Here is a 95,771-nt window from a genome sequence, read left to right on the forward strand (position 1 = left end):
CCGGCCCCCCACCGGGGTGAGCGGCACCCGCAGCGGAGCGCCAGCGGAGCGAAGGGCGCCGCTCACCCCGCCGCTGGGGGTGTGGGGGGGTCGTCCCCCCACATAGACACGTCCCCCCACACAGACGCGCACGACTTGTTCGGCGAGTGCGCTGAGCAGCGGCGCGGCGTCGGCTTTGAGAGCGTCCAGCGTCCGCGGTCCGTCGGCGATGCTGAACGCGGCGGTGAGGCCGAGGCCGTGCAGCTCGTCGAGCGGGCCGGTGACGCCGCCGGCGAGCGCGACGGCGGGGATGGCGCGGTCCTTGGCCAGGGCGGCGACGGCGGAGACGACCTTTCCGCCGGCGCTCTGGCCGTCCACCCGGCCCTCGCCCGTGATCACGAGGTCGGCGCCGTCCAGCGCGCCGTCCAGGCCGACGGCCTCGGCGACGAGACGCGCGCCGGGGGACGGCTCGGCGCCGAGCACGCCGACGAGGCCGCCGCAGGTGCCGCCGGCCGCGCCCGCGCCCGGCAGGTCGTGGACGCGGACGCCGAACCGGCCGGCGACCACGTCGGCGAACCGGGCGAGCGCCGCGTCCAGCTCGCGGACCTGGGCGGGATCGGCGCCCTTCTGCGGCCCGAACACCGCGGCCGCGCCTTCCGGCCCGACGAGGGGGTTGGTGACGTCGCACGCGACCCGGAACCGGGCGGCGCGCACCGCGTCCGGGACGCCCGAGTCGTCGATCGTCTCGAGGCGCGCCAGCGCGGCGCCGCCGGGCGGCAGGTCGGCGCCCGCCGCGTCCAGGAAGCGGACGCCGAGCGCGCGCAGCAGCCCGGTGCCGCCGTCGGTGCTGGCGCTGCCGCCGATGCAGACCAGCACGTCACGGGCGCCGCGCCGGACCGCGTCGGCGATCAGCTCGCCGGTGCCCGCGGTGTCGGCGCGCAGCGGATCGGGGGCCTGCTCGACCAGCGGGAGGCCGGACGCGGCGGCCAGCTCCACGACCGCGGACCGGCCGTCGCCCGACAGCGCGTAGGCGGCCTTCACCGGACGGCCCACCGGGTCGGTCGCGGCGACCTCGACCAGGTCGCCGCCGCGCGCGGCCACGAAGCAGTCGAGGGTGCCCTCGCCGCCGTCGGCCATCGGCACCTGGGCCACCTCGGCGTCCGGCACGGCGCGCCGCGCCCCGGCCTCCACCGCCGCGCAGACCTCCGCCGCCGACAGGCTGCCCTTGAACGAGTCGGGCGCGATGACGATCTTCACCCTCAGTACTCCGCGGTAGAAGTGGCGAGCACGGAGGTGAACTCGCGCGGCAGGACGAGCGAGTCGCCCTCGTAGCGGGTCTCCAGGTAGGTCAGCTCACCGGCGCGCCACCAGTACAGGTGCGGGCTAAGCGAGCCCGGCCCCTCCTCGTAGGCGCGGTGCGCCTGCGCCTGCAGCTCGTTCGCGGCGGCCACGGCGGCGCGGTAGCGGGCCCGCGGGTGGACCTCCGACATGCTCAGCGCGTGCGCGACGATCAGGCTCCGGTTCGGGGCGATGACCAGCGCGCCGTGCGGGCCGATCGGCAGGTACTCCTCCAGCCACGCCAGGTGGGTGACGGCGTAGAACGTCCAGCCGTGCAGCACCGACACCCGGACGCCGCCGAGGTCCTGCTCGTCGAGCTGGAGCGGTCCGTCGGCGCGGACGTTGGCGCGTCCCAGCATGAACAGCGCGTCGCCGGACACCGGCCAGCCGTTCATCTCGTCGGTGGTGACCGTCCGGACGGTGGTGGGGGTGTCGACCACGACCGCCTCGATCAGCCCGGGCGCGAACGGCCGGGCCGCGAGCACGCCGTTGTCGGCCTCGGCCGGGTAGATCCGGGTGCGCAGCAGGTGCTGCGCGAGGTCGAAGTCGCTGAGGTCGAGGGGCTCCTCGATCGCGGTGACGATCGTGGTGACGTGGTCGGACACCAGCGCCGGCCAGTCGTCGCGCGGCACCATCCGGGCGAGCTGCCGCAGGTCGCGCATGCTGACGTGCAGCCGGTTGGCGCCCTCCAGCAGCATCACCTCTCCCGGCGCCCGATGGCAGGCGTAGCCGAGGCTCTCGGCCACCAGTACCAGCAGCGAGTCGAGTGTTCCGTCGTCCCACGGGTCGGGACGGGCGTGCCGGCCGCTCATCGCACACCTCCCGGCGCTTCCAGGGTCAGTACGCCGCCGTCCGGCCCGGGGTTCAGATCACCGGACGCGTCGAGCACGGCGGGGGCGCCGAGCTCGAGCGTGCCCTGCCGGGCGCCGTGCCCGGCGGGCACCCCGGCGAGGACGGGGACGCCGAGCGGCCCGAGCCGCGCGGCGAACACGGCGTCCAGCTCGGCGGGGTCGCCGGAGCGTTCCCACGAGCCGAGCGCGACGCCCGCCGCGCCGTCGAGCCAGCCGGCCTGGAGCAGCTGGACGAGCATCCGGTCGATCCGGTACGGCGCCTCCGTGACGTCCTCCAGGAAAACGATGCCGCCCTTCGCGGGCGGCGGGGCGTACGGGGTGCCGAGCAGTGCGGTGATCAACGTGAGGGTGCCGCCGGTGAGCGGGCCCTCGGCGCGTCCCGGGCGCAGCGCGTGCGTGCCGGGGAGGGTGACGGGGCCGCCGAACAGCGCGGCGCGCAGGCCGTCGAGGGTGGCGGCGAGGTCGCCGCCGGGGTCGGCTGCGCCGGCGTCGGCGATCAGGCCGGCGGGCATCGGGCCGAACGAGGTGGTGACGCCGAGCCGCGTGCCGAACGCGGCGTGCAGGGCGGTGATGTCGCTGGAGCCGTGCAGGATCTTCGGGCCGCCGGGCGCGTCCGCGGCGGCGGCGAGCGCGTCCCAGTCGAGGTGGTCGAGGACGCGGGTGGCGCCGTAGCCGCCGCGGGCGCAGATCACGGCGCGGACGCGCGGGTCGCACCAGGCGGCCTGGAGGTCGGCGGCGCGGTCGGCGTCGGCGCCGGCGAGCCGGTGCCAGTCGTCGCGGACGGGCCCCGGGGCGCCGAGGTTGACACGGTCGAGGGCGTGCTTGCCGACCACGACGTCAAGGCCGAGGTCGCGCAGCGCGGCGCAGCCCGCCTCGAGCCGCGCCGGCTCGGCGGGGCCGCTGGGCGCGACGACCGCGACCCGGTCCCCCGGGCGCAGACGCCGGTACCCGCGGGTCCTCCCCCGTGCCGGCCGTTCGCCGGGCAGGCCTGCGGCGGGCGCGTCGGACGGCCCCTCGACCCCCTCCGCGCGGGCGCCCCCGCTCATCAACCCGATCCCTCCTCGCACCGCAACGGATAGAGCTTGTCAGGATCCGGCCGCCAGCGGAAGGGGCGCCCGGTCACGACCCGCCAACGGATCACCGCCCGGCGCCGAGGGCGATGCGGGCCAGCCGCGGCAGCGCCTCCCCGATCGGCTCGCGCAGCACCGCGTCCGCCAGCCCATCGTAGGGGGTCGGCTCCGCGTTCATGATCACCAGCCGGGCGCCGTGGTCGACGGCCTCCAGGCACAGCCCGGCGGCCGGCTGGACGGTCAGCGAGGTCCCGACGGCGAGGAACAGGTCGCAGGAGCGCGCCGCGGTGATCGCCGCGTCGAGGACGTCCTGCTCGAGGGCCTGCCCGAACGAGATCGTCGCGGACTTCTGGATGCCGCCGCACTCCGCGCAGGGCGGGTCGTCCTCGCCCGCGTCGACCCTCGCGAGGACGTCCGGCATCGGGGTGCGCAGGCCGCAGGACAGGCAGACCGCGTCGCGCATGGTGCCGTGGATCTCGATCACCGTCTCGGGGCCGGACCCGGCCCGCTGGTGCAGCCCGTCGATGTTCTGGGTGATCAGCGCGCGGAGCCGGCCGGCCCGCTCCAGCTCGACGAGGGCGGCGTGCGCGGCGTTCGGCTCGGCGTGCCAGGCCGGATGGTCGCGGCGGGCCCGCCAGGAGCGGCGCCGCACCTCCGGGTCGGCGATGTAGGCGCCGATCGTGGACATGGCCTCGGCGGACGGGTCCTTGGTCCAGACGCCCTGCGGGCCGCGGAAGTCGGGGATGCCGCTGTCGGTGGAGATCCCGGCGCCGGTGAGGACGGTGATCGACGCCGCCTGCGGCAGCAGCCCGGCGAGCGTGAGGGGTGCGTCCATTCCTCAAGGTTAGGGGCCGAACGATCCGGGCGCGTCCCGGTTTCGGGCGGCCGCTACGGTGCGTCACGGCCCGACCGGCTTCCAAAAGGTGACAAACTTGGCCGGGTATGAGGTCGACGCCGCACATCCTGGTGATCAACGGCACCAAGGTCCACCGCCCGGTCTTCATCCTGGGCGCGCCGCACTCGGGTGCCGGTCTCCTCGCGCGCGCCGTCAAGCGGTCCGCCGGGTTCCACCTCACCACCGGCCGGCCCGGCGTCCTGCGCGTCGTCTACGCCTTCGCCCGCCGTCCCGCCATCGCGTCCGAGCGCGGCACGGGGGCCGCGCGGGTGATCCGGGACGCCTACGCCGAGGCCTGGCAGATCTCCGCGCGGGCCTGCGCGGAGTGCCCGGAGGAGTGCCGCGAGCTGGCCGGGCTGCCGCCGCGCCCGGCGGTGCTGCGCGACCGCCCGGTGCACGACGGCGACGTCGAGGGGCCGTGCGTGCAGCCGCGCGGCATCACCCGCTACGCCGACGCCTCCCCCGACCTGATCTACAGCGCGGACGTGCTGCTGGACGCCTTCCCCGACGCCCAGCTCGTCCAGGTGATCCGGGACGGCCGGGACGCCGTCGCCGACATGCTCGCCGACGACCGGTGCCTGGCGTGGTTCAAGCCGGGCCTCGCGAACCTCGACACGGTGTTCCCGAACCCGTTCTTCGGGGTCGAGGACCACACCGAGCGCAACCGCTGGCCGCAGGCGGCGGCGGCCGTGAAGTGCGCGCTGCGCTGGCGCGGCTCGGTGCGCCTGAGCGCGCGGCTGCGGCGGCAGGTGCCGGAGGAGCAGCTGTTCACCGTCCGCTACGAGGACCTCGTCGCCCGGCCCCGCCGGGTCGCCGGGGACATGTCGCGGTACCTCGACGCGGACCTGTCGAAGACGACGCTGTCCGGGCTGGTCCGGGCCGGGGCGCACGGCGGCCCGGACGGGGGCGGCGCCGAGCACGCCGTCGGCGCCTGGCGGGACCGCCTGACGCCCCGCCAGCTCGCGCAGGTCGAGAAGGTCGCCGGGACGGAGCTGCAGCGCCTCGGCTACCGCCTCAGCACAGACACCTGAACGGCGCCTGGAGCGGAGCGCCAGCGGAGTGGAAGGCGCCGTTCAGGTGCCCTTGCCGGAGGCGTGGGGGTCGCCCCCCACAGAAGCACTGAGCCCGGCGGTCCGCTACTCGGCGCCGAGGGGCTCGGTGGCGCGCTCCTCGTCCTTCTGGTGGGAGAACTGCGTGCGGTACAGCTCGGCGTACAGCCCGCCCTCCAGCAGCAGCTCCTCGTGCCGCCCGCGCTCGGCGACGCGGCCCTCCTCGATCACCAGGATCTGGTCGGCCTCCCGGATCGTGGACAGCCGGTGCGCGATCACCAGCGAGGTCCGGCCGGCCAGCGCCGTCCGCAGCGCCTCCTGCACCGCGGCCTCGGACTCGGAGTCCAGGTGCGCGGTCGCCTCGTCCAGCACCACCACCGACGGCGCCTTCAGCAGCAGCCGGGCGATCGCCAGCCGCTGCTTCTCACCGCCCGACAGCCGGTAGCCGCGGTCGCCGACGACGGTGTCCAGGCCCTCCGGCATCCCGGCGACCAGGCCGCCGATCTGCGCGGCGTCCAGCGCGGCGAGGATCTCCTCGTCGGTGGCGTCCGGGCGGGCGTAGCGCATGTTCTCGCGGATCGTGTCGTGGAACAGGTGCGCGTCCTGGCTGACCACGCCGACCTCGGCGCGCAGCGAGTCGAGGGTGACGTCGCGGACGTCCACGCCGCCGATCTTCACCGCGCCGTCCGAGACGTCGTACAGCCGCGACACCAGGTGCGTGATCGTCGACTTCCCGGCGCCGGACGGCCCGACCAGCGCGACGAGCTGCCCGGGCGCGGCGGTGAAGTCGACGTCGTGCAGCACCTCCTTGCCGGGGGCGTGGTCGGTGCGGGCGATCGACTCCAGCGACGCCAGCGACACCTCGTCGGCGGACGGGTAGGCGAACCGGACGTGCTCGAACCGGATCGCCGGGGCGCCCTGCCGGGCGGCTCCGTTCCCGTTGGCCTTGGCCAGGCCGGCCGTCCCGGCCTCGCGGGCCTCGGGCAGCGTCCGGGCGCCCTCGCGGTCGCGGATCAGCGGCTTGAGGTCGAGGACCTCGAAGACCCGGTCGAAGCTGACGAGCGCCGTCATGACGTCCACGTGGACGTTGGACAGCGCGGTGAGCGGCCCGTACATCCGGGTGAGCAGGGTGGCGAGGGCGACGAGCGTGCCGAGCTGGAAGTTGCCGTCCACGACCAGGTAGCCGCCGACGCCGTAGACCATCGCGGTGGCGAGCGCGGCGACGAGCGTGAGGCCGGTGAAGAACACGCGCCCGTACATGGCGGAGACGACCCCGATGTCGCGGACCCGCGCGGCGCGCCCGGAGAAGTTCTCCTCCTCCTCGGCGGGGCGTCCGTAGAGCTTGGCCAGCATGGCGCCCGCGACGTTGAACCGCTCGGTCATCAGCGAGCTCATCTCGGCGTCCAGCACCATCTGCTCGCGGCTGATCCGCGACAGCCGCTTGCCGACCCACTTGGCCGGCAGGATGAACACCGGGAGCAGCAGCAGCGCGATCACCGTCACCTGCCAGGACAGGATCATCATCGTGATCAGCACCAGGATCAGGCTGATCACGTTGGAGACCACCGACGACAGGGTGGTGGTGAGGGCGCGCTGCGCCCCGATGACGTCGTTGTTGAGCCGGCTGACCAGGGAGCCGGTCTGCGCGCGCATGAAGAACGCGACGGGCTGGCGCTGGACGTGCCCGAACACCTCGCTGCGCAGGTCGTAGATCAGGCCCTCGCCGATGCGGGCGGAGTACCAGCGCTGCGCGAGCCCGAGCACCGCGTCCAGCAGGGCGAGCCCGGCCACCGCGACGGCGAGCCAGATCACCAGGTCCTGGCGGTGGTGCAGGATGCCGCGGTCGATGATCGACTTCAGCAGGAGCGGGTTGGCGACGACGACCAGCGCGGCGAGCGCGTTCAGGCCGAGGAACAGGACCAGGTCGCGGGTGTAGGGGCGGGCGTAGCCCGCGATCCGCTTGATGGTGCCGGGCTTGAGCCGCTGCTGGGTGACCGACTCGTCGCGGCGGAACGAGGCCATCACCTGCCAGCCGTTGCCCGGCATTCCCGGCATGCCCACCAGTACCTCCGAGGGGTCGCCGCGCGCCCGGCGCCGACGGGCGCGCGTGAAACGTAATCAAGTAAGCATCTCAGTATCCGGCCGGGACAACGCGCGCCCGGCCGCCGCGCTTCCCGGCTCCGCTCACGGCGTAACGGCTCTGGACTTCCCGCCCGAACCGGTGGTTAATGTGATCAACAACTTCAGGCTCTCACCCCCCAGGAGCCCCCGTGCCCCAGCGCTCACCACAGCGCCCGCGCATGCGCCCGCCACGAGCGGGCGCGGCCGCCACCGCACTGGCCGCCGCCGCCGCGCTGCTCGCCACCGCACTGCCCGCCGCGTCCGCGTCCGCGAGATCCGCGCCCGCCGCGCCGCACCGCCTGACGATCTCCGGCGGCGAGACCCAGCCGGTGTTCTCCCGCGCCGACGCCGTCACGCAGACCGTGAACATCGAGACCACGGCCGACAGCGACCACGACGGCGTGCGCGACCGCGTGCAGCTGCGGATCATGCGGCCGAAGGAGACCGACACCGCCGGCCTCAAGGTCCCGACGATCATGGAGCCGAGCCCGTACTGGGCCGGCATCAACGACGTCCCGAACCACCCGGTGGACATCGGCGACGCGCAGGCCCGTGCGCTGACCACCACGCAGCGGAACCTCGCCGAGATGTTCCCCGGCTACTACGACAACTACTTCCTGCCGCGCGGGTACGCCGTCGCCGACCTCGACAGCATCGGGACGGGCGGCTCGACCGGCTGCCCGACGTCCGGGGACCGCAGCGAGCAGGCCGGCGCCAAGGCCGCGGTCGACTGGCTGAACGGCCGCGCGCGCGGCTGGGCGCCCGACGGCACGCCGGTCACGGCCACCTGGTCGACGGGGAACGTCGGCATGATCGGCCAGTCCTACGACGGGACGCTGCCGAACATGGCCGCCGCGTCGGGCGTCGAGGGCCTGAAGGCCATCGTCCCGATCGCCGGGATCAGCAGCTGGTACGACTACTACCGCGCGGGCGGCGGCGTCGTGGCGCCCGGCGGCTACCAGGGCGAGGACCTGGACGTCCTGGCGAAGGCCGTGCTGACCCGCCAGAACCCCGAGGTCTGCAAGAAAGTCATCGACGACATCGAGGCGACCCAGGACCGCGAGACCGGCGACTACGGCAAGGTCTGGGCCGAGCGCGACTACGTCGGCCAGGCGCGGAACGTGCACGCCGCCGTCATGGTGGTGCACGGGCTCAACGACTGGAACGTCAAGCTCAAGAACTCCGTCCAGTGGTGGAACGCGCTGAAGAAGGCGGGCGTGCCGCGCAAGCTGTGGCTGCACCAGGGCAACCACTCCACGCCGTTCCGCTGGCGCGTGGAGGAGTGGCTGCGGCAGACGCTGCACTGGTTCGACCGCTACCTGTACGGCATCCAAAACGGCATCGACAAGGAGCCGCGCGTCGACATCGAGCACGCCGACGGGACGTGGGAGACGGCGAAGGACTGGCCGATCCCCGGCACCCGCACAGTTCCGGTCCGGCTGAACGCGGGGCCGTCCGGCCAGCCGGGCACGCTCGGCCTGCGGGCCGGGGCCGGCGCGACGCAGGGCTTCACCGACGAGGGGAAGACCCGCACCGCCGAGGACCTCCTGGCGAACCAGGACCAGGCGGACCCGAACCGGCTCGCCTACCTCACCGGGACGCTGGACCGGCCGGTCCGGATCGACGGCACGCCGTCAGTGTCGCTGCGGGCGTCCCTGGACGGCCGCTCGCCCTACCTGACCGCGCTGCTGGTCGACTACGGCACCGACAGCCGGCCGACGGGCGCCCGCGTCGACACCGGGCAGAAGGTCTGCTACGGGCAGAGCGTCCCGGGCGACGAGGGCTGCACCACCCGGCAGGCCCTCGCCATGCAGACCGCCCCGTACAAGATCATCACGCGGGGCTGGCTGGACGCGCGGAACCGGAAGAGCTTCAGCCGCACCGACCCGATCACGCCCGGACGCACCTACGCGTTCCGCTGGGACCTCCAGCCGACCGACTACACCGTCAAGGCCGGTCACCGGCTCGGCGTGATCCTGCTGTCCACCGACCACGACTACACGCTGCGCTACCCGGCCGGCACCGGCGTCACCGTGCGGACGGGCGTCAGCCGCGTCGACCTCCCGCTCGCCCGCGGCGGCCGCGAGGCCCTCGGCTGACCGGCGCGCGTCGACCCGCGGCGAGCCGTCGTCATGCGCTCGGCCATGACGACGGCTCGCCGCACGTCGACGATCACGCGTGCGGAGAGGGTGCGAGGGTCACTTGCCGAACAGCTCGCGGAGGCGGCCGATCTGCTCGCGGCGCTCGGCGGCGCACTGCTGTTCGAGGGTGTTCTCCGCGGCCTCCCACAGCAGCCGCTTGGTGGCCACGGCGGCGCCGGGGTTCACCGCGAGCAGGGACTCCACCAAGCCGTCGACCGCGGCGTCCAGGCCGTCGCGCGGCACCACGATCTCGGCGAGGCCGAGCCGGGCCGCCTCCTCGGCCTGCACGGTCCGGGCCGTGAGGCACAGCTCCAGGGCGCGCCCGATGCCGACGATCTCCACCAGCGGCTTGGTGCCGGTGAGGTCGGGGACGAGCCCGAGCGCGGGCTCCTTCATGCAGAACTTGACGTCGTCGGCCGCGACCCGGATGTCGCAGGCCAGCGCGAGCTGGAAACCGCCGCCGATGACGTGCCCGTGCACCGCCGCGACGGTGACGATGTCGGGGCGCCGCAGCCAGGTGTACCCCTCCTGCAGCTCGGCGATGAAGCGGTCCGTCGCCGCGGCGTCGGAGCCGTCGGCGAAGCCCTCCCCGCCGCCGGAGAACATCGACAGGTCGATGCCCGCCGAGAACGAGGGACCGGCGCCGCGCAGCACGACCACCCGCACGCCCTCCGGCAGCGACCGTCCGATCGCCGCCAGACCGCGCCAGGTGGCGAACGTCATGGCGTTGCGCCGCTCCGGCCGGTTCAGCGTGACGGTCGCGACCGCCCCGTCGACCTCCAGCCGCAGCCCGGCCCCGGCCAGCTCCTCCTCGGCCGGCCCGGCGGCGGTGGCCGTCTCCGCTCCGGCGTTCGCGTCCGCCATCGAACCTTCCCCCTCCAACGAGCGCGGCGGGCCCGCCCCGCCGTCCACGGGGCGGGACCCGACCTGCCCGCCGCCGCGACCGAACCCTACTCGGTGGGCCGCGGCGACGGATCAGGCGGTGCGCTCATCCGGGGGAAGCCGCCCGTCCGGGACCGGGGGCCGTTGTGGACCCGCGTCCGTTCGGGACGTTCGTCCGGTCAGGACTTCTTGCCCCGGGTCGCGCCGCCGCGACCGCGCAGGTTGACTCCGGACTCGGTGAGGATCCGGTGGATGAAGCCGTACGAGCGGCCGGTGGCGGCTGCCAGGGCGCGGATGCTCTCGCCGGAGTCGTACCTCTTCTTGAGGTCCGCCGCCAGCTTGTCGCGCTCGGCACCGGTCACGCGGGTGCCCTTCTTGAGGGTCTCGGCCACGAGTACCTCCCGTAGTGATGTGGTGACCGCTGCGTTATCCCCCGCCATGATCAGTCATTCCCGCGCGTTCGGCTACCCACTCGGCCAGAAAAGATCTGCGGAAGGCACCCTGCAGGTCACGCAAGTGCCACCAGATCGGCAAACTCGTCACTCCAGATGTCTTCGACACCATCGGGCAGCAAAATCACTCTTTCCGGCCGCAGCGCGTCCACCGCACCCTCATCGTGGGTCACCAGGACGATGGCCCCGGCGAAGGTGCGCAGCGCCCCGAGGATCTCCTCGCGGCTGGCCGGATCGAGGTTGTTGGTGGGCTCGTCGAGCAGCAGGACGTTGGCGCTGGACACCACCAGCATCGCCAGCGCCAGCCGGGTCTTCTCGCCGCCGGACAGCACGCCCGCGGGCTTGTCGACGTCGTCGCCGGAGAACAGGAACGAGCCCAGGATCTTGCGGACCTCGACGGGCGCGAGACCGGGCGCGGCCGACTGCATGTTCTCCAGCACCGAGCGGTCCACGTCGAGCGTCTCGTGCTCCTGGGCGTAGTAGCCGATCCGCAGGCCGTGACCGGCCACGACGGTGCCGGTGTCGGGCTTGTCGACCCCGGCCAGCATGCGCAGGAGGGTGGTCTTGCCCGCTCCGTTCAGGCCCAGCACGACGACCCGGCTGCCCCGGTCGATGGCCAGGTCCACGTCGGTGAAAATCTCCAAAGATCCGTACGATTTCGACAAACCTTCGGCGGTAAGGGGGGTTTTGCCACAAGGTGCCGGGTCCGGGAAGCGAATTTTGGCCACCTTGTCGGCCTGCCGCTCCCCCTCGACGCCGGCGAGCAGCTGCCGGGCCCGCCGGTCCATCTGCTGCGCCGCCTTGGCCTTGGTCGCCTTCGCGCGCATCTTGTCGGCCTGCGACAGCAGCGCCGACGCCTGCCGCTGCGCGTTCGCCGTCTCGCGCTTGCGCCGCCGCTCGTCGGTCTCCCGCTGGTCGAGGTACTTCTTCCAGCCGACGTTGTAGATGTCGATCACGCTGCGGTTCGCGTCCAGGTGGAAGACCCGGTTCACCACGACGCCGAGCAGGTCGACGTCGTGGCTGATCACGACCAGGCCGCCCTGGTGCGACTTCAGGAAGTCGCGCAGCCAGACGATCGAGTCGGCGTCCAGGTGGTTGGTCGGCTCGTCCAGCAGCAGCGTGTCGGCGCCGGAGAACAGGATGCGGGCCAGCTCGACGCGGCGCCGCTGCCCGCCCGACAGGGTGCCGAGCGGCTGCCCCAGCACCCGGTCGGGCAGCCCGAGGCTGGAGGCGATCGAGGCGGCCTCGGCCTCGGCGGAGTAGCCGCCGAGCACGTGCAGGCGCTCCTCGAGGCGCCCGTACCGGCGGACGGCCTTGTCGCGCTCCTCGCCGGTCGCGGTGGCCATCGCCTCCTCGGCGGCGCGCAGCTTGCGGACGACCTCGTCCAGCCCGCGCGCCGACAGGATGCGGTCGCGGGCCAGCTCGTCGAGGTCGACGCCGCGCGGGTCCTGCGGGAGGTAGCCGATGGTGCCCGACGACGTGACGCCGCCCTGCGCGGGGATCGACTCCCCGGCCAGCACCTTCGTGAGGGTGGTCTTGCCGGCGCCGTTGCGGCCGACGAGGCCCACCCGGTCGCCGGGGTTGACCCGGAACGAGGCGGACTCGATCAGCAGCCGGGACCCGGCGCGCAGCTCGATGTCTTTCGCGATGATCACAGTGACAGGGCTCCCCTGACGGACGGCTCGATGGACAGGCGCACGAAACAGCGCGCCGCGCGGTCCATCCGACCGGGGCGCGCTGGGCGGCCTGTCAGCTCGGGAGCGAAACCATCAGCCCAGTGTACGTGAAACGGGGGCCGCTCCCGGCCATGCCGATCCCGTCGCCGCCGATGTGTGAACGCCGCGCCGCGGGCCAGGATGGGAGTACGGCGGGCGGCGCAGGACGCCGGGGCCGCGAGGCCCCTGCACGAAGGAGTGTGAGTCGGATGACCCAGGTCACGAGCAACGTGCCGGAGGGCACGCCGAACTGGCTCGACATCGGCCTTCCGGACCTCGACCGGGCCAGGACGTTCTACGGGACCCTCTTCGGCTGGCGGTTCGAGGACGCCGGGCCGGAGGCGGGCCACTACAACCAGTGCAAGCTGCGCGGCGTGCCCGTGGCCGGGATGATGCAGAACCCCGAGGAGGCGCCCGACGAGTACTGGTGGACCGTCTACATCGCCGCCGACGACTGCGACGGGATCGCCAAGCGCGCCGCCGACGCGGGCGGCGAGATCGTCATGCCGCCGATGGACGTGATGACCATCGGCCGGATGGCGATCGTCAAGGACCCGCAGGGCGGGCAGTTCGGCCTGTGGCAGGGGCGGGACCACCACGGCTCCGGGATCGTGAACGAGCCGGGGTCGTTCGTCTGGAACGAGCTCGTCACGCCCGACTCCAAGGCCGCGGGCGACTTCTACCAGGCGGTGTTCGGCTACGAGCTCGAGCCGATGCCGGGCGACATGGACTACACCGTGCTGAAGCGCGCCGCGGACGGCCGCTACATCGGGGGCATCCTCGGCGGGGCCGACATGGTGCTCGGCAACGGGCGGACCGCCGTCCCGACGTGGACGACCTACTTCGCGGTCGAGGACGCCGACGAGGCGGTCCGGAAGGTCACCGCGGGCGGCGGCACGGTCGACTCGGGGCCCGCCGACAGCCCGTACGGCCGGTCCGCGGCCGTCCGGGACCCGTTCGGGGTGCCCTTCCACGTGATGAAGCCCGCGCCCGAGCAGGGATGACCCGCAGGCCGCGGGCCGTCCCGCGGCGCAGGCCGCGGGCCGTCCCGCGGGCGGCCTCCCGTGGGCGGTGAGGCCGCGGGGGCCCGGGTTCGCCCGGGCCCCCGCGTCAGCCCTGCCGCTCCGCCGACAGCCGCCGGCTGATCGTCTGCTGGAGCCGCTGCAGCCCCGACGTGCCGACCATGCCGATCTGGCCTTCGAGGTCGCGCAGCAGGACGTCCTCGTTCATCACGACCTCCGACGACTGCATCAGCACGGTGCCCTGGCCGGTGAAGTCGAACTGGTGCTCCTCCCCCGACGACCCGCCGATCCCGAAGACCATCCGCGCGGCGCCGAACGCGCCGCGCATGTAGGAGTGGTCGTAGTGGTGGCAGGGGGACGGGCAGTCGGCCCAGCCGAGCAGCGCCTGCGGGTCGACCCGGATCGGCGGCTCGACGAAGTGCACCGGGCCGTTGGAGGCGGCCACGAACCGGCCCGTCCCGATCAGGGTGAGGAAACCCGGGATGATCGACTGCTTGAGCTCCAGGCCGGGCTCGAACGCCAGCAGGTTCCCGGCCCGGACGGTGAGGTTGCCGTCGTCGAGGTCGAAGGAGTTCACGTCGAACCCGCGGTCGGCGAGGACGAGCTTGCCCCGCCCCTGCGCGACGATCCAGTCGTGCGCGTACAGCGGCGAGTTGAAGGTGTGCGCGACGAGGGCGTCCAGCGGCCCCGACGACAGCGCCTCGAACCTGATCTGCCCGTAGTAGGCGATCATCTTGCCCTTCTGCGCGAACCACTCGCCGTCGAGGTCGACGCTGAAGGCGTACGGGTTGACGTTGTCGTTCACCGGGAGGGTGGCCGCGTTCCAGGTCCGCGTGCCGAAGCTGCTCACGGTCAGATCTTCCTCTCGCTGGCCTGCACGTAGACGACGCCGGAACCGCTCAGCTCGAGCTGGAAGCCCTCACCGGAGCCGCGCCCGATGAGGTCGCGCAGGCCCACCGCCGTGGTGAGCCTGTTCTGCACCTGGCCGCGGTGGGCCACGTACGCCTGCGGGTCGACGTGGACGGGGCGCTGCGGGCCGATCGGCAGCTCCATGACGCCGCCGTGGGACAGCAGCGCGCACGAGCCCTGGCCGGTGAGCGTGGTGGTGAACAGGCCCTGCCCGGTGACGGCGCCGCGCACGATGCCGCGCACGCCGCCCTGCTCGCCCATGAACATGGTCCCGACCTGCAGGGAGGCGTCGTGCACGAGGAGCCGGTCGGCCTCCACGAACAGGGTGTCGCCGCCGCTCAGGTCCACGATGGACACGTGCAGCCCGGCGTGCCCGAACATGACGTCGCCCTGCCCGGTGACGTGCATCATCGCGCTGCGCTCGCCCGCGACGGCGCGTCCGATGGCGCCGCCGATGCTCTGCCCCGCCGTGGTGGACGGCGCGAACGACACCGACCCGGTGTAGGCGAGCATCGCGCCGCGCCTGCTGTAGACCTCCCGCCCCGGCCCGACGGGCACCTGGAGCATCTTGGAGGTGATCTTCTGGTAGCCGGGCATCAGATCTCCAGGATTCCGCCGCGCTCGGCCGGCTGGACGTAGACCAGGCCGTGCCCCTGGTACCGGAACTGGACGCTCTCCCCCGAGCCCTGGCCGATCACGGTCCGCCAGTTCACGTCGGTGACGACGTCCTGGCGCAGCTGCCCGTGGTGCCCGACGTAGGCGTGCGGATCGACCGACAGCGGCGTCTCGGGCGTCACCTCCAGCGCGATCGCCGGGCCGTCGGACACGATCGCCACCGTGCCGTGCCCCTCCACCTTGGTGGTGGCGAGGCCCTGGCCCGTGCCCATGCCGCGCAGGCCGACGAACTGCACGCCGGTGCGCAGCCCGCCCTCCAGCGCGAGGAGGCTCTCCGACTCCACGAACAGGGTGTCGCCGGTCAGCTGGACGAGCGTCACCTCCGCCGCCTCGCTCGCCAGGTACACCGTGCCCTCGCCGGTGACCTCCATCAGCGTCATGCCCTCACCGGCGATCTTGCGCTTGAGCGCGCCGCGCAGGCCCTCTCCCCCGGTCATCCCCTCCCGTTTGAACGCCATCCGCCCCTCGTAGGCGACCATGGCGCCGTTCAGCGCCCTGATCGTCTCCCCGGCGAGATCGACGGCCAGCATCTTCGAGCCGTTCAGTCGAAATTGCGCCACGATGCGAAAAGATACCGGCCGGAACCCCGCGCGGTCCGGGCATCGGCGCGGTCCCGCCCGGCCGCCCGCGGACGCCCGCGTCCGGCCTTCGCCGCGGCCTCATCGCGGCGGGACCGGCGCGTTGCCGGTCCCGCGCGTCCGCCGATCGGAGAGGATGTGCTCATGTGGATCGCTCCCGAACGCCGCAGCCTCAGCCGGTGGGCCGTACCCGGGCTCGTCCTCGGCGCCGGGGTGGTGGTCGGTGCCGTGCTCGCCGCCGACGGACGCGACGGCACCGCCCTCATCGCGCTCGCCGCCCTCGCCGGGTACGCCGGGTACCTGGCCTACCGCCGCAACGAGCCCGCGCTGCCGCTCAGCGAGGGCTTCGGCTCCGGCCACCGCGCCCGCACCCACCTGCGCGCCGCCGCGATGACCGGGGACGTGGTGACGGTGGCCGTGATCGGCGGGCTCGTCGTGCAGGCGCTGCGCGGCGGCGACATCACCGCCTACGTCTGGCTGGCGGCCGTCGCCGGGGTCACCTACGCGCTGTCGGCGATGGTCGGCGGCCGCGGGCTGTGACGGCCCGGCCGAGGTCAAGATCCACACCGCGACCTGCGCGAATTGTGCGTTAACTTCTCCTGACAAAGGTGGTTCCGGGCGCTTCGGGGCGCCATGATGCCGCTGTGTCAGCCGTAGATGTCCTGGTCCCGGCGAGGGCGGTGTTCCATCCGGTCGTCGATCTCGGCACCGGGACCGTCGTCGCCGTGGAGGCGCACGCCGGGCCGCCCGCCCCGACCGGGCCGCCGCCGCGCGTCGACCCCGTCTCCGAGGACCTGCGCCGCGCCGCCGAGGCGGCCCGCGCGGCGGCGGACCTGCGCACGCCGCTGCCGCTGCAGATCGGCCTGCGCGCCGAGACGCTCGCGTTCGGCGACCCGGTGCTCGCGGAGCTGCACCAGGGGTTCGCCGGGGCCGGGCGCCGCCCGCAGGAGATCATCATCTGCGTCACCGGGGGCTTCCCTCCGGCCCAGCGCGCCCCCGTCACCGCCGCGCTGTCCGGGCTGCGCCGGGCCGGGTACCTGGTCGGGCTCGGCGGCGTCGGCGCCGCGCACGCCCCGCTCGACCTGCTCGCCGACGGCGCGTCCTACCTGCTCAAGCTCGACCCCGGGCTGGCCCGCCGGGCGCCCGCGGAGCCGCGCCGCTCCGCGCTGGTGGCGAGCCTCGTCGAGCTGGCGCACCGGCTGGAGACGCACGTGCTGGCGCCCGGCCTGGAGACCGGCGACCAGGTGCTGCACCTGCGCCGGCTCGGGGTGCGGCTGGTCCAGGGGCCCGCGCTGGCACCGCCGGAGTGGCGGCCCGGGATGCCGATCACCGTCCCCGTCGCGGCGCGCGGCGCCCCGGATCCCCGCGAACGGCTCGACCTCGGCCCGCGCGTCTCGGAGTTCACGCTCCCCGGCGTGACGATGCCGCACACCGCGACCGCCGGCGAGGTGCTGGACGCGCTGAACGCCGAGACGGGCATCACCAGCATCGTCCTGGTCGACGAGCGGCAGCGGCCGCGCGCCACCGTCGACCGGACGCGCTTCTTACTGCGGCTGTCGGGCGCCTACGGCCACGCGCTGCACGCCCACCGGCCCGCGGTCCGGCTGGCGGACGCGCCCCGCCCGGTCCCGCGCACGGTGCCGGCGGTGGCGGCGCTGCGCGCGGCGGGCCAGGAGGACGACCGCGTCTACGACGACCTGGTCGTGGTCGACGAGCTGGGCCGCTGCCTGGGGATCGTCCGCGTCGCCGACCTGATCCGCGGCCTGTCGCCCTGATCCAGGGGTCCGGCCCGGCGCTCAGCCCGCGCTGAGATCGCCGCTGCCGGATCCGGGCGCGTCCGGCGCCGCGGCGTCCCCGGACGCGGCGGGGAGGCCGGAGGCGGCCAGCTCCTGCGCGAGGATGGCGGCCTGCACCCGGCTGCGCAGCCCGAGCTTCGCGAGGATGCGGCTGACGTGCGTCTTCGTGGTCGTCTCCGCCATCGACAGGCGTTCCGCGATCTCCCCGTTCGACAGCCCCTCGCCGAGGCAGGCCAGCACCTCCCGCTCCCGGGGCGTCAGCTCCGCCACCGCCGGGCCCGGGTCCGGCGGCTCGGGCCGGGCCGCGAACGCGCCGATCAGCCGGCGCGTCACCTGCGGCGCGATGATCCCGTCCCCCGCCGCCACCGTCCGCACGGCCTCCACCAGCCGGTCGGCGTCCACGTCCTTCAGCAGGAACCCGGCGGCGCCCGCCCGCAGCGCCCCGAACACGTACTCGTCCAGGTCGAACGTGGTCAGCACCAGGACGTCCGCGAACCCGGCGATCTGCCGGGTCGCGCTGATCCCGTCCAGGCGCGGCATCCGCACGTCCATCAGGACGACGTCGGGACGCAGCTCGCGGGCCAGCTCGACGGCCCGTTCCCCGTCGGCGGCCTCGCCGACCACCCGCACGTCCGGCGCCGCGCCGAGGATCAGCACCAGGCCGGCGCGCACGGCCGCCTGGTCGTCGGCCACCAGCACGTCGATCACGGCGCTCCCTCCTCGCGCGCGGGCTCTCCGTCCACCGGCAGCTCGGCGTGCACCAGCCAGCGCCCGCCGTCCGGCCCGGCGGAGAACTCCCCGCCGAGGATCGCCGCCCGCTCCCGCATCCCGATCAGCCCGCTGCCCGACCCCGGCAGCCCCGCGCCGTCCCCGAGGGGGCTGTGCACGTCGATCACCACCCGTCCCCGCGCGTACCCGACCGACACCTCGGCGCGGCCCGGCCCGGCGTGCTTGAGCGCGTTGGTCAGCGACTCCTGGACGATCCGGTAGGCGGCCAGCTCGACCGGCGCGGGCAGTTCGGGCAGCTCGCCGTCCGTCCGCAGCCGCGCCGACAGGTCCGGGCGGGCCGTGCGGTCGACGAGCCGGCCGAGGCCGGCCAGCCGCGGCGCCTCCGCCGGGTCGGCGCCGCCGGCGCCGCCCTCGCGCAGCAGCCCGATCATCCGCCGCATCTCCGCCAGCCCCTGCACGCTGTTCTCCCTGATCACCGTCATCGCCCGGTCCAGGCCCTCCCTGTCCAGGTCGCGGACCTTCAGCACGGCCGAGGAGTGCAGCGCGACGGCGCTCAGATGGTTGGCGATCACGTCGTGCAGCTCGCGGGCCATCCGGGCCCGCTCCGCGCCGACGGCGGCGCGCCGGTCCATCTCGGCGAGCCGCGCGACCTGCCGGGCCCGCTGCCGCTCGGCCTCGGCCCGGGACCGGTGCTCCCGGACGAGCATCGCGGTCAGCACCGGCGTCACCCACACCGCCGCCGCGAGCGCGCCCGCGACCACGCCCAGGGCGAGGTCGCGGGCCAGCGCGCCGGCGACCGCGAGGACCGCGACGGTCCCGGTGAGGGTCGCGCCGAGCAGCCATTCCGCCGTCCGCCGCGGCCGCCCGTACAGGCTCGCCGCGTACAGCGCGTCACCGTAGATCATCGCGGTGGCGATGGACGGGCCGAACGCCACGTCGAGGAAGTTGAACGGGGTGGAGATCGCCAGCGCGGTGAGCGGGGCGGTCCGCCGCAGCAGCATCGCCCCGCACAGGCCTGCGAGCGGCACGAGCCGGAGCCCGGCGGGCGGCCAGTGGTCCGTCCACGTGCTGTATCCGTGCGCGGCCAGCAGCACGAGCCCGGCCGCCATCGCCCCGGCGGCGATGAGCGCGTCCTGGGGCGTGGTGAGCCGGCGGAGCCTGGAGAGCACGGATCCATCTCAGCATCCCGCCGCGACCGCCGCGTCCACCTCGCTGAGGGCGGCGCGTACATCCTTCGGAGGACCCCGAGAACCTCATCGGCGACGACGCGCCACCGCTCCCGCGTCCCGGACCATCGAAAGGCAGGCAATCGGGGGCCGGGCAAGCGAGGGAGAAACGAGCCATGCGGACCATCGGGGTCATCGTCGCCGCGGTCGGCTTCATCTCGGCCGCGTACCACTACACGGGCGGGGAGAACATCGAGCTGATGGAGTGGTCAGAGGGCAGCCAGCCGCTCGCCGGGCTCGGCGTCGGCGTCGCCGGTCTGCTCGTCGCCGCCGCGGGCGCGGCCCTCTCCCGGGACCGGTGACGCCATGCTCGTCGGTGTCATCGCCGCGTGCGAGATCGGCTTCTGGGTCGTCCTCGCGGCGGGCCTGGCCGCCCGCTACCCGCTGCGGATGCGCAGGACCGGCGCGGCGCTGCTGCTGGGCGTCCCGCTGGTCGACCTGGTGCTGCTCGTCGCCACGGTCGCCGACCTGCGCGGGGGCGCGACCGCCGGGTTCGCCCACGGCCTCGCGGCGGCCTACCTCGGCTACTCGGTCGCGTTCGGGCACAGCATGGTCCGCTGGGCCGACGAGCGGTTCGCGCACCGCTTCGCCGGAGGCCCGCCGCCGCGCCGCAAGCCGCGGTACGGCCGGGCGCGCGCCCGCTACGAATGGGTGGAGTTCGGCAAGGCCGCCGTCGCGACCGCGATCGGCTGCGCGCTGCTCCTGGCGATGATCGCGCTGGTCGGCGACGCCGATCGCACCGCGGCCCTCACCGGCTGGACGGCCCGCCTCGGCCTCGTGCTCGCCGTCTGGTCGCTGTGGCCGATCACCCACACGCTCTGGCCGTCCAGGCCGAAGGACGGCGAGGCTAGCCGCCGGCCCGCAGAGCGCGCGCGGCCAAGGTGACGATCGGCAGGTCGAACTCGCCCTCCGCGGTCTCCGGCGTCGCCCGCAGGAACCCGACGATCCGATCGGTCACCGCCGCCCGCTCGGCCTCGTCGAGAACGAGCATGTGCGAGTGCGTCCCGATCGTCGCGGCCATCGACTCGGCCGTCCGGCGCTGCGCGTGCGGGAACTCCGCCCGCTCGAACACCGGGAACCAGGCGCTCTCGGGCAGGCCCTTCGGCCGCCAGTTCCGGAACGACACGCTGCTGCGGGAGATCCGCTTCATCTCCGCGACCCACGGCACCCGGTCGTCGTCGGTGTTCCACAGCCCGGCGAGCACGCCGCCGTCCGCCAGCACCCGGTGGATCTCCGGCAGCGCCCGGTCGAGGTCGAACCAGTGCATCGCCTGCCCCACCAGCACCGCGTCGACCGAGCCGGCCGGCAGCGGGATCGCCTCCGCGCTGCCCTCCAGCGCGCGCACGCCCGGCACGGCACGGCGCAGTTCGTCCAGCATCGCCGCGTCGGGCTCCACGGCGACCAGGTCCGCAGCGCCGACGCCGCCGCGCAGCAGCACCTGCGTCAGCTTGCCGGTCCCCGCCGCGAGATCGAGCACCCGCAGCGGCGCCCGCCCGGCCACGGGCTCCAGCGCCCACCGGACGCCCCCGACCGGGTAGTCCGGCCGCTCCCGCGCGTACGCGGCGGCGCTGCCCCCGAACGACGAGGCGCGCCGCGCCACCAGTTCCGCATCACTGTCAGGAAAGGCGTCCTTCACATCGCCCCACCCTAGATCGGTCCCACCGGCGCCGCGGCGGCGGGAGCGGTCAGCGGACGGCGCTGCGGACGATCGCCGCGGCGACCTCGTCGGCGCGGGTCCGCCTGCCCCGCCAGGTGGACCAGTTGGACTTCTGGACGGCCCAGGCCGTCACCGTCCGCCCGTCGGTCGTGGTGATCCGCAGCCCGGAGTAGCCGGGTTCGACGGCGGCGATCTCGCCGAGCCGGACCCGCTGCGTCCACAGCGGATTGCGCACGACGACGCACTCGTCCGCGATCGTGATCCGGCTGCGCGCCGCGCCGGCCGCGACGGCCGTCGTCCCGGCCATGATGATCAGGCTCGCGACGAGGCCGCGGTCGAACCCGTCCCGGGCCAGCAGGACGACGCTCCCGGCCGTCGCCGCGGCCCCGATCAGCGCGCACAGGACCGCCCCGGCGCGGCCCGCGAGGGTCGGCCGGAACACCACCGGGTCGTTTTCGCCCGCCATGGTCACCCTCCTGTGGCGCGCGGGGCGGACAGCAGGTCCGCGCCGGTCGCGGTCAGAGTGTGCAGGACGTGCCGGCCGTCCCGGCGGCTGGCGACGAGGCCCGCCTCGCGCAGCGCCGCGACATGCTCGCTGGCCGACGGCGCCGTGATGCCGAGACGGTCGGCCAGGCCGCCGGTCGTGCTGCCCGCGTCGGCGGTCATGGCGAGCACCGCCGCGCGGGTGCGCCCGACCAGCCGGGCGAGCGCCGCCCCGCCGCCGGGCGCCGTCCGGCCGAGGTCATGGCCGATCGGGTACACGAAGACCACCGGATCCTCCTCGCGGGGCGCCCGCAGGGTGATCGGCGTCCGCCAGCAGAAGAAGGACGGGACCAGCCGCAGGCCGCTCCCGTTCAGATACAGGTCCCGCTCCTGCGGATAGGTGACGCTCAGCACCGGCGGCTCCCAGCGCACGGGCGGCGGCAGGCTGCGCAGCAGGCCATCCGTGCCGCCCTCCAGCAGCGCGCGCGCCCGCACCATGCGGTCGGCCTCCACGCACGACCGGATCTGCCGCCAGTACGGGGCGAGCGCGATCTGCTCGTAGGCGCCGACGGCATCGCCCAGGACGCGCAGCATCGTGACGTCGCCCTCGGCCAGCGGACGCGCCCACCCGGGCAGGCGGACCTCCTCCGCCAGCCGGAGCATGTCGCCGCGCAGCCGCGCCTTGGGCGTGGACAGCATCCGGTCGATGCCGTCGGCCGCCGTCGCGCAGCCGGGCGCGGGCGTCAGGAAGTCCGGGGAGTACCCCCAGGGCGGCGCCAGCCGCAGGAACAGCCGCATCGACGGATGCAGCCGGGCCCGCGTGCGCCGCTTCCAGTCGCCGAACACCACCGCGCCGTCGCGCTTGCCGAGCAGGTGCGCGCTGAGCAGCGTCTCCCAGAGCGGGTCCGGCGCCGCCGCGACCCGCGTGTTCAGCAGGTCGTCGCGCGTGAAGTGGATACGCAGCATCTTCGCCCCCGAATGCGCGTGCGGCGCCAGCGTAGGCACCCGGACGGCCGCCGTGACGGCGGGTGACCTGATCCGGTCAAAGACCGGCCCGGCGCTGCCGCCGAACTGCGGGGATCGACCGTAGAAACCGGCCATGACCTGGTCTTTTAGGCCTCGGTCCGAACCGTGTCGCCCTCGCCCGCCGGCCGGGCCCAGGCTCCCCTCATCCGACGCCACAAGGAGGCGATCATGAGAGTGGTCCGGTTCCTGGCGGCGCCCGCGATGGGCGCGGCCCTGCTCACCGCGGCACCCGCCGCGCACGCCGCCGGCTGGGGCGAGGCCTGGTACCCCGGCCAGAACCCGTCGTGCGCTTCGAACCACCGGATCGGCGAGGACGGCACGCCCGGCGCGCCGACCTCGATCTACGACTACCACGGCGACTACTGGGGCTGGGCGGAGTGGCGCCAGGGCACCGCCGGCTCGTGCAACGGCTACCAGTGGGCGCGGCTGCACATCACCGAGGGCATCCCGCTGGTCCAGAGCTACCTGACCGTCCACCTCCACAAGAACGCGGGAGGCGGTCTGCCCGACACGCGGGCGAACCTGGGCGCCAACGGAACGATCAACGCCGGCACCTACGACAGCACGGTGCTGTCCGCGCCGAGCGACGAATACGTCCCCATCGCCGGGACGATCGACGGCACCCAGGCCAGTGTCTACGTGGACGACTCCCCCCGCTGGACCCCGAGCACCCTGTTCTTCGGGCAGGGCGGCCGGCCGGAGCCCTGGGTCGACTGACGCGGGACGCGGCCGGACACGCGTCGAGGCCGCGCCCCGGTGCGGGGCGCGGCCTCGTACGGCGTGCGGTCAGACGTGCGGCGTGCGGCCAGGCGCACGGCGTGCGTCAGACGTGCGGCGTGCGTCAGACGTGCGGCGTGCGGTCAGACGTTGAAGCCGAGGGCGCGGAGCTGGTCGCGGCCCTCGTCGGTGATCTTGTCCGGGCCCCACGGCGGCAGCCAGACCCAGTTGATCTTGACGTCCTTGACCAGGCCCTCCAGCGCGCTGTGCGCCTGGTCCTCGATCACGTCCGTGAGCGGGCAGGCGGCGCTGGTGAGCGTCATGTCCAGGGTGGCGACCTCGTCGGTCAGGTCGATCCCGTACACCAGGCCGAGGTCGACCACGTTGATGCCGAGCTCGGGGTCGACGACGTCCTTCAGCGCCTCGAGGATCTCCTCGTCGGGGACGGTGCCGGCCGCCGCGGTCGCGGGGGTCTCCTCCGGTGCGGTGTCGCTCATGATGCCTCTCCGAGTGCGCGGGCGGTCGCGTCCTTCCACGCCATCCAGGCGAGCAGGGCGCATTTGATCCTGGCGGGGTACTTCGACACCCCGGCGAAGGCGACGGCGTCCTCGAGGACGTCCTCATCCGGTTCGACGTCCTGGCCGCGCGACTGCATCAGCGCCAGGAACTCCTCGCCGACCGCCATCGCCTCCTTCACGGACTTGCCGATGATCAGGTCGGACATCACCGACGCGCTGGCCTGGCTGATCGAGCAGCCCATGGCGTCGTAGGAGACGTCCGCCACCGTGGCGTCCTGGCCGTCGCCGTCCAGATGGACGCGGAGCGTCACCTCGTCCCCGCAGGTCGGGTTGACGTGGTGCGCCTCGCCCTCGTACGGCTCCCGCAGCCCCTTGTGCAGGGGGTTGCGGTAGTGGTCCAGGATGACCTCCTGGTACATCGCCTCCAGCTGCATGGCGTCCTTTCCAAGCCTTTCTCGCTACAACCGGCCGCCGGCGCGGGCTGTTCCTGCGGCCGTCAGGAGACGGTGCCGAAGAACCTCTGCGCCTGCCGCACCCCGTCGGCGAGCGCGTCGATGTCCGACAGGGTGTTGTAGAGGTAGAACGTCGCGCGGGTGGTGGCCGGGATGCCGAAGCGGCGGCAGATCGGCCACGCGCAGTGGTGCCCGACGCGCACCTCGACGCCGAGGTCGTCCAGCACCTGGCCGACGTCGTGCGGGTGGATGTCCTCGACGGTGAACGACACGGCCCCGCCGCGCGCCTCGGTGGTGCCCGGGCCGATGATCCGGACGCCGGGGATCTCGCCGAGCCGCTCCAGCGAGTAGGCGACCAGCGCCTCCTCGTGGGCGTGCACCCGGTCCATGCCGATCTCGGCGAGGTAGTCGCAGGCCGCGCCGAGCCCGATCGCCTGCGCGGTCATCGGGACGCCGGCCTCGAACCGCTGCGGCGGCGGCATGAACGTGGTCGCCTCCATGTGCACGACCTCGATCATGGATCCGCCGGTGATGAACGGCGGCATCGCCTCCAGCAGCTCCGAGCGGCCCCACAGCACGCCGATGCCGGTCGGGCCGAGCATCTTGTGCCCGGAGAACGCCAGGAAGTCGGCGCCGAGGTCGGCGACGTCCACCGGCTGGTGCGGGACCGACTGCGCGCCGTCCAGCAGGACGAGCGCGCCGACGGCGTGCGCCCGCTCGGCGATCAGCCTGATCGGCGGGACCGTTCCGAGGACGTTCGACTGGTGCGTCAGCGCGACGATCTTGGTGCGCTCGTTGACCAGCTCGTCCAGGTCCGCCAGGTCGAGGCGGCCGTCGTCGGTGATGCCGAACCAGCGCAGCGTCGCGCCCGTCCGCTGGCAGAGCTGCTGCCACGGGACGAGGTTGGCGTGGTGCTCCATCTCCGACACGACGACCTCGTCGCCGGGGCCGACGCGGAACCGCTCGGCCTCGGGGCCCGCGGTGGCGGCGTTGCTCATCGCGTACGCCACGAGGTTGATGCCCTCGGTGGCGTTCTTGGTGAACACGATCTCGCCGGGCGTCGCGCCGATGAACCGGGCGATCGACGCGCGGGCGTTCTCGTACGCCTCGGTCGCCTCCTCTGCGAGCAGGTGCGCGCCGCGGTGCGGCGCCGCGTTGTGCCGCTCGTAGAACACGCGCTCGGCGTCCAGCACCCGCGTGGGCTTCTGCGACGTCGCGCCCGAGTCGAGGTACACCAGCGGACGCCCGCCGCGGACGGTGCGCTGCAGCAGCGGGAAGTCCTTCTTGAGCTCCTCGGGGAGCAGCGTCCCCTCGGACAGAAGCGTCATGCCGTCGCCTCCGCCTTCACGTACTTCTCGTAGCCCTCGTTCTCGAGCTGGTCGGCCAGCTCGGGGCCGCCCTCGGCGACGACGCGGCCGGCGGCGAACACGTGCACGAAGTCGGGCTTCACGTACCGCAGGATGCGCGTGTAGTGCGTGATCAGCAGGACGCCGGTCTCGCCGCCCGCGGAGAACCTGTTGACGCCCTCGGACACGACCTTCAGCGCGTCGACGTCCAGGCCGGAGTCGGTCTCGTCCAGCACGGCGACCTTCGGCTTGAGCATCTCCAGCTGGAGGATCTCGTGCCGCTTCTTCTCGCCGCCGGAGAAGCCCTCGTTCAGGCTGCGCTGCGCGAACGCCGGGTCGATGGACAGCTCGTCCATCGCCTGCTTCATCTCCTTGGAGAACTCGCGCAGCTTCGGCGCCTCGCCGCGCACCGCGGTGACCGCCGAGCGCAGGAAGTTCGACACCGACACCCCGGGGACCTCGACCGGGTACTGCATCGCCAGGAACAGCCCGGCGCGGGCGCGCTCGTCGACGGACATGCCGAGCACGTCCTCGCCGTCCAGCGTCACCGTGCCGGAGGTCACCTCGTACTTCGGGTGGCCGGCGACGGCGTAGGCGAGGGTGGACTTGCCGGAGCCGTTCGGCCCCATGAGCGCGTGGGTCTCGCCGGCCTTGACGGTCAGGTCGACCCCGCGCAGGATCTCCTTCGTCCCGTCGGACCCGTCGGCGACGGAGACGTGGAGGTCGCGGATCTCAAGCGTGGCCATGGTGGTTGTCGTTCCTCAATCGTCGGAGCCGAGCGAGACGTAGACGTCGCCGTCCTCGACCTTGACCTTGTAGGTGGCGACCGGCTGCGTGGCCGGCGGGTTGGTGGGCTTGCCGGTGCGCAGGTCGAAGCAGGACCCGTGCAGCCAGCACTCGATGGTGCCGTTGTAGATCTCGCCCTCGGACAGCGACACCTCGGCGTGCGAGCAGATGTCGTTGACGGCGTAGACCTCGCCGCCGGTGCGGGCCAGCGCGACCGGCGTGTCGCCGATCTCGACGCCGAGGGCCCCGTCCTCGGGGATCTCCTCCAGCGCGCACACCTTCACGAAGCTCATCGGCCCTCCGCGCGCACGTCCAGTTCGGCCTCGATCGCCTCGGCGACCTTCTCGCGCACCTCGGCGACCTCGATCCGCTCGACCAGCTGGCCGAGGAACCCGCGGACCACCATGCGGCGCGCCTCGTCGAAGGTGATGCCGCGCGCCTGCAGGTAGAACAGGTGCTCGTCGTCGAGCCGGCCGGACGCCGAGGCGTGCCCGGCGCCGGCGACCTCGCCGGTGAGGATCTCCAGGTTCGGCACCGAGTCGACCCGCGTCCCGTCGGTCAGGACGAGGTTGCGGTTCAGCTCGTAGGTGTCGGTGCCCTCCGCCTCCGCGCGGATGATCACGTCGCCGATCCAGACGGCGTGCGCGTCCTGGTCCTGCAGCGCGCCGCGGTAGTCGACGCGGCTGCGGCAGTTCGGCACGGCGTGGTCGACCAGCAGGCGGTGCTCCAGGTGCTGGCCGCCGTCGACGAAGTACACCCCGTACAGCTCGGCGTCGCCGCCGGGCCCGTCGTAGGCGACGGACGGGGAGATCCGCACGAGGTCGCCGCCGAGCGAGACGTTGTGCGAGACGAACCGGGCGTCGCGGCCCAGCCGCGCGTGCTGGTGCGAGACGTGCACGCTGTCGTCCGCCCAGTCCTGCAGGCTGATCACCGAGAGGCGGGCCCCGTCGCCGACGACGAACTCGACGTTGTCGGCGTAGGTCGCCGAGCCGCGGTGCGCGAGCACCACGGTGGCCTCGGCGAACGGCTCCAGGATCACGGTGGTGTGCCCGTAGGCGGCGGCCGAGGCGTCCTCGCCGCGCAGCCGGACGACGGTCGGCGCCGAGGCGACGACCTCCTTCGGCACGGTGACGACGGTCGCGTGCGTGAACGACGCCCACGCCTGCGCGCTGACCCGGTCGGCGGGCACATAGGCCTTGCCGAGCCGGGCGTCGTCGCGGCCGACGGTCTCGACGGTCACCTCGGGCGCCGCCTCGACCTCGGCGATGACCTTGCCGTTCGGCTCGGCGGTGCCGTTGTGCAGGCCGCGGAGGCGGCGCAGCGGGGTGAACCGCCACTCCTCCTCGCGGCCGGTGGGGACGTCGAAGTCGCCCACCTCGTACGAAGCCTTCTCGTGCAGGGTCGAGAGCGGCTTGCCGGTCTCCAGCCCCATCAGCCGACGGCCCCTTCCATCTGCAGCTCGATGAGCCGGTTCAGCTCGAGCGCGTACTCCATGGGCAGCTCGCGCGCGATGGGCTCGACGAACCCGCGCACGATCATCGCCATGGCCTCGTCCTCGGTCATGCCGCGGCTCATGAGGTAGAACAGCTGGTCCTCCGACACCTTGGAGACGGTGGCCTCGTGGCCCATCTCCACGTCGTCCTCGCGGACGTCGACGTACGGGTAGGTGTCGGACCGGCTGATCTGGTCGACCAGCAGCGCGTCGCACTTGACGGTGGACTTGCTGTGCTCGGCGCCCTCCTGGATCTGCACCAGGCCCCGGTAGGAGGTGCGGCCGCCGCCGCGCGCCACCGACTTGGAGACGATGCTGCTGGAGGTGTTCGGCGCGGCGTGCACCATCTTGGCGCCGGCGTCCTGGTGCTGGTCCTCGCCGGCGAACGCGATCGACAGGGTCTCGCCCTTGGCGTGCTCGCCGAGCAGGTAGATCGCCGGGTACTTCATGGTGACCTTGGAGCCGATGTTGCCGTCGACCCACTCCATGGTGGCGCCCTCGTAGGCGACGGCGCGCTTGGTCACCAGGTTGTAGACGTTGTTCGACCAGTTCTGGATGGTCGTGTAGCGGACGCGGGCGTCCTTCTTCACGACGATCTCGACGACGGCGGAGTGCAGCGAGTCCGACTTGTAGATCGGCGCGGTGCAGCCCTCGACGTAGTGGACGTAGGAGCCCTCGTCGGCGATGATCAGCGTCCGCTCGAACTGGCCCATGTTCTCGGTGTTGATCCGGAAGTAGGCCTGCAGCGGGATCTCGACGTGGACGCCCGGCGGGACGTAGATGAACGAGCCGCCCGACCACACGGCGGTGTTGAGCGCGGCGAACTTGTTGTCGCCGACCGGGATCACGGAGCCGAAGTACTCCTGGAAGATCTCCGGGTGCTCGCGCAGGCCGGTGTCGGTGTCGACGAAGATGACGCCCTTCTCCTCAAGGTCCTCGCGGATCTTGTGGTAGACGACCTCCGACTCGTACTGGGCGGCGACGCCGGCGATGAGGCGCTGCTTCTCCGCCTCGGGGATGCCGAGCTTGTCGTAGGTGTTCTTGATGTCCTCGGGGAGCTCCTCCCAGGACGCCGCCTGCTTCTCCGTCGAGCGGACGAAGTACTTGATGTTCTCGAAGTCGATCGCCGACAGGTCCGAACCCCAGGTGGGCATCGGCTTCTTGTCGAAGAGCCGGAGTCCCTTGAGGCGCAGGTCGAGCATCCAGTCCGGCTCGCCCTTCTTGGCCGAGATGTCGCGGACGACGTCCTCGTTCAGGCCGCGCCGCGCGGAGGCGCCGGCCTCGTCGGAGTCGGCCCAGCCGAACTTGTACCTGTCGAGCCCCTCCAGCTCGGGGTGGGCTGTAGTCATAGGGACGTCCTCCCGGACTCCTCGTCACTGGTGTGTGTTCTTTCGGGGGACCGCTCCCCCGCGTCCCCGCCAGGGGTGACGCTCGCTCCGGGATCCTCCGCCTGCCCCGTCCCGCACAGGGAGCGGGAGCTGACGTGGGTGGTGCAGATCCCGTCGCCGTGGGCGATCGTGGCCAGCCGCTGGACGGGGGTGCCCAGCAGGCGGCTGAACGCCTCGGTCTCGGCCTCGCACAGCTGCGGGAACTCGGCCGCGACGTGCGCGACCGGGCAGTGGTGCTGGCACAGCTGCTCGCCGCCGCCCGGCTGGGGCGCCTTGCCCGCGGCGGCGGCGTAGCCGTCGCCGGAGAGCGCCTCGGCGAGCGTGCGGACCCGCTGCTGCGGCGGCGCGTCCTGCACGACGGGCCGGTAGCGCCGTTCGAGGTCGGCGATCTGCCGGCGGGCGAACTCGGCGACCGCGTGGTCGCCGGCCGTCTCGGCCAGGAACCGCAGCGCGCTGCTCGCCAGGTCGTCGTAGGCGTGCACGAACGCGCTGCGCCCGGACTCGGTGATCGCGAACCACTTGGCGGGACGGCCGCGGCCGCGGCGGGTCTGCGGCGTCCGTGCCTTGCGGATCTCGATCATGCCCTCGGCCAGCAGCGCGTCCAGGTGCCGCCGGATCGCGGCGGGCGTGAGGCCCATCCGCTCGCCGAGCGTGGACGCCGTGACCGGGCCGTGCTCGAGGATCAGCCGCGCCACCCGGGCGCGGGTGTCGCGCTCGGTGTGGGAGGCGGCCGACGGCACGCCGGAAGGGCGCACGGGTGCGCTCTCCGGGGTCGCCTGATCCTCGCTCACGTTTTTCACAACATCAGTGTGCCGTAATTGCTTCCCGCGAAACACCGGAACGGGAATGTCCTCGCTCACGCAGGTTAGCCTTACCTAACCTTGACCTTCTCGCTAGGCGAAAGCGCCCGCGGCCCCGCGCGGGAGGACGAGCACCGGGCACGGCGCGGCCCGGACGATCTTGCCGGAGCCCTCGCCGAGGAAGACCTTGCGCAGCGGCCCGTCATGGCTGGACGGGCAGGCCAGCAGCTCACCCGGAAGCATATCGACGGCGGCGAGCGCCTTGGTGATGCCCGTCCCGGCGACCGCCTCCGTCCGGACCGCGATCCCGTCGCCCGCGGCGTCGCCGAGCCGCGCGGCGGCGTCGGCGAGGTCCCGCTCGGCCTGGGCCACCTGCCGCGCCATGACGTCGTCGGCGTTGCGGAACCGGGCCGCCAGCCCCGGCGGCCGGAGCACGAGGGTCACCAGCCGCATCGGCAGCGCCAGCGTCCGGGCGGTGCGCACCGCCGCCTCCACCGGGCCGTCCGCGTCCGGCCGCCGCCAGTACGCCACCGTGAGCCGCTCGAACTGGTCGGGGGCGCAGGCGGCGTAGCCGCGCGGCGCCAGCAGCACCGGCACCGGCGAGCCGTGCAGCAGCTGGTCCGCGGTACTGCCGATGACGACGCGCCCGCGGCGGCCGCGCGGCGCCGAGCCGATCACGATCAGGTCCGCGCCGGTCGCCGCGGCCACCTCGGCCAGCCCGCGCCCGCTGCCCCGGTGCGCGTGCACCCGCAGGTCCGTGCGCGACCGCGGGACGTTCAGCTCCGCGAGCCGCCCGGCCGCCCGCTCCAGCGCGTCGTGCGCCCTGTCCTTCAGGTAGCCGACCCATTCGGCGTCGACCGAGCCCGGCCCGCGCGCCGGCCAGGCCGGCGGGTGCACGTTCGCCACCGTCAGCCGCACGTCCGCGACCGCGCGCGGCGCCGTCACGCCGCGCAGGACCAGCGCTGCGAGCGCCAGCGCGTCGCCGCCCCGCTCGTCCGGCGAGTAGCCGGCGAGGATCCGCAGTGCGGGCGCGTCCGGCCCGTTCGCCCCGCTCATCGCGGCTCCTTCCCGGGAACGCCGGACGTCTCGGCCGCCAGCCGCGAGTGGCGGCGCCCGTAGAGGAAGTAGGCGACCAGCCCGGCCAGCGTCCACAGGGCGAACACGATCCAGGTCACGCTGCCGAGGCCGACCATCAGGTACACGCAGAGCGCGACGCCGATCAGCGGCGTCAGCGGATACAGCGGCGTGCGGAAACTGCGCGGCAGGTCCGGCCGCGTCCGGCGCAGCACGATCACGCCCACGCTGACCAGCGCGAACGCGAACAGGGTGCCGATGCTGGTGGCGTCCACCAGGCGGCCCAGCGGCACCGCGGCGGCGAGGATCCCGATGAACGCCGCGACGATCACGGTGTTGGCCACCGGCACCGCACGGCCCGGGCTGACCCGCTGGAACACGTGCGGGACCAGGCCGTCCCGCGACATCGCGAACAGGATGCGGGTCTGCCCGTACATGACGGTGAGGACGACGCTGGCGATGGCGACCACCGCGCCGAGGGACAGGATCATCGACGGCCAGGCCCGGCCGGTCGCCCGGTCCAGGACCAGGGCCAGCGACGCCTCCGAGCCGCTCAGCGAGAACCGGGTCCAGTGCATGGCGCCGACCGCGGCCAGCCCGACCAGCACGTACACCGCCGTCACGATCGCCAGCGACAGGACGATCGCGAGGGGCAGGTCCCGGCGCGGGTTCCGGGCCTCCTCGCCGGCGGTCGACGCGGCGTCGAAGCCGATGTAGGAGAAGAACACCTTGGAACCGGCGGCGCTGATGCCCGCCCACCCCATCGGCGCGAACGGGGTCAGGTTGCCGGAATGGAACGCGGTGAAGGCGACCGCGCAGAAGAACAGCAGCACCGCGATCTTCAGGAACACCATGACCGTGTTGGCCCGGGCGCTCTCGGACGTGCCGCGGAGCAGCAGCAGCGCCGCGATCACCACGACGACCACGGCCGGGAGGTTCACCAGCCCGCCGTCCCCCGGCGGGTTGCTGATCGCGGCGGGCATCGTGCCGACGCCCGCCTTGTCGAAGAACTCGTTGAGGTAGGAGCCCCAGCCGACCGCGACGGCCGACACCGAGACCGCGTACTCCAGCAGCAGGCACCACCCGCACACCCACGCCACCAGCTCCCCGAGCGTCGCGTAGGCGTAGGAGTAGGACGAGCCGGACACCGGGATCGTCCCGGCCAGCTCGGCGTAGGACAGCGCGGAGAACAGCGCCGTCACCGCGGCGAGCACGAACGCCAGCACCACCGCCGGGCCCGCCTTCGGCACCGCCTCGCCCAGCACGACGAAGATCCCCGTACCGAGGGTCGCGCCGACGCTGAACAGGGTCAGCTGCAGCAGGCTCATCGAGCGCCGCAGCTCGCCGCCCTCGCCGTGCCCGCCCTCGGCGACGATCCGGTCGACCGGCTTGGTCCGCATCAGCGACCGCGCGAACGACTCCCGGCCCGTCCCGGCGGTCACCGGACGCTCCGGGGCCCGCCCGGCGGACAGGACGGCGCGGTCACAGGGTGCTCTCCAGCGGCCAGGTCGCGTTCGGCGTCACGATCGTGCCCGCCTTGCCCGCGAGGATGTCGACGCAGTCGTCCAGCAGCCCGATCGCGGCCATGTCGCCGGTGCGCTCCACGAACCCGGTGACCGCGGCGACCTTCGGCCCCATCGACCCGTCCGGGAACCTCTCGCCGCGCAGCTCGAACGGCGTGGTGTGGGCGATCGCCTCCTGCCGGTCCGTGCCGTAGTGCCGCATGACGTTCGGGACGTCGGTGAGGATCAGCAGCGCGTCCGCGTCCAGCGTCTCGGCCAGCACCGACGCGGTGAGGTCCTTGTCGATCACCGCCTCGACGCCCTCCAGCCGGCCGACGTCGTTGCGGAACACCGGGATCCCGCCGCCGCCCGCGCACACCACGACCGTCCCGGCCCGCACCAGCTCCCGGATCAGCCGGATCTCGATGACCCGCTGCGGCTTCGGCGACGGCACCACGCGGCGCCAGCGCTCCCCGTCCCGGCGGATCGTCCAGGCGTACCGCTCGGCCAGCCGCTCCGCCTCCTCGCGGTCGTACACCTGGCCGACGAACTTGGTGGGGTTCTGGAACGCCGGGTCCACCGCGGACACCAGCGTCTGGTTGACCATCGCCATCACCTGGCGGCCGGGCAGCGCGTTCTGCAGCGCCTGCAGCAGCCAGTACCCGATCATCCCCTGGGTCTCGGCGCCGATGGTGTCCAACGGGTAGGGCCGGGTCAGCCGGCCATCGTTCTGGCTCTCCAGCGCCAGCACCCCGACCTGGGGGCCGTTGCCGTGCGTGATGATCAGCTCGTGCTGCTCGGCGAGCGGCGCGAGCGCCCGGACGGCCCGGTCCACGTTGCCCCGCTGGAGCCCGGCGTCCGGCGTCTCCCCGCGCTTGACCAGCGCGTTCCCGCCGAGCGCGACGACGACGCGCATGTCCCCCCTCCCCCGCGGCCCGGGCCCGGCCCACGCGCTCAGCCGAGCGTCGCGACCAGCACGGCCTTGATCGTGTGCATCCGGTTCTCGGCCTCGTCGAACACGATCGAGGCGTCCGACTCGAACACCTCGCCGGTGACCTCCAGCGCGTCCAGGCCCGTCCGCCGGTAGACCTCCTCGCCGACCGCGGTCTCACGGTCGTGGAAGGCGGGCAGGCAGTGCATGAACTTCGCGCCCGGGTTGCCGGTCGCGCGCATCACCTCGGCGTTCACCTGGTACGGCTGGAGCAGCGCGATGCGCTCGTCCCAGACGTCCGCGGGCTCGCCCATCGACACCCACACGTCGGTGAGGACGAAGTCGGCGCCGCGCACGCCCTGCGCCACGTCCTCGGTGATGGTGATCTCGGCGCCGGTGCCGGCCGCTACCGCGTTGGCGGGCTTGACGACCGTCTCCTCGTCCGGCCACAGCGCCCTCGGCGCGACGATCCGGACGTCCATGCCGAGCAGCGCCCCCGCCGCCACGTACGAACGGCCCATGTTGTTGTGGGCGTCACCCAGGTAGGCGTATGTGACGTCGTGCAGCGGCTTGTCGCTGTGCTCGCGCATGGTGAGCATGTCGGCGAGCATCTGCGTCGGATGCCATTCGTCGGTCAGGCCGTTCCACACCGGGACGCCCGCGTGCTCGGCCAGCTCCTCCACGTGCCGCTGCAGCGAGCCCCGGTACTCGATGCCGTCGAACATCCGCCCCAGCACGCGGGCGGTGTCCTTCATCGACTCCTTGTGGCCGATCTGGGAGCCGGCCGTGTCCAGGTAGGTCGTGTGCGCGCCCTGGTCGTGCGCGGCGACCTCGAACGCGCAGCGCGTCCGGGTGGAGGTCTTCTCGAAGATCAGCGCGATGTTGCGGCCCTCCAGGCGGCGCCGCTCCGTCCCGCTGTACTTGGCGGCCTTCAGCTCGGCGGCCAGGCCGATCAGGAACGCGAACTCCTTCGGGGCGAGGTCCAGCTCGCGGACGAGGCTGCGTCCGCGCAGGTTGTAGGCCATCGGTCCCCGGTCTCCCCGTTCGGCATGCCGTCAGGCCACCGGCCCGCCCCCGGTGACAGGCCGAGAGCTTCCCCCGCCCCGGCGGGCGAAACCAGGCCCACCGCGCGGCGCCGCGCCTTGCTCGGCCCCTTTACCCGGCCTTCACCCGGCGCACCGGCGGCACCCCGCGCGGAGCCCCCGGGCGGCGGACCTAAACTCATTGCCATGACAACCCCCGGAGACGGCGCCGTCGAGCTGGACGGGCTCGTCAAGCGCTATGGCACGGCGACGGCCGTGGACGGCCTGTCGTTCAGCGCCGCCCGGGGCGCCGTCACCGCGCTGCTCGGCCCGAACGGCGCGGGCAAGACCACCACGATCGAGATCTGCGAGGGGTTCCGCCGCGCCGACGCGGGCACCGTCCGGGTCCTCGGCCTGGACCCGGTCGCCGACGCGCGGGCGCTCAAGCCCCGCGTGGGGGTGATGCCGCAGTCGGGCGGCGTGCCGGGCACCGCGAAGGCCGCCGAGTTCCTGCGGCTCGTCGCCTCGTTCCACGCCACGCCCCTCGACCCGGCGGCGCTGCTGGCGCGGCTCGGCCTGACCGAGCACGCCCGCACCCCGTTCCGCCGGATGTCGGGCGGGCAGCAGCAGCGGCTGTCGCTGGCGGTCGCCGTGGTCGGACGGCCCGAGCTCGTGTTCCTCGACGAGCCGTCCACCGGCCTCGACCCGCAGGCGCGGCACGCCACCTGGGAGCTGATCGAGGAGCTGCGCGCGGCCGGCGTCTCCGTGGTGCTCACCACGCACAACATGGAGGAGGCCGAGCGGCTCGCCGACCAGGTCGTGATCGTCGACCACGGCAAGGTCGTGGCCGAGGGCAGCCCGCAGGAGCTGACCGGCGCCGAGCGGCAGCTGCGCTTCCGCGCCCGGCCCGGCCTCGGCCTGGAGGAGCTGCTGTCGGCGCTGCCCGCCGGGAGCGCCGCGAAGGAGTCGCCCGCCGGGCACTACCTGATCGAGGCCGACGTCAGCCCGGAACTGCTCGCCACCGTCACCGCCTGGTGCGCCTCGCACGGCGTGATGACCGAGGACCTGCGGATCGAGCGCCGCACGCTGGAGGACGTCTTCCTCGAACTGACCGGACGGGAGCTGCGCTCATGACCACGATACCGGCGGCGACGCCCGCGGCGGCGCGGCCCGCGCTGGACCTGTCGCCCGCGCCGGGCGCCGTCCCGCTGCCGCGGATGATCCTCTCCCAGGCCGGCTACGAGTTCCGGGCCGTGGTGCGCAACGGCGAGCAGCTGCTGCTCACCCTGATCATCCCGGTGGTGCTGCTGACGCTGTTCAGCGCCACCTCGCTGCTGGACCTCGGCTCCGGCCGCCGCGTCGACTTCCTCGCGCCCGGCATCCTCGCGCTCGCCGTGATGTCCACCGCGTTCACCGGGCAGGCGATCGGCACCGGGTTCGAGCGCCGCTACGGCGTGCTCAAGCGGCTCGGCGCCACGCCGCTGCCGCGCGGCGGCCTCATCGCCGCCAAGACGCTGTCGGTGGTCGCCGTCGAGATCCTGCAGGCGGTCGTGGTGTGCGCGGTCGCGCTGGCGCTCGGCTGGCACCCGCACGGCGACCCCGTCTCCGTGATCGTCCTGCTGCTGCTCGGGACGGCCGCGTTCAGCGGGTTCGGGCTTCTGATGGCCGGGACGCTGCGCGCCGAGGCCACCCTCGCCGCCGCGAACCTCGTCTACATCCTGCTGCTGGCCGTCGGCGGCGTGGTGTTCCCCCTCGACAAGTTCCCCGGCGCCGTCCGGGACGTGCTGGAGCTGCTGCCGATCTCGGCGCTCGCCGACGGGCTGCGGCAGGTGCTGCAGCACGGCGCGGCGTTCCCGGGCAAGCCGCTGCTGGTCCTCGCGGTGTGGGCGGCCGCCGGCCTCGCCCTCGCCGCCCGCTTCTTCCGCTGGGAGTGATCGTTGGCACTCGCTGAGGCCCCCGGGTCCTACGGAGCGGCGGGCCGGGCGGCCCGCCGCGCCCGCACGCTGTCGCTCGGCTCGGTGCCGCCGCCCGCCATGATCCTGCTCGGCATCGTGTCCGTGCAGGTCGGCGCCGGCCTGGCCAAGCACCTGTTCGAGCGGCTGCCGCCGACGTCGGTGGTGTCGATCCGGCTGCTGGCGTCGGCGCTCGTGCTGGGCTTCCTCGCCCGCAAGGGGCTGCGGACGATCCTGCGCGACCACTCCTGGAGCAGCCTGGCCGTCGTCGCGGGCTACGGGGTCGCGCTCGCGGGGATGAACTTCGCGTTCTACCAGGCCCTGTCGCGGATCCCGCTCGGCGTGGCGGTGACCATCGAGTTCCTCGGGCCGCTGTCGGTCGCGATCGTCGGCTCGCGCCGCCCCCGGGACCTGCTGTGGGTCGCGCTGGCGGGCGCCGGCGTGGTCATGCTCGCCCGGGGCGGCGGCGACGTGAACCTCGCCGGGATCGTGTTCGCGCTGGTCGCCGCGATCGGCTGGGCCTGCTACATCCTGCTGACGGCCGCCACCGGACGGCGGATCCCCGGCACCACCGGCCTCGCCCTCGCCAGCATCATCGGCACGCTCGTCATGCTGCCGGGCGGCCTCGCGGCCGGCGGCGGCGCCGTGTTCGACCCCGCGCTGCTGCTGATCGGGCTCGGGGTCGGGCTGCTGTCGTCGGTGATCCCGTACTCGCTGGAGCTGGAGGCGCTGCGGCGGGTGCCCGCCCGGGTGTTCGGCATCCTCATGAGCCTGGAGCCCGCCGTCGCCGCGCTGGTCGGGGTGGTCGTCCTCGGCGAGATCCTCACCGGACGGCAGTGGGTCGCGATCGGCTGCGTCATCGTCGCGTGCGCGGGCGCCACGCGGAGCCAGAAGGAGCCGCCGGAGGCCCCCGAGGCCTGACCCTCCCGCCGCTCGGGACCGTCCGGGGGAATCGGCTCCGCGGCGACGGGGCATGGGGTGGGGCGAGCATGGCAGGATCGATGGAAGGATCACTGCAGGAGCACCCGAGCAGCACCACCCCAGCAGAGAGGAGCCGCCGTGACCGGCCGGACCGATGACCAGGGACTGCCGCCGGAGTTCTTCGAGGCGGGACCGGCGTCGTTCGTCGACTTCCTGCGCCTGCACTCCCCCGACCTCCTGCCCGTCAACCGGGTCCCGGACGCCGGGACCGTCCCGGAGCTGCCGCACGGCACCACCGTGCTGGCGCTGACGATCCCGGGCGGGGTCATGATGGCCGGGGACCGCCGCGCCACCCAGGGCAACCGGATCGCCTACCGGGAGCTGGACAAGGTCCAGCGGGCCGACGAGTACTCCGCGGTGGCGTTCGCCGGGACGGTCGGGCTCGCGCTGGAGATGGTCCGGCTGTTCCAGGTGGAGCTGGAGCACTACGAGAAGATGGAGACGGTCCCGCTGTCGCTGCCGGGCAAGGCCCGCCGGCTCGGCGCCGTCATCCAGGCCAACCTCGCCCAGGCCATGCAGGGGCTCGCGGTCGTCCCGCTGTTCGCCGGGTACGACCCCGACACCGACGACGCCCGCATCTACACCTACGACATCACCGGCGCCCCGCAGCTCGCCCGCGACTACCACGCCGACGGCTCCGGCTCCCCCTACGCGCTCGGCGCGCTGAAGAAGCTGTACCGGCCCGACCTGTCGGTCGAGGACGCCGCGACGGTGTGCGTCCAGGCCCTGTACGACGCGGCCGACGACGACACGGCCACCGGCGGGCCCGACCTCTCCCGGCGCATCTACCCGACGATCGCGGCCGTCACCGCGGACGGCTACCGGCAGCTGCCCGAGGAGCAGGTCTCCGCGATCGCCGCCGAGGTGCTGGAGGGCCGGATGCGCGACCCGAACGGCCCGGTCGCGCCGCTACGCTGACCCGCTCTCGCGCGGCGGCCGCCACGCAGGGTCACCGGGCCGGCTCCGCTCGGTGACCCCGCCGGCTCCGGGAACGTCGTACCCGGCTCCTAGACTCGGCCGTATGGCACGCGCGAACGACGAGGCCGCAGCCCTCATCCAGGAACTGGCCGACCTCCTCTCCATCACCGGCGGCGACGCCTTCAAGATCCGGGCGTACGAGAAGGCCGCGCGGGCGATCGCGGGCCATCCCGACGACATCTCCGGGCTCGACCTGGCCGGGCTCCGCAAGATCCCGACGGTCGGCGAGGCGATCGCCAAGAAGGTCCTCGACTACACCACCACCGGCACCATCCGGCAGGTCGAGGAGCTGCGCACGCAGATCCCCGCGGGCGTCCGCGCGCTCACCGCGATCCCGACGCTCGGCCCGAAGAAGGCCCTGGCCGTCTACGAGGAGCTCGGCATCTCGTCGGTGGACGAGCTGGCCGAGGCGATCAAGGAGGGCCGGCTGCGCGGCCTGAAGGGCTTCGGCGCCAAGACCGAGGACAACATCCTGCGCGGCATCGAGCTGATGCGCAGCTCCGGCGAGCGCGTCCTCCTGGACGCCGCCGCGGGCGTCGCCGACGAGATCGTCGCGGCGCTGTCGGCGCTCCCGCAGGTCGAGCGGTGCATGCACGCGGGGTCGCTGCGCCGGATGCGCGAGACGATCGGCGACGTCGACGTGCTCGCCGCGTCCACCGACCCGCACCCGATCATGGAGGCGTTCGCCGCGCTGCCGCTCGTCGCCGAGGTGATCGTCGGCGGCGACAAGAAGACGTCGATCCGCACCGACCGGGGGCTCCAGGTCGACCTGCGCGTCGTCCCGCCGGAGTCGTGGGGCGCGGCGCTGCAGTACTTCACCGGCTCGCAGGCGCACAACATCCGCACCCGCGAGATCGCGGTGAAGGCGGGGCTGAAGCTGTCGGAGTACGGGCTGTTCGACGCCGACTCCGGCGACCTGATCGTGTCCAGCACCGAGGAGGAGGTCTACGAGCGGCTCGGCCTGCCGTGGATCCATCCCGCCCTGCGCGAGGACACCGGGGAGATCGAGGCGGCGCTGAAGGACGAGCTGCCCCGCCTGGTCACCGTCGAGGACCTGCGCGGCGACCTGCACAGCCACACCGACCTCACCGACGGCATCGCCTCCCTGGAGGACATGGTCGCCGCCGCCGCGGACCGCGGCCTGGAGTACTACGCGATCACCGACCACGCGCCGAACCTGTTCATGCAGCGGATGACGGACGAGAAGATGCTCGCCCAGCGCGAGCAGGTCCGGAAGCTGCAGAAGAAGTACCCGGGCCTGGTCCTGCTGCACGGCACCGAGCTGAACATCGACCCCGACGGCGAGGTCGACTGGGACGCCGGTTTCCTGGAGGGGTTCGACGTGTGCGTGGCGTCCGTCCACTCGCACTTCACGCAGGACGAGGCGGCCATGACGCGGCGGCTCGTCCGCGCGTGCGAGAACCCGAACGTCCACGTGATCGGGCACCCGACGGCGCGGAGCATCGGCCGCCGCCCGCCGGTGGACGCCGACTGGGACGAGGTGTTCCGCGCCGCCGCCCGTACCGGCACGGCGATGGAGATCGACTCGTTCCCCGACCGGCTCGACCTGCCCGCCGACCTGATCCGCCGCGCCAAGCGGTTCGGGGTGCGGTTCTCCGTCGACACCGACGCGCACTCGCTCGGGCACCACCGCAACATCCGCTACGGGATCGGCACCGCGCAGCGGGGCTGGCTCACGCCCGACGACGTCATCAACACCTGGCCGCTGGAGCGCCTGCGCGCCTTCCTCCGCAAGGACGGCGCGCGGTGAGCGGCACGCGGTGAACGGCGGGGGTGAGCGGCGGGTGGTGAGCGGCGGGCGGGCTCAGGCGGGCTGAGCGGCCTCGGCGGGACGCGCGGCCACCGTGCGCGGCCGCGCGTCCGGCATCGGGCCGCGGTCGCGAAGCGCGAAGAACAGCCGGAAAGCCGCGATCCACATCAGCACCGCGCCGAGCATGTGCAGCAGCACCAGCCCGGCCGGGACGCCGAGGAAGTACTGCGCGTAGCCGACGGCGCCCTGCGCGACGATCAGCGCGATCAGCTCCAGCGCCCGGCGCTTGGCCGCGGCGGGGCCGCCGGTGCGGTACAGCGCGATGGTGACCGCGATCGTGAAGGCGATGGTGACCCAGGCCAGCTCGCCGTGGATGCGCGCCACGTCCTCGATGTTGAAGCCGTAGCGGCGCGACGAGGCGTCGCCGGCGTGCGGGCCGGTGCCCGTGACGACGGTGCCCGCGACGAGCACGGCCGCCGCGGCGACCAGCAGCAGCCCGCCGAGGCGGCGCGTCCAGGGGCCGGCGAGCGGCCGGGCGGGGGCGTCGCCCTCGCCCGCGCGCACCCACAGCGCCACGCAGAACACCAGGAGCGCGGGAGAGACGAGGAAGTGCGCCGACACCGCGGCCGGGTTCAGGTCGGTGAGCACGACGATGCCGCCGATGACGGCCTGCGCGACGACGCTCATCGGCTGGGCGAGCGACCACCAGACCAGGTCGCGGCGGCGCGGGACGAGGCGCAGCGCGGCGACGAACACCAGCACGCCGATCGCCAGCACCACGAAGGTGATCAGCCGGTTGCCGAACTCGACCGCCATGTTGAACGCGTGGTGGTCGGCGTTGTGGGTGGGGACGAGGCTGTCGCCCGAGCAGCGCGGCCATTCGGGGCAGCCGAGCCCCGACTCGGTCAGCCGGACGAGGCCGCCGCTGACGACGATCACCACGTTGCCGATGACGCCGAGCAGCGCGAGCAGCCGCACCGACCCCGGGGTGGGGTGCCACACGGCGTCCCAGGCACGGATCAGCGGGTTCGTCGACGACTTTCGCTCAGCCACGCGTCAATCGTATGGCCGCCCTCCCGTGCCCCCGACGCACCCCCCGGTTACCGCGCGTACGGGCCGGGCGGGGGCGGCGGCAGGAAGCCGGACGGCCCCTGCGGCGCCCAGGGCGGCGCCCCGGACGCGGGCCCGCCGGGACGCGGCGGGGTGCGCAGGAACGCCTGCCGGGCCAGCGACATCAGCTCCAGCAGCGAGTCGCGGCGGGCGGTGAACCAGTGCGGCTCGGCGTTGCCGCGGTCGGCGCGCTTGTGCAGCAGCGCGAGCTCGGTGGCGGCGAGCTGGTAGTCGACCATCGCGCGGGCGGCGGGCGGGCCGCCGACGGACCTGGCCCACCGGCGCGCGGCCCGCCGCGACGGGATGGACCGCAGCATCCGCACGTCCTGCGGGGTGACGAGGCCGGTTCCGGCGTACATCGGCAGGTACGCCTCGATGCGCCGGACGGTGTGCCGCCGCTCGACAGAGACGATGACGATCAGCGTGACCAGGACGCCGAAGTCGAGGAGGTACACGATGCCGAGGCCGCCGAGCCCGAAGGTCGTGGCGCCGTTCCAGAGGCCGTGCAGGAGCATCGCGCCGAGCAGCCCGAGGACGGGCGCGACGAGCTGGCCGCGCCGGTGGGTGGCGGCGTAGGCGACGCCGAGGCCGGTCATCGAGGTGAACAGCGGATGGCTGAGCGGCGCGATCAGGCCGCGCAGGATGAACACGGTCTGCAGCTGCTGGGCGCCGCCGTCCTCGAACGCCCGCATGTAGTAGGTGATGTTCTCCATCATCGCGAAGCCGAGGCCGACCATGGCGGCGTAGATGATCCCGTCGGCGAAGCCGTCGATCTCGTTGCGGCGGAACCACAGCATGCCGAACAGCACGGCGCCCTTCAGCGACTCCTCGATGACGGGGGCGCCGAAGGTGGCGCTGACGAAGTGACCCTTGGTCTCGCCGAAGATCGGGACGGTGACGTACAGCAGGCCGAGGGTGTTGAGCACCAGCGCGCCGAGGACGGCGACGCCCGCGCCCCACATGAACGCGAAGATCAGGGCGCGCGGCGGCTCGGGCTCCAGCCGGTCCAGGGTGAGGGCGAGCGCCACCAGCGCCGGGATCGGCAGGATCGCCAGGACGACGCCGACCCAGAAGCCGGCGCCGCCGGACAGCACGTCGGCGGCGAGCGCGAGCACCACGCACAGCGACGAGACGGTCAGCCCGACGATCAGGCCGACCGGGGGCCGGCCGGGGATCCGGCCTTCGAGCACGGCCTTGGGGTCCACACGCGCCATGACGTGAGCGTAACGGGTCGGCGCAGGTCCCCGAGGGGGCCCGGCGCGCCGCCGGGCCGCCGCGCGGGGCTCAGTGCAGCAGCGGGTCGACGGCGACGGCGGTGAACAGCAGCGCCAGGTACACGTTCGACAGGTGGAAGAACCGCATCGGCCGCAGGTGGACGCCGGTCACGCCGGCGCGGACGGCCTTGAGCAGCCGGTGCCCCTCGCCGAGGAAGACCAGGCCGAGGACCACCGCGACGGCCCCGTACACCGGGCCCATCCCGGCCACGGGCCACAGCGCGAGCGAGCACGCGACGGTGGCGTAGCTGTAGATCAGGCTCTCGGTGATGACGCGGCGCTCGGTCGCGACGACCGGCAGCATCGGCACCTTGGCGACCGCGTAGTCCTCGCGGTAGCGCATGGCGAGCGTCCAGGTGTGCGGAGGCGTCCACAGGAACACGACGCCGAACAGCACGAACGGGGTCCAGGCCAGGCCGTTGGTGATCGCCGTCCAGCCGATCAGCACCGGCATGCAGCCGGCGATGCCGCCCCACACGACGTTCTGCGACGTCCGGCGCTTGAGCAGCAGCGAGTAGACGAAGACGTAGAACAGGATCGCGAACAGCGACCCGGCCGCCGACAGCGGGTTGACGGTGAAGAAGAACCCGGCCGTGGACACCAGCGCGAGCGTGATCCCGAACACCAGGGCGCGGGCCGGGGTGACCTGCGCGCGGGCCAGCGGGCGGCGCCGGGTGCGGCGCATCTTGACGTCGATGTCGCGGTCGATGTAGCAGTTGATCGCGTTCGCGGCGCCGGCCGACATGGCCCCGAAGGAGAAGGTCAGCAGCACCGTCGACAGCGGCGGCACGCCGCGCTGGGCGAGGAACATCACCGGGATCGTGGTGATCAAGAGCAGCTCGATCACGCGCGGCTTGGTGAGCGCCACGTAGGCGCGCACGCTGGCGCCGATCGACCGGCGGGCGGTCTCGGCCACCGGCTCCGGCGCGGCGGGCGCCCCCGGCGCACGCCCGTCGAGCGGTCCCGGCTCCTCGAGCTCGACCCCGCGCTTGTTACTGAGCACCGTCACAATCGGGTCCACGTCCAACTAGGCATGAAGAAATCGCGTACCACCTCGGCGGCGCCCCCGCGATCCGGGCCGGCCTCGGTCGAGTGCAACTTCGGCTTGGTGATCCTGCTGTCTCGGCCGCCGTCGTCGGCCGCGCCATCACTGTAGTCCGACCCCTGCCGGGGGCGTGCACCGGGGCACCGGACGCGCCGGTCCCCCGCCGGAGGAGCCCATTCTCCGGGCCGTCCCCCGGGCGGCGGGGCGGAAACCCGTTCCCCCCTCGGTATCACCCGTGCGGGGGGGTTAGCCCGCGAACCGATCGGGCAAGGGTGCAGGGAAGCGGCGCGGACCTCGTGCGGGCGGCGGCGCCGTTTCGGCGTGTTCTCGCTCTCGCCTGCGGCGGCCCGCCCGCGCGATAGGCTCGCCGGGGGCGCGGCATGATCTTCGCGAGGCCACGGATCCGGTGGCCGCAAGGGGGCCCGAGGGAAGACGGACGGCGCCGCCGGACGTTGCGGCAACAGGGGGCCGCGGCACGTGCGCCGGTCATGCCGCGCGGCGGCACATCGCTAATGAACTCTGTACGACAGCGGTTCGAGAGGAGCCTGGCGTTCCGTGAGCAGGGACAGCAGCACGTTTGAATGGTCCGACCTGGACAAGCGGGCGGTGGACGTCATCCGCGCCCTCGCCATGGACGCGGTCGAGGAGGCGGGCTCGGGCCACCCCGGGACGGCCATGAGCCTTGCGCCCGCCGCCTACCTTCTGTTCCAGCGGTTCCTTCGGCACGACCCGACGGACCCGGACTGGGCCGGCCGGGACAGGTTCGTCCTGTCCTGCGGGCACTCCAGCCTGACCCTTTACATCCAGCTCTACCTTTCGGGCTACCCGCTGACGCTGGCCGACCTGAAGTCGCTGCGCAAGTGGGGCAGCCTCACCCCCGGCCACCCCGAGCACGGGCACACCGCGGGCGTCGAGACGACCACGGGCCCGCTGGGGCAGGGCATCGCGAACGCGGTCGGGATGGCGATGGCGGCCCGCCGCGAGCGCGGCCTGTTCGACCCCGACGTCCCGGTCGGCGAGTCCCCCTTCGACCACACCATCTGGGCGTTCGCGTCCGACGGCGACATCGAGGAGGGCATCAGCCACGAGGCGAGCGCCCTGGCGGCCCACCAGCGGCTCGGCAACCTGGTCCTGCTGTACGACGACAACCACATCTCGATCGAGGACGACACCGCGATCGCGCTGTCGGAGGACGTGCGGGCCCGCTACGAGGCGTACGGCTGGGACGTCCACCACGTCGACTGGACGGTGAACGGCGACTACGAGGAGAACGTGGCCGCGCTCGCGGCGGCGTTCGAGGCGGCCAAGGCGGAGACGGCCCGGCCGTCGTTCATCGCGCTGCGCACGATCATCGGCTGGCCGGCGCCGAACAAGAAGAACACCGGCAAGATCCACGGCTCGGCGATGGGCGCCGAGGAGATCGCCGCGACCAAGCGGATCCTCGGCCTGGACCCGGCCGAGACGTTCATCGTCCCGGACGACGTGCTGGCGCACTCCCGCGAGGTCTCGGACCGGGGCCGCGCGCTGCACGCCGAGTGGGAGAAGGCGTTCCAGGCGTGGCGGTCGGCGAACCCCGAGCGCGCCGCCGAGTACGACCGGATCAGCGCCCGGCACCTGCCCGCGGGCTGGGAGGAGAAGCTGCCGGAGTTCCCGGCGGGCAAGGACGTCGCGACGCGCGCCGCGTCCGGCGAGGTGCTGACCGCGCTGGCGCCGGTGCTGCCGGAGCTGTGGGGCGGGTCGGCCGACCTCGCCGAGAGCAACAACACCACGATGAAGGGCGAGCCGTCCTTCATCCCCGAGGAGTTCCAGACCAAGGAGTTCCCCGGCGGCCCGTACGGCCGGACGCTGCACTTCGGCGTCCGCGAGCACGCGATGGGCGCGATCATGAACGGGATCGCGCTGCACGGCGGCACCCGCCCGTACGGCGGCACGTTCCTGATCTTCAGCGACTACATGCGGCCGGCGGTCCGGCTCGCGGCGCTGATGAGGCTGCCGGTCACCTACGTGTGGACGCACGACTCCATCGGCCTCGGCGAGGACGGCCCGACGCACCAGCCGGTGGAGCACCTGTGGGCGCTGCGGGCGATCCCGGGGCTGGACGTCGTCCGCCCGGCGGACGCCAACGAGACCGCGGTCGTGTGGCGGACGGTCCTGGAGCACACCGACCGGCCGGCGGGGCTCGCGCTGACCCGGCAGAAGCTGCCGACGCTGGAGCGCGACGGCGAGTTCGCGTCCGCGGAGGGTGCCGCCAAGGGCGGCTACGTGCTGGCCGACGCCGAGGGCGGGCAGCCCGAGGTGATCCTGATCGCCACGGGCAGCGAGGTGCAGCTGGCGCTGGAGGCCCGCGAGACGCTGCAGTCCCAGGGCACCCCGACCCGTGTGGTGTCGATGCCGTGCGTCGAGTGGTTCGAGGAGCAGCCCGACGCCTACAAGCAGCAGGTTCTGCCGCCCGGGGTGCGGGCGCGCGTGTCGGTGGAGGCCGGCGTGGCGCTCGGCTGGCGCACCTACGTCGGCGACGCCGGCGCGTCGGTGTCGCTGGAGCACTTCGGCGCGTCCGCCGACTACAAGACGCTGTTCGAGCAGTTCGGCATCACCGCCGAGCGGGTCGTCGCGGCGGCGAAGGCGAGCCTCATCAAGGCCGGGGTCAAGGACGCCGGCCGCGGCAGCACCACCGGGAACTAGGGCCGCCGGGGCCCCCGGCGTCCGCCCCCGGCGGGCCGGGGGCCCGGCGCGGCCGTCCCCCCGCGGAAACTCGACGACGAGGAGAAAGCGATGAGTGACATCCTGAAGGCGCTCTCGGACGAGGGCGTGTCGATCTGGCTGGACGACATCAGCCGGGAGCGGCTGCGCACCGGGAACCTGGAGCAGCTGGTCAAGGACAAGCACGTCGTCGGCGTCACCTCCAACCCGACGATCTTCGCCAAGGCGCTGAGCAAGGGCAGCGCCTACGACGACCAGGTGCGCGACCTCGCGGTGCGGGGCGTGGACGTCGAGGAGGCGTCCCGCGCGATCACCACCTATGACATCCGCTGGGGCTGCGACGTGCTGCGCCCCGTCTACGACCGGACCGACGGCCTGGACGGCCGGGTGTCGCTCGAGGTGGACCCGCGGCTGGCCAAGGAAACCGAGAAGACGGTCGCCGAGGCCAAGGCGCTGTGGTGGATGGTGGACCGGCCGAACCTGTTCATCAAGATCCCGGCGACCGAGGAGGGCCTGCCGGCGATCACCGCGACGCTGGCGGAGGGCATCAGCGTGAACGTGACGCTGATCTTCTCGCTGGAGCGCTACGGCAAGGTCATCGACGCGTTCTTCGCGGGCCTGGAGCAGGCCCGGGCGAACGGCCACGACCTGTCGAAGATCGCCTCGGTGGCGTCGTTCTTCGTCAGCCGGGTCGACACCGAGATCGACAAGCGGCTCGACAAGATCGGCTCGGACGAGGCGAAGAACCTGCGGTCCAAGGCGGGCCTGGCGAACGCGCGGCTGGCGTACGCGCTGTACGAGGAGAAGTTCGCCACCGACCGGTGGAAGGCGCTGAAGGACGCGGGCGCCCGCCCGCAGCGTCCGCTGTGGGCCTCGACCGGCGTGAAGGACCCGAACCTCGCCGACACCCTGTACGTGGACGAGCTGGTGGCGCCGGGCACGGTCAACACGATGCCGGAGGCGACGCTCGTGGCGGAGGCCGACCACGGGCAGCTGCGCGGCGACACCGTCCGCGGCGCCTATGACGACGCCCGGGCGCACATGGCGGCGCTGAAGGACGTCGGCGTCGACTACGACGACGTCGTCCGGGTCCTGGAGGAGGAGGGCGTCGAGAAGTTCGAGGCGTCCTGGAAGGAGCTGCTCGGCTCCATCGAGGGCGAGCTGAAGGACAAGAGCGCGTGACGTCGGTGGTGACCGCCGGGGGGATCTCGGTCACCATCCGCGGCGCCGTCGTCGACGAGAGCGAGACGGTCCTGGACCGTCTCGCCTCCGACGGGGTTCCGAGCTCGCTGGCGTCCCGCAACGCCAAGCTGTGGGGTCCGGACGCGGCCCCGCTGGCCGCCCGCCGGCTGGGCTGGCTCGGCCTGCCGGAGACGTCCCGGTCCCTGCCGGCCCGGCTCGCCGGGCCGGCGGAGGAGCTCCGCGACGCGGGACTGGACCGGATCGTGGTGGCCGGGACGGGCGGTACGGCGATCGCCGCGGAGGCGATCCACCGGACCGCGGCCCGCACCGGGCCGGGCGCCGAGCTGATCGTGCTGGACACCACCGACCCGCACGAGGTGTCGGCGGTGCTCGCGGGCGACCTCGGCAGGACGCTGGTGGTGGTCGCGGGCGACGACGTCGGGACGCGGTCGCTGCGCCGCGTCTTCGGCCGGGCGTTCTCGGAGGCGGGGCTGAGCCGCGCGGAGCTGGCCCGCCGGTTCGTGGCGGTGGCCGAGCCCGGGTCGGAGCTGGAGCGCGCCGCCCGCGAGGTCGGCCACCACGTGGTGGAGGCCGAGACCGACGTCGACGCCCGGTTCGGCGCGCTCGCCGTCCCCGCCCTGGTGCCGGCCGCGCTCGCGGGCGTCGACCTGCTGGCCCTGCTGGACGAGGCGGACCGGCTCGCGGGCGTGCTGCGCCAGCCGTACGACAACCCGGCGCTGGCGTTCGGCGCGGCGCTCGGCTCGTCGGCGCTCGGCGGCCGGGACAAGCTCGTGATCGCCGACCACGGCTCGGGCCTGCACGGCTTCGCGGGCTGGGCGGAGCAGCTGGTGGCGGGGGCGCTCGGCAAGGACGGCCGGGGGCTGCTGCCGGTCGTGGTGGAGGGCGTGGAGTCCCCCGGGTTCGAGCTGACCGGCGACCTGCGCCGGGTGATCCTCGGCCGCCGCCCGGACGAGCCCGGCCCGGGCCGCGAGGCGGGGGTGAGCGTGGCGGGCCCGCTCGGCGCGCAGTTCCTGCTGTGGGAGTACGCGGTGGCGGTGGCCGCGCGGGTGATGGGCGTCGATCCGTTCGCCGAACCGGACACCGGCGAGTCGCGGGACAGCACCGCGGCGCTGCTGCGCTCGGAGGAGGGCGCTGCCCCGACGGTGGTGCGCCGCCCGCCCGCGCTGGTGTCGGACGCGGTGGAGGTCCACGCGCCGGAGGAGGCGCTGCGCGGCGCGAAGACGCTGACGGAGGCCCTGGAGACATTCCTGGAGGACGTCCCGGACCGCGGCTACCTCGCCATCCTGGCGTACCTGGACCGGTCCGGGGACGCGGCGGCGGCCGGGCTGCGGCCGCTGCTCGCGGCCCGCGGCGCCGGGCTGCGCCGGAATCCGGCGCCGGTCACGTTCGGCTGGGGCCCGCGGTACCTGCACGCGACGGGCCAGTACCACAAGGGCGGGCCGCGCAACGGCACGTTCCTGCAGATCACGGGCGCGGTGACGGCCGACGTCCCGGTGCCCGGACGGCCGTTCACGCTCGGCGAGCTGCAGCTGGCGCAGGCGTTCGGGGACCAGCGGGTGCTGCGCTCGCTCGGCCGCCCGGCGTTCCGGCTGCACCTGCGGGACCGCGCCGAGGGCGTCGCCCAGCTGATCGAGGCGCTCGGCTGACCGGGCCGCTCACCTGAGCTTCCGCGTCCGGTTCGGTAACCGGAGGCAGAAGATCGAGGGAGATGGTCGCGGATGCCCTTTCTCTCCTGAAACGATAGGGGGCAGGAGGGAAGCGTGTCCGGATTCGACGTACTGACGCGCGGCGACGTGCTCGACTCGGCGCTGCAGGCGAGGGACTACCTCGTCGGCTGCGGCGTCCCGGGCGCGCTGGCCGCGAAGGACCCGCGGCTGTGGGGACGGCGCGCGGTCGACCACAGCCGGCTGGGCTGGCTGGACCTGCCGTTCGCCTCGCGCGGGCTGCTGAAGCAGGTGGACGGGCTCGTCGCCGAGGCGCGCTACTCCGGCCTGGACCACATCGTGCTGATCGGGGTGGGCGCGGAGAGCCTCGCCGCCCAGGCGATCATCGAGGCGCACGCGCCCGCCCTCGCCGGCGGCGGAGGAGCGCCGGCCGGCCCGGGCGGCGGGCTGACGGTGCTGGACGGAAGCGACACCGCCGCGCTGGCCTTCGCGCTCGAGCGGCTGGACCGGACGCTGGTCGTGCTCGCCAGCAAGGCGGGCGTGTCGCTGGAGGGCGACGCCTACCGGCGGATCTTCGCGGGCGCGTTCCGCGAGCGGGGCCTGTCGGAACGCGAGATCGCGGGCCGCTTCCTGGTGATCACCGACCATGGCAGCCCGCTGCACGACTTCGCCCGCCAGTGCGGGTACCGGATCGGGCTCACCGACCCGTACCTGCCGGGGCATTTCGGCGCGCTGTCGGCGTACGGGCTGGTCCCGGCGGTGCTGGCGGGCGCCGACGCGGAGCGGCTGCTGGAGGAGGCGGCGTCGCTGGTGCCGTCGCTCGCCAAGGACGAGGACAACCCGGGGCTGCTGCTCGGCGCCGTCCTCGGCGGCTGCGCCCAGCAGGGGCCGGCGGGCGTCACCCGCGACAAGGTGGTGCTGCGCGAGCCCGGCGGGTCCGGCGCGCTCAGCGCCTGGATCTCGCAGCTGCTCGCGGTCGGCACCGGCAAGCGGGGCCGCGGGGTGCTCGCGCTGGAGCCGCCCGGCGGCAAGGGCGGCTTCCCCGACCTGCACGGGATCTCGATCAACCCGCGGTCGGCGGCGCAGGAGGAGGCCGACACCTCGGTGTGGGCGCCGCTCGGCGCGCAGTTCGTGCTGTGGGAGTACGCGACGGCCGTCGCGGGCTGGCTGCTCGGGGTGAACCCGTTCGAGGCGGGCAGCCCGGCCGTCCAGGAGGCGGAGGACGACGCGGCGACGCTGCTGCGCTCGGCGGGCGGCGGGCCGCTGCCCACCGGCCGGCCGGTGTACGTCGAGGACGACATCGAGGTGCACGCCGACTTCGCGTGGCCGTCGGGCGCCGACCTCGGGACGGTGCTGGGCGGGCTGATCGCGTCGGTGCCCGCCGACGGCTACCTGTCGGTGCTGACGTACCTGTCGGGCGACTTCTCGGGCCGTTACCTGGCGCCGTCGCTGTCGCGCGCCGCGGGGCGGCCCGTCGTGTACGGGCCGGGCCCGGCGTACCCGCACGCCACCGGCCCGATCCACAAGGACGGGCCGGGCAACGGCGCGTTCCTCGTGATCACGGGCGATCCGGCGCCGGGCGACGCGCTGGCGGCGCATCCGGTGCCGGGGCGGCCGTACGGGCTGGCGAAGCTGCAGCTGGCGCGGGCGCTCGGCGAGGTCCGGGCGCTGCGGCAGCGGCGGCTGCCGGTGGTGCGGCTGCACCTGCGCAACCCGGTCGAGGGCGCGGGCCGGCTGATCGAGGCCGTTCGGGCGGTGGCGGGGGCGGGTCCGCGGCCGTGAGCTTCACCGCCGTCGTCTCGGGGGAGACGGCCATCACCGCCCGGGGGCCGGTCAGGGAGGCCGCCGAGCGGGTGCTGGGGCGCCTGTGGATCGACCAGGTGCCGGTGCGGCTCGCCTCGGAGGATCCGGCGCTGTGGCCGTCGGCGGCGACGGCGGCGGTGGAGGGGCGGCCGCTGTGCTGGCCCGGCCAGCCGGGGCCCGGGCGGGCCGCTTTGGACCGTGCCGAGGAGCTAGTGGCGGACGCCCGCGCGGCCGGGCTGACCGAGGTGGCGCTGCTGGGGCGGGGCACGCCGGCGCGGGCGGCTGAGCTGCTCGCCCGCGCGTGCGGGCCCGGTCCCGCCGGGCGTCCCGCGGACGGCGGCGTGCCGCCGCTGACCGTGCTGGACGGTCCGGAGCCGGGCCCGGTGCTGCGCATCGGCGACGACGCCGAACGGCTGGGCCGCACGGCGGTGGTGGTCACCGGCGACGATCCGGGCACCGAGGCGCTGCGGCGCGTGTTCCTGGGGATGCTCGCCGACCTCGGCCTGTCCCCCGCCGAGATCGCGCGGCGGGTCGTGACGGTGGCCGCGCCGGGGACCGTCCCGGCGAAGCTCGCGGCGGAGGCCGGCCATCCGGTGGTCGAGGCGCCCGCGCCGACCGCGTTCGGCGCGCTGTCCCCCTACGCGCTGGTGCCGGCCGCCCTGGCCGGTGCCGACATGTCGACACTGCTGGACGACGCGACCCGGGTGCTGCCGGCGCTGACCCGTCCGGAGAACAACCCCGGCCTGGTGCTGGGCGCGATCCTCGGCGGCGCGGCGCGGGCCGGGCGCCGCACGGTCGTGCTGGGCGGCTACTCCGCGGCGCTGCCGGGTCTGGCGGACTGGGCGGCGCTGCTGCTGGACGAGGCGTCCGGCGGCCGGATCCTGCCGGTGGTGCAGGGCGGCGGGCTGCCGGTGGCGCCCGGCGACGACCTGTTCCTGCTGACGCTGGACGGCCGGCCGCACCAGGACGACGCGACCGTCTCCGGCCCGGCGGCCGGGCAGCTCGTGGTGTGGGAGTACGCCGCCGCCGTCGCCGCCTACCTGCTGGACGGCGACCCGATGGCGCCGCCCGGCCGGGCCGCCCCGGTGACGCTGGACGACGGGTCGGGCGACCCGGTCCTCGCCGAGGGCGATCCGGGCCGCTCCGTCGAGGTGCACACCGCCGACCCGGCGCTCGCCGGCGCCCCGGACCTCGGCGCGCTGCTGGCGGCGCTCGCCGCGGCGGTCGGCCCGGACGAGCATCTGGCGCTGGTCGCCTACCTCGATCCGGACGAGACCGCCGGGCAGGGCGCGCAGGTCCGGCGGCTGGCGGCGCTGCTGGCCGCCCGCTGCCGCCGCCCGGTCACCGTCGGCTGGGGCGCCCGGCGCCCGGCGGGCGGGAATGATCGACCGGACGCGGGCGTATACCTGCAAGTGACGGGGAACGCCGACCGCGACGTCCCGGTCCCCGGCCGGCACCACCGGCTCGGCGTGCTCCAGTTCGCGCGGGCGCTCGGCGACGCGCGCGCCGCGCGCTCGGACGGCCGCCCGGTCGTCCGGCTGCACCTGCAGAACCGCTGGGCGGGCCTCGCCCGGCTGCTCGACTCCGCCCGGGGCGGGTAGGACGCCTGCGCCGCCGCGGCGCTCCGGCGACCCGGAAACGGCGACGGCGCGTCCGGGAGGGGCGAGACTGTCAGTACACGGGGTCGACACACAGGATGCGTGGTCTGATCGGATGCGAGTAGAAGTGAGGGTAGGCAACGTGCGAGAAGAGGGGGCCGCAACGTGACCGACGCAGCCAATCCGCTCCGGGACCCGCGCGACAAGCGCCTGCCGCGGGTGGCCGGGCCGTGCGTGCTCGTGCTGTTCGGGGTCACCGGGGACCTGTCGCGCAAGAAGCTGCTCCCGGCGATCTACGACCTGGCGAACCGGGGGCTGCTGCCGCCGGGCTTCTCGCTGGTCGGTTTCGCCCGCCGCGACTGGGAGAACGAGGACTTCCGGCAGATCGCCTATGAATCGGTCAAGGCGCACGCGCGGACCCCGTTCCGCGAGGACGTGTGGACGCATCTGTCGGAGGGCATGCACTTCGTCCCCGGCGAGTTCAGCGATCCGGGCGCCTTCGACGCGCTGTCGATGGCGGTGAAGGAGCTGGACGAGAGCCGCGGGACCGGCGGCAACTATGCGTTCTACCTGTCGATCCCGCCGAAGTTCTTCCCGCAGGTGGTCGAGCAGCTGCAGCGCAGCGGGCTCGCCGACCGCAAGGAGGGCGCCTGGCGCCGGGTGGTGATCGAGAAGCCGTTCGGCCGGGACCTGAAGACGGCGCTGGAGCTGAACGACACGGTGCACCGCGTCTTCCCCGAGGAGTCGATCTTCCGGATCGACCACTACCTCGGCAAGGAGACGGTGCAGAACATCCTGGCGCTGCGGTTCGCCAACGCGATGTTCGAGCCGATCTGGAACCGCTCCTACATCGACCACGTGCAGATCACGATGGCCGAGGACATCGGCATCGGCGGCCGGGCGGGCTACTACGACGGGATCGGCGCGGCCCGCGACGTCATCCAGAACCACCTGCTGCAGTTGCTGGCGCTGACGGCGATGGAGGAGCCGACGTCGTTCAGCGCCCAGTCCGTCCGCACCGAGAAGGCGAAGATCCTTTCGTCGGTGCGGGTGCCGGGCGACCTGGAGACCTCCACCGCGCGCGGCCAGTACGCGGCGGGCTGGCAGGGCGGCGTGAGCGTCAAGGGGTACCTGGAGGAGGACGGCATCCCGGCCGACTCCCGTACCGAGACGTACGCGGCGGTCAAGCTGGAGATCGACAACCGCCGCTGGGCGGGCGTCCCGTTCTACCTGCGCACCGGCAAGCGGCTCAGCCGCCGGGTGACGGAGGTGGCGATGGTGTTCCAGCAGGCGCCGCACCTGCCGTTCTCGCACACCGACACCGAGGAGCTCGGGCAGAACGCGCTGGTGATGCGGGTGCAGCCGGACGAGGGCATCACGGTCCGGTTCGGCTCGAAGGTGCCCGGCACCTCGATGGAGATCCGCGACGTGAACATGGACTTCGCCTACGGCGAGTCGTTCACCGAGGCGTCCCCGGAGGCCTACGAGCGGCTGCTGCTGGACGTGCTGATCGGCGACCCGCCGCTGTTCCCGCGGCAGGAGGAGGTCGAGCTGTCCTGGCGGATCCTCGATCCGATCGAGGAGTACTGGGCGAGCCGCGGCGGCCTCGACCAGTACACGTCCGGCGGCTACGGGCCGGACAGCGCCGACGAGCTGATGGCGCGCGACGGCCGCGCCTGGAGGAGGCTCTGATGAACATCGACCTCACCGGCACCACGACGCGCAAGATCCAGGACGCGCTGACGCAGTCGCGGCACCTGATGGGTGGCCCGGCGGTCGGCATGGTGCTGACGCTGATCATCGTGACGGACGAGTCGGCGCAGTACGACGCGGTGCGCGCGGCGACGGAGGCGGCCCGCGAGCACCCCTGCCGGGTGCTGACGGTGATCTCCCGGGACCCGCGCGGCAACTCCTCGCGGCTGGACGCCGAGATCCGGATGGGCGAGACCGGCCCGGGCGAGACGGTGCTGCTGCGGATGTACGGGCCGCTCGCCGAGCACGCCGACTCGGTGGTGGTGCCGCTGCTGATGCCCGACACGCCGGTGGTGATCTGGTGGCCGGGCGGCAAGGTGCCGAAGTCGCCGTCCAAGAGCGGGCTCGGCAAGCTCGCGACGCGGCGGATCACCGACGCGTACGCGGCCCGCGACCGGCTCGGCACCCTCGCGCAGCTGGCCGGGAACTACAGCCCGGGCGACACCGACTTCACCTGGACGCGGCTGACGTCGTGGCGGTCGCTGCTGGCCGCGTCGCTCGACCAGGACCACGACGAGATCATCTCGGGCGAGGTGATGGCCGAGCCGGACAGCCCGAGCGCGGAGCTGCTGGCGGCGTGGCTGTCGATCCGGCTCGGCGTCGCGGTGGAGCGGACGGTGTCGGAGGGCCCGGGCATCACCGGGGTCCGGCTGACGACGACCGGCGGCGACATCGTGATCGACCGGCCGGACGGCCGGGTCGCGACGCTGTGCCGTCCCGGGCAGCCGGACCGGCAGGTCGCGCTGATGCGCCGCCCGATGTCGGAGCTGCTGGCCGAGGAGCTGCGGCGGCTGGACCCCGACGAGGTCTACCGGGAGGCGGCGGCCCGCTTCGCCAAGGACCTCGCGGGCGGGACGTCGGACGAGGGCGTCGCCAGCGAGCCGCTGTCGGGCACGCAGGAGGCGGCCACGACGAAGAAGGCGGAGAAGGAGGCCGCGAAGGAGGGGCTGCCCGCGGCGCCCGCCTCCGCGGCGAAGGGCGGGAAGAGGGCGTCCCGGGGCAAGCCGTCGGGGGACGCGTGACGCCCCCGGCGGTCCTGGTCCACCGCGACCAGGACCTGCTGGCCAAGGCCGCCGCGGCGCGGCTGGTGACGCGGATCGTGGACGTGCAGGCCGCGCGCGGCTCGGCGTCGGTGGTGCTGACCGGCGGCGGCGTCGGCACGGCGGTGCTGGCGGCGCTGGCCGCGACGGGCGCCCGCGACGCGATCGACTGGCGCCGGCTGGACGTGTGGTGGGGCGACGAGCGGTTCCTCCCGACCGGCGACCCCGAGCGCAACGAGACCGGCGCGCGCGCTGCGCTGCTCGACCATGTGGACCTCGATCCGGCGCGGGTGCATCCGATGCCGGCGTCGGACGGCCCCGACGGCGACGACGTGGAGGCGGCCGCCGAGCGGTACGCCGCCGAGCTGGCCGCGGCCGCCCGTCCTGAGGACCACGGTCCCGTCCCCTCGTTCGACGTGCTGATGCTGGGCGTCGGCCCGGACGCGCACGTCGCGTCGCTGTTCCCGGAGATGCCGGCGGTGCGCGACGAGCGGCCGGTGGTGGCGGTGCACGGCGCGCCGAAGCCGCCGCCGACCCGGATCTCGCTGACGTTCCCGTCGCTGTGCGCCGCGCACGAGGTGTGGGTGCTGGCGTCCGGGGAGTCGAAGGCGAAGGCGGTGCGGCTGGGGCTGTCGGGCGCCGGGCCGGTGCAGGTGCCCTGCGCGGGCGCGCGCGGCCGGCAGAGCACGCTGTTCCTGCTCGACCGCGCCGCCGCGGCGGAGCTCCCGCCGGGGATCGAGCGGATCGCCTCCCCCTGAGGCGTTGATCACGTTCGGGCCGGTGCCGCGCGGTGGAACGCCGCACGGCACCGGCCTTCGCGCTTTGGTGAGGCCATTGCCCACCTGTGAGAAAGCTGGGACGTTCCCTCGCATCGGCATGGCTCGCCGCTAGCTGCGCATAACCTGGCCATGAGGTACCGCGTGTCGAACGTGAGGAGTTCGGTGATGCGCAAGGGTCGGGCCGGGACGGCGGGTGCGGCGATCATCGGGGCTTTGGCCATCTCCGTCGCGGGGTGCTCCTCCGGCGGAGGCGACAAGGGCGGCGGTTCCGGCGGCGGCGGCAAGGCCGAGGACGCGGCGAAGCTGGCCATCACCCCGGCGACCGGCACCAAGCAGGTGGCGCCCGACCAGCCCGTCCTGGTGAAGGCCGACAAGGGCAAGCTGACCAGCGTCACCCTCACCTACGGCAAGAACCAGAAGGCCGAGGGCAAGCTCGCGCCGGACGGCAAGTCGTGGCGGTCGTCGTGGGGGCTGCGGCCGTCGACGACGTACACGGTCACCGCGCAGGGCTCCGGCGACGGCGGCAAGCAGGTCACCGCGACGTCGACGTTCACCACCCTCACGCCCGCCAAGAAGCTGGAGACCGGCATGTCGCCGCTGGACGGCGAGACGGTCGGCGTGGGGATGCCGGTGCAGCTGCTGCTGTCCAGGCCGGTGAGCACCAAGGCCGGCAAGCAGGCGGTGGAGAAGGCCCTCGAGGTCCGGATGTCCACGCCCGTGCAGGGCGCCTGGTACTGGATCAGCGACAAGGAGGTCGACTTCCGGCCCCGCGACTACTGGCCGTCCGGCGAGAAGGTGAAGGTCGTCGCGCACCTCGCCGGGCTGAAGGCCGGCGAGGGCATGTACGGCATGAAGGACCGGACGCTGAGCTTCACCGTCGGCCCGAAGCACATCACCACGGTCAGCGACGGCACGCACCGCGCGACGGTCACCGAGAACGGCAAGGTCGTGCGGACGATGAAGGTCAGCCTCGGCAAGCCCGGCCACGACAGCTACAGCGGCACGATGATCGCGCAGGAGAAGTCGGCGCACATCATCATGGACTCGGCGACGACCGGCGACCCCGGCGAGTACCGGATCCCGACGAGCTGGAACGTGCGGCTGACCTACAGCGGGACGTTCGTGCACTCGGCGCCGTGGTCGACGGGCGAGCAGGGCGTGTCCGACGTCAGCCACGGCTGCGTGAACGCCTCCCCCACCGACGCGAAGTGGTTCTTCAACTTCACGAACCGGGGCGACATCGTCAAGGTGACGGGGACGTCGCGGAAGCTGCAGTTCGGCAACGGCCCGACGCCGTGGGTGAAGTCGTGGAACGAGTGGCTGCAGGGCAGCGCGCTCGGCGCGCCCGTCACGGGCGCCCCGCTGAACTGACCCGGCCCCGCTGAACCGACCGGCCCCGCTGAACTGACCCGGCCCCGCTGGGCCGAGCGGCCCCGCTGGCAGACTGGGTCCATGCAGAAGCTCTCGCTGGACGCGCAGGTACGGGACCATCTCAAGCGGGCCGCCGCGGCGGCCACGGGACGCAGCGCCGAGACCGTCTACGGCGGCCACGAGCACGTCCTGCGGCAGACGCTGATCGCGCTGACCGCCGGGACGGCGCTGACCGAGCACGAGAGCCCCGGCGAGGCGACGCTGCTCGTCCTGCACGGGCGGGTGCGGCTGACGAGCGGCGACGACGCGTGGGACGGCATGTCCGGCGACATGCTGATCATCCCGCCGGCGCGGCACGCGCTGGAGGCGCTGGAGGACGCCGCCGTGCTGCTGACCGTCGCGAAGCACTGAGCGGCCTCGCTCGGCCGGGTCAGCCGGCGGCGAGGACGGCGATGCCGAGCGCGACCAGCAGGGCGACCTTCACGCCCTCCAGCGCCACGTAGTACAGGTGGCCCCGGGAGCGGGGCTGGTCGTCCTCGCCCGCGAGCACCCGGTCGGACCGCTTGTTGAGGCGCGGCCGGACGACGCCGAGTTGCACGGCGAGCAGCACCACCAGCACGGCGGTGAGCACGGTGACGGCGACCGGTGGACCGCCGGCCGCGACCGCGGCGACCACCGCGACGGCCAGCACGATCTCGACGAGGTTGAGGGCGCGGAAGACCAGGCGCCCGATGCCCAGCCCGATCGGGATGGTCACGCCCGGCGCGCGGAACTTCAGCGGCGCCTCGAGGAACGAGATCCCGAGCACCATCCCGAGCCAGAGGAAGGTCAGGGCGCCTGCCGTGGCGGCGGCGGTCGCGTTCATGGTCGTCGAAAGCCTTTCGGAGAGGGTTCGGAGGGGCGGGGGTGCCGGCGGGCGGTCAGGTGCGCCGGAGGCGGGCGAGGCAGGCGCCGGGCTCGGCGAACGGTTCGAGCCCTTCCGCCTCGACCGGCGCGTCCAGCTCGGCCAGTGCGCCCCGCATGATGCCGAGGTGGACGTCGCAGACCAGCGGCCCGTACTCCTCGGCCAGTTCCAGGAACGGGCAGTGCCGCAGCCGGACGGCGTCGCCGGAAAGTTCGGGCGCGAAGTCGAGGTCGGCGAGCAGCGCGGTGAGCCGCTCGGTCGCGTCGCCGGCGCTCGTCCGGGTGAACGGCGGCGGCCGGTCGACCAGGAAGCGGCCCCATTCACGGCCCGCGCGCTCGGCCTCCGCGCGCCCGCCGGGCCCGGCGGCGAGCCGGCTGAGCAGGATCTGCGCGAGCAGCCGATAGCCGCGCGAGCCGCCGCGGTCCATGCCGGGCCGGGCCGCGTAGACGGTGCGGGGCCGGCCGGGGCCGGACGGCCGTTCGAGGGTCCGCTCGGCGGCGCCGTCCGCCACGAGGGCGTCCAGGTGGAAGCGCGCGGTGTTGGGGTGGACGCCGAGCCGTTCGGCGACGTCGGCGACGCCGAGCGGGGCGCCGGCGGTGCGCAGGGCGTCCAGGGTCTCGCTGCGCCGGTGCCGTTCGGGAGGCATGGCCCTCATCCTTCGACGTCCACGCGCGGCTCGGCGATCACGTAGGTCACGGTGCTGCCCCCTCCAGGGTTTTTACAAATAGTACATGTATAATCGTGGCAAAAGAGAGGGGCGTCCATGTCCGACGTGTTCATCCAGGCCACCGAGACCGACCCGGCCGTCCGCGCGGCCACCGAGGTGCGGGGCGTCCACCGGCGCCTGCTCGACCGGCTCGCCGCGCTCGCCGCCCACGAGCCCGGCCAGGACCACGCGGTGCTGGCCGGGTTCCTGGACGGCGAGCTGCGCCGCCATCTCGCCGCCGCCGACGAGGCCCTCTACGCGCCCGCGTCCGGCGCGCCCGAGACGCGGCTGCTCGTCCGGGCGCTGCGCGCGACGGTCGCCGAGATCGAGGCACTGGCCGGTGCGGTCGTCTCCGCCGCCGACCCGGTGCGCGCCGCCCGCGACCTCGCGGCCGTCCTCGCCGTGCACTTCACCGTGGAGGAGACCGTGCTGCTGCCGGCGCTGGCCGCGCTGCCCGGCGCCGATCTCGGCCTGCTGGCCGGCGACCTGCGCACGCTGCTGGACGGCGGGCGGCTGGAGCGCCCGGACGAGATCGACGTCCGGGAGATCCCGCGCGGGCAGCGGCACCCCCGGATCTTCGCCCGGTTCGCGCGGCTGGCGCCCGGCGAGTCGTTCACGCTGGTCAACAACCATGACCCGAAGCACCTGCGGCGCGAGTTCGAGCTGGCGCACCCGGCCGCGTTCACCTGGGACTACGACGCGTCCGGGCCGGACCTCTGGCGGGTGCGCATCGGCCGTCCCGCCGCCTGACGCCCCGTCTCACCCCTCCGGGGCGCAGGTGAGGTCGTGCGCGGGCAGTTGCCCGGTCAGCAGGTACTCGTTCACCTGGCCGGTCACGCAGTCGTTCCGGTATCCGCGCTGGTAGGGGGCGTGGACGTCGGCGCCCTTGAGCGTGATCATGCGGCTGCCGGGCAGCAGCCGGTGCAGGGCGAGGCTGCCGGGGTAGATCGTCCGGGTGTCGCCGGTCGCCGCGACCATCAGGGCGGGCAGCGGCCCGCCGACCCTGGTGAGCGGCTCCTCCGGTCGCGCGGGCCAGAAGGCGCACGGGTTGACGCCGTGGGCGAGCGGCCCGAAGACCGGGGACTCCTTCCGGTGGCTCTGCACGGCCCGCCAGTACGCCTCGGGATCGCGCGGGGCCGCCGCGTCGCCGCAGATGATCGCGCTCTGGCCGCTGCCGTAGCGGGAGTCGGCGCCGGTGAGCAGGAACGCCAGTTCCTCGTCCAGGTCCTTGGTCGGTTCGGCGGGCAGGGCCGTGGCCTGCTTGAACACGCGGAAGGCGTCCGCGAGGACGGCCCGCTGGGAGTCCTCGTCGGTGCCGAGGTAGTCGAACGGCACGAACGCCAAGGCGGTGTCGTCCACGCGGTAGCGGCCCACCTGCAGGGGCTTGCGGGCGGACGCGCGCAGGACGTCCCGGACGGTCGCCAGGACGCCGGCGCGCGTGGCGCCGAGACCGTAGGTCGCGTTCCGTTTCGCCGTCCAGGCGGCCCAGCCGGCGAGCGCGCGGTCGTTGGCGCCCTCGGTGCCGGCGAGGAGGCCGGGACCCCAGCGGCGCGGGTCCACGGAGCTGTCGAGGACCGTCCGGTCGAGTCGGCCGGGGAACATCGTCGCGTACACCGAGCCGAGGTAGGTGCCGTAGGAGGCGCCGTTGTAGGAGATCTTCCGTTCGCCGAGCGCGCCGCGGACGATGTCCATGTCGCGGGCGATGTTGCGGGTGCTGATGTACGGCAGCTCGGCGCCGCTGGTCTTCGCGCAGCGGGCCGCCAGGTCGCGGGCGAACGCGACGGAACGCTGGAACGAGCGCCGGGTCTCCCCCGCCGACCTGACCCAGGTGGCGCTCGGCCAGCCGCAGTCGACTCCGGCGCTGCGCCCGAGCGCGCGCGGGTCCATGCCGACCAGGTCGTAGCGCGGCCCGGCCTTGCCCATGAGGTCGCGCATGTAGGGCGGCATGTCGATGGACGGGCCGGGGCCGCCGCCGTTGATCAGCATGGTGCCGATGCGGTGGCCCCTGTCCGAGGCGGCGAGCCGGGAGATCGCGATCTTGATCGTGCGGCCGTCCGGCCGGGCGTAGTCGAGCGGGACGGTCACGTCCGCGCAGCGGGCGCCCGCCTCGTCCAGGCTCCGCCCCACCTCGTCGTCCGGGCCGAGCGTGCACGCCTTCCAGGTGACGTGCTGTGAGTAGTAGCGGTCGAGGCCGCCGTCCGAGGACGCGCCCGGCGCGGCGCTCGCCGGCGCCGCCACCGCGGCGGCCGCCGCGAGTCCCGCGGCGGCCGTGGCCAGGGTCCTGCTCGGGGTCATGAGGTCTCCGTTCCGCGGTCGCACAGGCCGGTCTGGACGAGCGCCAGCTCGTCGTCGAAGGCCTGCTGCGTGGAGGGGTTCTCGTTGAAGGCGATCGAGACGCGGCGCCCGCCGGGCGCGACGCCGGCGAGGGTGGTGAACCCGTCGATGTCTCCGGCGTGGCCCCACCAGGCGCCGCCGCAGCGCAGCGAGGTCCGGATGAGCCCCAGCCCGTAGGCGGCGCCCGGCCAGGTGCGGTCGGGGTCGGCGGGGACGGTCCGCTCCATCTCGGCGAGCATCCGCGCGGGCAGCAGCCGCCCGCCGAGCAGCGCACCGTAGAACGCGTTCACGTCGCGTGGGGTTGAGATCAGCGCGCCGCCGGCCCAGGCGACCGTGGTGTTCATGTCGGTGCTGTCGGCCCGGCGGACCGTCCCGCCCTGGTCGACGCGGACGTAGCCGCGCGGGTGAGGGCCCCGGATCCAGGTCTCGTCACCGGGCCAGTACGTGCCGCGCAGGCCGAGCGGCCGGATGATCCGCCGTTCGACCTCGTCCTCCAGGCGGTGCCCGGTGACCTTCTCCACGACCAGCCCGGCGACGACGTAGTTGGTCGTGGAGTAGTGCCAGCCCTCGCCGGGATCGGGGAGCCGCAGCGCGCGCCGCACGAGCTCCTCGGGCTCGAAGTGCCGGAAGCGGAACTCGTCGGTGCTCTGGAAGGAGTCCATGTGGTCGGGCAGGCCGCTGGTGTGCCGCAGCAGGCTCCGGACGGTGATCTTCCGGCCGTCGTGGCCGTTCGCGTCGATCAGCCCGGGCAGGTAGCGCGCGACGGGCGCGTCCAGCGAGACGCGGCCCTGCGCCGCCAGCTGCAGCACGGTGACGGCGGTGAACGTCTTGGTGATGCTGCCGACGCGCACGCGCGGGTCCGCCGGCATGGGCCGTCCCGTCCGGCGGTCGGCCGTCCCGCTCGCGGCCGTCCAGGCGCCGCAGCGCGGGTCGTCGATCCGGACGGCGGCTCCGGTCAGCCCGTCGACGCCGGTGACGCGGTGAAGGGCGCGGGTCGTGGCGGCGTGGTCGCCGCATCCGGACGGTGCGAGGGCGTGCGCGGGCGCCGGGTAGGCCGCCGCCGCGGCGGCGATCGCGGCGCCGGCCGCGGCCGCCGCCGCCCGGCGGACGGCCCGCCGGCGCCTCGGTTCTCGTGTCGTCATGTCCTTCGACGCTAGGCGCGGGCGGCCCCGGCCACAGTGGCGCGATCACCCCGGTTCGCCGTGGGGCAGGCGGGACGGCCATGGTGGGGACAGCCCCCACATCCGCGTCCGGCCAGGGGTTGACACGTTTTGATTGGCGTATCAATAATGAGGCCATGACGGAGAGCCGGACGGCGCGCAGGCCCACCGCCGAGGAGCGCCGCGAGCAGGTGCTCGAGGCGGGGATCAGCGTGTTCGCCGAGTTCGGCTACCACGCCGCGAAGACCTCGGACATCGCCAAGCGGGCCGGCATCTCCCAGCCCTACATCTACGCGCTGTTCGAGGACAAGAAGGCGCTGTTCCTCGCCTGCCTCGAACGCGTCCGACGGCAGATGCGCGACGCGTTCGGCCGGGCGTGGCGGCCCCGCGCCACCCCCGAGGAGTCGCTGGCCGAGATGGGCCGCAACTACGGCGCCTTCCTCGCCAACCCCGACTCCCCCCGCTGCCAGCTCCAGGGGTACGCGGCCTCCGCCGACCCCGAGATCCGCGAGTTCATGCGCAAGGGCTTCATCGAGTCCGCCGAGATGATCACCGAGCTGTCCGGCGCCGACCACGAGGCCGTGGTCCGCTTCATGGCCGTCGGCCACCTGCTGATCGTCGGCACCGTCCTGGACCTTCCCGACCACTACGTGCGGCCCACCGCGTCCCACTGATCCGGCACTTCGCCGCACGTCCGCGTTTCCGTCTCGCCATCCCGAGGCGGGCCGCTCGTCCCTCGTATTTATAGGTGTATCAATCAAAAGCCTGAGGAGCCTCACATGTCATCCCCCCAGACCGCCGCCGCGCGCGGCACCGCAACGCCCGCAACGCCGGCAAGGCCCGCACCGGACGCCCCCGCCCCGTACCCGCGACGCTGGTACACGCTCGGGGTCCTCTGCCTGTCCCTGCTGGTCATCGTGGTCGACACCACGATCGTCAACGTCGCGATCCCCACGCTCGCCGCCTCGCTGGACGCCGGCTCCGGCGCGCTGGCGTGGATCGTCGACTCCTACACCCTCGTCTTCGCGGCCCTGCTGCTGCCCGCCGGGAGCCTCGGCGACCGGTACGGGCGGCGCCGCGCCCTGTCCGCCGGGATGCTCGTGTTCGGCGCCGGGTCGCTGGGCGCGGCGCTGTCCGGCACCGCCGCGCAGCTCATCGCGGCCCGCGCGGTGATGGGCGCCGGCGCCGCGCTGATCATGCCGGCCACGCTCGCGCTGCTCACCGCCGTCTTCACCGACCCGGCCGAGCGGGCCAAAGCCGTCGGGCTGTGGTCGGCCGTCAGCGGGCTCGGCGTCGCGATCGGCCCGACCGCCGGCGGCTGGCTGCTCCAGCACTTCTCGTGGGGCGCGATCTTCCTGGTGAACGTGCCGGTCGTCGCGGCGGCGCTGGCCGGGGCCGCGTTCCTGGTGCCCGCCTCGTCCGCCCCGCACCGGCCGCCGCTGGACGCCGCCGGGACGGTCCTGGCCGTCGCCGGCCTCGGCGCCCTCACCTACGCCGTCATCCAGGCCGGCGAGGACGGCTGGGCCACCGCCGGCACGCTGGCGCGGTTCGCCGTCGCGGCCGTCCTGCTCGCGGCGTTCGGGTACTCACAGGTGCGCGCCGCCGCCCCGATGCTCGACCTGAGCCTGTTCCGGGACGGCCGCTTCACCGCCGCCGTCGCCTCGGTCACGGTGATGTTCTTCGGGCTGGCGGGCGTCACGTTCGTCCTCACCCAGATCTACCAGTTCGTCCTCGGCTACTCGCCGCTGGAGGCCGGGGTGCGCGCGCTCCCCGGCGCGCTCGCCCTCGCCGCCGCCTCCCCGCTCGGCACCCGCGTCGCGGCCCGGTTCGGGATCCGCGCGGCGATCACGGCGGGGATGGTCACCGCGGCGGCCGGGCTCGCCTGGTTCGCGACCGCCGACGGCGGCAGCGGCTACGGGCACTACGTGGTCGCCTCGGTGCTGCTGTCGGCCGGGATCGGGCTGACCATGTCGCCCGCCACCCAGTCGTCGCTGTCGGCGCTGCCGCCCGCCAAGACGGGGATCGGCTCGGCCGTCAGCAACACCAGCCGCAACCTCGGCACCGTCCTCGGCGTCGCGCTCGTCGGCAGCATCGCCGCCACCGTCTACAGCGGGCGGATGCCGGAGGGCCCGGCGGGCGAGTCCGTCGGCGCCGCCGCCGGGATCGCCCGGCACCTGCCCGCCCCGTCCGCCGCCGCGCTGCGCGACACCGCCGCCGCCGCGTTCGTGCACGGCGCCGACCTCGGCGTCCTCGTCACCGCCGCCGCCGTCCTCGGCACCGCCGCGCTGGTCGCGCGGCACCTCCCCGGCCGCCGCTGACCCGCGGGGACCGTCGACCAAAGTCGATGCCCGCGCCGACCCTGGACCGCTCCGGGGCCGGCGCGGGCTCGCTAGCGTTGGCGGCATGGATCCCGCCGGCCCCTCCCCCGCGACCGGCCCGTCCCGCCCCGCCGCCCGCATCGCCGCCCTGCTCGACCTGCGGCGCCCGTGGCGGGACTGGCTCGGCGACCTCGGCGTCACCGCCGGGGCGGCGGCGCTGGGCCTGCTGCTGCTCCAGGGGACGCTGGACGACCCGACGCCCGGCCAGCGGATCGTGGTGCCGCTGGACCTGTCGGCCGGCGCGGTCTCGCTGGTGTTCCTCCTGCTGTTCCGGCGGCGCTTCCCGGTGGCCGTCGCGGTGACGATGATGTTCGCGCAGTGGACGGCCACGTCGACCCTCGGCACGGCCGCCGCCGCCATGTACTCGCTGGCGATGCTGCGCCCGTGGCGGACGCTCCTGCCGGTCGCCGGCGGCAACCTGGCGCTGATCACCCTGCTCTTCTGGATCACCTCGCCCTGGGACCAGTTCCGCCAGGGCATCGTCATCTTCGGCCTGATCTACGCGGTGCTGATCACGACGGGGATGCTGGTGCGGTCCCGGCGGCAGCTCATCGCCTCGATGGAGGAGCGGGCGCGCGCCGCCGAGGAGGGGCAGCGGCTGCGGGTGGAGGAGGCGCGGCTGCTGGAGCGCGAGCGGATCGCGCGGGAGATGCACGACGTCCTCGCGCACCGCATCTCGCTGCTGGCCGTCCACGCGGGGGCGCTGGAGTTCCGTCCGGACGCGCCCGCCGACCAGCGCGCCGCCGCCGGGGTCATCCGGCAGAGCGCCTACGAGGCGATGGAGGACCTGCGCGAGGTCATCGGGGTGCTGCGCGGCGACTCCGGCGGCGCGGAGGCCGACCGCCCCCAGCCCGCGCTCACCGACGTGCCGGACCTCGTGCGGGAAGCGTCCGGCGCCGGCGGCGAGGTGGTCCTGGACGACCGGGTGCCCGACCCGGCGGGGGTCCCGGTCCGGGTCGGGCGGCACGCCTACCGGATCGTCCAGGAGGGGCTGACCAACGCCCGCAAGCACGCGCCGGGCGCGCGGGTCCGGGTGACGCTCGACGCGCCCGGCGGGACGGCGCTGACCATCGAGATCGTGAACCCGGTCCCGCCCGGGCTGCCGCCCGCCGCGCTGCCCGGCGCCGGCGCCGGGCTGGTGGGGCTCGGCGAGCGGGTCGCGCTGCTCGGCGGGACGCTGGAGCACGGCCGGACCGGGGACGGCCGGTTCCGGCTGCACGCCCGACTCCCACTGCCCGGCTGACCCGCCGAGCACGCCCGCGCAGCCCGGGCCGCGGGCAGGCAGGCCGCGCTGCGGAGCACGCCCGCGCTGGCCGGGCCGCCGTCCACGAAGGCCGCGCCGCGGGGCATGCAGGCCGGGGCGCCGGGCGCGTCGGCGCAGGCCGGAGGCATGGCGCCGGAAGTTGCGGGCATGGCCGTGGACATGGCTTCTGACTCCGCGCAGCCCGTCCTGGAGGAACTCGACCGGGAGGAGTGCCTGCGGCTCATCGCGCCCGGTGGCATCGGCCGGATCGCCTTCGAGGACGGCGAGGGGCCGACGGTGGTCCCGGTGAACTACGCCGTCGACGGCGAGTCGGTGGTGTTCCGCACCTCGCTGGAGGGCCGGCTGAACCGGAGCCTCCTGACCGCCGTGCCGGGCGGGCAGGTCCGGGCGGCGTTCGAGGTGGACGCGTTCGAGGTCGGCACGCACGAGGGGTGGAGCGTGCTGGTGCGCGGCGGCGCGCATCCCCTGGAGGGCGAGGAGAAGGAGCGCGCCGTCCGGGTCGACCCGTGGCCGGGGGGCGAGCGGGAGGCGTGGTTCAGCCTGTCCGCGGCGGAGGTCAGCGGTCGGCGGCTGCGGCGGCCGTGAGCGCGGGCCCCGGCGGCCCTAGGGTTGGGGGATGGACTCACCTCCCATCCGTGTGCTGATCGTGGACGACGACGCGCTCGTCCGGTCGGGGCTGTCGATGATGCTCGCGGGCGCCGGCGACCTGGAGGTGGTCGGGGACGTCGCGGACGGCGCGGAGGCGGTGCCCGCGGTGAACGAGCACCGCCCGGACGTGGTGCTGATGGACATCCGGATGCCGCGGCTGGACGGGCTGGCCGCCACCGAGCTGCTGCGCGCGCGCCGCGACCCGCCGGAGATCATCCTGCTGACGACGTTCGACACCGACGACCACATCCTGCGGGCGATGCGCGCGGGCGCGAGCGGCTTCCTGCTGAAGCACACCCCGCCGCCGGAGATCATCCAGGCGATCCGGCAGGTCGCGGCCGGGGAGCCGATGCTGTCCCCGGCCGTGCTGCGGCGGATGATGGCGTTCGTCGCGGACGCGGGCGCGGATCCGCGCAAGGCCCGCGCCCGCGAGCTGCTGGAGCGGCTCAGCGAGGGCGAGCGGGCGGTCGCGCTGCGGGTCGGCCAGGGCAGGACCAACAGCGAGATCGGCCGGGAGCTGTCGCTGAGCGTCGCGACGGTGAAGGCGTACGTGTCGCGGCTGCTGACGAAGCTGGAGCTGAACAACCGGGTGCAGGTCGCGCTGCTGGTGAACGACGCCGATCTCGAGGCGAGGTAGTCACTCGCGGGGGCCGAGCGGGACGTTCTCGAGCAGCACCGCCGCCGCCAGCCCGACCGCGAGCAGCGGCAGCCCGGCGAGGAACAGGTCGGAGAACGCCTGCGCGAACGCCTCGGCGACGCCGTGCCGGACCGGGCCGGGGAGGGTGTCGAGCACCTCGGGCCGGACGGCGTCGCCGAAGGCGGGCACCTTCCCGGCCGGGACGCGGCGTCCGACCTCCTCGGCGAACCGACTGGAGACGATGCCGCCGAACACCGCCATCCCGGCGGCGGTGCCGAGCATCCGGGACGCGAACACGCCGGAGCTGGCCGCGCCGAGGTCCCGCTTCGGCGCGGCGTTCTGCGCGATCAGCATGACGACCTGCTGCGACAGCCCCGCCCCGAAGCCGAGGACGGTCATGTAGAGCCCGGCGGTGACGAGGCCCGTGTGCACGTCCATCGTGGCGAGCAGGGCGACGCCGGCCGCGCTGATCGCCATGCTGGCGGCGGGGAGCCGGTGGTAGCGGCCGGTCCGCGCGATGTAGCGGCCGGCGCCCATCGACGCCGCCAGCAGGCCGATCATCATCGGCAGGAGCAGCAGTCCCGACTCGGTGGCGCCCACTCCCCCGACGACCTGGAAGAACATCGGCAGGTACGTGGCGAGCCCGAAGCCGGTCGCGCCGCCGACCGCGGCGACGGCGCACGCCACCGCGAACGACCGGTCGCGGAACAGCCGCGGCGGGATGATCGCCTCGGCGGCGCGGCGCTCCACGAGCACCCAGGCGGCGAGCAGCACCGCCGAGCCGGCGGCGAGGGCGAGGACCTCCGCCGAGTCCCACGCGTACCGGGTCCCGGCCCAGCTGGTGAGGAGTGTGAAGCAGGTGACGGCCGCGCCGAGCAGGGCGATGCCCGCGTAGTCGATGCGGGGCCGCCGGTCCGGCTTCGGCAGCCGCAGGAACCCCAGGGTGGTCGCGGTGGCGGCCAGGCCCAGCGGCAGGTTGACGTAGAACACCCACCGCCAGGACGCGTGGTCGGTGAGGAAGCCGCCCACCAGCGGGCCGGCGATGCTGGACACGGCGAAGATCAGCGCCGAGTAGCCCTGGTAGCGGGCCCGCTCGCGGGGTTCGAACAGCTCTCCCGTCAGCGCGAACATCGAGCTCATCAGGCAGCCGGCGCCGGCCCCCTGGACGACCCGGAACGCGATGAGCGCGTCCATCGACGGAGCGGCCCCGCACGCCGCCGAGCCCGCCAGGAACCCGATGAGCCCGGCGAGGAAGACCGGCCTGCGGCCGAACAGGTCCCCGAGCCGTCCGGACAGCGGGACGGTGACGCTGGTGGCCAGCACGTAGGCGGTGGAGACCCAGGCGAGCCGGTCCAGCCCGCCGAGGTCGCCGACGATCGTCGGCAGCGCGGTGCCGAGGACCGTCGCGTCCAGGGACGACATCAGCCCGGCGAGCATGAGCCCGCCGAACACCAGGACCCGGTGCCGGTGGCTCATGCCCGCCGGCGCGTCGTGGGCGATCGTCATGTGCGCTCCTCATTTCTATGCTGAAAGCATATGAATGCTAAGCACACAGATATGAGAGACGCAACCGGACTAGACTGGCGGCATGACCGACGAGGCACTGCACGCCGTCGAGCGGAACATGGTCAAGCTGCGCCGCGGCATGTCCCGCCAGCGGCTCGGCAGGGCGGCGATCCGGGACCACAACCTGCCCGTCGACGTGCAGGTCCTGCACGTCGTGGACGTCGTCGACGAGGGCCCCGACGAGCCCGGCCAGGAGATGAGCGTCGGCCTGGTCGCCACCCGCCTCGGCGTCGACGCCTCGCGCGGCAGCCGCATCGTCGCCGAGGCCGTCAAGTCCGGGTACGTCCGCCGCGTCGCGTCCCAGGAGGACGGCCGCCGCATCCACCTGGAGCTGACCCCGGCGGGCCGGTCCGTCGTCGAGGCGACCCGCCGCACCCGCCAGGAGCACTTCGCCAAGGCCATGCGGGACTGGACCGACGCCGAGCGCGCCGAGTTCGCCCGCCTCCTCGGCCGGTTCGTCGGCGCCTACGAAGGCTGACCGCGGCGGCGATTTGGCCCGTCCATGACCTTCTGGGAAACGGTTCGCTACCGTGCGTGACTAATGTCGGGAGTATGAGCTCCGACGCCGACCTGGACCGGATCGTCGACGCCGCCACCCGGCTGTTCGCCGAGCTCGGCTTCGACGGGACGTCCCCGCGCCTGATCGCCGACGCGGCGGGCGTCGACCCCGCGTCCGTCGACCGGCTGACCGGCGGCAAGACCGAGCTGTACCGGGAGGTGATGCGCCGGGCCACCGACGCCGAGAAGGCGGCGGTCGGCGGCGCGGCCGGCGGCTTCACGCCCACCCGGCAGGGCGTCGAGCGGCTGCTGGACCAGTACCTCGACTTCTACGCCGCGCACCCCGAGTACCTCGGGCTGTGGCTGCACCGCCGGACCGGCGACGCCGCCGACACCGCCGACCTGGAGGAGCAGTACGTCCGGCCGCGGCTCGGCGGGATCGTCGAGGCGCTGCGCGCCGAGGTCCCCGGCGACGTCGACCTCGACCTGACGGTCTGGACGATCCCCTGGGTGATCTCCGGCTTCCTCAGCCAGCGCGCGCTCGGGACGCGCGTGGACGAGGAGGAGCCCGAGACCGACGGGCCCTACCGGAAGGTCTCGCCGGCCGAGCTGGAGCGCTTCCGCGCCCACCTGCACATGCTCCTCGAACGCATGCTCATGCTGCCCGACGCCCCGGACGGGTGACCTCAGGGCAGGGCGACGGGTTCGAGCCGGGGCCGTTTCGCGGTGCGGCCGTCGCCCGACGAGCGGCCGCGCAGCCGCCGGACGACCCACGGCCCCATGAACCGGCCCGCCCAGGCCGCCTCCGTGCCCGCCCGGCGCCACGCCGGGACGGGCGGCAGCGGCGGGAGCGGATCGGACCAGGACGTTCCGTCGCCCGGCAGCCCGAGGGCGTGCGCGGCCGCCGCGGCGATGCGCGCGTGCCCGAGCGGGCTCGCGTGGATGCGGTCGAGGCTCCACAGCCGCGGATCCGTCGTCACGGCATGCGGGAAGGTGTCCACCACCAGGGCGCCGTGCCGGCCGGCCGCCGCGCGGATGCGCGCGTTGAGGTCGATCACCCGCGGCCGCAGGTGCCGCACCAGCGGCGCGATCTTCGCGACGTCGGGGAAGGTGAACGTGAGCACCCGCGCCCCGGCCCCGGTGAACGCGGCCAGCATCGCGTCCAGTTCCGCGGCCACCGCGGGCGCGTCGAACCCCGGCCGGACCAGGTCGTTCATCCCCGCCATGACGGTGACCAGGTCCGGTTCGAGGGCGAGCGCCGCGTCGGTCTGCTCCGCCCGCACCCCCGCCGCGAGCCGTCCCCGCACCGCGAGGTTGGCGTAGCGGAAGCCGTCCTCCTGCGCCGCGAGCAGCTCGGCCAGCCGGTCCGCCCAGCCCCGGTACCCGGTCCGCTCGTCGCCGTCGTTGAGTCCCTCGGTCTGGCTGTCGCCCACCGCGACGTACCTGAGGTAGCCCATCAGCCGACCCGCTGCCTCAGCACGGCCAGGGCCCATTCGCCCCACCGCTCGTTCTCGCGCTCGAACGCCAGGCCGCGCATGAGCGTCAGGTAGGGCCCGACGCGTTCGGCGTGCGCGAGGAAATCCTCCTCGGTGCGGCCGTCCAGCAGCCGCGCCCGCAGCCGCTCGAACCGGGCGATCTTCGCTCGCGCCCACTCCACCCGCTCCTCGACGGCGGACCGCACGCCCTCGGCGTCGCCGGCGTCGACGGCCTGCACCATGACCATCATCTCGTCGCGGATCGCGCCCGGGCGCGGCGGCCCGGCGGTGAACTCCCGCAGCTCCCGCCGTCCCGCCTCGGTCAGCGAGAACAACCGCTTGTTCGGCCGCCGCTCCTGCTCGACGACCCGCGCCTGGACGAGGCCGTCCTCGCGCATCCGGTCGAGCTCCCGGTACAGCTGCTGCGGGGTGGCCATCCAGAAGTTGGCCACCGACGCGTCGAACCCCTTGGCCAGGTCGTACCCGGACGCCTCGCCCTCCAGCAGCGCGGCCATCACCGCATGACGCAACGACATGCCCCGACGATAACCCGGGTTAATTACTCAAATTATTGAGTACCACAACATGTGATCATCCCCACGCTCCCCTACCCGCCGTCGTCCTGCCCGGCGGAGTCGGCGAAGGCCGGCAGGCCCAGTCGCGCGGCGATGGTCGATGCGAACCATGCGAAGTAGGGAGCGCCCGAATCCACCGCGGCTCGCGCCGCCGCGGACCATTCCGCGCGACGGAGCACGTCCAGATACCGCGCGAGGAGGCCGTCCCGCTGCCCGGGCGCGAGCCCGAAGCGGCCCGGGTCGCTTCCGGCCAGGTGATCGGCGATGTGCGCGGCCTGCGAGTAGCGCCCCCAGGACGGCCTCTGACCGGCGAGGTTTCCGGCATGAGCGGCCAGGACATGGCGGACCGGCGGGTAGCCGTCCCAGGTCATGCCCATGCCCCCGCAGCCGGCCATGATCGCCAGGAGGCGGCCGGTGTGGTCGATCAGTTCGTCGTCGGGGGCGTCACCGGTGATCGCCTCGTGGAGATGGGCGGCGGTGGCGACCCGGCCCGCGAAGTACCCGTTCAGGAAGTCGCCGTCGCACGCTCGTCTCAGCAGCCACGAGCGCGCTTCACCGCCGCCCCGGCGGCAGAGCGCCTCGACGACGTACACGCGCCCCCAACCGCCGACGCGTTCGGCGAGCCAGAGAAGCGCGGCGGTGCCGTCCCGTCGCCGTTCGAGCGCGTCGGCGGCCAGGGCTCCGAAGGTGTCGGAGAGCAGGCCGATGGTGCGGACGAGCGGGATGTCCTCCTCCGCCGGTTCCGTCGCCAGCAGCGCCAGACCGATCAGCACTGAGCAGCGGTCAGGGCTGTGCCGGATCAGCCATCGCCCGGTCCGCCGGACGAGCACCGGATCGGTGCGCAGCGCTGCCGCGCTGATGTGCTCGTTGCGGTGGATCGGGACGTCCACCTCGTGGAAGGCCCACACCAGATCGGCAGGTCGCGCGGACGGCCGCGCGAAATGCGCGTCGAGGATCGCGGCCGCCGCCTTACCGCGGCCGCGTTGATCGTTCGCAGGATTCCGGGGGCGCCCTCGCCTATGCCGGTCCTCGTCCGGATATGGCATGCCGTCGCGGGACAGCGGGGCGTCCGGACCCAGCCGGTGCAAGCGGAGGGCGTGGTCGTACAGGCTGCTCTGGTCTCCGGGCGCGCCCGGCTCGCCGTGCCCGCTCACCTGCGTGCGCGCGACTCGATTCTCTCGATCATGCGCACCAGCATGGCATGCCGCCGCAAACCGTTTATTCGGGCGCGCGCCGGGTGGCGGTGACGGTGACGGTGGCGTAGGGCATGGTGAAGGCGCCGCCGAGCGCGTCTATGGCGGCGCCGACGCCGTCCAGCACCTCCGCGACCTGGTCGGCGGGCAGGCGGGTGAGGGTTCCTTGGGTCGGCATCTGGTCCAGCCACTCGTCGCGGGTGTAGGTGCGCTCCCACTCGAACCGCCACTGTTCGGGGGCGGCGAATCCGCCGGCCTTCTCGATACCCGCGGCGGCCTTGTCGAGGATCGGCTGGTAGGCGTCCAGCCCCTGCTTCGCAGCCTGACCGGCGGCGCGCACGTTGAACGGCGAGTCCGGCGCGACGCGCTGGTAGGTCTCGACGAAGGCGTCCGTGACCTCGTCCGGCAGCTGGAACACGTGCCAGAAGACGGCCAGGCGGCCCGCGGGACGCAGGACCCGGGCGGCCTTGGCGGCGCCGGCGACCGGGTCGACCCAGTGCCAGGCCGTGCCGGCGACGGCGGCGTCGAACGTCCGTCCGGCCGGGTTCCAGTCCTCGATGGTCGCCACCTCGACGTCGACGCCCGTGCCGCGCGCGAACGCGGCCATCCGCCCGTCCGGCTCCACGCCGAGGACCCGGCATCCGGCCGCCTGGAACTGCCGCGCCTCGATGCCGGTGCCGCAGCCGATGTCGAGGACGTCGCGTCCCGGGCTGCCCGCGATGATCCGTTCGATCAGCGCGTCGGGGTATGGCGGGCGCGTCCGGTCGTAGCGTTCGGCGTCGGCGCCGAAGGACTCGGCCACGTCCCGGTGCCGGTGGGTGTCGGGGGTGGAGATCCGCTCCGGCGGTAGAGTGGTCATGTGCCCACTATAAATGGGCGGTCGCCCACTCTGTCAACGGGCGCACGGAGGGAGAGGTGCACTGTGCCGACCGGAGTGGCCCTGCGGGACGCGCGCCAGCAGCTGTTCGACGCGGCCGAGCGCGTCCTGCTCCGCGACGGGCCGAACGCGCTGACCAGCCGGGCCGTCACCACCGAGGCCGGCTGCGCCAAGGGCGTCCTGCACCGGCACTTCGACGACTTCGACACGTTCCTCGCCGAGCTCGTCGAGGACCGCATCGCCCGCGTCGAGGCGCAGGAGGCGGCGCTGTGCGGGTCGGCCGGGACCGGGACCGTCACCGGCAACCTCGCCGAGGCCCTGACCACCGTGTTCGAGTCGGTCGCGGTGGCCATCGTCGCCCTCATCACCTCGCGGGACGAGCTGCGCGCGAAACTCCGCGCGACCCGGCCGACCGGGGTCCCGCTGGCGTCCGAGGCGACCGCGATGATCGCCTCCTACCTCGCCGCCGAACGCGACCTCGGCCGCATCGCCGCCGACGCCGACATCGACACCCTCGCCCCGATGCTGGTCGGCGCCGGACACCTGGTCTTCGCCGACCGCACCGGCCCCCGCCCGGACGCCGAAGCGGTCCGCAAGGTCGTCACCACGACCATCGCCGGCGTCGCCCGCGACCGTTGAGCTATGGCGTGTTGCCCTTTTGCGGGACCGCATGAGGGCGACACGCCACAACCGGACGAGCCGAGGGGCGGGTCAGGCCGCTCGCGCGCAGCAGCGCCGGTGTGAGGACGAACAGGGCGGCGGCCAGAGCCGCGATCGCGAGCATGGCTCCGCGCAGCCCGACGGCATCGGCCCACACCCCGACGTAGACCGGGCCGAGGAGGAACCCGAGGTAGGACACGGTCGTGACGACGGAGGTCGCGCGGCCCAGGCGGGTCTCCTCGACGTTGCGGGAGACGATGCCGAGCAGCGTCGGGAACAGCACCGCCGTCCCGGCGGCGGCCACCGCCAGGCCCGCCCCGGCGACGAGCAGCGTCGGCGCCACCGCGATGAGGGCCGCACCGGCCGCCGCGGCCGTCGCGCCACCGAGCAGAACCGCGCGCGCATGGGCCGCCCCGAGTCCGCCGGCGGCGAAGCGGGTGACCGCGACCACGCCGGCGAACACGGCCGGCGCGACGGCGCTGAGCCCGCCGCCCGAATGGAGTTCGTCGTGGGCGAAGACCGCGCTCCAGCTCTGGTGGGCGTTCTCTCCGGCGAATCCGAGCGCGCCCAGCGTCCCGATGAGCACGAACGGGGCGATCCGGCCTCGCCCGGCCGGAGCCGGTTCCGGGACGTGCTCGCGCGTTCGACCGGCGTCGTCGTCCAGCGCCTTGAACAGGGCGGCGCCGGCGATCAAAGAGACGACGGCCACGGCCGTGAACGGGACCGCGACCGGCAGCGACGCGGCCGCCCCGGTGGCGAGGCTCGCGAGGACCACGAGACCCGAGAAGACGCCGTGGGCGCGGGTGATGACGGGGCGCCCGGCGATCCGCTCGGCACGGCCCGCGACCGCGTTCATCGCCACGTCCGCCGCCCCGCTGGTCGCGCCGACGACGGCCAGCCCCGCGGACAGAGCCGCCAGGTTCACCGCGGTCAGGACCATCGCGGCGCCGGCGCAGCCGAGGGCGGCGATGGCCGCGCCCGCGACCCGCGCTCCCCAGCGATCGAGCGCCCGGCCCATCAGCAGCATCGCCGGGAGCGCGCCCGCGCCGACGAACAGCAGCGCGAAGCCGAGCCGTCCGTCGTCGAGGCCGGCCTGCTCCCGCACCCGCGGCACGGAGGCGCCCCACACGCCCCAGAACGCGCCGAACGCCGCGAAGGCCACGACCGCCGAGGCGATCAGCCGGCGTGGCGAACGAACGGAGGTTTCCGACATATGTTTAACGATACACACGCTCGCTAGGGTGGTCGCCATGGAATCGTCCGCGGGTTCGAAGCGGGTGACGCTCGCGCAGGTCGCCGAGCTGGCCGGCGTGTCGGTCATGACCGCCTCGTACGCCTACAACCGGCCGGAGCGCGTGTCGGACCGGGCCCGGTCGAAGGTGCTCGACGCCGCCGAGCGGCTGGGGTACGCCGGTCCCGATCCGAGCGCCCGGTCGCTGCGCCGCGGCAGCACCCGCACGCTCGGCGTCGTCATGGGCGAGCATCTCAGCTACGCCTTCGAGGACCCGGAGGCGGCGTCCTTCCTGGCGGGCATCGCCGACGTCTGCGCCGACCGCGGGTACGGCATGACGATCCTGCCGATCACGGGCGCCGCCGACGACGGCCGGCGCGTGACCGAGGCCGCCGTCGACGGGTTCGTCGTCTGGACCACGTCCGACGACGACCCGGTCCTGTCGGCCGTCCAGGCCGTGAAGCGTCCCGCCGTGGTCCATGGAGGTCCCGAGGTCGCCGGGCTCGGGCTGGTCGGCATCGACAACCGTGCGGCGGCCCGCGCGGTGGGCGCTCTCGCGTTCGCGGGCGCGGAGCGTCCGGCGGTGGTGAGCTTCCCGCTCTCCCGGGACCGGATCAGCACGATCACGTCGGGCATCGATCCGGCGGACGTCCTGTTCCCGGTGACGCGCGAGCGGCTGGAGGGCTACCGGCTGGCGGCCGAGGACGCCGGCATCGCCTGGCGCGACGTGACGGTCGCCGTATGCGCGCGCAATGACACGGCCGAGGCCGAACGGCTCACGGCGGCCCTTCTGGCCGCCCCCGAGCCGCCGGACGCGATCGCCGCGATGAGCGACCAGCAGGCGGCCGGGGTCGTCCACGCCGTCCGCGCCGCCGGCCGCACAGTCCCCGGCGACGTGGCGGTGACCGGGTGGGACGACGCGGCGGTGGCGGAACGGCTGGGCCTGACGACCGTCGCGCAGTCGCTCCGCGACCAGGGCGCCGCCTGCGCCCGTGCCGCACTGGGCGAGGATCCCGACGCTCAGGCCGCCGAGTGGTCCCTCGTCCGCCGCACCAGCACCCGCCCCTGACCAACGCCCGGCCGGGGACGCAGCGGCACCCGCCAGCCAGACCGGCCCCGCTTCGCAGGCGCCTCACGTCCGCCTATGCGTCGTAAAGCCCACGCTTGACGTCACCGAGAAACGCCGCCCACGCCGTCAAGCTGAAAGCCAGCACCGGCCCCGACGGATCCTTCGAGTCCCGCGCCACAACGCCCCGCCCCATGCTCGCGACCTCGACGCACGCGGTGCCCGAACCCCCGCTGTGACTGCTGGTACGCCACTGCACTGTGGACGTCTCCTGCCCGCTCATAGGTCGTGAACGCCGCGCTTGACGTCAGCCAGGAACGTCCACCACTCCCCCGGGCTGAACGCCAGCACAGGCCCTGACGGATCTTTAGAGTCCCGCGCCACAATGCGCTGCGTCACGCTCCCGACCTGCACGCACTCGGTGCCCTGCCCGCAACTATGACTGCTGGTCCGCCACCGCACTGCGGACGTTCCCTGGCCACTCATGAGTCATGGACCCCCCGCTTCACCTCAGCCAGGAACGCCCGCCACTCCTCTGCGCCGAACGTCAACACCGGCCCGGACGGATCCTTCGAGTCCCGCGCCGCGACGCTCTGAGGCAAGCAGGCGACCTCGACACACTGGGTTCCCTGACCCGAACTGTGACTACTGGTCCGCCAACCAGCACCGGCAAAGCTCCGCTCACTCACGCGTCATATACCCCGCGCTTGACGTCGGCGAGGAACGTCTGCCACTCCCCCGGCGTGAACGCCAGCACGGGCCCGGACGGGTCTTTCGAATCCCGCGTCGCGATGGTGCGCCTCGGCTCCACAAGACCCACCTGCACACATTCGGTGCCAGAACCACCGCTGTAGCTGCTGGTCCGCCATTGGACGGTGTAAGGAGTCTGCTCAGTCATAGTTCGGAGACTATCTGTTCGATCAGCTCACGGGAATCACTTTCAGGAAGTGCGATTTCGCGGAGAAGGTCGAACGTTCTCCTGTAGTGATCGACGTCTGACGGCTCGTCCACATACCACGTCCGAGTCATGCTGTGAAGGGTCACCACCTCGAGCAGTCCTTCCGGGCCTACTCCCATGATGGTGAATGCACCGTCCAGGCCGGGATGACTCTCAACGGCGAAGGGAAGGACCTGGAGTTCGATATGGGCACGCCCGCCCATCTCCAATAGCTTGATCATCTGGTCGCGCATGACGCGCCGACCGCCCATGCGCTGCCGGAGCGCCGCCTCTCCGAGGACGATGACGATCTTGGGAGGCTGCGGGAGATCGTGAATCTTCTGGCGGTGGAGACGAAACCTGATGTCGGTCTCGATCTCTTGGGGAGTACGCCGAAGCGCGGTCCCCGAGCCGCCGATCACCACGCTGGCGTAGTCGTCGCACTGCATCAGCCCGTGCACCACTTGTGGCGCGAAGCTGCAGATGTACAACGCGTCGGCTTCCAGGGAGGCGAAGTCGACGACGCCGGGGGCGAGGCGCTCGTCGAAGTCGTGCCACCAGCCGTCCTGGCGGCCCTGGGCGGCGAGGGAGAGGAGCCGGCTGCGGACGAGGGTGTCCGTGACGCCGTAAACGTCCAGAATATGTTTGAGGTCGCGGGGACGAATGGCGCGATGGCCGTTCTCGTAAGCGCTGAGCGAGGCCTGCGAGCGGTCGAGGAGTCGGCATGCGGCGCTCTGGGTCAGGCCGAGGCTTTCCCGGAACATGCGCAGCGAGTCGCCGATCTTCCGGCGGCGGTAGGTCTGCCGGTCGTATCCCATGACCCGCACGTTGTCACACTGCGTACATGATCGCCTCCCTCCGGCGAGAAGTTAGAAATATTCGTTCTTCGCATGTTCACCTTCTCTATGGGCGGCCCTACGAATACCTCTCATCTGCCGGAAGCATGTTGTTGAGTGGGCGGGCCGGCCTTGACTCTTGCGGGTGTCGAAGAGAGGGAGGACGCGATGGCATCCGGCAAGGCTCGATATGTATGGACGGGCACGGGGAACGGTATGGAGCTTCTGGGGACGCTCACGCTTCCCGGAGTTGACCGTTCCGTCCCTTATGCTCGGCTTTTTCTGCGGGACACGCTGGTTCCGGGGCACATCTCCCCGGGGTCGGAATTGCTCGCGGACATGGCGCTGGTGGTGGACGAGCTGGCAGCGAACGGGATCCGGCACACCGCGTCCGGGAAGGGCGGAAAGATCACGATCGCGCTGTGGGCGGGACGCGGGGTGCTGCGCGCCGAGGTGACCGATGACGGCGCGGGCGGCGCGCGGCCGGTCGTGCGGACGGATCCGGGCGGTGAGAGCGGGCGCGGGCTGCACATCGTCGCCGCGCTCGCGAAGGCGTGGGGCCACCGCCCCGACGGCCCCGGCACGACCGTGTGGGCCGACTTCCCGTCATTGGGCTGTGCGGGCCGGCCATGAATGCGCGGATTATGGCCGGTCGATTCTCGTTTTAAGCCATTCCAGGGCGGCGACGCCTTGGGCGGTCTGGAAGGCGCGGAGGGTGGGCAGGCCCGGCGGGGACGGTTGGCGGCCCTGCCGGACGAGGAAGCCGGCCCAGGCGATGAGGGCGGTCGTCACCGCGTCGGGATCGGCGTCCCGGGCGAGGGGGTGGGCGGCGAAGAGTTCCTCGCAGGGCGGGCCGCCCTGCATGCGGACGCTGGGCAGGAGCAGGAGCAGGTCGAACCAGGGCGCGGCGGTGCAGGCCCAGGGCCAGTCGACGACGACCACGCGATCCGGTGTGAGGAGGAGGTTGTCGGCTCGCAGGTCGGCGTGGGCGAGGGTGGTGCCGTTCACGGCGGCGGGCCAGGCGGGCTCGCGGGACGCCAGCCGCGGCAGGTGGCGGGCGGCCCACGGGTCGAGGCCGGTGAGGTCGTCCTCGCCCCGGCGGTGCGCATCGGCGAGGAGACGCCATCCGCGGAACTCGTCGGCGAACCGCGTCTCGGCCGATGGGGCGCGGACGGGGGCGGGAGTCAGGCTGCGGGCCAGGTCGGAAACGGCGGCCAGGACGCGGTCCAGTTCCGCGCGGTTCCACGGCTGGGCCGGGGGCGCGCCGTCGACGTCCTCGAACAGCAGGACAACCCAGCCGTCGCGGTCGAACGACCCGAGGAACGCGGGCGTGGGCGCGTGGGCGGGCAGCGCGGCGGCGATCGACGCCTCGGACCGGTGGATGCCGGGACTGTCCGGGTTCGGCGTCGGCCCGACCGCCTTGACGAAGGCGCGGCGGCCGTCGGCGAGGCGCAGCCGCGCGGCGACGCCCGGGGAGAACCCGCCGCGCTGGGTGGCGGCCTCGGCGACGCGGCCGCCGAGGGCGTCCTCGACGGCGGCGCGTAGGTCGGCGGGGACGGCCGTCCAGGGCAGGCGTTCACCGGCGGCGGGCGGCGGGACGGCGGGCGTGGCGTCGACGGACGGGGCCATTCCCGCATGCTGCCGACGCTGCGGGTTCGAGCGCAACGGATTTCCGTTCTGTCAGCCGGCTGACAAAGGCGCGCCGTGAAGTTGGTCACAGGCTTCATTACGTGCCGCGCAGGCGTGGGCGACAGTTTCCGGCAACCACCCCGAGGCCGGAGGTCTTCCCATGAGCACGCTCAGTCGCCGTTCATTCCTGCAGGTGTCCGCCGGGAGCGGGCTGGCCGTCGCGCTGGGCGGAGCGCTGGGGCGCCCGGCGTCCGCCGCCGAAAGGACGGACTACAAGGCGATCGTGGTCGGCTCCGGGTTCGGCGGGTCGATCAGCGCCTACCGGCTCGGGCAGGCCGGCGTGGACACGCTCGTCCTGGAGCGCGGCCAGGAATGGGCGACGGACCCGCAGAAGGCGGTGTTCGGGTCGCAGCTGAACTACAGCGAGAAGATGTTCTGGTTCCGCAATTACGCGGACTGGCCGATGGTGCTGCCGTTCCCGATGACGCCGTACGCGGGCGTCATGGAGGTGTCGAACGAGAAGAACCTCAACATCGCGTGCGGGGCGGGGCTCGGCGGCGGGTCGCTGGTGTACACGTGCGCGACGGTGGCGCCGCCGCAGAAGTACTTCGAGAAGCTGTTCCCGGCGGACATCACCTATCAGGAGATGACGTCGAAGTGGTACCCGAAGGTGCAGTCGGTGCTGAAGCCGAGCGTGATGCCGGACGACGTCTACGGGTCGGCGCCGTTCACGCATTCGCGGGTGTGGGACCAGCACGTCGCGAAGGCGGGCTACACGTCCGAGAAGCTCATGTCGATGTTCAACTGGGACGTCGTCCGCAAGGAGCTCGCCGGGACGGTGCGGCCGTCCGCCATCGCGGGCGAGACGGATTTCGGGTGCAGTGACGGCGCCAAGAACAGCCTGACGGTGAACTACATCCCGGCGGCGAAGGCCACCGGGAAGGTGCGGTTCCAGACGATGAGCGAGGTGCAATCGGTCGGGATCGGGACGGACGGCAGGTACCGGCTGGCCGTCCGGCATCTCGACGCCGCGGGCAAGACGCTCGACACCGTCGAGTACACCTGCGACCTGCTCTTCCTGTGCGCCGGGACGCTCAACACCAACCGGCTGCTGGTCGCGGCGCGGGAGACGGGCGCGCTGCCCGACCTCGACGCGTCGGTGGGGACGGGGTTCGGCGACAACGGCGACCAGTACGTGGGGTACAGCTACGCGGGACAGGCGGGGCCGAGCCAGGGGGCGCCGAGCGCGTCCACGTTCTTCGTGGACGGGGAGTTCGAGCTGCCGATGCGGGTGGAGAGCTGGCAGCTCATCGAGGCGCAGGGGCTGCCGATCGTCCAGACCCTCGTGATGACCGCCGATCTGGAGAACCGGGCGACGTTCGGTTACGACAAGGCGAGCAGGACGGTGAAGCTGTCCGACTTCGCGGGCAAGGCGGACGCGGCGGCGAAGTCGGCGTCGGACTGGGTGAACAAGGTGATGCACGCCAATTCCGACGCCATCCCGATCTCGGTGCGGTGGCCGGCGACGCTGACCGCGCATCCGCTGGGCGGCTGCGTGCTCGGCCGGTCGTCCGACCTGTACGGGCGAGTGAAGGGCTACAAGGGCCTGTACGCGCTGGACGGGTCGATGATCCCGGGCAGCGTCGGCGGCGCGAATCCGTCGTTCACGATCGCCGCGCTCGCGGAGCGCGGCATCGCCGACATCATCGCCAAGGCCGGCTGACGCCGCCCGGGGTCCCGGTCAGGCGTTCGGCGGCAGGGCCGTCCCGGCGCCGCGGCGGCGGACGGACACCGTCTCGGCGCGGCGGTGCTCGGGCATGCTGGGCGTCTCGGCGCCCTCCACCTCGAAGCCGAGGTCCTCGATCATCTCCAGGTCCGCCTTGCCGGCCTGGCCCTCGCTGGTCAGGTAGTCACCGAGGAAGATCGAGTTGACGACATGCAGGGCGAGCGGCTGCAGGCTGCGCAGGTGGATCTCGCGGCCGCCGGCGAGCCGGACCTCCGCGTCCGGGTGGACGAACCGGACCATCGCGAGGATGCGCAGGCAGCGCTGCGGGGTGAGCGCCCACCGCTCGGCGAGCGGGGTGCCGTCGAACGGGATGAGGAAGTTGACGGGGACCGAGTCCACGTCGAGGTCGCGGAGCGCGAACGCGACGTCGACGAGGTCCTCGTCGGTCTCCCCCATCCCGGCGATCAGGCCGGAGCACGGGGACAGGCCCGCGTCCTTGGACTTCTGGACGGTGTCCTGCCGGTCGCTGAAGTCGTGGGTGGTGCAGATGTCGCCGTACACGCCCTCGGAGGTGTTGAGGTTGTGGTTGTAGGCGTGGGCGCCGGCCTCCGCGAGCCGCTCGCCCTGGCCGTCGCGGAGCAGGCCGAGGCAGGCGCAGATCTCCACGTCACCGCGCTCCTTGATCGCGGCGATGGTGTCGGCGACGCGCTCGACGTCGCGGTCGGACGGGCCGCGGCCGCTCGCGACCAGGCAGACGCGCTTGGCGCCCGCCGCCATCCCCGCGGCGGCGGCGTCGGCGGCCTCCTCGGGCTTCAGCCAGGTGTACTTGAGGACGTCGGCCTTCGAGCCGAGCCGCTGCGAGCAGTACGAGCAGTCCTCGGGGCACAGCCCGGACTTGAGGTTGACCAGGTAGTTCAGCTTGACCCGGCGGCCGAACCAGTGCCGGCGGACGCGGCCGGCGGCGGCCACCACGTCGAGGATGTCGTCGTCGGACGTCGCCAGCACCGCCAGCGCCTCGTCCCGCGTCGGCGGCTCGCGCCGCAGTCCCTTGCCGGCCAGGGTCTCGAGAAGGCTCATGACAGACGATCCTTGCAGAAGGCCCCCGCCGTGTTGATGAGCAGGTCCGACAAACCGGACCGATCAGGCTTTGTATCGCAGGACCGAGCAGAGCGCGTCGAGCGCGGCGGGGTAGCCGGACTGGAGCGGGGTGCTGTAGCCGACGACGAGGCCGGGCGGGCGCCCGTCCGGCCGCTGCCAGAACTCGCCGAGCGGCTGCAGCGCGAGGCCGCGCGCCGCCGCCCGCGCCATGACCTCGTCCTCGCCGGGGCCGTCGTCCGGGAGCAGGACGAGGGCGTGCAGCCCGGCCGCGACGCCCAGCACCCGGACGTGCGGCGCCCGCCGCCGCAGCGCCTCGACCAGCGCGTCCCGGCGGCGCCGGTATCGCAGCCGGGCGGCGCGCACGTGCCGGTCGTAGGCGTGCCCGGTGATCAGGTCGGCGAGGACGAGCTGCCCGAGCGAGGGGGTGTGCGCGTCGGCGAGGCGCTTGGCCTCCGCGACGGGCTCGACCAGGGCGGCGGGCAGCACCAGCCAGGCCAGCCGCAGCGCCGGGGCGAGGGTCTTGGACGCGGTGCCCGCGTAGACGACGTGGCCGGGCGCGGTGCCCTGCAGCGAGCCGACGGGCTGGCGGTCGTAGCGGAACTCGCCGTCGTAGTCGTCCTCGACGACGAGCCCGCCGGTGTCGCGCGCCCAGGCGGCAGCGGCGCGGCGGCGGCCGGGGGCGAGCGTGGCGCCGGACGGGTACTGGTGCGCCGGGGTGAGCACCAACGCGCCGGCGTCCATGGGCAGGTCGGCGCGGGCGCCGAGGCCGTCCACCGGCAGCGGGACGATCCGGAGCCCGGCCCGGGCGACGATCATGCGGTGGTACGGGTGGCCGGGCTCCTCCATCGCGACGGCGGACGTCCCGGCGTCGCCGAGGACCCGGGCGAGCAGGCCGAGCCCCTGCGCGTACCCGGAGGTGATCACGATCCGGCCGGGGTCGGCGTCGACGCCCCGGACGCGCCGCAGGTAACCGGCGAGCGCGGCGCGCAGCTCGGGCCGCCCGCGCGGGTCGCTGAGCGCGTGCACCTCCGGGCCCGCCGTGGTCAGCACGCGGCGCGTCGAGCGCAGCCAGGCCGACGCGGGGAACGTGCCGAGGTCGGGACGGCCGGGCCGCAGGTCGTGCGCGACCGTCCCGGCGGTCGCCCACGAACCGGCCCACACGGGCCCGCCGGACGGAGCGGGCGCGGACGGCTCGGGCGCGAGCTTCCCAGGCACGGCGTTCCCGGGCGCGGGCGCCTCGGGCTCGGCGGAACGAACCTCGGCGGAATGAACCTCGGCGGGGCGGACCTCGGCGACCCGGGTCGCGGCGCCCTGGCGGGCCGTCAGGTAGCCCTCGGCGATCAGCTGGTCGTAGGCGGCCGTCACGGTGCCCCGCGAGACGCCGAGCTGGGCGGCGAGGGCGCGCGTCGACGGGACGACCGCGCCCGGCACGAGGCGCCCCGTCCGGACCGCGTCGCGGAGGGCGCGTTCGAGGGCGTCCCGCCGCCCGCCGGACGGGTCGAGCTCCAGATGCAGGTCGACTCCCGAACTGGTCCAGTCTTCCGCCATGGAACTGGATCTTAAGGTTGGTCCGGTCGCGCCCTAGATTCGCGGCATGATCACTTTCGCGCAGCTCAGCGACACCCACCTCGACGGCGGGCAGCGCGCCGGCGAACGCGCCCGCCGCGTCATGCGCCACCTGGACGGACTGCCGCTCGACGCCGTCCTCGTCACCGGGGACATCGCCGACCACGGCGCGCCCGCCGAGTACGAGGAGGCCCGCGAGGTCCTCCGGTCGCCGCACCCCGTGCTGACCTGCCCGGGCAACCACGACAGGCGGGAGCCGTTCCGGAAGGCGCTGCTCGGCGAGGAGCGGTCCGGCGCTCCGGTCGACCGGGTGCACGAGGTCGGGGGCGCGGTCTTCGCCATGTGCGACTCGTCCGTCCCTGGGGAGGACCACGGCTTCCTCGCCGACGACACCCTCGAATGGCTGGACGGCGTGCTCGGCGAACGTCGCGAGGCACCGGCCTTCGTCTGCTTCCACCACCCGCCGGTGACGCTCGGCGTCCCGTACGTCGACGGGATCCGGCTGTTCGGGGCGGAACGGCTCGCCGCCGTGCTCGACCGGCACCCGCAGGTGGTGGCGGTGCTGTGCGGGCACGCGCACACGGCGGCGGCCACCACATTCGCCGGACGGCCGCTGCTGGTGGCGCCGGGGGTCGTCTCCACGATCCGGCTCCCCGGGCAGGACGGCCCCATCGCCGACTACGAGGCGCCGCCCGGCGTCGCGTTCCACACGCTGGACGACGAGCGGCGCCTCACGACCCACTACCGGGCGGTCACCGGTGGGTCGTCCACGTCCGCGTGATCTCCTCGGCGGCGTCGCGGACGAGCGCCCGGTACCGGTCGACGGCCTCCGGGGTGAAGCGGTGCCGGGGGCCGCAGACGCTGATCGAGCCGTGCACCTCGCCGTCCGGGCCGAACAGCGGCGCGGCGACCGACCCGGCGTCGGCCTGCCGCTCCCCCAGCGAGACGCCGACGCCGTCGCGGGCCGTCTCGGCGAGCTGCGCGCGCAGCGCCGCCACGTCGGTGACGGTGCCGGGGGTCAGCGCGGCCAGCGGGCGGGCCAGCAGCGCCTCGCGGCGCTCCTCGGGCAGGAAGGCGAGGATCACCTTGCCCGAGGAGCCCGCGTGCAGCGGGAACCGGCGGCCGACCTCGACGGTCATCTTGACCTCGTGCGGGCTCTCGAACTGGTCGAGGTAGACCCGCTCGTCGGCGACGAGCCCGGACAGCGTCGTCGTCTCGCCGGTCTCGTCGCGCAGCCGGCGCAGCACCGGCGCGGCGGCGTTGCGGACGTTGAACCGGCGCAGCGCGCTGACGCCGAGCGCGACGGCGGCGGGCCCGAGCCGGTACCCGCCGGGGTCGGCCTCCAGCATCTCCCGCGACACCAGCGACTGCAGGATGCGGTGCACGACGGCCTTGGAGATGCCGAGCTCCCGGCTGATCGCGCTGACGCCGAGGTACTGCGGCCCCCCGGCGAACAGCAGCAGCACGTCGGCGACGCGGCCGGCCACCTCCGTGCCGGACGACTGCCGTTCCGCGGTCTGGTTGGTCACCCGATGATCCTAGGGAGCCGTCAGCGGCCGCGCCGCAGGTACTTGCCGACCGGGTCGCCGAGCACCTCGCCGCCGGAGTACACGTGGTTGCCGCGCACGAACGTGTCGGTGACCTTCGCGGTCATCGGGAAGCCCTCGAACGGGGTGTACTCCTGCGTGGACTCCGAGTCGGCGGCGCGGACCGTCCAGGACACGTCCGGGTCGACCAGCGCGATGTCGGCGTCGTAGCCCTCGGCGATGGTGCCCTTGGTGAGCAGGCCGTAGCGGCGGGCCGGGTTCCACGAGGTCAGCTGCGCGACGCGCTGCAGCGGCAGCCCGCGCTTAACGCCCTCGCCGACCAGGCCGGGCAGCAGGTACTCGGCGCCGCCGAACCCGGACTTGGCGAGGAAGATGTCGTCGCGGTCGGCGCCGAACTTCATCTCGTCGCGGCAGCAGGCGTGGTCGCTGACGACCCAGTCGACCTCGCCGGCGAGGACGTGCCGCCAGAGCGCCTCGACGTCCTCGCGGTCGCGCAGCGGCGGGTTGACCTTGCCGCCCAGGCCGTGCGCGGTGTCGACGTCGGCGAGCAGGTGCCCGATGGTGACCTCGCGGCGGAAGTCGATGTGCGGGAACGCCGACGCCATGGTCAGCGCCGCCGACAGCGCCTTCTCCGACGACAGGTGCAGCAGGTTGATGTTCGGCAGGCCCGTCTCGTGCGCGAGGTAGGAGGCGATGGTGACGGCGAGGCCCTCGGAGTGCGGCGGGCGCGAGGCGCTGTAGGCGCGCAGGCCGGTGAGCTTGCCCTCCTTCTCGACCATCTTGGTGTACGCCGTCATGATCTCGGCGGTCTCGCAGTGCAGCGACAGCGAGATGTGGTCGGCGTAGTCCGACAGCTGCTCACGGGCCTTCTGGATGCCGCGCATGACGAACTCGAAGTGCGCGATGTCGTACCGCTCGTCCGGCGGCGTCATCAGGAACTCGCTCTGGCTGGTGGAGCGGCCGTGCAGCCCGTGGCTGCCGTAGAACATGAAGATCTTGAACGAGGTGACGCCGTGCTCCTCGACGAGGTAGGGGATCTCGTCGATGTGCTCGGCCATCATCGGCGCCAGGTGGAACGCGTAGTCGACGTAGGCGTTGCCGTTCGCGGCGCTCAGCACCTCGGGGAAGAACTCGCGGTACGGGCCGCCCTTGTTCAGGTAGTACTGCCCGGTGCGCATGTAGGTCAGCGACGTGGTGACGCCGCCCTGCGCGCTGGCGCGGCTCTCCGAACGGGTGTCGGTCGCAAGCTCGTTGTAGATGCCCCAGTGCTGGTGGGCGTCCACCACGCCGGGGAACGCCAGCTTGCCGCCGCCGTCCACCACCGTCGCGGCATCGTCATCGGGCAGGTCGGGCGCAAGGCGGACGATGGTGCCGTCGTTGACGGCGATGTCGAGGCGCTCGGGCTCGGCGCCCTCGGGGGCGTCGGGGCGGACCACCCGCACGTTCTTCAGCAGCAGCTCGGTCGTGGCCAATTCATCTCTCCTCAGTGTCGTGGGGTGGTCGGCGTTCGAAAGGGTCAGGGGGTGGGGCGGCGGCGCGCGACGTCGCCGGCCGCGAGGTAGGCGAGCCCGAAGGCGGGCAGCAGGCCGTTGCCGGGCAGGTAGCCGTCGGCGCCGTGGCCGGAGATCCCGGCCGCCGCGCCGCCCGCCGCGTACAGGCCGGGGATGGGGCGGTCGTCGTGGTCGACGACGGCGGCGTCCTCGTTGACGATCAGCCCGCCCTGCGTGTGGAACAGCGCCGGGACGACCCGGACGGCCGCGTACGGCGCCGCGAGCGGGCGCTCCCAGTTCGTGCGGCCGTGCTCGTCGGCGCGCTCGCCGCGCGCGACGGCGGCGGCGGTCTCCATCTCGGCGGCGAGGGCGTCGGCGGGCAGGCCGGTGGCCTTGGCGAGGGCGCCGGCGTCGTCGGCCCAGACCAGCACGCCCGACTCGACGGTGTCGCGGAAGTCCTTGAACGGCTCGCACTGGTGGAAGATCGTCTCGTCCAGGACGATCCAGCCGGTCGCGCCGGGACGGGCGGCCAGCTCCGCGGCGTACTCGGAGTAGCCGCGGGTCTCGTTGCCGAACCGGCGGCCTTCGAGATCCACCATGATCGCGCCGTGGATGATCGTCGCCCAGCCGACGAGGGTGCCCGCGCCGGCGGCGACGGCGCCGTGCCCCTGGTAGGCGTCCAGGTAGCCGGTGGCCGCGCCGAGGCCGCCGCCGATCCGCAGCGCGTCGCCGAGCGACTGGTCGCTGCCCTGGTAGAGGGCGTCCGCGATCTCCGGGAGGTGGCGGCGGACGAGGTCGCTGTCCGCGCCGAACCCGTTGGTGGCGAGCAGCACCGCCCGGGTCGGGATCTCCTCCTCCGTCCCGTCCGGGTACCGGACGACGGCCGCGCGGACGGCCCCGTCCCCGCCCGTCGTCACGTTGGTGAGCTTCGCGGGGACGAGCAGGTCGATGTTCGGGTGCGCGCGGGCGCGGCGGGCCAGATGGTCGATCACGCTGGAGCCGTGCCGTCCGGGGACGGAGTGGCAGCGGGTGACGGAGTGGCCCGGGTAGTTGAAGTCGGTGACCAGGTCGAGCGGCAGCTCCACCGAGTCGGCGAGCCACTCGACCAGCGGCCCGCTGACCTGCGCGAGCGTGCGGGCGAGCCGGGCGTCGGCCTTGCCCTTGGTCTTGGCCATGATGTCGTCGACGAACCGGGCGGGCGAGTCGTCCACGCCCTGCTCGGCCTGCCAGCGCGAGCCCGCGCCGGGGAACATCGCCGTGGACATCGAGGTGTTGTTGCCGCGCCGGAAATGCTCGCTGGACTCCACGACGACCACGCTCAGGCCCAGCTCGGCGGCGCGCAGCGCCCCGGCGAGGCCGCCGCCGGCGCCCGCCACGACGAGATCGATGTCGGTCATGCGCACCTCCTGCGGGGGGACGACCCCCCGCACCCCCCGGCAAGAACGGCGATCATGCCCTCGCTTCGCTCGGTCATGACGCCCTCCCGGCGACGAGGACCCGCAGCGCGAGGGCGGTCGGGTCGACGACCTCCGCCCGGAACCGGCCTTCCTCGACGTCCACGGCGGAGCAGCCGTTGATCACGGCGGCGGCGCCCTGCGCGGCGAGCGCGTCGACCGCCGCGCCGAGCGCGGCGTTCCACGTCTCGCCCTCGGCGACGGCGTCGAACGGCAGTTCCAGCACGGCGATCCCGGCGACGTAGGCGTCCAGCCCGTAGGCCTTGAGGCGGCGGCCCAGCTCCGCGCCGATCGCCTCGTTCCGCACCACGGCCCCGAAACGGACATTCTTCGCAGCAAGCGCCATGCTACTCAGCTTCAGCAGCCCGTTGACCGGAACGCGCTGGTCAGACGGCCCGTCCGGGACGGCCGGGTCCAGCACGCAGTCGGGGAAGACGACGTCCCAGGCCGCGTCCGGCTCGGCCACGGCGGCGGCCAGGGCGGCGGCGACCTCGCGCTCGGAGACCCGGACCGACTCCTCGTCGTCCAGCGATCCGGGGGCGCCGGGCCCGACGTCGCGCAGCTCGATCGTCAGTCCGGGCGGGGCGAGCCGGTCGTAGCGGGCCTGCCGCCGCGTGATCTCCTCCGGCGGCAGGTGGATCGGCGTCACGGACAGTGCGCGCATCAACTCGGCTCCTTCTCGGCGGTGTCGTCGGCCAGCCCGCGCAGCGCGCCGCCGACGCGGGCCAGTTCGGGCAGGTCGCGGGCGACCGCGGCGGCGCGGTCGACCAGGGCGGCGCGGCCCGGCAGCCACGCCTTCAGCATCCGGATCACGTCCGGCTCGGAGAGCGGCTCGTGGTCGGCGTCGCCGACCGGGTTCGGCTGCTCGCGGGTGAGGGACGTGCCGTCGTCCAGCTCGATCGTCACGCGGGCGGCGCGCTCGGCGGGCAGCCGCGCGGTCAGGTCGTCGGCCGCGACGAGGCGGACGCGGCGGGCGAGGTCCCGCAGCGCCGGGTCACCGAGGCGGGCGGCGTCGGAGGCGCGTGGCCCGACCTCGCCTTCCAGCAGCGCGGTGGCGACGACGAACGGGGTGGAGAACATCGCCGACAGCCGGTTGTCCCATTCGGGCGACCCGAGCCCGGCGCCGAGCGCGTGCGTCTCGACGAGGATCCGGCTGATCCGGGACGGGTCGAGGCCCGCGCGCAGCGGCAGCACCGCGTCGGCGGCCGGGTGGGTGAACGAGCAGGACGCGTGCCGCTTGAAGTAGCCGCGGGTGATGTCCCACCGGTCGCCGAGCCCGTCCGTCAGCTCGGCGGCGTCGAACCCGCCGAGCAGGTCGCCGAGCGAGCCGCCCGCCGTGCCGGTGTTGCGGGCGAGCCCGGCGGCCGCCATCCGCGCCGCGACCAGGCCGGACATGTTGGACGCGCCCATCCACGCGTCCCGGACCGGGTTCCCGTCCGTCGCGGACGAGAAGTGGCCGGCGATCGGCAGCCCGGCGCCGGTGTCGATCGCCGCGGCGGTCGCCTCGGGGCCGAGGCCCAGCAGCCGCGCGCATCCGGCGGCAGCGCCGGCCACGCCCCAGCTCCCGTGCGGGTGCGCGCCCGGCCGCAGCGAGGTCGCGCGCCCGAACCGGGACGCGACCTCGTAGGCGGCCAGCAGCGCGGCGGCCGTGTCCGGGCCCGTCGCGTCGATCTCGGCCGCCAGCGCCAGCACGGCGGGGAACCCGTGCGCCGCCGGATGCCCCTTGGCGTACTTGTTGCCCTCATCCAGCTCCAGCGAGACCAGCGCCATCGCGTTCAGCCAGGCCGCGGCGTCGACGGTGACGGCCCGGCCAGCACCGATCAGCGGGGCGGGGCCGTCCGGAGCGTTCCACGCCGTCCGCAGGGCGGCCTGCTCGTCCAGCGCCGCGCCGAGCGCGGTGACGCCGAAGACGTCCAGCAGGACGAGCGAGAGCCGGTCGAGCACGGGGCGCGGAACGTCGGCCGCGGCGAGCCCGGCGGCCCACTCCCCCAGCCGCGCCGTCGCCTCCTTCGCTTCTTCGTTCACAGTCCCAGGTAGGCCTTCCTGACCTCGGCGGATCCGGCCAGCTCGGCGCCCGTCCCGTGCAGCACCGTCGAGCCGCTCTCCAGCACGTAGGCGCGGTCGGCGATGCCGAGCGCCTGCTTGGCGTTCTGCTCGACGAGCAGCACCGACACCCCGGTGTCGCGGATCGCCTTGACCGCGTCGAGCACGGCCCAGGTGAGCTTGGGCGACAGGCCGGTGGACGGCTCGTCCAGCATCAGCAGCTTCGGGCGGGCCATCAGCGCGCGGCCGATCGCGAGCATCTGCTGCTGCCCGCCGGAGAACGTCTGCGCGACCGTGGAGCGGCGCTCGGCGAGCACGGGGAACAGCGCGAACACCTCGCGCATGTCCTTGTCGACCTCGGCGGCGGGCCGCGTCCAGGCGCCCATCCGCAGGTTCTCCTCGACGGTGAGCGTGCCGAACAGCGCCCGGTCCTCGGGGACGTGCACCAGGCCGTCGCGGACGAGCTGGTCGGGGCGGCGGCCCGCGGTGGACGCGCCGCCGAACGTGATCGTCCCGGACGTCGCGCGGAGCTGCCCGCAGACGGCCCGCAGGGTGGTCGTCTTGCCCGCGCCGTTCGCGCCGACCAGCGCGACGATCTCGCCCGCGCCGACCTCCAGGTCGATCTCGTGCAGGATCTGCATCCGGCCGTAGCCGGCGCAGAGCTTGTCAATCCTCAGCATCGCCGGGCTCCTCTCCGAGGTAGGCCTCGATCACGCGCGGGTCGGAGGTGACCTGCTCGGCGGAGCCGGTGGCCAGCACCTGCCCCTGGTCGAGGACGAGCACCCGGTCCGACAGCCGCATGACGGCGGCCATGATGTGCTCGATGAACAGCAGCGTCGTGCCGTCCTCCTCGCGCAACGCGGCGAGCAGGTCGAGGACGGGTTCGCGCTCGGCGGGGACGAGGCCGGCGAGTACCTCGTCCAGGAGCAGCACCTTCGGCCGCATCGCGAGGGCGCGGGCCAGTTCGAGGCGCTTGAGCCCGGCGGTCGGCAGCTCGGTCGCGGGACGGTGCGCCCACGGCCCTAGGCCGACGCGCTCCACCACGTCCATCGCCTCGCCGCGCAGCTTGCGCAGCGGCTGCCGGCGGTGCTGCGCGGCCAGGCCGACGTTCTCCAGGACGCTCATGCTCCCGAACGGACGCATGAGCTGGAACGTGCGGACCATGCCGGCGCGGGCGATCCGGTGCGGCGCCGCGCCGGTGACGTCCTTGCGGCCGAACACGACCCGGCCGGTGTCGGGCGCGATCGCGCCGCTGATCACGTTGAACAGGGTGGTCTTCCCGGCGCCGTTCGGGCCGATGATGCCGAGGATCTCCCCCGGCTCCACCTCGAACCCGACCTCCGACAGGGCGCGCAGCCCCCGGAAGTCCTTGCCGACGCCGTCGACGTCCAGCAGCTTCACCGCCGCCACCTCGCTTGGATCGTGCCGACGATGCCCTTCGGCAGCACCCGGACGATGAGGATCAGCAGGACCGCGTAGAGCGCGACGTCCAGGCCGCTGCGGCCCTGCAGGAAGTTCAGGAAGTCCGGCGGCGTGCGCAGCAGCGTCGCCGTCAGGTCCGACAGCGACCCGAGGATGATCGCGCCGACGACCGGGCCCCAGATCGTGCCGATCCCGCCGATCACCACGGTCGCGATCGCCTGGATCGACACCGACGAGCCGAACGCCAGGTCCGGGTTCACGAACAGGTAGTACTGCGTGTAGAAGGCGCCGGCGACCGCGGTGATCGCCGCCGACAGCGCGACCGTCGCCAGCTTGTAGCGCATCACGGGGGTGCCGAGCGCGGCGGCCGCGACCTCGTCGTCGCGGATCGCGGTGACGTAGCGTCCCGTCCGCGAGTGCAGGAACAGGATGCTGACCAGCGCGGCGATCCCGGCGAGCGCGAGCGCGACCCAGAAGTAGGCGGGCGAGTCCGCGGCGAACTGGATCTTCCAGAGCGAGGAGCCCTGGATCAGCGGGACGCTGAACCCGACGGCCTTGTTGGTGAAGTCGGTCGTCGTCGCGATCAGCCGGAGCATCTCGGCGAACGCGAACGTCGCGAGGGCGAAGTAGGCGCCGCGCAGCCTGTAGCGGAACGCGAAGTACCCGATGACCACGGCGACGACGGCGGCGACCGCCATCCCCGCCAGCATCCCGATCCAGGGCGACACGTCGTGCTTCACCAGCAGGTACGCGCTGGTGTAGGCGCCGAGCCCGAAGAACGCGGCGTGCCCGAAGCTGAACATCCCGCCGAACCCGCTCATCACGTTCCAGCCGATGGCCATCAGCAGGAAGATCAGGATGCGGACCGCGACCGCGCCCATCGCGGGCGGCAGCACCAGCGGCAGCGGGATCGCGACGACCAGCAGCACCGCGAGGACGATCAGCTGCCGGTTCTGCGGGCGCAGCGGCGGCGCCTTGACCGGGCGGACCGCGCCGCCCGTCTCCCGGCCGCCCGCGATGGTGATGCCGCTCATGACTTCCTCCCGAAGAGGCCCTCGGGCCGCAGGAACAGCACGACCAGGAACACGACGAACACCCCGAGCAGCGAGCTCTGCCCGCCCATGTAGATGGTGGTGAGCTGCTCGACCAGCCCGATCAGCAGGCCGCCGACCAGCGCGCCCGCGACGTTGCCCATCCCGCCGAGCACCACCACCACGAACGCGGTGATGTTGAACTGGTCGCCGAGCGTCGGCGTCACGGTGACCAGCGGCGCGGCCAGCACGGCGGCGGCGCCGGCGCAGGCCGTCCCGATGGCGAACGTGAGGGTGTGGACGCGGCGGACGTTCACGCCGACCAGCTCCGCGCCCTGCCCGTTCGCCGCGACCGCGCGGATCGCGGTGCCGAACCGGGTGCGGCGCAGCAGGTAGAACAGCACTGCGCCGATCAGGATCGCGCCGATGAACGCGTACAGCCGGCCGCCGGTCACCACCGCGCCGAACAGCGAGAACTGGAAGTCGCCGGGCAGCGCGACGGTCTTGGGCTCGGCGCCGAAGAACATCAGCAGCCCGTTCTCCAGCAGCAGCGACAGCCCGAGGGTGATCAGCAGCTGGTTCTCCAGCGTCGCGCCGCCCGAGCCGCTGAGCAGGCCGCGGTGCACGACCGCGCCGATCAGGAACAGCGCCGGCACCGCGATGACGAGGGTGAGGTAGGGGTGCAGGCCCGTGCCCTGCACCACCCCGAAGGCGATGAACATCGCGACGGCGAGCAGGGCGCCGTGCGCGAAGTTGACGATGTCCAGCACGCCGAAGATCAGCGTGAGGCCCATCGCGACGAGCCCGTACAGGCCGCCGGTCAGCAGGCCGGTCACCACCGACTGCCAGACGACCAGGCCGCTGCCGGACCGGATCAGCGCGACCACGATGGCGATCGCGACCAGGCCGCCGGTCAGGGCGGCGCGCTTGAGGAGGGGGCCGCTCAGCGCGGCCGCGCGGAAGTTCGCAGTTGTGTCGCTCATGGCCGCCACGTCACCGAGTAGTTGGGCTGGGATTCGGCCTTGTCCTGGGGATAGACCTGCTTGATCTGCCCGTTCTGCACCTGCATGAGGACGGGCAGCGCGTTCTTGTTGTCGCCGTTCGGCGCGAAGGCGATCGGCCCGGTGCCGACGGTCAGCGGTTGCACCTGCGACGCCGCGATCGCGGCGCGGACCTTCTCCGGGTCGGTGCTCGCCGCCCGCTCCACGCCCTGTGCGATCACCTGGACGGCGTCGTAGGCGAGGACGGCGCCGGTCCGCATCGGCGCGCCGTACCGCTTCTGGTACTCGGCGCGCAGCCGCACCGTCGCGGGGTTCTTCGCGTCGTAGTGGTAGTTGGTGCTGAAGTAGCGCTCGCCGAGCGCGCCGACGTCGCTGACGAACTTCGGCTGGTCGAACGCGCCGTCCGACACGCCCCACACCGCGTTCAGGTTCGGCTTGACCGCGTTGATCGCCTTGGCGGCGAGGAGCCCGTCGCGGTAGTAGCCGGCGACGGCGAGCACGTCCGCGCCGGACGCCTTGACCTGGGTGATCTGCGCGGTGAGGTCGGACGCGGTCACCGCGTCGTAGCTGATGTTCGGGCCCATCTGGATGCCGAGCCTCTTCGCCGCCTTCGCGAACGCCTCGGCAGCGCCGGTGCCGAAGTCGGTCTGCTCGTGCAGGAACGCCACCTTCTTGACGGGCTTGCCCGCCTTCTCGGAGACCTCCTTGAGGTAGCGGGCCGCCGCGCCCGCGATCGCCGCGCTGCCCGGCTGCACCCGGAACGAGTACTTGTAGCCGTGCGAGAAGATCGCGTCCGACGCGGTCACGTCCATGACGAACGGGACGCGGTTGCGCTCGGCGACGACGGACACGTTCGTGCTGACCGCGCTCTGGTAGGTGCCGACGAGGCCGACCGCGCCCTCGGAGATGAGGCGCTGGGCCTCGCTCTGGCCGACCTCCGCCTTGCCCTGGGTGTCGCCGGTTTCCAGCTTCACCTTGCGGCCGCCGAGGGACTTGATGCCGCCGGCGGCGTTGATGGCCTCGACGGCCATCTGCGCGCCGCGCCGCATCTGCTGGCCGTCGACCGCGTTCGCGCCGCTGACCGGGTGCAGGGCGCCGATCCTCACCGGGCCGCTGTCGCGGCCCGCCGCGGCCCCGGGGGGGCCGGCCGGGGCCGGGCGGTCGGGGGTGGCCCCG

The 95,771-nt window shown here is 73.7% G+C and carries 95 protein-coding genes; 36 read left to right on the top strand and 59 right to left on the bottom strand.

What is annotated here, in order from left to right:
* From AB0C78_RS27235 to AB0C78_RS27250, 4 genes are all read right to left on the bottom strand, one after another.
* Positions 1 to 1,236, bottom strand: a 1,236-nt coding sequence (locus AB0C78_RS27235) for a glycerate kinase (RefSeq protein ID WP_360752974.1), incomplete at its 3' end; no start/stop codon positions are given.
* Positions 1,237 to 1,238: 2 nt separating this feature from the next.
* Positions 1,239 to 2,129 (bottom strand): hypothetical protein, encoded by an 891-nt coding sequence (locus AB0C78_RS27240; RefSeq protein ID WP_360752977.1) that lies wholly within the window; start codon positions 2,127 to 2,129, stop codon positions 1,239 to 1,241.
* Positions 2,126 to 3,214, bottom strand: coding sequence for an LD-carboxypeptidase (locus AB0C78_RS27245; protein WP_360752980.1), 1,089 nt, complete (start codon positions 3,212 to 3,214; stop codon positions 2,126 to 2,128). Before AB0C78_RS27245 ends, AB0C78_RS27240 begins: the two co-directional genes overlap by 4 nt.
* 91 nt (positions 3,215 to 3,305) lie before the next feature.
* Positions 3,306 to 4,073 carry a Sir2 family NAD-dependent protein deacetylase gene (locus AB0C78_RS27250; RefSeq protein ID WP_360752982.1) on the bottom strand — a complete coding sequence of 256 codons (768 nt, stop codon included), beginning with the start codon at positions 4,071 to 4,073 and terminating at the stop codon, positions 3,306 to 3,308.
* A gap of 107 nt (positions 4,074 to 4,180) precedes the next feature.
* Between AB0C78_RS27250 and AB0C78_RS27255 the strand changes: the two genes are divergently transcribed.
* Positions 4,181 to 5,164, top strand: a complete 984-nt coding sequence (locus AB0C78_RS27255) for a sulfotransferase (protein WP_360752984.1) — start codon at positions 4,181 to 4,183, stop codon at positions 5,162 to 5,164.
* 105 nt (positions 5,165 to 5,269) lie between these two features.
* On the opposite strand, the gene AB0C78_RS27260 is transcribed toward AB0C78_RS27255, so the two are convergent.
* Entirely contained in the window at positions 5,270 to 7,237 is a 1,968-nt protein-coding gene (locus AB0C78_RS27260) for an ABC transporter ATP-binding protein (RefSeq protein ID WP_360753174.1), read from the bottom strand.
* A 245-nt stretch (positions 7,238 to 7,482) separates the two neighbouring features.
* Between AB0C78_RS27260 and AB0C78_RS27265 the strand changes: the two genes are divergently transcribed.
* Positions 7,483 to 9,402 carry a Xaa-Pro dipeptidyl-peptidase gene (locus tag AB0C78_RS27265; RefSeq protein WP_360752987.1) on the top strand — a complete coding sequence of 640 codons (1,920 nt, stop codon included), beginning with the start codon at positions 7,483 to 7,485 and terminating at the stop codon, positions 9,400 to 9,402.
* Positions 9,403 to 9,501: 99 nt separating this feature from the next.
* Here AB0C78_RS27265 and AB0C78_RS27270 read toward each other — a convergent pair whose 3' ends face one another.
* The 3 genes from AB0C78_RS27270 to AB0C78_RS27280 all read right to left on the bottom strand — a co-directional run bounded on the left by AB0C78_RS27270 (position 9,502) and on the right by AB0C78_RS27280 (position 12,433).
* Positions 9,502 to 10,308, bottom strand: coding sequence for an enoyl-CoA hydratase/isomerase family protein (locus AB0C78_RS27270; protein WP_360752990.1), 807 nt, complete (start codon positions 10,306 to 10,308; stop codon positions 9,502 to 9,504).
* Between the two features lie 197 nt (positions 10,309 to 10,505).
* Complete coding sequence (locus AB0C78_RS27275) at positions 10,506 to 10,718, bottom strand: helix-turn-helix domain-containing protein (RefSeq protein WP_021596738.1); 213 nt, start codon at positions 10,716 to 10,718, stop codon at positions 10,506 to 10,508.
* A gap of 116 nt (positions 10,719 to 10,834) precedes the next feature.
* The gene (locus AB0C78_RS27280; RefSeq protein ID WP_151539791.1) at positions 10,835 to 12,433 is read right to left on the bottom strand and encodes an ABC-F family ATP-binding cassette domain-containing protein; all 1,599 of its coding nucleotides are present in this window, start codon (positions 12,431 to 12,433) and stop codon (positions 10,835 to 10,837) included.
* 269 nt (positions 12,434 to 12,702) lie between these two features.
* Between AB0C78_RS27280 and AB0C78_RS27285 the strand changes: the two genes are divergently transcribed.
* Complete coding sequence (locus AB0C78_RS27285; RefSeq protein ID WP_360752993.1) at positions 12,703 to 13,497, top strand: VOC family protein; 795 nt, start codon at positions 12,703 to 12,705, stop codon at positions 13,495 to 13,497.
* A 106-nt stretch (positions 13,498 to 13,603) separates the two neighbouring features.
* Here the strand turns inward: AB0C78_RS27285 and AB0C78_RS27290 are convergent, their stop codons facing one another.
* From AB0C78_RS27290 to AB0C78_RS27300, 3 genes are read right to left on the bottom strand one after another with little or no spacing between them, the layout of a single operon-like run.
* Positions 13,604 to 14,365, bottom strand: a complete 762-nt coding sequence (locus AB0C78_RS27290; protein ID WP_151539789.1) for an AIM24 family protein — start codon at positions 14,363 to 14,365, stop codon at positions 13,604 to 13,606.
* Positions 14,366 to 14,367: 2 nt separating this feature from the next.
* Positions 14,368 to 15,021 (bottom strand): AIM24 family protein, encoded by a 654-nt coding sequence (locus tag AB0C78_RS27295; RefSeq protein WP_360752997.1) that lies wholly within the window; start codon positions 15,019 to 15,021, stop codon positions 14,368 to 14,370.
* Positions 15,021 to 15,659 (bottom strand): AIM24 family protein, encoded by a 639-nt coding sequence (locus tag AB0C78_RS27300; protein ID WP_225991523.1) that lies wholly within the window; start codon positions 15,657 to 15,659, stop codon positions 15,021 to 15,023. Before AB0C78_RS27300 ends, AB0C78_RS27295 begins: the two co-directional genes overlap by 1 nt.
* A 162-nt stretch (positions 15,660 to 15,821) precedes the next feature.
* Here AB0C78_RS27300 and AB0C78_RS27305 point away from each other — a divergent pair, with 162 nt between their 5' ends.
* Together AB0C78_RS27305 and AB0C78_RS27310 are read left to right on the top strand one after the other, a co-directional pair.
* Complete coding sequence (locus AB0C78_RS27305) at positions 15,822 to 16,217, top strand: ABC transporter permease (RefSeq protein ID WP_151539787.1); 396 nt, start codon at positions 15,822 to 15,824, stop codon at positions 16,215 to 16,217.
* A 104-nt stretch (positions 16,218 to 16,321) separates the two neighbouring features.
* Entirely contained in the window at positions 16,322 to 17,452 is a 1,131-nt protein-coding gene (locus AB0C78_RS27310; RefSeq protein WP_360752999.1) for an EAL domain-containing protein, read from the top strand.
* A gap of 21 nt (positions 17,453 to 17,473) precedes the next feature.
* Here AB0C78_RS27310 and AB0C78_RS27315 read toward each other — a convergent pair whose 3' ends face one another.
* Entirely contained in the window at positions 17,474 to 18,181 is a 708-nt protein-coding gene (locus AB0C78_RS27315) for a response regulator transcription factor (protein WP_360753001.1), read from the bottom strand.
* Complete coding sequence (locus tag AB0C78_RS27320) at positions 18,178 to 19,371, bottom strand: histidine kinase (protein WP_360753004.1); 1,194 nt, start codon at positions 19,369 to 19,371, stop codon at positions 18,178 to 18,180. Before AB0C78_RS27320 ends, AB0C78_RS27315 begins: the two co-directional genes overlap by 4 nt.
* A 173-nt stretch (positions 19,372 to 19,544) precedes the next feature.
* On the opposite strand from AB0C78_RS27320, the gene AB0C78_RS27325 reads away from it, so the two are divergent.
* Positions 19,545 to 19,730 carry a hypothetical protein gene (locus AB0C78_RS27325; protein WP_360753006.1) on the top strand — a complete coding sequence of 62 codons (186 nt, stop codon included), beginning with the start codon at positions 19,545 to 19,547 and terminating at the stop codon, positions 19,728 to 19,730.
* Between the two features lie 4 nt (positions 19,731 to 19,734).
* Positions 19,735 to 20,313, top strand: coding sequence for a hypothetical protein (locus AB0C78_RS27330; protein WP_360753009.1), 579 nt, complete (start codon positions 19,735 to 19,737; stop codon positions 20,311 to 20,313).
* Here the strand turns inward: AB0C78_RS27330 and AB0C78_RS27335 are convergent.
* Genes AB0C78_RS27335 through AB0C78_RS27345 form a run of 3 tightly spaced genes read right to left on the bottom strand, consistent with a single transcriptional unit; the run spans position 20,276 to position 22,669 of the window.
* On the bottom strand, positions 20,276 to 21,064 hold the full coding sequence (locus AB0C78_RS27335; RefSeq protein ID WP_360753011.1) for a class I SAM-dependent methyltransferase: 789 nt from the start codon (positions 21,062 to 21,064) through the stop codon (positions 20,276 to 20,278). The two genes, AB0C78_RS27330 and AB0C78_RS27335, sit on opposite strands and share 38 nt — an antisense overlap.
* Before the next feature lie 49 nt (positions 21,065 to 21,113).
* Positions 21,114 to 21,551 carry a PH domain-containing protein gene (locus tag AB0C78_RS27340; protein WP_360753014.1) on the bottom strand — a complete coding sequence of 146 codons (438 nt, stop codon included), beginning with the start codon at positions 21,549 to 21,551 and terminating at the stop codon, positions 21,114 to 21,116.
* 2 nt (positions 21,552 to 21,553) lie between these two features.
* Positions 21,554 to 22,669 carry a winged helix-turn-helix domain-containing protein gene (locus AB0C78_RS27345; protein ID WP_360753016.1) on the bottom strand — a complete coding sequence of 372 codons (1,116 nt, stop codon included), beginning with the start codon at positions 22,667 to 22,669 and terminating at the stop codon, positions 21,554 to 21,556.
* A 93-nt stretch (positions 22,670 to 22,762) separates the two neighbouring features.
* On the opposite strand from AB0C78_RS27345, the gene AB0C78_RS27350 reads away from it, so the two are divergent.
* The gene (locus AB0C78_RS27350; protein ID WP_360753018.1) at positions 22,763 to 23,311 is read left to right on the top strand and encodes a hypothetical protein; all 549 of its coding nucleotides are present in this window, start codon (positions 22,763 to 22,765) and stop codon (positions 23,309 to 23,311) included.
* A 143-nt stretch (positions 23,312 to 23,454) separates the two neighbouring features.
* On the opposite strand, the gene AB0C78_RS27355 is transcribed toward AB0C78_RS27350, so the two are convergent.
* The 12 genes from AB0C78_RS27355 to argF form a co-directional block, all read right to left on the bottom strand.
* Positions 23,455 to 23,808, bottom strand: a complete 354-nt coding sequence (locus AB0C78_RS27355) for a metal-sulfur cluster assembly factor (protein WP_151539781.1) — start codon at positions 23,806 to 23,808, stop codon at positions 23,455 to 23,457.
* On the bottom strand, positions 23,805 to 24,263 hold the full coding sequence (gene sufU, locus AB0C78_RS27360) for a Fe-S cluster assembly sulfur transfer protein SufU (protein WP_151539780.1): 459 nt from the start codon (positions 24,261 to 24,263) through the stop codon (positions 23,805 to 23,807). The genes AB0C78_RS27355 and sufU overlap by 4 nt, the downstream gene beginning before the upstream one ends.
* A gap of 62 nt (positions 24,264 to 24,325) precedes the next feature.
* The gene (locus AB0C78_RS27365) at positions 24,326 to 25,609 is read right to left on the bottom strand and encodes a cysteine desulfurase (RefSeq protein ID WP_360753021.1); all 1,284 of its coding nucleotides are present in this window, start codon (positions 25,607 to 25,609) and stop codon (positions 24,326 to 24,328) included.
* On the bottom strand, positions 25,606 to 26,373 hold the full coding sequence (gene sufC / locus AB0C78_RS27370) for a Fe-S cluster assembly ATPase SufC (protein WP_360753023.1): 768 nt from the start codon (positions 26,371 to 26,373) through the stop codon (positions 25,606 to 25,608). Before sufC ends, AB0C78_RS27365 begins: the two co-directional genes overlap by 4 nt.
* Before the next feature lie 15 nt (positions 26,374 to 26,388).
* Positions 26,389 to 26,706 (bottom strand): bifunctional 3-phenylpropionate/cinnamic acid dioxygenase ferredoxin subunit, encoded by a 318-nt coding sequence (locus AB0C78_RS27375; protein WP_151592905.1) that lies wholly within the window; start codon positions 26,704 to 26,706, stop codon positions 26,389 to 26,391.
* Entirely contained in the window at positions 26,703 to 27,845 is a 1,143-nt protein-coding gene (gene sufD / locus AB0C78_RS27380) for a Fe-S cluster assembly protein SufD (protein WP_360753025.1), read from the bottom strand. Before sufD ends, AB0C78_RS27375 begins: the two co-directional genes overlap by 4 nt.
* Positions 27,845 to 29,254, bottom strand: coding sequence for a Fe-S cluster assembly protein SufB (gene sufB, locus AB0C78_RS27385; RefSeq protein ID WP_151539775.1), 1,410 nt, complete (start codon positions 29,252 to 29,254; stop codon positions 27,845 to 27,847). The genes sufD and sufB overlap by 1 nt, the downstream gene beginning before the upstream one ends.
* Entirely contained in the window at positions 29,251 to 30,048 is a 798-nt protein-coding gene (locus AB0C78_RS27390; protein WP_151539822.1) for a metalloregulator ArsR/SmtB family transcription factor, read from the bottom strand. Before AB0C78_RS27390 ends, sufB begins: the two co-directional genes overlap by 4 nt.
* Positions 30,049 to 30,186: 138 nt before the next feature.
* Positions 30,187 to 31,149: a universal stress protein gene (locus AB0C78_RS27395; RefSeq protein WP_360753028.1), complete on the bottom strand. Its 963-nt coding sequence runs from the start codon at positions 31,147 to 31,149 to the stop codon at positions 30,187 to 30,189.
* The gene (locus AB0C78_RS27400; protein ID WP_360753177.1) at positions 31,146 to 32,567 is read right to left on the bottom strand and encodes an amino acid permease; all 1,422 of its coding nucleotides are present in this window, start codon (positions 32,565 to 32,567) and stop codon (positions 31,146 to 31,148) included. The genes AB0C78_RS27395 and AB0C78_RS27400 overlap by 4 nt, the downstream gene beginning before the upstream one ends.
* 82 nt (positions 32,568 to 32,649) lie before the next feature.
* A complete protein-coding gene (gene arcC, locus AB0C78_RS27405; RefSeq protein ID WP_360753031.1) occupies positions 32,650 to 33,585 on the bottom strand; it encodes a carbamate kinase in 936 nt (311 codons plus the stop codon).
* A gap of 38 nt (positions 33,586 to 33,623) precedes the next feature.
* On the bottom strand, positions 33,624 to 34,625 hold the full coding sequence (gene argF, locus AB0C78_RS27410) for an ornithine carbamoyltransferase (protein ID WP_360753034.1): 1,002 nt from the start codon (positions 34,623 to 34,625) through the stop codon (positions 33,624 to 33,626).
* A 204-nt stretch (positions 34,626 to 34,829) separates the two neighbouring features.
* On the opposite strand from argF, the gene AB0C78_RS27415 reads away from it, so the two are divergent.
* The 5 genes from AB0C78_RS27415 to polX all read left to right on the top strand — a co-directional run bounded on the left by AB0C78_RS27415 (position 34,830) and on the right by polX (position 40,304).
* Positions 34,830 to 35,756 (top strand): ABC transporter ATP-binding protein, encoded by a 927-nt coding sequence (locus AB0C78_RS27415; RefSeq protein WP_360753036.1) that lies wholly within the window; start codon positions 34,830 to 34,832, stop codon positions 35,754 to 35,756.
* A complete protein-coding gene (locus tag AB0C78_RS27420; protein ID WP_360753039.1) occupies positions 35,753 to 36,556 on the top strand; it encodes an ABC transporter permease in 804 nt (267 codons plus the stop codon). The genes AB0C78_RS27415 and AB0C78_RS27420 overlap by 4 nt, the downstream gene beginning before the upstream one ends.
* A gap of 3 nt (positions 36,557 to 36,559) precedes the next feature.
* Positions 36,560 to 37,495 carry an EamA family transporter gene (locus AB0C78_RS27425; RefSeq protein WP_360753042.1) on the top strand — a complete coding sequence of 312 codons (936 nt, stop codon included), beginning with the start codon at positions 36,560 to 36,562 and terminating at the stop codon, positions 37,493 to 37,495.
* Positions 37,496 to 37,633: 138 nt separating this feature from the next.
* The gene (gene prcB, locus AB0C78_RS27430; RefSeq protein WP_360753045.1) at positions 37,634 to 38,473 is read left to right on the top strand and encodes a proteasome subunit beta; all 840 of its coding nucleotides are present in this window, start codon (positions 37,634 to 37,636) and stop codon (positions 38,471 to 38,473) included.
* Between the two features lie 103 nt (positions 38,474 to 38,576).
* Positions 38,577 to 40,304 carry a DNA polymerase/3'-5' exonuclease PolX gene (gene polX, locus AB0C78_RS27435; protein WP_360753048.1) on the top strand — a complete coding sequence of 576 codons (1,728 nt, stop codon included), beginning with the start codon at positions 38,577 to 38,579 and terminating at the stop codon, positions 40,302 to 40,304.
* 54 nt (positions 40,305 to 40,358) lie between these two features.
* Here polX and AB0C78_RS27440 read toward each other — a convergent pair whose 3' ends face one another.
* The 3 genes from AB0C78_RS27440 to AB0C78_RS27450 form a co-directional block, all read right to left on the bottom strand.
* The gene (locus AB0C78_RS27440; protein WP_360753050.1) at positions 40,359 to 41,357 is read right to left on the bottom strand and encodes a COX15/CtaA family protein; all 999 of its coding nucleotides are present in this window, start codon (positions 41,355 to 41,357) and stop codon (positions 40,359 to 40,361) included.
* Positions 41,358 to 41,404: 47 nt separating this feature from the next.
* A complete protein-coding gene (locus AB0C78_RS27445; protein ID WP_360753053.1) occupies positions 41,405 to 42,628 on the bottom strand; it encodes a PrsW family intramembrane metalloprotease in 1,224 nt (407 codons plus the stop codon).
* Positions 42,629 to 42,698: 70 nt separating this feature from the next.
* Entirely contained in the window at positions 42,699 to 43,604 is a 906-nt protein-coding gene (locus tag AB0C78_RS27450) for a heme o synthase (RefSeq protein WP_360753179.1), read from the bottom strand.
* Between the two features lie 684 nt (positions 43,605 to 44,288).
* On the opposite strand from AB0C78_RS27450, the gene tkt reads away from it, so the two are divergent.
* The 10 genes from tkt (at position 44,289) to AB0C78_RS27500 (ending at position 58,054) form a co-directional block, all read left to right on the top strand.
* Positions 44,289 to 46,415: a transketolase gene (tkt, locus tag AB0C78_RS27455; protein WP_360753056.1), complete on the top strand. Its 2,127-nt coding sequence runs from the start codon at positions 44,289 to 44,291 to the stop codon at positions 46,413 to 46,415.
* A gap of 90 nt (positions 46,416 to 46,505) precedes the next feature.
* Positions 46,506 to 47,615 carry a transaldolase gene (gene tal, locus AB0C78_RS27460; protein WP_360753059.1) on the top strand — a complete coding sequence of 370 codons (1,110 nt, stop codon included), beginning with the start codon at positions 46,506 to 46,508 and terminating at the stop codon, positions 47,613 to 47,615.
* Positions 47,612 to 49,282: a glucose-6-phosphate isomerase gene (locus AB0C78_RS27465; RefSeq protein ID WP_360753062.1), complete on the top strand. Its 1,671-nt coding sequence runs from the start codon at positions 47,612 to 47,614 to the stop codon at positions 49,280 to 49,282. The genes tal and AB0C78_RS27465 overlap by 4 nt, the downstream gene beginning before the upstream one ends.
* Positions 49,283 to 49,396: 114 nt before the next feature.
* Positions 49,397 to 51,082, top strand: a complete 1,686-nt coding sequence (locus AB0C78_RS27470; protein WP_360753065.1) for a phosphoheptose isomerase — start codon at positions 49,397 to 49,399, stop codon at positions 51,080 to 51,082.
* A complete protein-coding gene (locus AB0C78_RS27475; RefSeq protein ID WP_360753067.1) occupies positions 51,079 to 52,704 on the top strand; it encodes a glucose-6-phosphate isomerase in 1,626 nt (541 codons plus the stop codon). Before AB0C78_RS27470 ends, AB0C78_RS27475 begins: the two co-directional genes overlap by 4 nt.
* A 162-nt stretch (positions 52,705 to 52,866) precedes the next feature.
* Positions 52,867 to 54,393 (top strand): glucose-6-phosphate dehydrogenase, encoded by a 1,527-nt coding sequence (gene zwf / locus AB0C78_RS27480; RefSeq protein ID WP_151546146.1) that lies wholly within the window; start codon positions 52,867 to 52,869, stop codon positions 54,391 to 54,393.
* On the top strand, positions 54,393 to 55,475 hold the full coding sequence (locus AB0C78_RS27485; protein ID WP_360753070.1) for a glucose-6-phosphate dehydrogenase assembly protein OpcA: 1,083 nt from the start codon (positions 54,393 to 54,395) through the stop codon (positions 55,473 to 55,475). Before zwf ends, AB0C78_RS27485 begins: the two co-directional genes overlap by 1 nt.
* A complete protein-coding gene (gene pgl / locus AB0C78_RS27490; RefSeq protein ID WP_151546148.1) occupies positions 55,472 to 56,251 on the top strand; it encodes a 6-phosphogluconolactonase in 780 nt (259 codons plus the stop codon). Before AB0C78_RS27485 ends, pgl begins: the two co-directional genes overlap by 4 nt.
* A gap of 186 nt (positions 56,252 to 56,437) precedes the next feature.
* Entirely contained in the window at positions 56,438 to 57,643 is a 1,206-nt protein-coding gene (locus AB0C78_RS27495; RefSeq protein WP_360753073.1) for an Ig-like domain-containing protein, read from the top strand.
* Between the two features lie 81 nt (positions 57,644 to 57,724).
* Complete coding sequence (locus AB0C78_RS27500) at positions 57,725 to 58,054, top strand: cupin domain-containing protein (protein WP_151546150.1); 330 nt, start codon at positions 57,725 to 57,727, stop codon at positions 58,052 to 58,054.
* 19 nt (positions 58,055 to 58,073) lie between these two features.
* Here the strand turns inward: AB0C78_RS27500 and AB0C78_RS27505 are convergent, their stop codons facing one another.
* Complete coding sequence (locus AB0C78_RS27505) at positions 58,074 to 58,508, bottom strand: hypothetical protein (RefSeq protein ID WP_360753076.1); 435 nt, start codon at positions 58,506 to 58,508, stop codon at positions 58,074 to 58,076.
* Positions 58,509 to 58,563: 55 nt separating this feature from the next.
* On the bottom strand, positions 58,564 to 59,193 hold the full coding sequence (locus AB0C78_RS27510) for a helix-turn-helix domain-containing protein (RefSeq protein ID WP_360753079.1): 630 nt from the start codon (positions 59,191 to 59,193) through the stop codon (positions 58,564 to 58,566).
* A gap of 117 nt (positions 59,194 to 59,310) precedes the next feature.
* Between AB0C78_RS27510 and AB0C78_RS27515 the strand changes: the two genes are divergently transcribed.
* The gene (locus tag AB0C78_RS27515) at positions 59,311 to 60,003 is read left to right on the top strand and encodes a DUF2249 domain-containing protein (protein WP_360753082.1); all 693 of its coding nucleotides are present in this window, start codon (positions 59,311 to 59,313) and stop codon (positions 60,001 to 60,003) included.
* 9 nt (positions 60,004 to 60,012) lie between these two features.
* Here AB0C78_RS27515 and AB0C78_RS27520 read toward each other — a convergent pair whose 3' ends face one another.
* Together AB0C78_RS27520 and AB0C78_RS27525 are read right to left on the bottom strand one after the other, a co-directional pair.
* Complete coding sequence (locus AB0C78_RS27520; RefSeq protein ID WP_360753084.1) at positions 60,013 to 61,548, bottom strand: alpha/beta hydrolase; 1,536 nt, start codon at positions 61,546 to 61,548, stop codon at positions 60,013 to 60,015.
* Positions 61,545 to 62,729, bottom strand: coding sequence for a serine hydrolase domain-containing protein (locus AB0C78_RS27525; protein ID WP_360753087.1), 1,185 nt, complete (start codon positions 62,727 to 62,729; stop codon positions 61,545 to 61,547). Before AB0C78_RS27525 ends, AB0C78_RS27520 begins: the two co-directional genes overlap by 4 nt.
* A 155-nt stretch (positions 62,730 to 62,884) precedes the next feature.
* Between AB0C78_RS27525 and AB0C78_RS27530 the strand changes: the two genes are divergently transcribed.
* The 5 genes from AB0C78_RS27530 to AB0C78_RS27550 all read left to right on the top strand — a co-directional run bounded on the left by AB0C78_RS27530 (position 62,885) and on the right by AB0C78_RS27550 (position 67,674).
* On the top strand, positions 62,885 to 63,421 hold the full coding sequence (locus tag AB0C78_RS27530) for a TetR/AcrR family transcriptional regulator (RefSeq protein ID WP_360753090.1): 537 nt from the start codon (positions 62,885 to 62,887) through the stop codon (positions 63,419 to 63,421).
* A 105-nt stretch (positions 63,422 to 63,526) separates the two neighbouring features.
* Positions 63,527 to 65,065: an MFS transporter gene (locus AB0C78_RS27535; RefSeq protein WP_360753092.1), complete on the top strand. Its 1,539-nt coding sequence runs from the start codon at positions 63,527 to 63,529 to the stop codon at positions 65,063 to 65,065.
* Between the two features lie 85 nt (positions 65,066 to 65,150).
* Positions 65,151 to 66,368, top strand: coding sequence for a histidine kinase (locus tag AB0C78_RS27540; protein ID WP_360753095.1), 1,218 nt, complete (start codon positions 65,151 to 65,153; stop codon positions 66,366 to 66,368).
* 180 nt (positions 66,369 to 66,548) lie between these two features.
* The gene (locus AB0C78_RS27545) at positions 66,549 to 66,974 is read left to right on the top strand and encodes a pyridoxamine 5'-phosphate oxidase family protein (RefSeq protein ID WP_360753097.1); all 426 of its coding nucleotides are present in this window, start codon (positions 66,549 to 66,551) and stop codon (positions 66,972 to 66,974) included.
* A 31-nt stretch (positions 66,975 to 67,005) separates the two neighbouring features.
* Entirely contained in the window at positions 67,006 to 67,674 is a 669-nt protein-coding gene (locus AB0C78_RS27550) for a response regulator transcription factor (protein ID WP_360753099.1), read from the top strand.
* On the opposite strand, the gene AB0C78_RS27555 is transcribed toward AB0C78_RS27550, so the two are convergent.
* A complete protein-coding gene (locus AB0C78_RS27555) occupies positions 67,675 to 69,180 on the bottom strand; it encodes an MDR family MFS transporter (RefSeq protein WP_360753102.1) in 1,506 nt (501 codons plus the stop codon).
* 82 nt (positions 69,181 to 69,262) lie between these two features.
* Here AB0C78_RS27555 and AB0C78_RS27560 point away from each other — a divergent pair, with 82 nt between their 5' ends.
* Together AB0C78_RS27560 and AB0C78_RS27565 are read left to right on the top strand one after the other, a co-directional pair.
* Positions 69,263 to 69,718, top strand: a complete 456-nt coding sequence (locus AB0C78_RS27560; protein ID WP_360753105.1) for a MarR family transcriptional regulator — start codon at positions 69,263 to 69,265, stop codon at positions 69,716 to 69,718.
* Positions 69,719 to 69,792: 74 nt separating this feature from the next.
* Positions 69,793 to 70,422 (top strand): TetR/AcrR family transcriptional regulator, encoded by a 630-nt coding sequence (locus AB0C78_RS27565; protein WP_360753108.1) that lies wholly within the window; start codon positions 69,793 to 69,795, stop codon positions 70,420 to 70,422.
* A gap of 2 nt (positions 70,423 to 70,424) precedes the next feature.
* Here AB0C78_RS27565 and AB0C78_RS27570 read toward each other — a convergent pair whose 3' ends face one another.
* From AB0C78_RS27570 to AB0C78_RS27585, 4 genes are all read right to left on the bottom strand, one after another.
* Positions 70,425 to 71,195, bottom strand: coding sequence for an SGNH/GDSL hydrolase family protein (locus AB0C78_RS27570; RefSeq protein WP_151544011.1), 771 nt, complete (start codon positions 71,193 to 71,195; stop codon positions 70,425 to 70,427).
* Entirely contained in the window at positions 71,195 to 71,749 is a 555-nt protein-coding gene (locus AB0C78_RS27575) for a PadR family transcriptional regulator (protein WP_360753111.1), read from the bottom strand. The genes AB0C78_RS27570 and AB0C78_RS27575 overlap by 1 nt, the downstream gene beginning before the upstream one ends.
* Before the next feature lie 71 nt (positions 71,750 to 71,820).
* Positions 71,821 to 72,942, bottom strand: a complete 1,122-nt coding sequence (locus AB0C78_RS27580; protein WP_360753113.1) for a hypothetical protein — start codon at positions 72,940 to 72,942, stop codon at positions 71,821 to 71,823.
* A 64-nt stretch (positions 72,943 to 73,006) separates the two neighbouring features.
* On the bottom strand, positions 73,007 to 73,840 hold the full coding sequence (locus tag AB0C78_RS27585) for a class I SAM-dependent methyltransferase (RefSeq protein ID WP_360753115.1): 834 nt from the start codon (positions 73,838 to 73,840) through the stop codon (positions 73,007 to 73,009).
* Between the two features lie 63 nt (positions 73,841 to 73,903).
* On the opposite strand from AB0C78_RS27585, the gene AB0C78_RS27590 reads away from it, so the two are divergent.
* Entirely contained in the window at positions 73,904 to 74,497 is a 594-nt protein-coding gene (locus AB0C78_RS27590; RefSeq protein ID WP_360753117.1) for a TetR family transcriptional regulator, read from the top strand.
* 1 nt (position 74,498) lies between these two features.
* Here the strand turns inward: AB0C78_RS27590 and AB0C78_RS27595 are convergent, their stop codons facing one another.
* Positions 74,499 to 75,731 carry an MFS transporter gene (locus tag AB0C78_RS27595; RefSeq protein WP_360753119.1) on the bottom strand — a complete coding sequence of 411 codons (1,233 nt, stop codon included), beginning with the start codon at positions 75,729 to 75,731 and terminating at the stop codon, positions 74,499 to 74,501.
* Positions 75,732 to 75,768: 37 nt separating this feature from the next.
* Between AB0C78_RS27595 and AB0C78_RS27600 the strand changes: the two genes are divergently transcribed.
* A complete protein-coding gene (locus AB0C78_RS27600; RefSeq protein WP_360753121.1) occupies positions 75,769 to 76,818 on the top strand; it encodes a LacI family DNA-binding transcriptional regulator in 1,050 nt (349 codons plus the stop codon).
* 73 nt (positions 76,819 to 76,891) lie between these two features.
* On the opposite strand, the gene AB0C78_RS27605 is transcribed toward AB0C78_RS27600, so the two are convergent.
* The 5 genes from AB0C78_RS27605 to AB0C78_RS27625 are packed head-to-tail and all read right to left on the bottom strand — an operon-like array spanning position 76,892 to position 78,570.
* Entirely contained in the window at positions 76,892 to 77,098 is a 207-nt protein-coding gene (locus AB0C78_RS27605) for a DUF397 domain-containing protein (protein WP_360753124.1), read from the bottom strand.
* Positions 77,095 to 77,301 (bottom strand): DUF397 domain-containing protein, encoded by a 207-nt coding sequence (locus AB0C78_RS27610; RefSeq protein ID WP_360753127.1) that lies wholly within the window; start codon positions 77,299 to 77,301, stop codon positions 77,095 to 77,097. Before AB0C78_RS27610 ends, AB0C78_RS27605 begins: the two co-directional genes overlap by 4 nt.
* A complete protein-coding gene (locus tag AB0C78_RS27615; protein WP_360753129.1) occupies positions 77,298 to 77,504 on the bottom strand; it encodes a DUF397 domain-containing protein in 207 nt (68 codons plus the stop codon). The genes AB0C78_RS27610 and AB0C78_RS27615 overlap by 4 nt, the downstream gene beginning before the upstream one ends.
* Complete coding sequence (locus tag AB0C78_RS27620) at positions 77,501 to 77,713, bottom strand: DUF397 domain-containing protein (RefSeq protein WP_151544004.1); 213 nt, start codon at positions 77,711 to 77,713, stop codon at positions 77,501 to 77,503. Before AB0C78_RS27620 ends, AB0C78_RS27615 begins: the two co-directional genes overlap by 4 nt.
* Positions 77,710 to 78,570 (bottom strand): helix-turn-helix transcriptional regulator, encoded by an 861-nt coding sequence (locus tag AB0C78_RS27625; RefSeq protein ID WP_360753132.1) that lies wholly within the window; start codon positions 78,568 to 78,570, stop codon positions 77,710 to 77,712. The genes AB0C78_RS27620 and AB0C78_RS27625 overlap by 4 nt, the downstream gene beginning before the upstream one ends.
* Before the next feature lie 234 nt (positions 78,571 to 78,804).
* Here AB0C78_RS27625 and AB0C78_RS27630 point away from each other — a divergent pair, with 234 nt between their 5' ends.
* Positions 78,805 to 79,221 carry an ATP-binding protein gene (locus AB0C78_RS27630; protein WP_360753135.1) on the top strand — a complete coding sequence of 139 codons (417 nt, stop codon included), beginning with the start codon at positions 78,805 to 78,807 and terminating at the stop codon, positions 79,219 to 79,221.
* A gap of 9 nt (positions 79,222 to 79,230) precedes the next feature.
* On the opposite strand, the gene AB0C78_RS27635 is transcribed toward AB0C78_RS27630, so the two are convergent.
* Positions 79,231 to 80,217 (bottom strand): aminoglycoside phosphotransferase family protein, encoded by a 987-nt coding sequence (locus AB0C78_RS27635; RefSeq protein ID WP_360753138.1) that lies wholly within the window; start codon positions 80,215 to 80,217, stop codon positions 79,231 to 79,233.
* A 160-nt stretch (positions 80,218 to 80,377) separates the two neighbouring features.
* Between AB0C78_RS27635 and AB0C78_RS27640 the strand changes: the two genes are divergently transcribed.
* The gene (locus tag AB0C78_RS27640; protein ID WP_360753140.1) at positions 80,378 to 81,940 is read left to right on the top strand and encodes a GMC oxidoreductase; all 1,563 of its coding nucleotides are present in this window, start codon (positions 80,378 to 80,380) and stop codon (positions 81,938 to 81,940) included.
* Between the two features lie 18 nt (positions 81,941 to 81,958).
* Here the strand turns inward: AB0C78_RS27640 and bioB are convergent, their stop codons facing one another.
* Positions 81,959 to 83,020: a biotin synthase BioB gene (bioB, locus tag AB0C78_RS27645; RefSeq protein WP_360753143.1), complete on the bottom strand. Its 1,062-nt coding sequence runs from the start codon at positions 83,018 to 83,020 to the stop codon at positions 81,959 to 81,961.
* 63 nt (positions 83,021 to 83,083) lie between these two features.
* Positions 83,084 to 84,589 carry a PLP-dependent aminotransferase family protein gene (locus AB0C78_RS27650; RefSeq protein WP_360753146.1) on the bottom strand — a complete coding sequence of 502 codons (1,506 nt, stop codon included), beginning with the start codon at positions 84,587 to 84,589 and terminating at the stop codon, positions 83,084 to 83,086.
* Positions 84,590 to 84,635: 46 nt separating this feature from the next.
* Between AB0C78_RS27650 and AB0C78_RS27655 the strand changes: the two genes are divergently transcribed.
* Positions 84,636 to 85,388: a metallophosphoesterase gene (locus AB0C78_RS27655; RefSeq protein WP_360753149.1), complete on the top strand. Its 753-nt coding sequence runs from the start codon at positions 84,636 to 84,638 to the stop codon at positions 85,386 to 85,388.
* Here the strand turns inward: AB0C78_RS27655 and AB0C78_RS27660 are convergent.
* The 10 genes from AB0C78_RS27660 to AB0C78_RS27705 all read right to left on the bottom strand — a co-directional run.
* Positions 85,360 to 86,136, bottom strand: coding sequence for an IclR family transcriptional regulator (locus AB0C78_RS27660; protein WP_151543996.1), 777 nt, complete (start codon positions 86,134 to 86,136; stop codon positions 85,360 to 85,362). The genes AB0C78_RS27655 and AB0C78_RS27660 overlap by 29 nt on opposite strands.
* Positions 86,137 to 86,156: 20 nt before the next feature.
* A complete protein-coding gene (locus AB0C78_RS27665; RefSeq protein ID WP_360753152.1) occupies positions 86,157 to 87,626 on the bottom strand; it encodes a dihydroorotase family protein in 1,470 nt (489 codons plus the stop codon).
* A 44-nt stretch (positions 87,627 to 87,670) separates the two neighbouring features.
* The gene (locus AB0C78_RS27670) at positions 87,671 to 89,041 is read right to left on the bottom strand and encodes an FAD-binding protein (protein ID WP_360753155.1); all 1,371 of its coding nucleotides are present in this window, start codon (positions 89,039 to 89,041) and stop codon (positions 87,671 to 87,673) included.
* A 73-nt stretch (positions 89,042 to 89,114) separates the two neighbouring features.
* Positions 89,115 to 89,762, bottom strand: a complete 648-nt coding sequence (locus tag AB0C78_RS27675) for an aspartate/glutamate racemase family protein (protein WP_360753158.1) — start codon at positions 89,760 to 89,762, stop codon at positions 89,115 to 89,117.
* Complete coding sequence (locus tag AB0C78_RS27680) at positions 89,762 to 91,123, bottom strand: MmgE/PrpD family protein (protein WP_360753161.1); 1,362 nt, start codon at positions 91,121 to 91,123, stop codon at positions 89,762 to 89,764. The genes AB0C78_RS27675 and AB0C78_RS27680 overlap by 1 nt, the downstream gene beginning before the upstream one ends.
* Positions 91,120 to 91,821, bottom strand: coding sequence for an ABC transporter ATP-binding protein (locus AB0C78_RS27685; protein ID WP_151543993.1), 702 nt, complete (start codon positions 91,819 to 91,821; stop codon positions 91,120 to 91,122). Before AB0C78_RS27685 ends, AB0C78_RS27680 begins: the two co-directional genes overlap by 4 nt.
* On the bottom strand, positions 91,808 to 92,542 hold the full coding sequence (locus AB0C78_RS27690) for an ABC transporter ATP-binding protein (RefSeq protein ID WP_360753164.1): 735 nt from the start codon (positions 92,540 to 92,542) through the stop codon (positions 91,808 to 91,810). Before AB0C78_RS27690 ends, AB0C78_RS27685 begins: the two co-directional genes overlap by 14 nt.
* A complete protein-coding gene (locus tag AB0C78_RS27695) occupies positions 92,539 to 93,597 on the bottom strand; it encodes a branched-chain amino acid ABC transporter permease (protein ID WP_360753167.1) in 1,059 nt (352 codons plus the stop codon). Before AB0C78_RS27695 ends, AB0C78_RS27690 begins: the two co-directional genes overlap by 4 nt.
* Entirely contained in the window at positions 93,594 to 94,577 is a 984-nt protein-coding gene (locus AB0C78_RS27700) for a branched-chain amino acid ABC transporter permease (RefSeq protein ID WP_360753169.1), read from the bottom strand. The genes AB0C78_RS27695 and AB0C78_RS27700 overlap by 4 nt, the downstream gene beginning before the upstream one ends.
* On the bottom strand, positions 94,574 to 95,771 hold a 1,198-nt coding region (locus AB0C78_RS27705), incomplete at its 5' end, for an ABC transporter substrate-binding protein (protein WP_360753172.1). The genes AB0C78_RS27700 and AB0C78_RS27705, both read right to left, overlap by 4 nt.

The sequence above is a fragment of the Actinomadura sp. NPDC048394 genome, from assembly GCF_040651755.1.
Lineage (GTDB): Bacteria > Actinomycetota > Actinomycetes > Streptosporangiales > Streptosporangiaceae > Spirillospora > Spirillospora montaniterrae.

What these genes read in the sequence shown, in the direction of transcription:
- AB0C78_RS27240 (WP_360752977.1), bottom strand. Translation starts at nt 2,129, where the DNA reads ATGAGCGGCCGGCACGCCCGTCCCGACCCGTGGGACGACGGAACACTC.
- AB0C78_RS27245 (WP_360752980.1), bottom strand. Translation starts at nt 3,214, where the DNA reads ATGAGCGGGGGCGCCCGCGCGGAGGGGGTCGAGGGGCCGTCCGACGCG.
- AB0C78_RS27250 (WP_360752982.1), bottom strand. Translation starts at nt 4,073, where the DNA reads ATGGACGCACCCCTCACGCTCGCCGGGCTGCTGCCGCAGGCGGCGTCG.
- AB0C78_RS27255 (WP_360752984.1), top strand. Translation starts at nt 4,181, where the DNA reads ATGAGGTCGACGCCGCACATCCTGGTGATCAACGGCACCAAGGTCCAC.
- AB0C78_RS27260 (WP_360753174.1), bottom strand. Translation starts at nt 7,237, where the DNA reads ATGCCGGGAATGCCGGGCAACGGCTGGCAGGTGATGGCCTCGTTCCGC.
- AB0C78_RS27265 (WP_360752987.1), top strand. Translation starts at nt 7,483, where the DNA reads ATGCGCCCGCCACGAGCGGGCGCGGCCGCCACCGCACTGGCCGCCGCC.
- AB0C78_RS27270 (WP_360752990.1), bottom strand. Translation starts at nt 10,308, where the DNA reads ATGGCGGACGCGAACGCCGGAGCGGAGACGGCCACCGCCGCCGGGCCG.
- AB0C78_RS27285 (WP_360752993.1), top strand. Translation starts at nt 12,703, where the DNA reads ATGACCCAGGTCACGAGCAACGTGCCGGAGGGCACGCCGAACTGGCTC.
- AB0C78_RS27295 (WP_360752997.1), bottom strand. Translation starts at nt 15,021, where the DNA reads ATGCCCGGCTACCAGAAGATCACCTCCAAGATGCTCCAGGTGCCCGTC.
- AB0C78_RS27305 (WP_151539787.1), top strand. Translation starts at nt 15,822, where the DNA reads ATGTGGATCGCTCCCGAACGCCGCAGCCTCAGCCGGTGGGCCGTACCC.
- AB0C78_RS27325 (WP_360753006.1), top strand. Translation starts at nt 19,545, where the DNA reads ATGCGGACCATCGGGGTCATCGTCGCCGCGGTCGGCTTCATCTCGGCC.
- AB0C78_RS27330 (WP_360753009.1), top strand. Translation starts at nt 19,735, where the DNA reads ATGCTCGTCGGTGTCATCGCCGCGTGCGAGATCGGCTTCTGGGTCGTC.
- AB0C78_RS27340 (WP_360753014.1), bottom strand. Translation starts at nt 21,551, where the DNA reads ATGGCGGGCGAAAACGACCCGGTGGTGTTCCGGCCGACCCTCGCGGGC.
- AB0C78_RS27345 (WP_360753016.1), bottom strand. Translation starts at nt 22,669, where the DNA reads ATGGCCGGTTTCTACGGTCGATCCCCGCAGTTCGGCGGCAGCGCCGGG.
- AB0C78_RS27350 (WP_360753018.1), top strand. Translation starts at nt 22,763, where the DNA reads ATGAGAGTGGTCCGGTTCCTGGCGGCGCCCGCGATGGGCGCGGCCCTG.
- AB0C78_RS27355 (WP_151539781.1), bottom strand. Translation starts at nt 23,808, where the DNA reads ATGAGCGACACCGCACCGGAGGAGACCCCCGCGACCGCGGCGGCCGGC.
- sufU (WP_151539780.1), bottom strand. Translation starts at nt 24,263, where the DNA reads ATGCAGCTGGAGGCGATGTACCAGGAGGTCATCCTGGACCACTACCGC.
- AB0C78_RS27365 (WP_360753021.1), bottom strand. Translation starts at nt 25,609, where the DNA reads ATGACGCTTCTGTCCGAGGGGACGCTGCTCCCCGAGGAGCTCAAGAAG.
- sufC (WP_360753023.1), bottom strand. Translation starts at nt 26,373, where the DNA reads ATGGCCACGCTTGAGATCCGCGACCTCCACGTCTCCGTCGCCGACGGG.
- AB0C78_RS27375 (WP_151592905.1), bottom strand. Translation starts at nt 26,706, where the DNA reads ATGAGCTTCGTGAAGGTGTGCGCGCTGGAGGAGATCCCCGAGGACGGG.
- sufD (WP_360753025.1), bottom strand. Translation starts at nt 27,845, where the DNA reads ATGGGGCTGGAGACCGGCAAGCCGCTCTCGACCCTGCACGAGAAGGCT.
- sufB (WP_151539775.1), bottom strand. Translation starts at nt 29,254, where the DNA reads ATGACTACAGCCCACCCCGAGCTGGAGGGGCTCGACAGGTACAAGTTC.
- AB0C78_RS27395 (WP_360753028.1), bottom strand. Translation starts at nt 31,149, where the DNA reads ATGAGCGGGGCGAACGGGCCGGACGCGCCCGCACTGCGGATCCTCGCC.
- AB0C78_RS27400 (WP_360753177.1), bottom strand. Translation starts at nt 32,567, where the DNA reads ATGCGGACCAAGCCGGTCGACCGGATCGTCGCCGAGGGCGGGCACGGC.
- arcC (WP_360753031.1), bottom strand. Translation starts at nt 33,585, where the DNA reads ATGCGCGTCGTCGTCGCGCTCGGCGGGAACGCGCTGGTCAAGCGCGGG.
- argF (WP_360753034.1), bottom strand. Translation starts at nt 34,625, where the DNA reads ATGGCCTACAACCTGCGCGGACGCAGCCTCGTCCGCGAGCTGGACCTC.
- AB0C78_RS27415 (WP_360753036.1), top strand. Translation starts at nt 34,830, where the DNA reads ATGACAACCCCCGGAGACGGCGCCGTCGAGCTGGACGGGCTCGTCAAG.
- AB0C78_RS27420 (WP_360753039.1), top strand. Translation starts at nt 35,753, where the DNA reads ATGACCACGATACCGGCGGCGACGCCCGCGGCGGCGCGGCCCGCGCTG.
- polX (WP_360753048.1), top strand. Translation starts at nt 38,577, where the DNA reads ATGGCACGCGCGAACGACGAGGCCGCAGCCCTCATCCAGGAACTGGCC.
- AB0C78_RS27445 (WP_360753053.1), bottom strand. Translation starts at nt 42,628, where the DNA reads ATGGCGCGTGTGGACCCCAAGGCCGTGCTCGAAGGCCGGATCCCCGGC.
- tal (WP_360753059.1), top strand. Translation starts at nt 46,506, where the DNA reads ATGAGTGACATCCTGAAGGCGCTCTCGGACGAGGGCGTGTCGATCTGG.
- AB0C78_RS27485 (WP_360753070.1), top strand. Translation starts at nt 54,393, where the DNA reads ATGAACATCGACCTCACCGGCACCACGACGCGCAAGATCCAGGACGCG.
- AB0C78_RS27495 (WP_360753073.1), top strand. Translation starts at nt 56,438, where the DNA reads ATGCGCAAGGGTCGGGCCGGGACGGCGGGTGCGGCGATCATCGGGGCT.
- AB0C78_RS27500 (WP_151546150.1), top strand. Translation starts at nt 57,725, where the DNA reads ATGCAGAAGCTCTCGCTGGACGCGCAGGTACGGGACCATCTCAAGCGG.
- AB0C78_RS27505 (WP_360753076.1), bottom strand. Translation starts at nt 58,508, where the DNA reads ATGAACGCGACCGCCGCCGCCACGGCAGGCGCCCTGACCTTCCTCTGG.
- AB0C78_RS27510 (WP_360753079.1), bottom strand. Translation starts at nt 59,193, where the DNA reads ATGCCTCCCGAACGGCACCGGCGCAGCGAGACCCTGGACGCCCTGCGC.
- AB0C78_RS27515 (WP_360753082.1), top strand. Translation starts at nt 59,311, where the DNA reads ATGTCCGACGTGTTCATCCAGGCCACCGAGACCGACCCGGCCGTCCGC.
- AB0C78_RS27520 (WP_360753084.1), bottom strand. Translation starts at nt 61,548, where the DNA reads ATGACCCCGAGCAGGACCCTGGCCACGGCCGCCGCGGGACTCGCGGCG.
- AB0C78_RS27525 (WP_360753087.1), bottom strand. Translation starts at nt 62,729, where the DNA reads ATGACGACACGAGAACCGAGGCGCCGGCGGGCCGTCCGCCGGGCGGCG.
- AB0C78_RS27530 (WP_360753090.1), top strand. Translation starts at nt 62,885, where the DNA reads ATGACGGAGAGCCGGACGGCGCGCAGGCCCACCGCCGAGGAGCGCCGC.
- AB0C78_RS27535 (WP_360753092.1), top strand. Translation starts at nt 63,527, where the DNA reads ATGTCATCCCCCCAGACCGCCGCCGCGCGCGGCACCGCAACGCCCGCA.
- AB0C78_RS27540 (WP_360753095.1), top strand. Translation starts at nt 65,151, where the DNA reads ATGGATCCCGCCGGCCCCTCCCCCGCGACCGGCCCGTCCCGCCCCGCC.
- AB0C78_RS27545 (WP_360753097.1), top strand. Translation starts at nt 66,549, where the DNA reads ATGGCTTCTGACTCCGCGCAGCCCGTCCTGGAGGAACTCGACCGGGAG.
- AB0C78_RS27550 (WP_360753099.1), top strand. Translation starts at nt 67,006, where the DNA reads ATGGACTCACCTCCCATCCGTGTGCTGATCGTGGACGACGACGCGCTC.
- AB0C78_RS27555 (WP_360753102.1), bottom strand. Translation starts at nt 69,180, where the DNA reads ATGACGATCGCCCACGACGCGCCGGCGGGCATGAGCCACCGGCACCGG.
- AB0C78_RS27560 (WP_360753105.1), top strand. Translation starts at nt 69,263, where the DNA reads ATGACCGACGAGGCACTGCACGCCGTCGAGCGGAACATGGTCAAGCTG.
- AB0C78_RS27565 (WP_360753108.1), top strand. Translation starts at nt 69,793, where the DNA reads ATGAGCTCCGACGCCGACCTGGACCGGATCGTCGACGCCGCCACCCGG.
- AB0C78_RS27570 (WP_151544011.1), bottom strand. Translation starts at nt 71,195, where the DNA reads ATGGGCTACCTCAGGTACGTCGCGGTGGGCGACAGCCAGACCGAGGGA.
- AB0C78_RS27575 (WP_360753111.1), bottom strand. Translation starts at nt 71,749, where the DNA reads ATGTCGTTGCGTCATGCGGTGATGGCCGCGCTGCTGGAGGGCGAGGCG.
- AB0C78_RS27585 (WP_360753115.1), bottom strand. Translation starts at nt 73,840, where the DNA reads ATGACCACTCTACCGCCGGAGCGGATCTCCACCCCCGACACCCACCGG.
- AB0C78_RS27595 (WP_360753119.1), bottom strand. Translation starts at nt 75,731, where the DNA reads ATGTCGGAAACCTCCGTTCGTTCGCCACGCCGGCTGATCGCCTCGGCG.
- AB0C78_RS27600 (WP_360753121.1), top strand. Translation starts at nt 75,769, where the DNA reads ATGGAATCGTCCGCGGGTTCGAAGCGGGTGACGCTCGCGCAGGTCGCC.
- AB0C78_RS27605 (WP_360753124.1), bottom strand. Translation starts at nt 77,098, where the DNA reads ATGAGCGGGCAGGAGACGTCCACAGTGCAGTGGCGTACCAGCAGTCAC.
- AB0C78_RS27610 (WP_360753127.1), bottom strand. Translation starts at nt 77,301, where the DNA reads ATGAGTGGCCAGGGAACGTCCGCAGTGCGGTGGCGGACCAGCAGTCAT.
- AB0C78_RS27620 (WP_151544004.1), bottom strand. Translation starts at nt 77,713, where the DNA reads ATGACTGAGCAGACTCCTTACACCGTCCAATGGCGGACCAGCAGCTAC.
- AB0C78_RS27625 (WP_360753132.1), bottom strand. Translation starts at nt 78,570, where the DNA reads ATGGGATACGACCGGCAGACCTACCGCCGCCGGAAGATCGGCGACTCG.
- AB0C78_RS27630 (WP_360753135.1), top strand. Translation starts at nt 78,805, where the DNA reads ATGGAGCTTCTGGGGACGCTCACGCTTCCCGGAGTTGACCGTTCCGTC.
- AB0C78_RS27635 (WP_360753138.1), bottom strand. Translation starts at nt 80,217, where the DNA reads ATGGCCCCGTCCGTCGACGCCACGCCCGCCGTCCCGCCGCCCGCCGCC.
- AB0C78_RS27640 (WP_360753140.1), top strand. Translation starts at nt 80,378, where the DNA reads ATGAGCACGCTCAGTCGCCGTTCATTCCTGCAGGTGTCCGCCGGGAGC.
- bioB (WP_360753143.1), bottom strand. Translation starts at nt 83,020, where the DNA reads ATGAGCCTTCTCGAGACCCTGGCCGGCAAGGGACTGCGGCGCGAGCCG.
- AB0C78_RS27650 (WP_360753146.1), bottom strand. Translation starts at nt 84,589, where the DNA reads ATGGCGGAAGACTGGACCAGTTCGGGAGTCGACCTGCATCTGGAGCTC.
- AB0C78_RS27655 (WP_360753149.1), top strand. Translation starts at nt 84,636, where the DNA reads ATGATCACTTTCGCGCAGCTCAGCGACACCCACCTCGACGGCGGGCAG.
- AB0C78_RS27670 (WP_360753155.1), bottom strand. Translation starts at nt 89,041, where the DNA reads ATGACCGACATCGATCTCGTCGTGGCGGGCGCCGGCGGCGGCCTCGCC.
- AB0C78_RS27675 (WP_360753158.1), bottom strand. Translation starts at nt 89,762, where the DNA reads ATGCGCGCACTGTCCGTGACGCCGATCCACCTGCCGCCGGAGGAGATC.
- AB0C78_RS27685 (WP_151543993.1), bottom strand. Translation starts at nt 91,821, where the DNA reads ATGCTGAGGATTGACAAGCTCTGCGCCGGCTACGGCCGGATGCAGATC.
- AB0C78_RS27695 (WP_360753167.1), bottom strand. Translation starts at nt 93,597, where the DNA reads ATGAGCGGCATCACCATCGCGGGCGGCCGGGAGACGGGCGGCGCGGTC.
- AB0C78_RS27700 (WP_360753169.1), bottom strand. Translation starts at nt 94,577, where the DNA reads ATGAGCGACACAACTGCGAACTTCCGCGCGGCCGCGCTGAGCGGCCCC.